This window comes from Rickettsia tillamookensis (genome assembly GCF_016743795.2).
Classification (GTDB): Bacteria; Pseudomonadota; Alphaproteobacteria; order Rickettsiales; family Rickettsiaceae; genus Rickettsia; species Rickettsia tillamookensis.
The window spans coordinates 1,268,773-1,384,115 of the sequence record NZ_CP060138.2; the positions used below are offsets into that span (position 1 = coordinate 1,268,773).

Genomic DNA, 115,343 nt, shown 5'->3' on the forward strand with positions numbered 1-115,343 from the left:
ACCGGTAAATTTAATTATAGAGGAAATATAATTACAATTTTTGATACGGAAGCACATGGACCATTCTTTGATTTTACTATGAAAGGTAATATTGATACCAAACAGCAATTAATTACAGTTAAAGGAAATGTTATTCCTTCCTTTTTCTTAATCAGTACTATTGTAACTAAAATACCGGTAGTCGGTAAAATATTTTCCAAAGTAGCCCCTTACTCCTTAAAAATGAACTATAAATAGTTATATTCCGTGTACAAAAAATTATATTTAATCGGTATTTTACTTTTAGGCTTAATTTCCGGTCTTACGTTCAATTTAATTTTTTTCACGGTTCCATATCAATTATCCGAAGCAAAATACACCACTGATATAATAGGTTCGATATCACTAGCTGCTTTTCCGTATTGCTTAAAGGTCATATGGTCACCTTTCATAGATAAATACTCTATACCTTTTTTATGTTCTAAATTCGGTCACAGGCGTGGCTGGGCATTGATATCACAAATATTCTTAATCCTAGCGATGACGGGGTTCTTAAATATAAGCCCTTGTAATAACTTATATATTACTGCAATTATCTTATTTATTATTTCATTTTGCAGTTCTACGCAAGATATTGTACTTGACGCATATAGAATTGAGAGACCTACATCTAAAGAAGAGCTTTCAATGGCTTTTACCTTTAGTAGCATAGGGTTTCGTTTAGGTATGTTACTTGGCAGCGTCGGTGCTTTATATTCATCAATTATTTTCGGTTGGCATATGGTATATAAATTTGCTCTATTTATTACTATACTTGGACCTATAGTAATCTTATGTATCAAAGAACCAAAACCCAAAGAAAAACGTCATACGACTAGTCATTTAATAGGATTACAACAATATTTTGAAGTTATTAAAAAAAGCATTATCTCCTTAAAAAATGAACAGCAATATTTACTGCTAATTATGTTATTTGTATTCTTGTACAAAGCTGCGGATTCTATACCTATGGCTATGAGTTCGCCTTTATTTCTAGATTTAAGTTTTACTACTCATGAAATTGCCGTTATTTACAAAGCTTACGGGTTACTGATCATGATCGTCGGAGGAGCTTTAGGCGGTATTTTAGCTACAAAAATGGGTATATTTCATAGTGTCTTAATTGGTGGAGTTATTCAATTATTGTCGCCTCTTATGTTTATGATTCTTGCGACCATCGGCTATGATATAAGGATATTTATAATAACAGTTACAGTACAAAATTTTTGTGCAGGCTTTGCAGGAACTATTATCTCTATCTATTTTGCTAGCCTTTGCAATAGTGAATTTGTTGCCACGCAATATTCTATTATTGCATCTTTTAGCTCTCTTAGCCGTATTATTCTAGCTAGCCTTGGCGGTATTTGTGCAAAATATCTTACTTGGTCTATGTTCTTTTTGGGTAACACTCTGTTTAGCATGTTATTTATACCGATATTTTATAAAATATATAGAAAGAAACTAGGTTCTGTGAATATTTCTAAAAAGATATGACAATCATTAAAAAAGGTTTATAATATTGATATATACTTGTTTAATTTGAAAAATTGGCTACGTCGTCCTATAAGTACTGCGGTGCTCACGTATTAAGTATACGTTCCGCTCCTCGTCTTATGGACTCCTTGCTCTTTTCCAAATTAAACTTCGTCTACTTACTACATATATTAATCGCATAATTATGAAATTATATAGTTTTCAAGAACATTTATTAGAATTAAAAATAAGACTTCTTAGAATATTTACTGCTTTTATAATTATATTTGCTATTTGCTATTATTTTAGCGACAATATTTATAGTTTTTTATTAAAACCGCTTGCTAAGTTAAGCGGTGATACGGTACGAAATATAATTTATACAGGGCTTACAGAAGCATTTTTTACCTATATTAAACTTGCAGCTTTTACTGCTTTTACTATTATTATACCTATAATTGCTTTGGAATGTTATTTATTTATCAGCCCAGGGTTACACCGCCATGAAAAAAAAATTATCGCTTTTATTCTTTTTATGTCGCCTATTTTATTTTGGTGCGGTAGTATTTTTGTTTTTTACTTTGTAATGCCGAAAGCTTGGAATTTTTTTCTTAGTTTTGAAAAACGTGATATGATAGTACCGATAGTTTTGGAAGCAAGAATTAGCGAGTATCTAAATTTAGTTATTCATTTAATTATTGCTTTTGGAGTTGCTTTTCAACTACCGGTTGTGATAATAATATTAAATATACTAAAAATAGTTAAGGTACAAACACTTAAGCAAAAAAGACGCATTGCCGTGGTAATTAACTTTATTATTGCAGGAATATTAACGCCTCCTGACATTTTAAGCCAGTTTGCTCTTGCAATACCGCTACTTTTATTATATGAAACTTCAATAATGATATGTAATTTTATAGAAAAACCGAGGACACTAAATGTTAAATATCAAATGGATTAGAGAAAATCAAGAATTATTCGATGAAAAGCTTAGCCAAAGATTTATTGAACCTATGTCTAGTAAAATTGCTATGCTCGACGGAGAGAAAAGAAAAATTACGAGTTTAATCCAAGAATTTCAGCACGCACGTAAGGTAAAATCGAAGATTTTAGGTAATATGGCCTCTAAAAGCGGCGAAGAGTTTGAAGGGCTACAACGAGATGTCAAACATATAAATGAGAAGTTGGAAGAACTTGAACAGGATCTAAATAATAATAACGAATTAAATGAACTATTAAATATGCTTCCTAATATTCCGGACGAAGAAGTACCTTACGGAATGGATGAAAGTATGAATAAATTAGTTCGTACTTACGGAGAGACAAATCCAAATGCTTTGAATAAACAGCATTTTGAACTAGGTACAAAATTAAATTTAATGGATTTTGAACAAACTGCTAAAATTTCTGGAGCTAGATTTGTAACGTTAAAAGGTGATTTAGCAAAGCTAGAACGTGCTTTAATTAACTTTATGATTGATGTTCATACTAAAGAGTTTGACTTCTTTGAGATATCACCTCCGGTATTAGTTCGAGATAATGCTATGTATAATGCAGGACAACTACCTAAATTTGCCGAAGAGTCTTTTGCAACAACAAATGGTTATAGACTAATTCCAACCGCAGAAGTATCTTTAGTAAATATAGTCGCCGATACTATTATACCAAGAGAAAAATTACCGATGCGTTATGTTGCTTACACCCCGTGCTTTAGATCAGAAGCAGGTAGTAGCGGTAGAGATACAAGAGGTATGATTAGATTACATCAGTTCGGTAAAGTTGAGCTAGTATCTATTACTACCCCTGAAGAATCAAAAAATGAGCATGAATATATAACTAATGTATCAGAGACTATTTTACAAAAACTGAATCTTCCTTATCGTGTTATGTTACTTTGCACCGGAGATATGGGATTTGCGGCAAAAAAAACCTATGATATAGAAGTATGGCTTCCAGGACAAAAGCAATATCGCGAAATTGCTAGCTGTTCTAATTGTGGAGATTTTCAAGCACGTAGAATGAAAGCAAGATATAAGGAATTCGGCAGTAACGAAACTACCTTAGTTCATACTTTAAATGCTTCAGGATTACCTATCGGAAGAACTATGGTTGCAATACTTGAAAATTATCAGAATGAAGATGGATCAATAACTATACCTGATGTCTTGATAAATTACATGGGAGGGTTACAAAAAATCACTGCTTATAGTGAATAATTGTTTATTAAATATAAATAATAATGTAATTTTGTAATAATGCTAGGATTTTATAATGTCATCCCTGCAAAAGCGATGCGTTGTTGCATGGCTAACAAATCGTCATTGCGAGCATTCGTAGAATGCGTGGCAATCTCGTTAAATATCCTGAGATTGCTTCGTCGAATTACTACGTAATTCTTCTCGCAATGACGGAAAACCAAACCATGCAACAACGCAGGTATAAGCCACGGTATGACACATAGTATACAAGCAATAATTTAAATTTAGGTTATTTGTGTTTAGTGATTTACGAAAATTTGACAAAGATATATATAATTATAATGCTCCTAATTTTATACCTATAGCATGTCATTATAATGAAAATACTTTACTTACCAAAGACGGTAAATTACTACAAATTATAAAAATACACGGCATTAACTCAGAGAAAATAAGCGATAACATACAAAATTTACGTGAAATGGTTAGAGTTTCTATAAAAAAGAATATAACCGATTATGATTTTGCTTTTTGGCTACATACAATACGAGAAAAACAAAATTTAGATGATTCCACTCCTTACAAAAAATTATTACCAGCAAATATTCATGCACTATGGCAAAGAAAAAACCATTGGAATGATAAATTCGTTAATACTTTATATATATCTATAGTACATGATTCTGCTAAAGTTGACATCAAAAATTTTAACTCTTTAATAAATTCTTTATCTAATAAATTAATTACTGATTTTGAAAATAACTACTTAGATTCAGCTTTTCAAAAACTAGAAAATATCACTAATAATATTTTAAACGATTTAAATGAATTCGGTGCTGAGAAACTCGGCATAATATTTGAAAATGATAATGTTTTTTCTAATCCTTTATTTTTATATAATCGAATAGCTAACCTTAATAATAATGATTGTTTGGTACCTATAATAGATTTATCTGATGCACTAGGTAGAAGTATTTATACAATTAGCGGCGATAAAATGGTAGTTACGGATCATGAGAAAAATAACAAATTCGCTTCTTTACTATCTATAAAAGAATATCAAGAAACTCCTTCTAATACACTGGATAAATTTTTACAGTTACCGATTGAATTAATAATAACTGAAATATTTTACTTTGTTAGCAAAAAACAAGTAATATCCAAATTGCGTGGTCAAGATCATATTCTAAAAATTACTAACGACTCAACTTTACTTAATCATAAAGGGATTAATAAGCTTGATGCAGCTAATTTAGATTTTCAATTTTGTAATCAGCAAATTTCAATTGCCGTTATAGAAGAAGATGAAAATAAACTAGATGCAGCCGTAGCTAAAGCATCAACCGAACTTTTTAAACTTGGTATTATTCATGTAAAAGAAGATCTTAATATTGAACAAATATTTTGGTCGCAATTACCTGCTAACTTTGCCTTTATCCGCAGAATGTCACCATTATCCGTAGAATATATTGCTTCTCTTACCGCTCTTCATAATACTACACTCGGTAATCAATATAATCCTTGGGGTAAGGCTATAACTTTACTGCGAACCGAGAAAGGTACTCCATATTTCATGAATTTTCATGATAAAACGAATAAAGGTAATACTTGCATCTTTGGTACGGAAAAAACCGGCAAAACCGTATTATTGAACTTTCTAATATCAGAATCGACTAAATACGATCCAACAATAATTTATATCTCTAATAATAATGATTCTAAAATTTTTATCGAATCAATAGAAGGCAAATGGTTAGAACCGGACAAACAAATTATCAATCCATTATTAGTAGATGATACAGAAAAATCACAAGCTTTCATTTTAGAATTTTTAAAATTAATCAGCGGTCATTACATTGCCCCTCTTAGCGAAATAGAGATATCATTTCTAGAGAAATTAAAAAATAAAATTTTATCAATTGAAAAAGAAAAACGTATTTTTTCCGATATTTTAAAATTAGAGGATTTTAAGGAGGAAGGAGGAATACAAATACTTGATAAACTTAAAGTTTTTACCGAAGGACAATTATATTCCGGATTATTTGACGGACCGTCTCTTAACATTGAAGAAGGGAAAGTTATAGGGTTCAATTTATATAAACTTACTGATGAGCCGTTTTCTAAACAATTTTACCCCACGGAGAGAAAATTTTTAGAACAATTTAATAATAATTTAAAGAAACACCAAAGTATTAGTGCGGCAGTAATTTATGCTTTTACTTATCATTTAAGCCTAGTTGGCACAAAACCTAAAATATTTGCTGCCGATAATTTTGATAAACTTTACAGGCCTGAGGTTTATTATGATAATATAAATTTAATCTATAATAATTTATCTCAAAATAACGGTGCTTTCGTCAGTAATTTCAATTTTATTTATCTTAAGTCATATCCAAAATATACTATAAAACCTTGGCTTGATTTAATTAATACTAAAATTATTCTACCTTCTGACGTTAAAATAGAAGATTTAGATAAAATTTTAGGTTTAAGCGAGCCGGAAATACGAAAATTATCACAGTTAATACTTTCTGCAAGAATGTTCTTAATTAATAAGGATAATGAATCGATAGCTTCTGAATTAAGTATTGCCGCTTTAATAGGAATTGTCCGTATTTTATCAAGCAGACAAGAGGAAATGGATATTTATAAAAAAATACTTGAACAACACCAAGGTCCTCCGGATAATTGGGTTAATTACCTATATAATGAGTTAAATACGGAATGATGTGAATAGCTACTAAAACCATTGTCATTGCGAGACAGTGTTGCATGCGTGGATACCCAAATCGTCATTGCGAGGAGCGAAGCTTTGTTGCAATCTAGTTTTAATTTCATGAGATTGCCACGCTCCTTACAGTCGCTCGCAATGACGGAAAATCGGTCCACACGGGCAATGCTTTCTCACAATGACAACAAAACAACGAACATAAAGAATACTCAAAGTGTTAAAAAAATATTTACTACTTTTCTTATTTTCATTTTTCTCATTTAATGTGTATGCATCTATTTGGGGTGATATAGCCGATTGTCTTAGCGATCCCTGTAATTGCGGACAAAGCGATAGAACGGAGTTTTGGAATAGAGGCGGCAACAATGAAGTAAAAAGAGGACCTTTTAAACCTGGTACATTGTGTCCACCTTGGAATAAAAGCGACGGTCGCGATAATGATACTTGTTTACTAAAATTTGATTACCCAGGTACATTTATCGGTTTTTTACTCAATAGATGTGCAGAAGAAGCCCCTGATAGTAGTTACTTTACTCCAAAAATTCGTATTAGAGTTCAAAGCTGTAATGCCGCAGCTTGTTGGAATCAAAACTCCACCTTAAATTGGGATGGAGAATGTGTATTATGGCCTACGGGTTACGGTCTACCTCTAACTAGAGTCTGTGCTAGAGTTGCCGTACCGGATATGCCTCCACCTCCCGGAATAAACGCCACACCTTCCCCTGCAGATCCAGGTTATACCGATGGAGTACATCTCAATAAAGTCGGTTATACAGAAACTGATAATAAGATAATAGGTGTAGACGGAAAAATAGTTTCTTTAAAATCTCCTAAACTTTGTGCTTATAGCGACCCTGGACTTGTTAACCTTGTTTCAGATTCCGGGGTACATCTTGATCCGATGGACTGGAATCCTAATCGTCAACCTCTTCATCAAACTAACGAACTTAGCCCTATTGCAAAAGTATTAAAATTTTTAGTTGAAACGGTAAAAGGAGCAAGTTTACCAAGTTTATTAGGGCAGCTTCTTGGTATGATAGATCAAGATTCAGAATTTATAAAAGTACTTCAATCAATACTTAACGCAATAGGAGAGGTTTTTAATTTTTTCCCTAGTTTAATAATAAAAGTTATTGAAGCACTTGGATCATTAAACGGTTCTGTAGATAGCTATTCTTTTGGTTGTGTACAATTACCCTTAGGACCTTTTCCACCGCCATATTGTCCAAATTTAGATTATATTAGTATTAATGCTAATGCTAATAATATATGTAGCATAAAAAATACCCCAGAGGATATTCAGAAAGGAAAACCTGTATTTAAACAATCTTCAACTTTGCCGCCTTGTGTAGTATCAAATGTTAACAACAATATTGTTAATAATACCATACGTGTTAGCTTTAGCAATCTTGTTCCGCTTTGCACGAGTTCTACCTCTGATCTCAAAACTTGTGTAGAACCACGTAATACAGATTTTCTTTCAGCAAAAATTACTCATACTAATACGGCTTTTAAAGATTTAATTAAATCGTGTAAGAATACTTCAGGAGGCACTCCATGTATTAATACAGAAATTTCTACGCCATGTAGTGTTACGGCTAACGGTTGTAATGAGGGATTTAGAATAGTATATTCGCAGAAAATTGGAAATGTAGAAACACCTAGCGATTATTACATAGAGGATATACCGGACTGTCCAAGTTCTAGTTCAACTACCTGCCAAAAAGTATGGGGAGTTAATATAGGCGAATTTAAAGATGTAAGCGTAAAATTTCCTAAGATACAAGGGCAAGATACAAATAGCTTAATACCTATAAAGACAGATGTCACCCTAAAAGACAATAACGGTAAAGATAGAAAACTTTATGTCTCTATTAGTAATACCGAAGACGATAAGCAAAATCCTAATAATATTTGCTTATTTGAGTCCGGTAATTTAATAGATTGCGTACCGAGAGTAAATCATTCTTATAGTCTAGCTGCTTATGAATGTTCAAGACAATATGCCGGAATTACCTGTACTAATAACAATGCCAACGATGCTTATTATAAACCGCAATTCATTGCTTCAGTGCAGGTAAGAGAGAAACAAACAGATGGGACTATTAACATTATAGATGAAACAAGCACTCTTGTAACACCGTTAGCATACGCCGGACCTCCATCTCCCAACCCCACGGACACAGAAAGTATAGTAATGCTTGCCGGTTATAAGTATAGTTCTTCCGTTGCGTTTATACCTAAAGATCCACCAAAAGATCCGACAAATGATAAATATATTGCTATGCCGTTTTCAGGAGAGAATGCTCTAAATCAGTTGACTATTCACGGTAAATATAAAGACGATAAAGAACCTTATGATAGCAATGGAAAGCCTGACTCAAGTGCGGTATATTTAAAATATTTAGAATATATAAACGGTAAATATATCCAAGGTGGAACGCATGCCTGCTTGATGCCGAAAAATTTCCAACATTGTAATCCTATGCCGATTCCTACTTTACCTGATGGATCACCTATTCCCGGTTACAATAATGACTCGATAAATTGTGTACTTGCTAAACTAAACAACAACAATACTATAAATTGTAAGAATTTTAAAAATACATATAGCCTTAAATATCCAAACCTTGGTTTATGCAGCAAAAACATAAATACAAGTAGCTGTACTCTAAAAGAAACAGTGGAAGGTATTACTATTTATGCTTGCAATATAAATAATATTCCAAGTAACTGCTATACTAATAATAATAGCCCTAATACTCCAGTATGTGTTTTAAGTAGGGATTATAAAGATAGAGTCGAGCCAGGACCTGACAAAGGACCAAAATTAGTACCGTTAGATGATAAATCAAAATATTATACAGTGACATATACAGCAGGAGATGAAAACCATCCTCCAGAGCCGACATATAAAGCTGAGACTGAGGATGTAAGAGATAAAACTTGGCAAGAGCTAGATCTTTGTGCTCCTATATTAGTACCTACTTGTGCTAAAATTCCTAGCACCGCTGATGCTCCTTCCGGTAGCACCCACGGTAATGCAGAATGGGATGAAAGCGATATAGGAGAACTTGCAATAGGAAGATGCCCGACGAATTGGATAGTTATTGATCCTAGTAAACCTTTAGAACGCCATTGTTTATCATATTTTGATAGAAAAGTTGTTGAATTTGAACCTTTAGGTCAAAATGTCGGCTGTAGAGAATCTACAGGATTGCCTATAAAGGTCGGTTATAACGACTTTCCATCAAGTCAATTACCTGAGACCCCTTATAATCCGGTAACTAAAATAGGTGACTATATCTTAAACAAAAAACCGGTACAACAGGGAAGCATTATGGCATTTCCAAAGGATGGGGCATTTATAGATGCAACAAATAAACCGGAAAATACAATATTGCATACAGTAGAATTCAAAGTAACTTTAGATGCAATAATGGACGATATTGAGTATTTTGAAGTAAAAGATTTATGGTATGATGATTGCACATTAATATATGTCAACGGCACAAAGCTACTTAGCCTCCCTACTGACGTTAATTCTCTAGATCAGAAAAGTTACTGTAACAATGGTCAGGACCAAGGTCAGGCATTACAAGCTAAGAATTTACCGATTGATATAAAGCGTTATTTAAAACAAGGAGAAAATACTATTAGATTCCAGCTAAGAGTTATGTTTGGTGGAGGACTATATTTCCACATGCAATATAAAATGAAGAGATAAATAAATGAGTTGGGTTATTTTTTATACGGTAATCGCTGCTTTACTGGTTCTCGATTTGGGAATAGTACACAAAAAAAATACCGTAATGAGCTTTAAAGAAAGCGTACTTTTTAGTCTTTTCTATTTTGTAATAGCTTGTTTATTCGGTATCTATGTTTACTATAATACGGGGGCAGAACATGCTCGTGAATATTATACTTGCTTTCTCATTGAGAAAGCTATGTCCCTTGATAATATTTTTGTTATCTCTATTATTTTCCAATTTTTTAAAATTCCTGGGAAATATCAACATCGTGTTTTATTTTTTGGTATAATAGGCGTAATAATATTCAGAGCCATAATGATTTACGGCGGTATTATTCTTATAAATAAATTTGCTTGGTTATTATATATTTTTGCCGTAATACTTATTGCTACCGGTATAAAAACTTTTTATGTATCACATAAAACTTTTGATATACAGAATTCTTATATTTACAAGTCAATAGTAAAAAATCTAAATATTACTCCTAATCTTGAAGGGGATAAATTTGTTGTTAAACGTAATAACAAACTATATTTTACCCCTCTTTTTATATCTCTAGTACTGATAGAAGCAATAGATTTAGTCTTTGCTATCGATAGTATACCGGCAATATTTGCAATTACTAATGATGTTTATATAATTTACACTTCAAATATTTTTGCTATTTTAGGGCTTAGAGCGTTATTCTTTTGTTTAGCAGAAATTGTAGAACGTTTCAGTTATATAAAATATTCTTTGGCTTTAATTTTAATATTTATCGGATTTAAAATATTTATTCATCATTATATAGCAATTCCGGCATATGTTTCGCTCATTGTAACTATTACTTTATTACTATTTGGTATAATTGCTTCCATAATTAGAAAAAATATGATTGACCATTAATAAAGGGGGTATATAATATTTTTTTATTTTTTAAGCAATTATAATGACTAAATTACTAAAATTATTTTTTATTACTATCATCATTTTTAATAACATTGCTTTTGCAAAAGAAACAGGGTTCTATATAGGAGCAGAAGGCGGAATAGTTGAACCGGTCGTTAGTAAATTCCGACATAAACACTCAAATACCGAAATAATTTTAAAAAAATCAAGTATGTATAGCGGAAAAATAGGCTATATAATATATCCACAGATAGCTATTGAATTCTCAGCAACTTATCAACCTAAATATCGTCTGCATTACGTATTACCTCAGCAAAATTTAAGTAATGGTCTCACTATTCCTCCAACTCCTGGTAATACTAAAGTATTATCAAATATATATATGCTAAATCTTATTTATGATTTAGAAAAAATAAAAACTTTCACGCCTTTTGTAATACTTGGAGGTGGAATAGCACAAGTAAAAGTTAAGCCTACCTCCTCTAAGTGGAGTGTTATAAATGGTGATTATTTTAAAGTAAGAAGAACTCATAAAAATTGTGTTGCGTGGCAAGCAGGTCTTGGAGTCTCACAAGATATAACTTCAAATTTAAGTATTGATGCAACCGCAAAATTACAAACGGCATATAGAGTAAGAATTAATTATGATACGCTTGATATGAAAACAGGACAATTCGTGCCGGCAAATCCTATCAAAAAAACTATAGCCGTTGGAGAATTTGGCATAGGATTTACTTATAGATTGCCATTTTAAGAATTCTGTGAAATATTTATATGAAAGCTGCAATGTCATCCCGCGGCTTGACCACGGGATCTCAGGACACAGCCTGTGATACAAGATCCCGCGGTCAAGCCGCGGGATGACACGAATAATCCAACTATATAAGGAAAAAATATGTCCTCAAAAGCTACTAACTCTTCTTCTACTCTTAACGGTCATGATAAAACGGCTAAAACTACTAAGCCTGTTCTGAATGGTGCGGTTTCAAATCATAACACTTATGATGAAGTGCCGTATGAAAGCTACCCATATGCTCTTACAAATCCTTATCACTTAAGTACACTTGCAACTCTTTTCGGTGTAAATGCTCCTGAAGTCGAGAATGCAAAAATATTAGAGCTTGGTTGTGCAGCAGGTGGTAATTTAATACCACATGCAGTTCTTTATCCAAAAGCTCATTTTGTTGGAGTTGATTTGTCTAAGGTACAAATTGACGAAGCAAATAAAAATGTTAAAGAACTAGGATTAAAAAATATAGAGTTCCATCATTGTTCGATAACCGATATTGATGATTCTTTTGGTAAGTTTGATTATATAATTTGCCATGGCGTAATTTCTTGGGTACCAAAAACCGTTAGAGATAAAATTTTTGAAGTTTGTAATAAAAATCTTAGTCCAAATGGAATAGCATATATTAGCTATAATACCCTCCCTGGCTGGAATATGGTCCGTACTATTAGAGATATGATGATGTATCATTCTAGCTCATTTGCAAATGTACGTGATAGAATAGCTCAATCTAGATTGTTACTAGAATTTGTTAAGGATAGCTTAGAAAACTCTAAAACTCCTTATGCAGAAGTATTAAAAACCGAAGCAGGGCTGCTTGCTAAACAAACCGATCATTATTTACGTCATGATCATCTAGAAGAAGAAAATGCTCAATTCTACTTCCATGAATTTATGAATGAAGCAAGAAAGCACAATTTACAATATTTAGCCGATTGTAATCTTTCAACTATGTATCTTGGTAATATGCCGCCAAAAGTAGTAGAGCAGTTAAAAGCGGTGAACGATATAGTTAGAACTGAACAATATATGGATTTCATTACGAATCGTCGTTTTAGAACCACTTTACTATGTCATAGTGATATGAAAATTAATAGAAATATTAACAATGATGATATAACGAAATTTAATATGATCTTTAATATAGTGCCTGAAAAGCCGATTAAAGAAGTAGATCTTAATAATGCTTCCGAAGCCTTAAAATTCTTCTTAAACGGTAATAAAGATTCTAATTTAACAACTAGTTCGCCTTATATGAAAGCTATTTTATACACTTTCAGCGAGAATCTAAATAATCCGTTAAGCTTTGAGAAAATAACCTCTGAAGCCAATAAAAAGCTACATAGTACTAAATTAAACGAAATTAAAGCTGAGCTTTTAAATAATGCAATGAAGCTAGTACTACAAGGTTATATTAGTATTACAAATCAGAAGCATCGAAATAACCCTGAGCTTGATAAGCCTAAAACAACAAAAATGGTGATACATCAAGCAACTCATACACCTTCTATGTGGGTTACAAATTTAAAACATGAACCTATCGGCGTTAATTTCTTTGAGAAGTTTGCACTTAGATATATGGACGGTAAACATGATAAAAAAGCAATTATTGAGGCCGTACTTGGTCATGTAGAAAAAGGCGAGCTAACTTTAAGTAAAGAAGGTCAAAAAGTAGAAAATAAAGAAGAAATACGCAAAGAACTAGAAAGCTTATTTACTCCGATGATCGAGAAATTTTCTTCTAATGCTTTGTTGGTGTAACTGATTTACGCTCTGTCATCCCGCGACTTGATCGCGGGATCTAAAAATTTTTAATGGATCCCGCGATCAAGTCGCGGGATGACACTATATAACCTATGCCTATATTTTTTTATTTATTTGCAACATTAATAACTATTAGCAGTTTATGCGTTGTTTTAAGCAAAAATTCCGTATATTCAGTATTATGGTTAATTTTTGCATTTATCAACGGTGCAGGACTTATGATTTTGCTTGGAGCAGAATTTTTAGCTATGATGCTAATAGTGATTTATGTTGGAGCTGTAGCGGTATTATTCTTATTTGTAATAATGATGCTAGATATGCATTTTAATAAGGCAATAGCACAGCTAAAAGAAAATTTGGCTTTAAGTATTTTTATAGCTTTAGTAATGTTTGCTGATTTAGTAACAATTATTTTACTTGGCACTAAAAATATTAATTTCAGCTCCGATATATCGTTTGCCATAACAAATAATATCTCAAATACTAAAGCAATAGGTAAGGTGCTTTACACCGATTTTATGCTACCGTTTCAAATGGCGGGGCTTATTTTATTTGTCGCTATGATTGCATGTATTACATTAACGCTAAAGAAGCGTGAAGGAGTAAAACATCAAGATATTACAAAGCAACTCTCCCATAATAAAAGTAATGTTGTATTGATGACAAAGCCTACTCTAAATAAAGGTATTGAGAATATTAAGTATGAATGAATATATAGGACTTAATCATTATTTAATCTTAAGCAGCTTAGTTTTTACTATTGGGATGTTTGGGTTATTCATGCACCGAAAAAACATTATAAATATATTAATGTCCATTGAGTTAATGCTGCTTGCAGTTAATATAAATTTTGTTGCCTTTTCCATATATATGCAAGAATTATCTGGACAAATTTTTAGCATCATAATCTTAACTGTAGCAGCTGCCGAAACCTCAATAGGGCTTGCGATATTACTAATATATTTCCGTAATAAAGGCTCAATTGAAATCACTGACATTAATCAGATGAGGGGGTGAGATGTATCAAAATCTTGCCATAATGATCATCATGTTACCGCTTGCATCTAGCGTAATAAACGGGTTATTCGTAAAGATAATAGATAAAAAATTAGCTCAAATAATTGCAACCGGCTTCTTATCTTTATCTGCCTTATTCTCATTAATAATATTTTGCGATGCGGGTCTAGACGGGAATATAATCCATATTAAATTATTACCATGGATTGAGGTGGGAAATTTTAAAGTAAATTGGTCTATTTATATCGATCAGCTCACTAGCATAATGTTTATAGCCGTAACATGGGTATCTAGCGTCGTGCATATCTACTCGCTTGGCTATATGGCGGAGGATAAGGGGATTGTACGCTTCTTATCTTTTCTTTCTTTATTCACTTTTTTTATGTTAATGCTAGTATCAGCTGATAATTTCTTACAGTTATTTTTCGGTTGGGAGGGCGTCGGCGTTTGCTCATATTTACTAATTGGTTTCTGGTATTCAAAAGAATCCGCCAATAAAGCAGCGATTAAAGCTTTTATAACTAATAGAGCCAGCGATTTTGCCTTTATCTTAGGCATAATAATGATTATTGTTTATTGTGGTTCGGCAAATTACAAAGATGTATTTTCATCTGCAGAGTTATTATCTAATACAAAAATATTATTACAGTTTTCTATTCTAGATATTATTTGTTTATTATTATTTATCGGTTGTATGGGTAAATCTGCACAAATCGGTTTACATGTATGGCTGCCTGATGCGATGGAAGGACCGACTCCGGTATCCGCACTTATTCATGCAGCAACCATGGTAACGGCAGGAGTATTCTTAGTAGCACGCTGCTCGTATTTGTTTGAATATAGCCCTTTAGTTCTACAGTTTATTACAATAATAGGCGGTGTTACTTGTCTTTTTGCCGCAAGCATTGCTATTATGCAAAGCGATATCAAAAAGATTATTGCTTACTCTACCTGTAGTCAGCTTGGTTATATGTTTATGGCTTGCGGGGTATCTGCCTATAATAGCGGGATATTTCACTTAGTAACTCATGCCTTTTTTAAAGCCTTATTATTCTTATCAGCCGGCAGTGTAATACACGCAGTTCATGAGCAGGATATTTTTAAAATGGGTGATTTAAGAAATAAAATGCCGGTAACTTACGGAAATTTCTTAATCGGCTCACTTGCATTGATAGGTATTTATCCTTTGGCAGGGTTTTACTCTAAAGATTCGATTTTAGAAGCAGCCTATAGTAGCGGCTCGTTTATGTTCATTTTTGGGATAGTGGCAGCAATACTTACCGCTATTTATTCAATGAAAATTATTATGCTTGTGTTTCATGGTAAAACTAGGCTAGAAAAAGAGGTTTTTGAGCATGCTCACGAACCGGATAAAGTAATGAATAATCCCCTTATATTACTCGTTGCAGGAAGTTTTTTTAGCGGTATGATCGGTTATTATTTACTTTCTATGGACAAACCAAACGGCTATTTCCATGAAAGTCTATTTAACTTACATATTTATAAACTACTAATTAGCCACCCGCCTTTATATATTAAGCTACTACCTATGGCAGTTGGCATAGCGGGGATTGTTATCGGTATTGTCATTCCGTGGCCCCGCCACAGAATCCAGAAAAAAAATAAAGACAACTGGATCCCGTGGACAAGCCACGGGATGACAACACTATATAACATACTAAGAAATAAATATTACTTCGACGAGCTATATAACTTCTTAATTGTGAAGCCTGTTAACTGCTTAGCTTCTTTATTTTATCTTGGTGATCAGAAAATAATCGATCGTTTTGGACCGAACGGTTTTTCACGAGTCGTTAATTGCTTTAGCGTTTTGACCGGCAAAACGCAAACAGGATATGTTTTTAATTATGCTTTGTATATTGTATCGTTTATTGTTATAACAATTAGTTATTTTGTTTGGAAAGGCTAGTGTACTTATGGCATTAAAAACTAAACGTCATTGCGAGGAGCGAAGCGACGTGGCAATCTCATGAAATAATAGCAAATTCCTAAGATTGCTTCGTCAAAACTTACAGTTTTTCCTCGCAATGACGGAAAAATACTCATAAAAATCTTAAAATAAAATGTTACAGTTACCTATCATATCTATCAGTATTTTTCTGCCGCTAATAAGCGTGCTATATATTTTGCTGTTTATTAGTCAAAGTAAAAAGGCAGATAAACCTATATATGTGATGTATGTTGCTGTACTTAGTTCTGTTTTAACATTTATCTCAACTATCTATATTTTAATAGAGTTTGACTCCTCAAATCCCGCTTATCAATTTGTTGAACGCTACGCTTGGCTTGATACGATTGGGCTTGAATTTCATGTTGGTGTTGACGGTATATCGATATTTTTTGTGGCTCTAACTTCTTTTCTTACTCTTATTTGCATAATCGGCAGCTTATTTACCGTTAAAAAATATATCAAAGAATATTTAGTATGTTTTTTATTAATGGAGTCTTTTTGTATAGGAGCGTTTACCTCGGTAAATTTATTATTATTCTATCTGTTTTTTGAAGCAATATTAGTGCCGATGTATATCATTATAGGCGTATGGGGCGGAGAGAATAGAATATATGCGGCTCTTAAATTCTTCTTATATACTTTCTTCGGTTCGGTATTTTTCCTACTTTCATTAATTTATATTTATAGTAAAATTCATAGCTTTGATTTGACCTATATTTCTGAACTTACCGATAATATTCCATTATTTGCTCAGCAAATTTTATGGTGGGCGATATTTATAGCCTTTGCCGTTAAAATCCCTATGATTCCGTTTCATACTTGGCTACCTGATGCACACGTACAAGCTCCGACTAGCGGTTCGGTTATTCTTGCCGGTATTCTGCTAAAACTCGGCGGTTACGGTTTTTTAAGAGTACTAATGCCGTTACTACCTGCTGCTTCACAAGAATTTGCAATTTACGTAATTTACCTTAGTGTTATTGCTATAATATATGCATCGCTAGTAGCCCTTGCTCAAAAAGATATGAAGAAGATGATAGCATATTCATCTATTGCACATATGGGATATGTTACGATAGGTATTTTTAGCTTTACTGAAGCCGGAATTAGCGGAGCAGTATTTCAGATGCTTAGCCACGGTGTGATTTCTTCATGCCTATTCCTAATAGTCGGTACTTTGTACGAAAGGTTACATACTAAAGAAATAGCTAAATATGGCGGCGTAGCAAGTAAAATGCCTGTGCTTGCCACATTTTTTATGATTGCAATGCTCGGCTCTGTAGGTCTACCCGGTACTAGCGGATTCATCGGAGAGTTTTTAAGCTTGCTTGGGATTTATAAGGTGAACGTAATAGCAACCTTTATAGCGGCTCTCGGTATAATCCTCGGAGCGGTTTATATGTTGAAACTATATAAAGAAGTTATGCTTGGTGAGATTACTAATAAAGAAATTATGAATTTCAGAGATTTATATAAATATGAAATAATCTCTATAGCCCCTTTAATATTATTAATTATTTACTTTGGTCTAATGCCGAGTTCTGTTTTAAATGTATTCCGTTTGTCGGTGGAAAATTTGTTGGTTAGATTTGGTGGTTGATTTCTTAGTCAGTTTTTGCTCTATGTCATTCCCGCGAAAGCGGGAATCCAGAAAAAAATAACTTACACCATTTGTACAAAAATTATATATTTAATAAAAAACATATAAAAACAAGTTTTTATATGTTTTAATGGATTCCCGCTTCCGCGGGAATGACATAGTAACAAAAACATGCTATCACTTCATCAATTACAATTTAATATAGAACAAAGAAATTTATTTGATCTATGTATCACTTTTCTTCCTTCTTCTATCACTTATATAAAAGGAGCTAACGGTTGCGGTAAAAGCTCGCTGCTGCGAATGATAGCAGGAATTATACAACCAAGTAGTGGTAATATTTACTATAAAAATAGTAATATTAACAATATTGCGAAGCCTTATTGTACTTATATCGGTCATAATTTAGGGCTAAAAATTGAAATGACCGTTTTTGAGAATCTAAAATTTTGGTCAGAAATTTATAATTCTACTGAAACCTTACAAGCCGCTGTTCATTACTTCAAATTACATGACTTATTAGATGAAAAATGCTATAGTTTGTCTAGCGGAATGCAGAAAATCGTAGCCGTAGCAAGGCTTATTGCCTGCCAATCCGACTTATGGCTACTTGATGAAGTTGAAACTAATTTAAGCAAAGAAAATAGGGATTTACTAAATAATTTAATTGTCATGAAGGCAAATAGCGGCGGTATTGTTCTTCTATCCTCTCATCTAGAAAGTTCTATAAAATCTGCACAGACATTACAACTAGATTAATTATTATTATTTTGCGTATTTTTATAAATCTTCCAATGTACAATAAAAAATATAAGGCTAACTATAATCCAAATTGAACAATTAATTATTGTGCTTACAGCACGTGCTTTAGTAACTTCTATATATTCATTCTTATAACTAATTCTCTTTTCTTCTAGCTCTTTTGACGGCAAGTTCTTTAATTGCTCATATAAATTATTATGATATGATTGTAAATTATATAAATATTGGTCATTAGTACTATATTTTAATAGTTCTTCTTTATTAACATATTCTGGTAAAAATAATGTAATTAACGCATGAAATGTAATAGAAAGTGTTATTATTAGAACTACAGTAGTAACAAAGCAAACCACCATACTATAAATTTGTTTTATAAGCATAATTTTTCGGTATTTTATAAAAGAAATACAATAATTAAATTATATAGATTTATGAAATTTCGAATGCAAAGTTCGAGATTTCATAAGTAAGGTTTGTGTAGATTATACATCAGGCAATCCTTCATTATTAGTAGTATGATTAAGAACTCCCGAAAGCTTTATGCCTGCCTGAGCAAAGTCATTTATTGGATCATCTACGGAAGTAAGCAAAATAGGCGGCTCTACTTTTATTTTTGTACAAGAAGGAAAATTGTCCTTAAAAAATTTAGGAGCTCCAGCGGAATTATTATTTAAAAATCTCCAACGTGCAACAAAATCCCAAGAATACACCAAAGGACCGGTATCGCTAGTCATCGGATCTGTCTTTAAATCAGAAATTACTGAGAGCATAGTCAAAAAATGTTTATACTCCACTGTATATGGAGTATTAGTTACAGCGTGAGATATATTTTTTATACCATTCCAAAACCTAGATAAATAATGATCATCCGAATTAAGAGATTTAATTACATCTATACTAATGGTAGTAGGTGGTTCAGAATCATAAGTACAATAAACTTTTACTCCATAAAAACTTTCTACAAATTCTTTCGATATACCTGCCTCGTTTAACATATCATTTACCTATACTCATAATCTTTGTGTAATTTACTCGCTAGTGCCTGCTCCCATCTATCACCATTTTGCAATAATCTTTCTTTATCGTAAATAAGTGCGGTATGAGTTAGGCTTGCAAACTCGAAATTAGGACCCTCAACTATCGCATCTACAGGGCAAGCTTCTTGACATAAACCGCAATAAATACATTTGGTCATATCGATATCATAACGAGTGGTACGTCTACTGCCGTCATCTCGTTCATCAGCTTCAATAATTATCGCTTGTGCTGGACAAATCGCCTCACAAAGCTTACAAGCAATACAACGCTCTTCGCCGTTTTCATAGCGACGCAGTGCATGCTCACCCTTAAATCTTGGACTAACAGGGCTTTTTTCATAAGGATAATTTATGGTAACCTTGGGCTTAAAGAAGTACTTTAAAGTCAAAGCCATCCCCCTTACTATCTCATATAGAAAAAATGATTTTAAATAGTTTATCATAAAAATTATATATGTACTTTAAATAAATAGGTAGACGAAGTTTAATTTGGAAAAGAGCAAGGCGTTTTGATGCTTTTAACCGCAGCGTACATATTAGTACGTGAGGATTAAAAGCAAAAAAACAACGTAGCCAATTTTTCAAATTAAACGAGTATACCAGGCAAATTATCGGTATATATAAGTACACTCGATACTAACACCACCCAAAATAAAGTTAAAGGTAAAAATACTTTCCAGCCAAGTCGCATTAATTGGTCATAGCGATATCTTGGCAGTGTTGCTCTAATCCATAAAAAGCAGAATAATAAGAACCCGACCTTAAATACAAACCAAAAGAACCCCGGAATACAATCTAACCACGATATATTAAACGGCGGTAAATAACCTCCTAAAAAGAAAGTCGTAGTCATTGCACTAACTAATATCATATTAGCATATTCACCTAGAAAAAATAAAGCAAATCCCATAGAGGAATATTCAACGTTATAGCCTGCAACTAGCTCTGACTCTGCTTCAGGTAAATCAAAAGGTAACCTATTTGTTTCGGCAAGCACCGAGATAAAAAACACAACACCCATAGGTAGTAGCATTAAATCAATCCACCACGGCATTGTTCTTTGTGCTTCAATGATCCCGCTTAAATTAAGAGTACCGGTAGTAAGTAATACGGTAATAATAACCAGCCCCATCGATACTTCATAAGAAATCATTTGGGCAGAGGAACGTATAGCACCTAAAAAAGCATATTTTGAGTTACTAGCCCAACCGGCAATAATAATGCCGTAAACGCTTAAAGAGGATATAGCAAGAATATATAAAACACCGACATTAATATCCGCAAGAACTACTCCCTTTGCAAAAGGTATAACTGCCCAGCCGATTAAACTTAATATAAAAGTTATCATCGGTGCTAAAATAAATAATATTTTATCGGAGTTGGTTGGAATAATCGGTTCTTTGAATAGTAGCTTAACTGCATCGGCAATAGGTTGAAGTAATCCAAACGGACCAACGACATTTGGACCGCGTCGTAGCTGCATTAATCCAATAACACGACGCTCTGCATATGTTAAATACGCAACGCACAATATTAAAGGGATAGTGATCGCCACCACCTTTAGAGCGATTATAATTAACGGGAAAATATATTCAAAAAAGAGTTCTGTCATGAGAGTACCTCAGTGTCATCCCGTGGCTTGTCCACGGGATCCAGTAAAAATGTTGACATAGCATATATTGTATTTCTGGATCCCGTGGACAAGCCACGGGATGACACTATTATCACGCCGCCTCTTCCTCTCTCTTACTCTTAGCCTCAACACACTTAGCCATAGTGACCGAGTTTTTGCTAATCACGTCTGTCATGTAATAATTAATAGGTTCCGTAGTTATAGGCTCTTTTGATAACTTATCTTTAGAGCTAAATTTAGCAAATTTATTCTCTATAATTGTATCAATATTTGCAAATATCTTATATTCCTTAGCAAGCTTAGTACGTACTTCTTGTAAATTATCCATTTCAATATCTATTTTTAGGAAACCGGCAAGCTCTTTAATAATTGCTATATCTTCTTTAGCTGTTCCTACAGGTGCTACTGCTTTTTCTGCTATTTGCGGTCTACCTTCTAAATTTACGTAAATTCCGCTCTGCTCGGTATAAGCAGCCGCAGGTAAAATAATATCGGCGTTAGCAGCCCCAATATCCCCATGATGTCCTTGATATATTATAAAAGCCGATTTCAGCTTATCAAACGGGACAGCGTCTGCTCCAAGCAAGTAAGCAAGTTCCAGCTCTTCAAGTTTGATAGAAGTATTAAAACCGATATCAAGTCCACCAACTATAGAAGCATGATTATGCAATATATTAAAGCCTTGAAAGTCATCACGCATAATATTATATTCAGCCACTATCTTATGAATAAGCGACAATATAGCATATCCGTCATCTCTTGCATATACGCCGTCACCTACTATAATCATCGGATATTTTGCTGCTTTTAAGGCTTTCGTAAACTCATGAGTACCAATGGCTAGTTCCTCAATAATCTTAATATCACTTCCTAAATCCTGAATTTTATAAGTTTGATTATGCCCTCCGCCTATCCGTGCTACTTTTAATGAACCTGCACGCACTCTTTGCCCTATTCGGCTATTTAATACCGGAGCTATCTGCCTTGGATTTGCTCCGATTAGTAAACATAAATCAGCCTTTTCTACACCGGCAATAGTTGTATTAAATAAATAGTTGCCTCGCTCACTTGTATCTATTTTATAGTTAAACTGATTAACGCTATAATTATTAGAACCAAGCTTTTGCAGTAATGTTTTTAGCATAAACATTGCTTCAACAGAAACAAGAGAGCCGGCAATAGCAGCAATTTTTTCCGGTTCTACGGATTTAACTTTATCCGCTATAATCTTTAAAGCTTCGCTCCAGCTAGCTTCTACTAATTTACCGTTTTTTCTGATATAAGGACAATCTAAACGCTGATATTTCAAACCGTCATAACTAAAACGGTTTTTATCAGAAAGCCATTCCTCATTTATTTCTTCATTGACACGAGGTAATATTCTCATTACCTCGTTGTCTCTGCTATCAATGCGAATATTGGAACCTTCGGCATCATGCACGCCAATGCTAGCAGTATGTTTTAGTTCCCATTTACGAGCTTTAAAGGCATAAGGTTTGGAATTTAAAGCACCGACCGGACAAATATCGATCATATTACCGGAAATTTCAGAATCGAGCGTTTGCTCTAAATATGAAGTTACCTCCATATGCTCACCTCGATGGATAGCTCCCATTTCTTCTATTCCGGCTATATCATTTGCAAATCTAATACATCTAGTGCATTGTATACATCTTGTCATCGCTGTTTTAATCAGCGGTCCCATATATTTATCTTTAATAGATCTCTTATTTTCATGAAATCTATTAGTACCTTTACCGTATCTAAAAGCCTGATCCTGCAAATCACACTCACCGCCCTGATCACAAATAGGGCAGTCTAAAGGATGGTTAATCAGTAAAAACTCCATCACTCCTTCACGTGCTTTTTTTACCATAGGCGTATCGGTGTGAATAACCATACCGTTACTAGCAGGCATAGCACAAGAAGCTATAGGCTTTGGTGATTTTTCCATTTCAACCAAACACATACGGCAATTACCGGCGATTTTTAGACGCTCATGATAACAAAAATGAGGAATCTCTTTACCTGCTTGTATACAGGCTTGATAAACGGTGCTACCCTCTGATACTTCTATTTCAGAACCGTCTACGTTCAGTTTTATCATCTTATTTAATCCAATAAGTCATAGGGTTCGGATAAGCTTGATCCTCTATCATATATTTAAAACCGATGGCAACGCGAAGTACATACCAAACAGCAAGTGCAAAGTATAGTACTACTCCAATAATGATAAACGTAAATATGAAACATACAATCCACCCGAGTACCCCAAGGCAAAAAGTACGAAATAAAAACATATAATGACTAACCGCAAAATTATCACCTTTATCCTTATTGATATATGCAAAAAATACCCCTATTAATGGTAATATAGGTGCTACTATCCCGCATAAATATAATATATATACTACAATTAAATTTTTCTTACCGCTCTCGGTATATTCTTTAAGATGCTTGTCCATATGTTTTTCCTTTTTTACTTCTCAATTTCATCTTTTAATCTTTGTATTTCTTTCATAGGTAATTCGGTAAATTCCATAATTTCTTCTATAGGTCTTTTTTTAATTAACATCTTTTTTGCTATTTTTTCTATTGTTTTTTCTTCCATTTTCTTAACAGCACTAGCTTCAATTCTAAGCCAATTTAAGCGATTTTCATATTCTTCTCTTTCTTCATCACTTAAATTTATTACTTCAAGCACATTTAATGCTTTCTTTAGCTCTTTACTGTTTAATTCTTTAGGAAGCTTATCTTTATTTAGCAAATCATTTCGAGTTAAAAAAGCAACCCATATATCTAAAGCATTCTTTACTTTTTTTACTATATCGGATAATTCTTCTTTGATGTTATCAGCAAACTTATTGAGTTCTATAGTGTGTAGCTCTATATCCTCAAAATATTTCAAACCGGTTTCATCTTCTTTTAACCTAAATATATTATGATATTTATCAATATTTGTGATGCCGGTAAAATTAAGTATATGGATTCCTATCGTTTTGTTTAATTCTGAATATCTAGAACCTTCTTTTAGCTGTCCAGCATATAGCTTTGCCCAATAATATAAAGCTCTTTTATCATAATTTGCTTCATCCGTTACTTGAATTTCGATATTAAACATTTTACCGCTTTCGCCTTTGGCTTTAATATCTAAAACAGAAATCTTATCGTTTAAAAAACTCTTTGGATTATATGGATTAAGTAGAGTTACTTCTTTTACTTGATCTTCCTTGGTTACTATAGAATTAATAAGCGATATTAATAAATCTTTGTTCTCTTCTACTCCAAAGATTTTTTTAAATGCTAGATCTACTCTTGGATTAACTCTATACATAGTTATTTTTTCAAACTCTCTACCACAAAATGCATAATACTGCCGTGCTTTATATAATTTATCTCATTATCCGTAAATATTTGCAATATTAAATCGATCGTCCTTGTTTCGCCGGTTTGTTTTTTTATCACGCATTTAACAGGATTATAGGGCTTTATTTGCTCATTTAAACCTATAATGTCAATAGTTTCCGAACCGTCTAACTTTAAATCTAATCTTGTATTATTGCCGGTAAAAGTTAGCGGTAAAATACCCATACCGACTAAATTTGAGCGATGTATTCGCTCAAAACTCTCGGCAATCACTGCTTTTACCCCAAGTAGCTGCGGACCTTTTGCCGCCCAATCTCTAGACGAACCGCTACCATATTCTTTACCGGCAAAAATCACCACAGGTACATCATTAGCTTTATAGTCCATAGCCGCATCGTAAATAGTTTGCTGCATACCGCTTAATTGGTTTATAGTAAAGCCGCCTTCCACACCCTTGCACATCTCGTTTTTTATACGGATATTAGCAAACGTGCCACGCATCATTACTTCATGATTTCCTCTACGTGATCCGTAAGAGTTGAAATCTAGAGGCTCTATATGATGGTCCGTTAAATATTTAGCAGCAGGGCTAGTTTTACTAATGCTGCCTGCAGGCGAAATATGATCGGTAGTAATAGAATCACCGAAAATTGCTAGAATTTTTGCAGATTTTATATCTTTTATACTATTCTTGCTGCCTATATCCTCAAAATAAGGCGGATTATTAATATAGGTACTATTCTTATTCCAGCTATAAGTAGAGCTATTAGTAATCTGTAAATCTTTCCACTCTTTTGTTCCGGTAAATATATCGGAATATTTTTCTATAAACATAGATGAATTAATAGAATTTGCAATAACTTCATCTATCTCTTCTTTGCTTGGCCAAATATCTTTTAAATAAATATTTTTTCCTATCGGCTGATTATTTAAATCTATATTAAGAGTGCCACTAAGTGCATATGCTACGACTAAAATAGGCGAGCCGAGATAGCTTGCTTTAGTAAGTGGATTAATTCGCCCTTCAAAATTCCTATTACCAGATAAAACAGAAGCAACAACTAGCCCGTTTTTGTTAATAGTTTCCTCTATTTCCGGATTTAGAGGTCCGGAATTACCGATGCAAGTAGTGCAACCGTAACCTACTAGATTAAACCCTAATTCATCTAAATATTTATCAAGACCGCTAAGCTTCAAATATTCTGTTACGACTTTTGAGCCAGGAGCAAGAGAAGTTTTAACCCAAGGCTTTACCTTTAACCCATGTTCTAGTGCTTTTTTAGCAAGAAGTGCTGCACCAATCATCACGCTAGGATTAGAAGTATTAGTACAGCTAGTAATTGCTGCAATTACTACATCACCGTTACCGATTTCGTAATTCTGATTTACTACGGCATATTTTTTACCGATGTCTTTATTTTCTAAAGCAAGACTCGGTAATTCTTGTTTAAAATTACTTGCTACATCATTTAAATTTACTCTATCTTGCGGACGTCTTGGCCCAGCAAGCGAGCTATGTACGGTAGATAAATCTAGCTCTAAAATTTCGGTGTATTCTGCCTCATGCTCAAAATCATACCAAAGATTCTGCTCGTTTGCGTATTTTTCTACTAATTTGATTTGCGTTTTTTCTCTACCTGTTAGCTCTAAATATTTTATAGTTTCTTGGTCAATCGGGAAAAAGCCACAAGTAGCACCGTATTCAGGCGACATATTAGAAATGGTAGCACGATCAGCAATTGTTAGGTTTTTAAGTCCCTCACCGAAAAACTCGACAAATTTACCTACTACTTTCTTTTTCCGCAACATCTCGGTAACGGTTAACACTAAATCGGTTGCGGTAGCTATACCTGTTAATTTTCCTGTTAGTTTTACACCGATTACTTCCGGTAGAATCATAGTAAGAGGTTGTCCAAGCATTGCAGCTTCTGCTTCTATTCCGCCAACTCCCCAACCAAGCACCGATAACCCGTTTACCATAGTTGTATGGCTATCAGTTCCAACTAAACTATCAGGGTAAGCAAGTCCGTCTTTATGCCACACGACTTTTGCTAAATATTCTAAATTTACCTGATGGCATATACCAGTACCAGGCGGCACTACTTTGAAATTATTAAATGCTTGCTGCCCCCATTTAAGAAACTGATAACGCTCAATATTGCGTTTCATTTCCATTTGCACGTTTTTATCGAATGAATCTTTAGCTGCATAAGAATCAACGCTTACGGAATGGTCTATTACCAAATCAACAGGAATAAGCGGATTAATTTTTAACGGATCGCCTCCTATTTTCTTCATCGCATCACGCATAGCAGCTAGGTCCACAATAGCAGGCACACCGGTAAAATCCTGCATCAAAACTCTTGCCGGCATAAAATCTATTTCTGCATCAGATTTTTTAGTTTTTAGCCATTCTTTAAATACAAGTAAGTTTTGCTTTGAACCATTAGAACGTAATACATTCTCAAATAACACTCTTAAACTATATGGAAGCTTTTTTAAGGGAAGTTCGATATCGCTTGCCGCTTTATTTATATCGTAAATTTTGTATGAACTATTATCGACTGATAACTCTTTTATATATTCTGAATTATGCACTTTTGACATTTGTTTCTCACTTAAATTGCGTGGGTTAGTTTTTCCATTGTCATCCCGTGGCTTGACCACGGGATCCAGTTAAAAATACTAATATTATTAGTATTTTTTATTGTTTTTCTGGACCCCGTGGTCAAGCCACGGGGTGACACCTTATACTTAACCTTACCCCAAAATGTGGATTTTTAAAACAACTTAATGCTAATTTGTTTGAAGTTCTAGAAGCTTAGCTGCTATTTCTGCTTCATTTAAATTTGTAACGTTAATAGCAGTTTCCGTGGCTATATTAACATAACTTCCTGTTACTTCGGTTACACCGCCGGAAATAAGATAAGTAATTTGTGGGGTGTGTATATCATCTATATAAACCTGTACTAAACCGGCTTTTAAACTAACAATCATCGGAACGTGACTCGGCAATACTCCAAACATACCCTCCTCACCCAGCATTGTTACCATTTTAGCTTGCTTTTCAAATGCAATACTTAAAGGAGTAATTATTTTGACTAGAATTGTTTCGTTCATATTTTGGTTTATCCTTAATGTCACCCCGTGGCTTGACCACGGGGTCTAGAAAAACGACTTGCTATATTGCTACTTTCACTGGATCCCGTGGCGGGGCCACGGGATGACAATGACTACATCTTCAGAGTTTTCGCTTTCTCTATAGCCTCGTCCATAGTTCCGACCATATAAAAAGCAGCTTCTGGTAAATCATCGTATTTACCCTCTACAAGCCCTTTAAAGCCTGCTATAGTATCGACTAAATTAACAAATTTGCCTTTGCTACCTGTAAATACTTCGGCGACATGGAAAGGCTGCGATAAGAAACGCTGTATTTTTCTAGCACGTGCCACGGTTAGTTTATCTTCTTCGGATAGCTCATCCATGCCTAAAATAGCGATGATATCCTGCAACGATTTATAAGTTTGCAAAACCTGCTGCACTTGTCTTGCTACACTATAATGTTCTTCGCCGACAATCATCGGATCAAGTACCTGAGAATTACTATCTAACGGATCGACTGCCGGATAAATCCCAAGCTCGGCTATCTGACGACTAAGTACCGTTGTAGCATCTAAATGTGCGAAAGAAGTAGCAGGAGCAGGGTCAGTTAAATCATCCGCCGGCACATATATAGCCTGCACGGAAGTTATTGAGCCGTGCTTGGTAGAGGTGATACGCTCTTGTAGTTCTCCCATATCGGTAGCAAGGGTAGGCTGATACCCTACCGCTGATGGAATTCTACCGAGCAGTGCCGATACTTCGGAACCTGCTTGAGTAAAGCGGAAAATATTATCTACAAAGAATAAAACATCTTGCCCTTGATTCATATCTCTAAAACCTTCTGCAATGGTCAAACCACTTAATGCAACTCTTGCTCTAGCACCAGGTGGCTCGTTCATTTGCCCGTAAACTAACGCTACTTTTGACTTTTCCGGCTCTTCAAGGTTAATAACACCCGAGTCAATCATTTCATGGTAAAGATCGTTACCTTCTCTAGTTCTCTCACCGACTCCCGCAAATACTGTATAACCACCGTGAGCTTTAGCTACATTATTAATAAGCTCCATAATTAACACGGTTTTACCGACTCCTGCACCACCGAATAGTCCTATTTTACCGCCCTTAGTATAAGGAGCAAGCAAATCTACAACCTTAATACCGGTTACTAATATATTACGATCGGTTGATTGATTGGTAAAATCAGGAGCAGGTTTGTATATAGAAGAAATGCTTGAACTTTTAATTTCTCCTTTACCATCAATCGGCTCACCTACAACATTCATAATACGTCCAAGCGTTTCAGTACCTACCGGAATACGAATAGGACTTCCCGTATCTATTACTTCTATACCTCTAGTAAGTCCCTCGGTTGAGTCCATAGCAATACAACGCACTGTATCATCGCCTATATGTTGTGCTACTTCCAGCACTACTCTTTGCTTATCGTTATAGCACTCTAAAGCATTTAGAATTTCCGGTAATTCGCCGTTATTCGTAAATTTTACATCCACCACCGCTGAAATAATCTGAGTAATTTTCCCGATATTTTTTGTCATAATTTTTCTTTTGTTAAAAATGTACACCCCAAATAAAACGAAGAGCAGATAGACGAAGTTTAATTTGGAAAAGAGCAAGGCGTTTTATATTTTTTGACCGCAGCGTACATACTAGTACGTGAGGATCAAAAAATATGAAACAACGACGCCAATTTTTCAAATTAAACGAGTATATCTAAACCGCCTCGGAGCCGGCTATAATCTCTATTAACTCCGTAGTAATAATAGCTTGTCTTGATCTATTCAACTTTAAAACTAACTTGCTTATTAAATCATTAGCGTTGTTTGTTGCATTTTCCATAGCGGTCATTCTTGCTCCTTCTTCACTTGCTCTATTTTGTAGTAAAGCATAATTTATTTGAGAATTAACATATAAATTAATTAGGTTAGAAATCAGATTCTCTCCTTCATATTCATAATAATCATTTTCTATTGCAGAATCATCATGGTATTTTTCTACCGGTAAAATCTGTTGCTTAGTCATAATTTGAGTCATTGCGTTTTTAAATTTATTAAAATATATAACACAATTACTAACTTCCAAGTTTGTGACGAGCGACATAATCTTTTCTTTTACTTCTAGCATCAGATTTTCATCATGAATTTTAGGTAACTCAAAATAGCTATCAATATAATGTGCATATTGCCTTTTTAGTGCTTCGTAACCTTTTTTTCCTATAATGATAAGTTTTATTTGTTCGCCTTTATTTTCTAACTCTTTAATATCATTCTTAACTTGCTTGATTATGCTGTAATTAAACGTTCCGCATAAACCCCGCTCAGACGTCATAACTATCAATAAATTTGCTTTATTCGGCACGGTATTAAAAAATTTCTGCTCTTCTATAGATAACTCATACATATCAATCGATAATATATCGGACATCATTTTACTAATAGCCTCAATATAAAAATTTGAATTGGCTATTTGATTTTTTATTTTTGCCATTTTAGAAGCCGATACTAGTTGCATTGCTTTAGTAATCTTTTGGGTAGATTTAACGCTTTTAATTCTAGTTCTTAATTGCTTTAAATTTGACATATAGTTTTTTGGTTTTTCCATTGTCACGCCGTGGCTTGACCACGGGGTCCATAAAAAATAAAAAAGACTGGATCCCGTGGTCAAGCCACGGGATGACAGACTGTAACAAATTCCTTAACGAAATTTTCTAAAAATGCTTTTAGTTTCTGCTCGGTTTCTTCAGTTATATTTTGCTCGTTTTTTATTGATTCCAAAATATCTTTTTTATTTAACCTCATCTCCGTAAGCATTTTATCTTCAAATTCTTTTACTTTCTGAAGCGGTACATCATTTAAATATTTCTTAGTTCCGACATAAATACTTACTATTTGTTCTTCTACCGGGAAAGGATGATATTGTGCTTGTTTTAATATCTCGACTAATCTCTTACCGTGATCGATTTGAGCTTTAGTTGTAGGGTCTAGATCTGATCCAAATTGCGAGAAAGACTCCAGCTCTCTAAATTGAGCAAGTTCTAGCTTTACCGAACCTGCTACCTGCTTCATAGCCTTTATTTGTGCTGCAGAACCAACACGGCTTACTGAAATACCGACATTAACGGCAGGTCTTACACCTTTATAAAATAACTCACTTTCTAAGAAAATTTGACCGTCGGTAATTGAAATAACATTTGTTGGGATATAAGCAGATACATCACCTGCCTGCGTCTCGATTATAGGAAGAGCAGTAAGTGAACCGCTGCCTTTGTCCTCTGACATTTTAGCAGCACGCTCAAGCAATCTTGAATGCAAGTAAAATACGTCGCCTGGATAAGCTTCTCGCCCGGGAGGTCTTCTAAGTAATAATGAGATTTGTCTATATGCGACAGCATGTTTACTTAAATCATCATAAATAATAAGTGCGTGCATGCCGTTATCACGAAAATATTCGCCCATACTACAGGCAGAATAGGGAGCAATGAATTGAAGAGCTGCAGCTTCTGAGGCAGTAGCCGAAACAACGATTGTATAGTCCATTGCTCCAGCATCTTCTAGTTTTTTTACTATCTGTGCAACACTTGATCTTTTCTGCCCAATAGCTACATAAATACAATAAATTTTATCGCTTTCATTAGTAAGGGAATGAGCTTGTTTTTGATTGATAATAGTATCGACGGCTATAGCCGTTTTTCCGGTTTGTCTATCACCGATTATTAACTCTCTTTGCCCTCTACCTATCGGAATTAACGAATCTATAGCCTTTATTCCGGTTTGTACGGGTTCACTTACGCTCGTTCTTTCTATTATCCCTGGGGCTTTCATCTCGATATGTCTGTACTCTTTACTTGCAATATCGCCTTTGCCGTCAATAGGATTACCAAGAGCATCAACTGTGCGACCAAGTAAAGCTTTTCCTACCGGTACTTCTAAAACTTCTTTAGTTCTTTTGACATTATCGCCTTGCTGTACTTGGTTATCATCGCCCATAATTACAGCACCGACGCTATCATTCTCCAAATTTAAAACAAGACCCTTAACACCGGATTTAAACTCTACTACTTCACCGGATTTTACATTAGCAAGACCATAAATTTTAGCAATACCGTCACCGACAGTTATTACCTGCCCTACTTCTTCAAGCTCACTTAAGCAATTAATATTAGCTATTTCCTTTTGTAATATTTCAGCTACTTCAATAGGCTTTAGTTTCATGGGTTTTATGTCTCCTACTAATATGCACGTTGTCATCCCGTGGCTTGTCCACGGGATCCAAAAAAACGACTTGTAATATTGCTACTTTCACTGGATCCCGTGGTCAAGCCACGGGATGACAATAGTACTCAAGCAGCAATCCTAACTTTCTTTAAAGTTTTCGTTATTTTCTCTAAACTACCTTTTATTGAGTAATCTTGCAACATACTATCATATTTAATTATAATACCGCCAATAATAGTACTATCTATATCAAATAATATTTCTGTTTTTTGATTTAATTCTTTTTCTATACGAGATTTAATCCACTCCTGCTCTTTAGGTTGTAACTTATTTGCAGAAATAACCTGAACTATCTTTATGTTTTTACTTTCATACAGTAAAGTATTATAAGCATCTACTATATTAGATAAAATAGCAGTACGAGAATTTTTTACCAATAACAATAAAAAATTTTGTACTATTGTGCTAATTTTGATATTTTTTGCTAACGAATTGACCGCGTTAATTTTGTCGTTCTTATTTACTATAGGAGAGAATAGGAACTCTCTAATATCAAAATTATCGATAATTATACGATTTATAGCAGTAATTTCTTCAAAGATTTTATCTTGTATATTATCAACCATAGCGTTATTAAATAACGCTACCGCATAATTCTCGATTAAGTTATCTTTATTCATTTTTTTAATTTATATCTCCGAAGTAAAATAAAGAGTAGTATATGAAGATCAACTTCAAAAAGAGCAAGGAGTTCACAAGGCGAGGAACGAAAGCCGTTACTTAATACGTGAGTACCGCAGATCTTGTAGAACGACGATGCCAATTTTTGAAGTTCATCGAGTATCATATATGTATCGCTCTATCATAAGCAGCTAACACCGACTCGTGCATCATTTCGGATAAAGTCGGATGCGGGAAGATAGTATTAATTAAATCCAGCTCCGTTCCTTCTAAATTTTTTGAAACCACATATCCTTGTATTAATTCTGTTACTTCCGAGCCTATCATATGAGCACCGAGCAACTCACCGGTTTTAGCATCAAATATAGTTTTAATTAAGCCATCGCCATCACCACTTACTAAAGCTTTACCGTTTGCCATAAAAGGAAATCTGCCTATTTTAAGCTCATAACCTAAGGTTTTTGCTGCTTCTTCAGTCAAACCAACACTTGCTATTTGCGGTGAAGAATAAGTGCAACCCGGTATATTATGTTTATTAATAGCATGCGGCTTTAAGCCCGCTATGCTTTCCGCTGCAATAATACCTTCATGGCTTGCTTTATGAGCTAAACAAGGTACTCCTGCTACATCCCCTATAGCATAAATTCCCGATTCTGCAGTTTGCATTAGTCCGTTAGTAACTATATAGCCATTTTCTATTTTAATTTTGGTCTTTTCAAGTCCTAAATTTTCTGTATTTGCCGTAATACCTACTGCCATAAGTAAGATTTCAGCTTGTAATTTTTGTGTTTTACCGGATAACTCTAGCTCAACTTCTATCTTATCTTTTGATTTTGTTTGCTTAATTAACTTAGCATTTGTAATAATTTTTATGCCTTTCTTCTCAAAGCTCTTATGAGCGATTCCGGCAATTTCCGTATCTTCAGCAGGTAATATTCTATTATGTGCCTCAATTACGGTAACATCTACACCAATACTATTATAAAATGAAGCGAATTCTATACCTATTGCACCTGAGCCGACAATAATCATAGATTTCGGCACATGCTGCGGTATCATGGCTTCTTTTGAAGTCCATATTTGCTTGCCGTCAGGCTCAAAGCCTTTTAAAACCCTAGATCTTGCTCCGGTAGCTATAATAATATTATCTGCTTTTACTATAGGTTTATCATTTATATTTATTACCTTACTTCCTGCAAGGCTTGCTACTCCGTCTATCACGGTAACTTTGTTTTTTTTCAATAGTAACTTAACACCGCTTGCAAGCTTATTTGAAATCTCTCTTGAACGTTCAACTATTTTCTTAATGTTGATTTCAGCACCTTTAGAATCAATTCCATAATCTTTAGCATGTTTTATATATTCAAAAACCTCAGCAGATTTAAGCAGGGATTTAGTCGGTATACATCCCCAATTAAGGCACACCCCTCCTAAATGTTCTTTTTCTATTAATACAACTTTTTTCTTTAATTGTGCTGCTCTAATTGCCGCAACATATCCACCAGGACCACCGCCTATAACGGCTACATCGTATTGTTCCATTTTATTTTTATTTTGTTAGTTTTGTTTGTTATGAACATTAACGTCATTGCGAGAAGAATTACGTAGTAATACGACGAAGCAATCTCAGGATATTTGATGAGATTGCCGTGCTCCCTACGGGTCGCTCGCAATGACGATTTGGTAGCCATGCAACGACGCCAATTTTTCAAATTAAACGAGTATACTACTCTTTAGCATCCATCTGTTTTTTTCATGTACTTTAATCCGTCCAATAATCATATCGGCTGTCCCCTCATCGCCCTCTGCTTGTGCTACTTTGAGTCCCTTATATAATGTATCTCTAATAATATCTTGATCTTTTGTTAGACTTTTAAGCATTTCATTTGCCGTTGCGTTTGGATTTGCCTCATCTATAGATGCAAGCTTTATTAAATTTGATAATGCAGGGACTTTAGCATCTAAACTTCTTATTCTTTCAGCAAGTTCATCTAAGCTTTCAGCTAAATCTTCATATTGTCCTTCAAATAATAAATGTAGACTTCTAAATTCTGCTCCTTCTACATTCCAATGATAATTTTGTGTTTTAAAATATAAAGCATAACTATCTGCTAAAATTTGCTCTAAAGCTTTTACTACTTGCATAATACCCTCAAATTTCTATGAACTTTTTGACTTTATAACATTTCTTTAGATACTTCAAGCGATAACAATTTATAAGAAACTGTTAAACACTTAATTAGTAATCAAAAAAATTATTTCCTAGATAAAATAAATATTATTTACAAAATATTCATAAAGAGATATAGTTTTTATTAAAAAAAAGCATGTTATGAAAATATCCTTAATTATTTTAACTCTAATTAGCACCTCGTTAATCGGGTGTACCACTGTCGAACATAATAAAGTTTCTAAAAAAAGTAAATACACACAAGAAGAAGAAAAATTAATTGCAGAGTTATTATATAACGCTTCAGATGAAATGCTAATGGAATATGTAAAAGCAGTTTCTAATTATGATGCAGTAAAAAATTTGTCTTCGGCTTCCAATCAAGAAAAACAAAGACTTTATAATATAATGGAATCATCCCTAACAAAAATTTTAACAGAAAAAAATACTGCTAGACCAGTATGCAACCATCAACAAACGCTTAAAGATTATTTCTTTATTGAACGAGAAGTAAATAAAGCTAGAATAAGTAATCCTAATTCTAATCCTAAGCTTTTAGGTGATGCTATATTGTTTGACATGTCGACTCATAGAGCAGCATGCATAATGCGTCTTTCATTTGTAACGATTGTGCATTCCAAAAATTAATAATGCTAAAATGAAGAATATAAAATAATATTTAGGGAATCTTATTCTTAATACAACCTCAGATACTTCAAAGGTTGAAAGACAAATGAGAAGCGAGCCTGCACAGTATATAATAATAGATTAGCACAGGCTGAATCCAAAATCTGACGTACCAAATCTTGAAGCATTAAAGGCATACTCTGTTTTATAATTCATTTCCACGCTTCTTCATGAGAGTAAGTTTTAACATTCTCTTTATCAAGCTTTTTAGCAACTTTTGACAGAAATAAATCTTCTCTCATTTCAAGAGCTTCAAGTGTTAATTCTCTGACTAAACTTGATAAAGATTTATTTTCTTGAACTGCTAAATTACTAAGCAAAGTGGAAATTACCGGCTCAAAAGTAACATTAACTCTTGGACTTTTAGACATATAGAATTATTTTTATTGATTAGTATTATTATTGTAACACTTTTACATCACTCAAACAATAAAATTATCAATTAAGACTAAAATTGCAATGATTATATATTAAATATTAATTTTTATTAGTAATTTCTTGACTAATCTATTAGTTTTATCTATTGTGCCACCTTAATTTAAAACTTAAGGATAGAACGGCATGAATTACATATTACACTTTTCTTTAACTACCGCAGCAAGACTTACTAATACAATAAAAACAATTGGTGGTCAAGGATACCACATGCTTAAAATAGGGCATAATGTGACCAGTTACTATCTAACTACTCCTACCCTTAGTTTAATTGAACCGACTTGCCATAAAGAGAATATATTAACAACTCTGTGTAATAAAGGAATTGAATTATTAAATACTGAAACAAGCAATTTTGTATTTGAAGGAATGTTCAAAATAAAGGAAGTATTAACTGCAAATAAAGCTATTATTACAGCGATTAATGATAATGGAAAGGCTATACGGGATTATATATTGCAAAAACAAGGTGATAAGACTTATATATATGAGGAACGCTTGCTTAAAATATGTCAAGAAAATCTTCAAGGAAATCTTACTATTGATGGTATACTTAATATCGCAGGGGATAATAACCCTATTATAGGAGATATTAAAGGGTGCGAAATATTTGAAGTAGAGAAAGAAAATGCTCTACAGGCGATTCTCTCAGAAATAACGGATTTAATAGCTAACCCGATATCTAGCACTACTCAAGCAAGTGATATTAATACAACCGAAGGATGGACAGAGTCCGTAACAGAATATTTATCTGAAATGGCGACTAATGCAGTTAATAATACAATAACAAATTCTACTGCTGAAATTTCTGAATCAATCTTTTCCGATAACACTGAAAGTTGGACTGAAACGGGAATAAATTTAATTAATAACACCGTAATAAACCTTACTAATACTGCTTTCAATTCAACTTATAACCCTCAAGAAAATATGTTTGATGAGAGTGATAACGATACTTCCTTAGTTGCTCCGTATATAAAAATTGATATAGCTGGAATTGCCGTTATAGGTGTAGCAATAGTTGCAGGATTAACTTGGTATGTTAGAAATAAAAACGCAAAAAAAGCTGAATTAAAACAATATATTGATGAAATTGAAGCTGAAAGAGCTGCTGAAAATAAACTTGCTGCTAACGATACTGAAGAGCATAACGCTCCTATACTTAACAACAGCACAGAGCATAATGATCATACTACGGTAGATATGACCGGAGTCTCCTATGATGACGAAGGTACTCCTGTATAGATAACTTAGAGTCTTGCTTTTTAATCAACAACCAATAGCAAATTCACTGTTGGTTGTTCCTCAAAAATAAAAATTGAAATTTATTTCAATTCTTTATTTATTAATTCTTTTAGCTTTTCTTTCGCTGCTTCTTTAGAGCGTCGTCCTGCATAAGAATCATAAGTTTTATTATCTTCAATGAAATGCACAAAGAAAACTGTTCTATCATTTTTTTGTAACCAACCTATAAACCATCCAATTTTACGATCCTTTAACTTTACGGTTCTATCTTGGCTAAGTTTATTGCCACTACCCGTTTTACCGTAAAGCTTCCAACCGTTTATGAAATCTTCCATAAACAAAATATTTTTAGTCATTTCTTGGGCTTTAACACTTACCGGCAATTTATTCTCTGCTAGTTTTTGAAGAAAAATTAATTGTTCTTCAGAAGAAATTTCTAAAGAACTAGAACGCCATGAGTGAGTTAAACTATTATCCTTTCCTTTGTCTCCAGAGATATCTTGATTACCATAATCAAATTTAGTTATATAATTATAAAATTTCTTATAACCTAATTCCTTAGTAATAAAAAAAGAGTACCAAAGACAACTATTTTTCATCCAATCTTTAGGTGTGTGTGATTGTTTCCAAGTTTCTAACATAGCAGGGTACCCTTTTTTAAAGGGTAGTTTAGGATGAGTTTCATCAATTAAAATTCCGGCATCATAGCCCATTAAGCTTAAAGCAATTTTAAATGTTGAGCATGGGGAATAACGAGACTCGCAATTACCTTCTTGTTTAATAAATTTATCATTTTCTTTAACTAAAAAACAATCCGCTTTAGTTACAAAAGATATAGTAAGTGATACCAGTACAGTTAGATATAGAATAATTTTTTTCATGTAATTAAAATTCTGAATAAATAAGTAGGTAGGTAGACGAAGTTTAATTTGGAAAAGAGCAAGGCGTTTTATATTTTTTGACCGCAGCGTACATACTAGTACGTGAGGATCAAAAAATATAAAACAACGACGCCAATTTTTCAAATTAAACGAGTATACTTAATAAATCTCTTGTGATTGATCCTCTTTGCTAGGCACATAATCAAAAATATCATTATTATCGTGATTATCGATCATATCTTCATTCTCAAGCATCTGAATATTATTTACTTTAAATGCTTCTATAACAGTGCCGCTTGGAGTAATTTTACCTGTGGCTCTATCTACGGCGATTAGCTTAATTGAATCAGGAACTTTGAAAGGCAGCGACGGTTCATCCTTATAAGCGTTACTCATAAAATCAATAAAAATAGGCAATACTACGTTTGAACCTGTTGCTCTTTTTCCAAGCTCTTTCGGTGTATCGTAACCAACATAACTACCTACTACTATTTTGGGTGTAAAACCTACAAACCATGTATCTTTACTATCGTTACTAGTACCGGTTTTTCCTCCGATAATTTTCCCTAACTTCTTCGCCGCATAACCGGTACCTCTATCTATTGCTCCTGTTAAAAACGAAGTAATTTGATAACCGCTAGCTTCATCCGTAACTCTATAGATATCTTCTTTCGGTATTTCTAATATTGCGGTATCTAAATTGCTATCCGAAACATTACAAGAAAGACATTCTCTATTATCTCGCCTATAAATAATTTTACCGTTACGGTCTTTAATTAATTCTACAAAATGAGGTTCAACTTTTTTACCGCCGTTAGCAATAATTGCATAGGCATTAGTCATTCTGCTAAGTGTGGTTTCAATTGAACCAAGTACCATAGAGTAAACTTTTTTTGGTTCATTATTAATACCAAATCGCTTAATTATATCAACGATTTTTGTAAATCCTACGGCAGTTGCAACTCTTACAGTTATAAGATTACGAGATTTTTCAAGACCGGTACGCATAGTGATTTCGCCTAAAAACTTACCCTCATAATTTTTAGGACGCCAGCTAGGCATACCCGGACCTTGCGAAATCTCAATAGGTCCATCGTTAAAAATCTGATTCGGCTTAATACCGTTTTCAAGAGCTGCTAAATAAACAAAGGTTTTACTCAAAGAACCCGGTTGACGAAGTGCTTGAGTTACTCTATCAAATTTACTTGTAGAAAAATCATACCCCCCGACACTTGCAAGTACCTGTCCGGTATTTGGGTTCATAACCATAATAGCCCCATTTACTTCAGGAATCTGACGCAAAGCATAAGTATCTTTTATGGGTTCAACCACTATTACATCGCCTTTTTTAAGCAAAGTCTTCACTGATTTAAGATTACTTCTTGCCCATTTCATTTCAGCAATGGGAATCTTAGATTTACTGCCGTCTATAAGTCCAATCTCTGCATGATTATCGGCCACATCCAGAACTACAGCTAATTTATACTCTAAAAGCGATTGAGGAGTCGGTAGTTTTTTTAGCTCTTCCTGCCAATTATCAAGAGGAATATTAGCTATAGGCTTTCTAAAACCACGCCTTCTATCAAACTCTCTCAGACCTTTTCTTAGAGAGTTTTCAGCTAATTGCTGCATCTTTGCATCTAAAGAAGTAATAATAGTAAGACCTCCGGTATAAAATTCTTCCTTACTATTTAACATCCTAATTACTTCTTCTCTAACCTGTGCAGCATAATAATCAGCTGTAACCGTTTCTTCTTTAGCTCGTTTACGTAAAACTATCGGGTTATCCATAGCTTCTTTCGCAGCTTCTTTTGTTATATAACCATCTTCAAACATACGTGCTATTACATAATCACGACGCCCTTTTACCCTAGCGTAATTTCTTTCGGGATTAAGTTCGGAAGGGGCTTTAGGCAGTGCCGCAATAAAAGCTGATTCTGCAATAGTAAGTTCCTCTACAGATTTATTAAAATAATTTTGTGCAGCTGCCGCAACACCGTATGCACCACGACCAAAAAATGTTTGATTAAGATATAATTCTAAGATTTGATCCTTAGTAAATACTCTTGAAATCATATAAGAAAGAATCGCTTCTTTAATCTTACGTTCAAGAGAAACTTCGTTAGTTAGCAGAAAATTTTTAACCACTTGCTGAGTAATGGTAGACGCTCCTTCCATACGCCTATGATGTAAATAATTAGATATATTTAAAAATGCCGCTCTAACTATTCCAAGCAAATCGACGCCGGGATGGTTATAGAAATTCTTATCCTCAGCTGCGATAAAGCTTTCTATTAGCGAACTCGGTACGCTATTAATCGGCACGAATACACGGCGTTCAAAAGCGTACTCCTCCATTAATTTACCATCACGGGAATAAATACGTGTTACCGACGGTGGATAATAACGTGCAAGCTGTGAGTAATCAGGTAAATCACGTGAATAGTGATATATTATATACCCCATAACCGCACAACCTATTAGAATAAGCACGGCAAAAATTTTTAAACAAAAAAACAGAGATTTATACATTTATAGATAATATTTTTTACATTATAATAGAATACATACAACTAACGCAGAGAGCCTCTAAGCATTTAAATTATACACTTTATAGGCAGTGCAAGAAATTTGTCAGAAAAACTGATTATTTCATTACCATTATAAAGGATAATGCCATGCATAATTCGTGGGGCTAATGCTTCTGATAAATCTTTAAGACCCATAAAATGCCGGCTTTGAATAGTTTCTGTGGCTTTACATTCTATGCCACAAAATACATCACCTTTATATAAAAGAAAATCAACTTCTTTTCCTAAATGTGTACGATAAAATGTTTGCTCTATACCTGTAGTTAAGGTTAATATTTTCCTAAGTTCTGCCCATAACCATGTTTCAAATATTGTGCCATAATAAGGACTATTTAACAATAAGTTAGGAGTTGTTATACCGTTTAAATACGATGCATAACCTGAATCATTCATATAAATTTTAGAGGTTTTTATTAATCTTTTTCGTGTGTTACTAAACCAAGGTGTTAACTGATTTATCTGAAAAGTTGTTTCTAAAATCTCTAAATATCTTGATATCGTTCTTTGATCTAAGCCTATTTCAATGCTTAAACTCTTTTGATTTAATAAATTACCGCTTTGTAAACCAATCAAGCGAAAAAATTTAGCAAAGGATACAATATCTAAAAATTTATTTATATTTCGTACATCTCGCTCAATATAGGCTGATTGATAAGAAGAAAACCAACGTTCACGAAATCTTTCTTGCTTTTTTAATACGACTTCCGGGAATCCACCATAGAAAACATATTCATTTAAAGATTGGTTATTTATTTTTGGTTTATATTCTAACTCTTTAGTCCATTTGTCTTTTAATTCAGGAATAGTTGCCCCTGAAAAAATATCTAATATAAAAGAAGAAGGGTTATTTTGATTTAAAATTTCTCCTAAACTTAACCCTTCAAGATGGATTATGTCAACACGTCCTGCCAAACTTTCAGATACTCCAGGGTAAGAAAAAATATTAGCCGATCCGGTTAAAAGAAAACGACCCGGTGTTTTATCTTCATCAATCGACTTTTTTATAGCTTTTAAAAGATCGGGAGCTCTTTGGATTTCATCAATCGCAAGAGGATAATGTGCATTTTTTATAAATCCATGAGGATCGTTAGTAGCAGCTTCTAATTGAGAAATATCATCTAAAGTAATATATGACTTAAAAATTCCTTCGTCATATAATTGTTTTACTACTGTCGACTTACCGACTTGCCTAGCTCCAATAATAAGAACTGCAGAAAAATCTTTTAAAGATTGCTTTACAAATGATGTTATATGTCTGTTTATCATGTTGTAAATAATAACATATGTAGGCTATTATTTACAACAATTATTTTTATAACACGTAAATTATATAATTAAACTATCTCGCCGGTTAAACTATTAAGTGAAGCCTTAGTAATTTTTACATCAATAATTTTACCAAGTAAAGATTTATTAGGGTTTTGGATATATACGGACTGCATGTATGGAGTTTTGCCTATTATTTGATCATCGAATTTACCACTACGATCAAATAGAACTTTCATAGTACTACCAACACAACTTTCATTAAAAGCTAGTTGCTGAGCCATGAGTTCTTTTTGCAATATAGTTAATCTCTCTGATTTTATGTGTTCCGGAACTTGATCCGTTCTAGTCGCTCCCGGCGTACCGGGACGAGGGCTATATTTAAACGAATAGCACTGACCGTATTTTACTCTGCGGACCAAATCTAAAGTATTCTCAAAATCTTCATCCGTTTCGCCAGGGAAGCCAACAATAAAATCAGAGGATAAAACTATATCGGGCCTTGCTTCTCTTAAGCGATTAATTATATCAAAATAATAATCCCGATCATGTTTGCGGTTCATTGCTTTTAATATTTTATTTGAACCTGACTGCACCGGTAGATGTAAAAACGGCATTAATTTAGGCTCAGTACCATGTAGTTTTATCAGATCATCATTCATATCTATCGGATGCGACGTCATATAACGCAATCTCTCTAAATTCGGAATTTGTGCTAGATGTTTAAGTAAATCAGCAAGGCTAAATATCTTATCATCTAAGCCTTTACCATGATATGCGTTTACATTTTGTCCAAGTAACATAATTTCTTTAGCCCCACTGCTAACTACCTTTAATGCTTCTCTGTAAACCTGTTCTACATTTCTTGAAAATTCAGCACCTCTTGTATAAGGCACTACACAGAAAGTGCAAAATTTATCGCACCCCTCTTGTACCGATATAAAGCTACTAGCTCCTTGCGGATATAATTGTTCCGGTAAATTATCAAATTTCGCTTCTTCAACAAAATCAAGATCGATTAAATGTTTTTCATGTCTAACGACTTTTGAGATTAATTCCGGTAGGTTATAATAAGATTGCGGCCCGACAACAATATCGACATAAGGAGTTCTTGAGAAAATCTCTTCGCCTTCTGCCTGAGCAACGCAGCCTGCTACAACTATTATTGCAGAGCTTAAGCCTTGTTTTTTTCTCGTATCTTGTAGTTTCTTGATGCGACCGAGTTCAGAATAAGTTTTCTCGGCTGCTTTCTCTCTGATATGACAGGTATTTAGAATAATAACGTCAGCATCTTCTATATTTTCAGTAGGTTCATAGCCAAAGGGATAAAGCAAATCTTGCATCTTAACGGAGTCGTAAACATTCATCTGACATCCGTAGGTCTTAATATAAAGCTTCTTACTCATAAAATTTTTAATATTATAAAAAGTTCTATACTATACTATATTTAGATAATTTTATCAAATTTTAAATAAACCGAAAATACTATCCATCTGCTCTTCTTAACTTAATTAATTCATCTACCAGAGAAATTTTTTCTCCTGTAGTATCTATATAATCTTGCACTTTTGTTTGTAATTTTGCTAAAGCTTGATTTGGAGTAGTAATATAAATCATACTTTCTTTTTTATGAGTCTTATCTTTTATTTTCTTTTTTACCATATTAATAATATTTCATGATGAATATTATTTTTTATTAATTCTTGCTATGCAAATTCTTTCGGTGATTTCTTTTAATTTTTCTATTCTCTCAATAAGATAAAGCAGCTGTTCTTTTGTAATTTTATAATCTTTATCATATCTTGCATCAACATAAGCTTTTTCAAGAAGCTCAAAACATTTTTTTTGCTCTTCGGTTAATTGAGGAAATACAGTCCATAATTCATTATCATAATTTCCTGCCATACTACCTAATTTTTGTAAATTATGTAGTTTAGGTTTGTAATTGGAGAACACTAATAAAATAGTACTGTAAAGACTTTCTGTAGCTTGATGAAGTGAAAAGGCAGACAAAGCATACTCTGAATCGTTTAAATAAGTAATTGCTCCTTTTAAAAAACCTTTACCCCTACCAAACCAATATTCATAATAATCTTTAGCAATTTCTTTCATCTCGTTCCAAGGCAAATCTTTAGCTTCGCTTAAGGTAAATTCACCACTATCATATAAAAGAATACCTTCTTTCTTAATATCAGTGAAAAAATAACGTCCTTTTTCTAACTGCCTATTTACTTCATCTATTGACTCTAGAATTATCGATATTAATGAATCATACGGGATAATTTGCTTAGGATTTATTACTCCTGTCTTTTCTAGCCTTTTATATATGTTATCTTCTAACCTTAAAGTAGCATGACCTTTATATTTACCTTTTTTCAGAATTATCAAAATATCGGTATCGCTATGGTAACCGTTCGGTAGATCACGCACCCAATCGCCTCTAGCAAACGAACCATACAAGATAATCATAGCGATTTTATCCTGAGCAATATCTAAAATTTGCTGCACTATAAAATTAAGCCTAGCTTGAATCTTAAGAGAACGTTCGGGTAAGGTGCTTTTCATTTAAATATATTTTTTATATTTCTGCTTTTAGCTTTTTTATTTCTTCTATTTTAAGCTTAGTATATCGTACTATTTTTTCTATAGGTTCGTTCTCTATTAGCATTTCTTTTGCTGTTTCAATTTTTTCTTTCTCTATCCCCTTTTCTATACCCTTCTCTATTCCTTTTTCCATCCCCTTCTCCATACCGGCATTAAACTTTTCCTCAAACTTGTCTATTTCTTGCTGTATAGCCATTTCGGCTCTAAAATAATCATCATGCTCTTGGTCTGTCCATTTATATTGCTCTAAACTTGCATATGCCGATAACACAATTTCATTTTTAATTTCTTTTGGCGGTGCTTGTTCTTGCGAAGCATATTTTAGTAAATGCAACCACTCATCGGTATCATCTTTAAGATCATTTTTTTTAAATTTTCCTAGTTCAATAAATACATAAGTTAATGAAAACAAATATTGTTTATGGGTATCGCTTTCTTTTATATAATGATAGCTAATATACGGCAATTCATCAGGCAAAGCTTTCGTTCCTATAATAGAAATTATTACTACCGGCAATAAATCCTTATGATTCATACCCTTTTTAATTTGACTAACGTAGGTATAACAACCGTAAAGCTGCGTTCTATTAAGATAGTCTTTCTCCATTTTACGCTGCATCTCTATTATATACCATCTACCGGTTTCATCTTTAACTTTTAGATCGAATAAACTTCTTTTTCCCTCAAGAAATAAAGGTAATTGTTCAGTAGTTATGTAAGTTAAATCTACAATTTTATCACCTTTTGATAACCTAAGAAGAGAGTTCAGTAAATTTATTAATTTTACTTTATCGCTAAATAATTTTTTAAATGCGACATCATTTGTACCGTCTAAATATCTTTGCATAAATAATTATATCTTTAGTAAGTTTGCATATATAGCAAATTAACTCTAGATAGTAAATAATTTTATTATTAAATATTGCATTAATACCTATCATTATCATCATATACTCCCCAAATTACTTCCTTGGAAATCCAACCTGTGTAATTCTTACATGTAATTTGACAGAATTGTTCTTTGCATTTTTTTAAACCACAGCGAACCTTGGGCATTAATATTGCTATAACTCGGCTTTTAGGATTGACGGATTTGGTAAGCTCTATTTCCTTATCAGAGGTAATAACCACTGATCTTTTACCTGATAAAACGCTTGAATGTATCCAACCGCCTTCGCCGTTAATGTCACGTACTTGTCGCCATTGTTGGTACTCTGCAGTTATTTCTACCGGTTCGCCTTTTTTAACAAAAACCCATTCTACGGCAGATTTAGTGGTTGGTCCGCTCCTTGCATTTACTTCATTAGATTTTATTGAAACAAATCTTGGAATAGGCAATTTTTTATTATCGGCGTTAATTGTTGTTGATAATATTACAATAATTAAAGTAATAAGAATTTTAATCATTATCTTCCGCTTCAGATAAAGCATCCTCTTTTTTTGCTATTACATAATTACCAAGCCTAAATTGTACTTTTATTCTATTAATTTCCTGCTCGCTAATACCTATATTTTTTAGGACTGTTCCACCGATTTGTAATCCAGTCTCATAACTTTCCGGAATAATAGTTGTGGCACCTAAATCATAAAACTCTCTAGCATTTTTTAAATTTTTTAACTTAACGACAACCGGTATATCCTGATAATTACCGCTAATTGTTTTAAGCGATTTCTTAATAGTTACTTGATTATTCATAGTAAGTATTATAGCGAATGCTCTTTCCGTACCTAATGCCTTTAGAGTATCGGCTTGCGATACATCACCTTTAAAAACCGGTAAACCGTTTGATAGCTCTTCTTTAACTCTATCATCATCTAAATCAAGTATTACGTAACTTACACCTTCCGCTTCCAAAACCCTTGCTACCATTTTACCGGTATTACCAAGGCCGGCAATAATAATATGGTTTGTTAAATCTCTTGCACCAAGCTCAATCATTTGAGTCGGAGTTTTACCAAGTCCTTTATCGACTTTCTCGGCAATCTTTTTCCCTAAAGCTGCTAGTAACGGAGTAAGTGCCATAGTAAAAGTAACTACGAGTAATAATATATCGGCTGTACTTTCTTCTAATACTCCGCTATCTTTACCTAAACTGAATAATATAAAACCAAACTCTCCGCCTTGCGATAATAATAAGCCTGAATAAAAAGCAACTCCTTTATTAAAACCGAATAAAATACAAAAAGCCGTTATGATTAAGGTTTTTATACCTATTAAAGCAATAGATAAAGTAAGAATATGAGATATTTTTTCATACATTTCTAGGGCATCGATATTCATACCGACGGTCATGAAAAACAATCCTAAAAATAAACTTTTGAAAGGATAAATACTTTCTTCTGCCTGCAATCTAAATTCAGTTTCTGCAACTAATACACCGGCAACAAATGCTCCTAGAGCTAAAGACAAACCAAATGTTTCGGTAGCCCAAGCAGCAGAAAGTACTATTAACAAAGTCATCGAAATAGGTAGCTCGCTTGCATTATTACTTTCTGATGAAATGAATGAAAATACAGGACGAAGAAAAACACGACCGACAATAAATATTGTAAGTAAGGCCGTTACGGCTTTTAAGAGTGCAATACCAAGAGCCGCTGCAAGCGAGGCTTTATTGTTACCGGCAAGTAATGGAACTATCACAAGCAATGGCACTACGGCCAAATCTTGCAGCAACAGAATAGCTAAAGAAATTCTTCCTACTTGTGTTGATTGACTACGATTTTCCTCAATAACCTGCATAACAAGTGCCGTAGATGAAAGAGCAAGACCGCCACCGGTAATAATAGCCGCACTACTATTACCGTCTATAAGCACCATTGCACCGGCAATTACTATAGCAGTCGTTAAAACTTGCAAACTACCAAGCCCAAAGACATATCGCCTCATAGCTTTTAATCGTTCAAAAGATAGCTCAAGACCTATTGCAAATAATAGAAATACTACACCAAGTTCACCTAGTAACTTAGTTTGGTCATATGTTACGATTTTTAAACCGTGATCACCTATTGCAGCTCCCGCAATTAAGTAACCAAGTACCGGGCTTAATCTAAAACGCTTAAGTATAGCCACGATAAAAACCGCAGTACCGAGTAAAATTATAACGTTAATAAGAATATGATCGTTCATCTTTTCCAAATTTCTTCTAGCTTAAAATGCTCCCGTGCTTCAGGATAAAAAATATTAATTAAAATAGTACCTGCATCTATTAGTACCCACTCTGATTTACCAAGCCCCTCAATATTACTATTTATACCGGCATTATTTTTTAATTTTAAAGCTACATATTCAGCAATTGCTCCAACATTTTTAGTCGAACGACCGCTAGCAAATATAATATAATCGGCTAATTTATGTTTTCCCGTTAAATCAATTACCTCAATATCTTCTGCTTTTTTCTCACTCAAACATTCTAAGATAAATAATTTTAATTCTTCAGCTTCTTTTTTCATAATAATTAATAAATGACATAATAATACTAATTATTATATGCATAAGAGTAGAGTTTATCAATGAATGTTTAAAATTCTATAATAAAAATTCATATAAAGCTTTACTTTAACCAAAAAAACTTTAATTAATATTTAGGCTTTTATATCTAAAAAGTGATAAAATAATGGCAATATCTGCAGAAGAGTTAGAAAAAATACTTAAGGAATCCTTTCCAAACAGTATAATAAAAATTACTGATTTAGTAGGAGATCAAGACCATTATGCATTAGAAATATCAGATGTTCAATTTAATGGACTTTCTTTAATTAATCAACATAAATTAGTAAAAAATGCCCTGTCTGAAATATTAAATAAAAAACTACATGCAATTACCATAAAAACTATCGCAGTTCCTGAAAAATAACTACAAATACTAATATAATAAATCTTGCACAAATTCAACTTATTATTTAATTTTCATACTTACTTAGCATTAGTCAACAATATGTTGACTTCTATTCTTACATAGAGTATATTATAATATAATCTATTCTCATCTCTAAATGCAATATAAACTCAGCTTTTCTAAAACAGCTTTAAAAAATTTACTTAAAATTTCTATAAACAAAAGAAAAGCTATATTAGAAAAATTAGAACAACTAAAATTAAACCCTTATAAGGAAAATAATAATATCAAGAAATTAATAGGATACGATGGTTATAGATTAAGGATTGGAGATTATAGAGTTATATATAGAATAAATAAAGGAAAGTTAGAAATTCTAGTAATTAATGTTGATGTTAGAGGAGAGGTATATAAATGAGTAATAAACATATAATAGAATATCAAGGAAAGCCTGCTTTTGTTGTTATACCTTTTAATGAATATCAGGAACTTATAAATAAAAAACAATGTATTACCGATGAAACATTATACGCTGAAGCTATAGCTAAAAATGAGGAATATTTTCCTGAAGATTTGGTACAAAAAATTCTAAACGGCGAAAATCCTATTAAAGTTTATCGTGAATATAGAGGATTATCTCAAGAACAATTAGCTATTAAAATTGGTAAAACTAAGCAATATATATCATTTATTGAGAAAGGATTACGAAAAGGCACAATAGATACGCTAAAAAAACTAAGTACTGTTTTAAATGTTGATTTAGATATGTTATGATTTGCAGCAAAAAATAACCAGAATTAAATCTTTATTATAAATATTCCCAGAGCTAATATTTATAATGCTTAGATTATATAAGGAGTAAAATTTATTTTTACTCCTTATTAATTTATATAGATTTACTCTTCAAGTTGCTTTTCTATCCATTTTTTATGTTTTTGTTCATCTAAAAGACCTTGTTTTAAGGTTTTCGATGCATCATGCCATTTATTATTATGCTCATTTAATCTTTCATAAGCAGTATTAGTATCTTCTTCATTTGTATGCATAGCATATAATATAGCTTTATCATCAACTAAATCAGCAAGTATCACTTTACCTTTTGTTAGCCATTGCTTACTACTCGGCCCTTTTATTGTTTTCTCGTTATGTTTTGATAAAAGCTCATTTAACTCTTTTACATGTCTTTCATGATCCGTTTTAAATGTATCCAACTGTTTTTTGTAATCTTCATTAGTAATTCTATTAATAGCAGTTTTATATGCTTCGATAGCATCATAATCAAGTTCTATAAGTTCTCTTATTGCATCGGCAAAATTATTTTGGGTTCCTACTAAAGTTGTCATGTTAGCCTCTTTAATTTTTGGTTGCAATTATAAGCCTACTCCTTAAATTTTTTCAGGTCAAGGTTAAAAAACAACAATAAAAATAAATTTTTTATAAGTAAGCAGTAATTAACTTTATTGTTAAAAATAATAGTTTATAATATTTTAATTTAGGTTGACTTACCTTATAAATTTTTCTACCATCATATATGGAGCTACTGAAAACGAAAAAAAGTGGTTCTGTATTATTAACTAACCCGAATATTTAGGAGGGAATTATGACTAATAATAACAAAGGCTTCGCCTCTAGAGACAAAGAAAAAGCTGCTAAAGGAGGACATGCTTCTCATGGAGGACATAATGGTCATAACGATCATGATCACGGATCAGGAAAACAGGGCTTTGCCTCTATGGATAAAGAAAAGGTAAGAGAAATAGCTGCTAAATGAGGGCATGCTTCTCATAAAGGCAGCCATTAGGATAATAGATAGAAAATATTAAATAGCGAGCTATTCAGGATAAAAACTTATCCTGAATAGTGATAAAGTAATCAAAGACATTATTAAGCTTCATCTTTGATTATAAAATAAAATTTACTACTCAGTTAAGGATAGAAATTTTATAGTTCTTATCCTTAACTGCTGCAGATTTTTAGAAGTTTACTTTAAGTCTTAGCGTACCGGATTGAGCATGATATTTTTTAGCTAAGTTCAGCCCGTAATGCACTCCATACTCCATTCTACCTTTCTTAACTACTACCCCTGCTCCTAAATCATACAGCATTTTAGTAGGTTTAGGCGTCGGTACCGGTAAAGGCTCATTAAGACCGTTAAGATCTGCAACGATTGCCGGTGTTTTACCTTTGAAGTCGTAATTAATAAAGGCATGAACTTGTGGTCTAATTATGAACTCATCCTTATAGAAAGTTGTTTTAATTTCACCGCCGAGTATACCCTCAACCTTATTATATTGACGTTTCTGAATAGTTAGATTTTGGAAAGAAGTACCGTATTCCTGATAACCGGAATCTTTAATCTTAGTAACTCTGAGTCCTGCCATCGGTGCAAATGAAGTCTCTTTCCATAGATAATTATAACCTCCGACTATTTGACCGCTATAAGAAGTTGAATGATACTTACCGTGTGCCGTTTCATAACCGCCTATAATATTACGTAGTTCATTAGTTTTAATATCGCTTCGTGAATAGGTAGTTACGCCCTCTACAAACCAGTTATTTACAAAATTATATAAACCGTATATAGAACCCATGTTAGTTCCGACCTTAGTAGTATTGCCGGATTTGGCATTTTGGTAACGTAACTTCGTATCAACTCTAGTATAAGCAGCACCAAGAACTATATTATCGTTTATAACGGTATCAACACCGACTGATCCACCGGTAGATTTAGCTTTATAACCGCTAAGTCCGTTAAAGGCTTTTTGTACCGCTTTGCCGTAATATGGGCTGACCCATACGCCGTAAACGGAATTATTAGCGTTACTTTCATCGAGTTCACAGTCACCGCCTCCGACAGCTGCACCTCTCTTACGTGAGGTAGCATCTTCTGCTGCAGGATTTGCACCATCCTCTGCAGCATCTTTAAGAGTCTTAAGTCTCTTACCTACTTCTTGAGTACCGGTACTAGTATTATCATGAGCAGCATTAAAGCCGTCATTCGCATTAGAACGACTTATTCCGCTACCTGAATTTCCACCGCTACCTGTACCTGAAGAATTATCTCGGCTACTACCTATAGCAGGCATACCGCTATCAGAACTGCCTCCCATATTGTTACTATTATTAGCAGGAGAAACACCTGTTACTGTAGGATTACCACTATTACCGTATGGACTGCTTCCGCTGTTGGTTACACCACCATTAGATCCTGCACCACCATAGCTTGAGCCGCCTGTAGCCATACCACCGTTAGAACCTGCACCACCATAGCTTGTGCCGCCTGTGCCTACACTACCGCCTGTTACCGGACCGTTAGAACTTGTACCACCCTGACCAACTGAAGGAGTATACCCACCGACATTATTACGAATACTACCTGTTGATGGGCTGTATACACTATTACCGCCGGCAGGTGAGCTACCGCCTGTACCAATATTAGAACCTGTACCGCTTGGAGTAGTTCCACTGTTGCCAACGCCACCGGTTGAAGCTGGACCGTTATAGTTTGTACCGCCTGTACCTGCAACTACCACCTGATGACGGACCGTTGTAGCTTGTACCACCAGTCCCAACAGAACCACCTGTTGCAGGACCGTTATAGCTTGTGCTACCTGTAGCTCCACCTTGACCAACTGAAGGAGTATATCCTCCAACATTAGCACCTCCTGTTGACGGACTATATACATTATTACCACCAGCAGGTGAGTTAGTACCGATATTAGAACCTGTACCGCTTGAAGTAGTTCCACTGTTACCTACACTACCGCCTGATGCTGGACCATTGTAGCTGGTACCGCCTGTACCTACACTACCGCCTGAAGTAGCTGGAGTAGACGGAACATAACCAGCAGGACTACCGCCTGATGACGGACCATTGTAGCTTGTACCACCTGTACCTACATTACTTCCTGAAGCTCCACCAGTACTAACTGATGGATTACCACCTACACTCGAGGTTGGTATTGTACCGACGTTACCCGGACCGTAAGGATTGCTTCCAACATTAGCTGGACCACTGCCCGTAGTGCCTGTAGCTCCACCTGTACCAACTGACGGGCTGCCGCCTCCTGTACCGATATTACCTCCTGTAGTGCCGCCAGTGCCGGGACCATTAGGACCAAATCCGCCGGTGCCGACTGATGGGCTACCGCCTCCTGTGCCAATATTTCCTCCTGTAGTTCCACCTGTACCGGGACCGTTAGGACCAAAGCCACCAACGCTACCGCCTGTTGTAGCCGGACCGCTTGGAGCTACAACACTTGGACCATTCGGAGTAAATACTCCGCCGGTTACAGAACCGCTAGGAGCATTTCCTCCTGTACCGGGACCGTTAGGACCAAAACCACCGGTGCCGGTAACAGGCACGACGTTATTAGCCGGATTACTTGGGTTACTTGGGGTAAATACTCCGCCGGTTACAGAACCGCTAGGAGCATTTCCTCCTGTGCCGGGTCCGTTAGGACCAAATCCACCAGTGCCAACTGATGGACTACCACCACCTGTGCCTATATTTCCTCCTGTAGTGCCGCCAGTGCCAGGACCGTTAGGACCAAATCCGCCGGTGCCGACTGATGGGCTACCCCTCCTGTACCTATATTACCGCCTGTAGTTCCAGCTGTACCAGGACCGTTAGGACCAAATCCGCCAACACTACCGCCTGTAGCCGGACCGCTTGGAGCCACAACGCTTGGACCATTCGGAGTAAATACTCCACCGGTTACAGAACCACTAGGAGCATTTCCTCCTGTGCCGGGACCATTAGGTCCAAATCCACCCGTGCCGACTGATGGACTACCACCTCCTGTACTTGGTCCGTTAGGTCCAAAGCCACCGGTGCCTGTAACCGGAGTAGTCGGAGTATTATATCCTGCCGGATTGCTAGGTGTTACGTCGTAGCCGCCCGGAGTGGTAGGCGGAACATATATATTGTTAACTACACTACCGCTAGTTGGTGGCGGCTGTATAGGGCTAAAACCTCCAACACTCGGACCGACAGAAGGACCCATAGGAGTAAGCGGAGTAGTTACTCTGTGTATTTCATTTGAAGGACGTTCGATTATCGGTCTTAAGTGGTCCACTACTGCACCCCTTTGATCTATCGGTGTATTTACTAAAACATTTGCAACTTTTGCCGCATCACTACCCGGAGGAGCTTTTATTATCTTACCTATAATATTATCAACAACATTATCTCCGGTTAGCTCTATAGGTAGAAGTACAAACGAACCGTTCGTAATTTGCCATCTGACAAAGCCACCTTCATTAGCAGTCACGTTAAACGGTAAGCTTGCAGCATTACCGACTATTATATTACCACCGCCGCTAATAATAGGGTAAGCACTACCTTGCCCGATAGCGGATGGATTATTTTGCACAGTTAAAAATACTTTGATAGAAGAAACATTTGATAAATCAAAGCTACTGCCGCTTGCGAGTACTATATTACCGCTACTTGTATTACCTGTTTGCCCTGCATTTGTCGTATCATAGAAGACATTTATAATAAGCTCACCGGTAGGAGTTGCTGAACCCGTATAAGTGATTTTATTATTACCAAGGTCAAAAGTAATATTACTTCCTGAGATATTACCGCCGACATTTACGCTGGTGTTATCGCCGGTAAACATCATTGTCGCTTGATCGGCAACTATGGTAGCTGCTCCTAAATCAGACGCAATAAAAGCGGTTTTCTTCGGTGCGAAAGTAATATTATTAGTTCCTGTTACCGGTTTTTGTAGCCATACATCATCATCGAATTTATGACTACCGCCGTTAATCGGTGCTTGTACAAGTGCGGCATTGGTATATTCCGCTGAAGAGCTGCTACTGCTTCCTTTTAAGTTCTCTGAAACGATGAGTGTTTTATAATTAAATTTTGTGGTTGCTCTCGGTACTTTGACACCGCCAACAGTTGCTGACGGAATGTCTAAACTTCTACTGTTATAACCGGTAAATACAGCTGATTTACCGGCATCAATAGTAATATCTTTAGCATAGGTATCCCCTTTTACCGTGCCTTTATTACTACTGAACTGAACTAGTTTAAGGTTTAAGCCCTTACCCCCTAAATCATCCGTAAAGCCATTATTAGCGTTAAATATTGCCGTACCTTGATTATTAGTCTTGGTTGTTATACTAGAGTAAAAATCTTCACTATCGATTGTGATTTTAGCGTCTACATCTTCAAACTGAACTGTTTTAAGGTGATTTGAGTCTGAACCAAACGGCGAAGTACCTGTTGTTAAATCACCTGATATAGCAATTGTATGCAAGCGATTAGCATTAGTAGTAGTGCCGCCTACTATAGCATTTGAAGATGCAAAAGTAGCAGTAACAGCTTGAGGAGAAGTAAAGTCAATATTTGAAATATTTATTACATCATTAGTAAATGTTACATCATTACCGTTTATTTGTATGGATACTGCTGTTGTTTGGGTTCCAACATTTTTAACAATAGTTTCAGGATCTGCACTATTAAATCTTGCATCAGGTACTGTGCCTGCTAAAGGTGAAGGTGTCATGAAAGCTGCAGGTGTAGTTAATTTTTCAATCCCTATATTCACATCATCATTAAACTGAATAGTTGCTCCATCTATCATAAAAGCAGTATCACCTGTAACTTTACCATCTATAATTAATGTACCGGTTTGTGCAGTTATCGTACCGATAGGGTTATTAGCACTACCGACATCACCGCTAATACTACCGCCGCTTGGGAACACTAAATCAACTGCCGTACCTCCTGTTTGATTGATCGTAGCATCTAAGGTAGTAGGAGCAGCTTGGGCAAATAATATTGTACCGGTTCCTGTCCCTTGAATTTCGCCAATCGACATATTACCACCGGTATTAAATCTTACTATACTACCGTCGGCACCTCCCTTAAACATAGCAAGATTAGTAACCGTACCGCCTACAGTTAAATTATCCATCACAATTACGGTACCATTAGTACCTCCGGTACTTGTTATATTACCGGTCATAGCTGCCGTTATATTATTTTTTGTATCGCTAGCAAATATAGCAGTAGCGGCATTATTTTGGAAATCCATATTACCGTTAATCTGTACGACTCCAAGCTCGGTATTAATAGGACCGGAAGGAGCAGAGAAGAAAACATTTGATCCGACTGATCCTATAGCAACTTTTGCAACAGATACGTCTATATTTGGGGTATTAAGAGCAGTTATTATTAGCGTTCCTTGCCCTGTGAGTTGTACTTTACTCACAGGATTTGCTTTTGTTCCGATAGCATACTCATTGGCTGTGCCGTCTATTGTTAACTTTGTATTAGCATTTTTTGCATTTATCTCAACTATAGCAGTATTTGGGACAAGCGGTTCTATATTGCCTGTTAACTCTATAGTACTGTTATTACCACTAGCTACAGTCGTCATTAACTTTAACACCGATGCAGGATCCACAAATGTAACACCCGGGGCTTTTAATTGGAAGTCACCGTTTAATGCATCAAGGGCGTAAGTACCGGGACCGTTATTATCACCGATATTAATTTGGGCAATTTGTGCCGAAGTAATTGATTGATCGGCAAATATAGCTCCATTTCCGATATTAAGAGCAAGCACGTTACTTACATCAAGTTTATTAGCACCGCCGACAACTCCGACTTCACTACCCGCAGTAACATTTATAGCAGCTAATTTATTTACAGCAGTACCAAGTGTTTGCTTATTATCAATACCTTGAATTTCAAGCACTACACCATTACCGGTACTACTTAAATTAACGCTACCGCCACCGCCGGCAAAACCATCTACACTATTCGTAAAGGTAACTTGTTGATTTTTGCTAGTAGTTAGACCAAATATGGAGTTAGTATTATTCAAATTAATAGCACTTCCTAGAGTTAAAGCCTTGTTAGATACGTCTATCGTAAATGTTGCAGATCCATTTCCCTGCCCGATATTAATTGTGTTTACCGTACCTATACTTGAATCAGTAGCCGTTAAAGTAGTGCCGGTAGTATAAACGTTTAATGTTCCTGTGTTCCCGTTTGTGATTGGGCTGTTAAGCGTATAACCTGCAAGATTTGTTCCCGAAAACTCTAAGATACCGCCATTGGTAAAATCCACGTTACTGCTTGTTGTAAGCGAGTCTTGTAAATTCGCTACAGCATTGTTACCAAGCGTTAAAGAAGTAGCTGACACGCTTTTTTGAAAAGTAACCGTTTTATTACCTGCTGCATTAACAGTAATTCCTCCAATATTATTTATGACTCCGGTAACGTTACCGCCTCCTAAAAATACTAAATTACCTGCTGCTACCGCACTACTTGTTACCGCTGCTAAAGTGCCGGTATCATTAACATTAACCGTACCTGCAGACCCTTTAAAATCCGTTTGTCCACCAATATTCGTAGTATTAATAGTACCTGCTCCACCAAACGTTGCCGTACCTGTAATATTCCCTGTATATGTTCCTGTTCCAACAGTAACGTTACCCGTAGTATTCGTAGTCAATTGACCAGCTCCGACTGCAGCATTACCGGTAAAGCCCCCAGCAGCCGTAGCTACCACATCTGCATTATTTATGGTCAAATTAGTTGCACTAGATGCTCCGACTATCACAACATTACCTGCTTCGTTAAGATTCAAAGCCGTAATGCCAGTAACAGGTCCGAGTGCACCTGCTCCTAATACATTAACGGTACCGTTAATACCGCCCGTACTTGTTACTATTGTTAAAGCACCATTATTGTTAAGATTTATTATACCGGCGTTATTTACAAAATCTACTTTCCCCCCAACTTGCGTCGTATTAAGTATACCTGCTCCACCAAAAGTTGCGGCACCTGTAATATCCCCTGTATATGTTCCTGTTCCGACAGTAACGTTACCCGTAGTATTTGTAGTTAATTGACCGGCTCCAACTGCAGCATTACCGGTAAAGCCACCGGCAGCCGTAGCTACCACATCTGCATTATTTATTGTCAGATTAGTTGCACTAGATGCTCCGTTTATCGTAACAGCTCCTGCTCCGTTAAGGTTTAAAGCCGTAATGCCCGTCACAGGTCCAAGTGTACCTGCTCCTAACACATTAACCGTACCGCTAACACCACCAGTACTGGTTACTGCCCCTAATTGTCCATTAGAAGCAAGATTTATTGTACCAGCGTTATTTACAAAATCTGCTTTCCCTCCAACTTGAGTTGTATTAAGAATACCTGCTCCGCCAAAAGTTACTGTACCTGAAATATCTCCTGTGTATGTTCCCGTTCCAATAGTTACATTCCCGATAGTATTTGTAGTCAATTGGCCGGCTCCGACTGCAGCATCACCGGTAAAGCCGCCGGCTGCTGTAGCTACCACATCTGCATTATTTATTGTCAGATTAGTTGCACTAGATGCTCCGTTTATCGTAACAATTCCTGCTCCGTTAAGATTTAAAGCTGTAATGCCCGTCACGGGTCCAAGTGTAGCTGCTCCTAAAACATTAACAACCCCGTTAATACCTCCGGTGCTTGTTACTGCTGCTAAATTACCGCCCGCAGCAAGGTTTATTATGCCGGCATTATTTACAAAATCCGTTTTTCCGGTAATATTAGTCACTGCAAGCGTAGTAGTATTCGTAAAATTGACTGGACCGTTAACAGTAGTAAGAGTTAAATTACCTGCTATACCTGTAGAAAGAGGAGTTGCTATATTAATTGCCGGCGTAATCGTGATATCACCGTTGCCGGCTAATATCATAGAATTTAAAGTATTCCCGCCGTTAATACCTAAATTATTCCCACCGGTTATCGTTAAAAGACCGCCGGTTGAGCTTAACTGAATTATACCGCTAGCCGCCGCACCGGGATCTAAATCCCCGTTCATAGCCGCCGTTACATTTCCGTTACTTGTAATATTTAATATTGAACCAGCATTTTTGAATTTCATATTAGCAGTACTAATATTAAAATTCACATTATTAGGCGTTAAAATATACGTCCCGAGTCCATTCACATCGCCGATATTTATATTAGCAGCACTTGCTGAGGTAGCGGTTTGATCGGTAAAGTTACTATTTCCTGTAACATTAAGAGTAGTAATACCGCTAAGGTTAATCCCTCCCTGTGCCTGAACGTTTCCTATAGTGCTAACCGAAGCTAGCTTATTAACGGCACCGAACGATCCTCCTTGAACGGTTAAAGCATTAGTACCGTTTAAGATTACATTACCGCCGCCGCTTGCGAAACCGTCTAAGTTACCGCCAAACGTTACGGCTTGTACGACAGGTGAAGCAACAACTAAACCGGCCTTAGCACTTTCAAAATTAATTTGATTTCCTCCCGCTAAAAGATTTAAATTCTTATTATTGACTGCTAAAGTAAGAGCCGCTGTAGGGAAAATTGCTCCTATTTGAATAGTTTTAGCCGTAGCAATACTAGAATCCGTAGCCGTAAGAGTAGTATCTACCATTACACCACCATTGCCTGCTTGTAAAATAGGACTTGAAAAAATATAAGCACCCACCGGATTAGAAAATGCTAACGTTGCCTCAAGATCATTATACTGCACTCCTGCTGTTGCAGTTAATGTTCCTCCTACTGCAGCTATCCCGTCAGCAGTAAAATTAAACTGATTAACCTTAACATTTCCTTGTAAATTAACAGGGTTGTTCCCTTTAACATTCAATGTATTAATCGTATTAGTGGCTCCTACATCACCGGTAACCGTACTACCGCCGGCAAAATTTAAGGTTGCTAGATTTCCTCCTAAAATATCGTCTATATCCCCGGTTACCGTAACACCGTCATCCAATATAGCAGTAGCAGATGTACCGTTAAAATCTATATTGGAAGTTATGTCGTCCTGAAATTCTGACATAGAATCTGTACCAAATTGCACTACCCCTCCAGCACCTGTATTAATTGGCGTTGTCCAAATAAGTTGCGTCTGACCAGCTAGATTTGCTGGATTCTGCTTAATTTCAATTGTTTTTGCAAAAATATTACTTGCAATAGTTGTTACATTAAGTCCGTCTGTAATAAAGGTATTAAATCTTTGGGTAGGGCTAGTTCCAACAGGCACATTAATATTTGTTGCAGAAGTAGATACGTGAAATGCTACTATACCCTCCTCATCATTCTTACTAGTTATAGCCTTAGTAGCAAAAAACTGCGTACTATTTACATTTTCATTACTAAAATCCGCTCGAGAAGTAGGATCTAAAAATACTAAATTTCCTATAGGGTTTACATCAATTGAACCAGCATCATTATTTACATAATTATATACAGCATTAGCACTAATATTGATTGTTCCAAGCTCTGTTGCCCAACTACTATCTTTTACTTGAAGATTTGATTTAACATTTACAATAGCATCTAGTCCGTTTGTAATCGTGGTATCAGTAGTTGCAGCAGCAAAAACTATATCCCCGTTATCTATGGTTTGAATAGTTAATTGCCCATTAGTACCCTGAAAATCTATATTATTAATAAAATAAGTATCAACAGGTACATTACTACCAAAGGTACATTACTACCAAGCCCTGGAGCAAATGGGTTAACATTACCTGCTGCATCCTCAGCAGCTGCAGCAACTGCTGGATCAAAGGCTAATATTGGAGGTGGACCACCTGGATTAAATGGTGTACCGCCATTTAAAGTGACATTTACTCCTGCAGGAATAATCATATTTAATGCGTGATTTGCTAGAATTAAATCCGGTGGAACAATTGGACCAAGTGTGATATCATTTGGGAAAGTCATTGATGCCCCAGGACCGGGAATAGAAACAGCATTTACATATATACCGGCAATTGCAGGAACATTCGCAGTAACACTAAATGCGTTGTTATATGTAAGCACGGAAGCAGGGTTGAAAGGAACATTTCCTCCATTTTGATCTAGATTAGCACCGCTAGATAAAACTGCATTATCTGCTATAACATTTCTATTCACTAAGGCAGCAGCAAGGCTACTCGTGCTAGCAAGCATCAATGCAGCGGTTGATGCGAACATACTTTTTTTCAATAGATTTTTTAGAGTATCTTTTCGTTGACTTGACATAATATCTCCTAAATTTGGACTTAATTTTTCTAAATTATCAATTCGAGACTAGTATTCATTAAACAAAATATAAATTTTCTGTATTTTGGAAAATTTTTAAAAATCTTTGGTAAATGAGATTAAGATAAAAATTCTTAATATTTTTGTTAGGTTCTATGAACATTTCTAATTAATTTGCTATTTTTTAGAGATGTTCACAGAACCTATGTTGCACTTTTAAAAAAAGTTAATAATAAAATTAAATTTTTATTCAGGGCTTTAATTAATATTAATAATAAAAGAGGATAAGATGAAATGATTAACAATTATTAAAAGGACAAAAACTTTTCTAACTTATAATTTTGTTATATAAATAACACATTACTTTTAGTTGAAAAACATTAATTAAATACTAAGATATTTATAAAAATACTTATAAATAAAGTATTTTCTACATATAAAGAGTAATTATAAGTTACTTTTTCTTGTTTAAAATAAATTAAACTTTATGTATTTTTTGCAGAAATCTGGTAAATCGTATATAAAACTTAAGAAATACAAGGATAAAACTTATATGTTTTGGCCTATTCGCAAGGTACTGCCCGCGTGGACCGGTTTTTCCGTCATTGCGAGGAGCGAAGCGACGTGGCAATCTCGTCAAATATCCTGAGATTGCTTCGTCAATTATTTCATAATTTCCTCGCAATGACGGAAAAATGCGTAGCATTTTTATTATTTTTGCATAAACAAATTGATTTGCTACGAATAATAGAGTATATAGTATAGACATAATTAATTCTCGGGGCGTAGCGCAGCCTGGTAGCGCATCTGGTTTGGGACCAGAGGGTCGGGAGTTCGAATCTCTCCGCCCCGACCATAAAAACATAAATTATAATGTCAAAAGACGACCTCATTCAGTTTACAGGTACAGTACTTGAGCTTTTACCTAATGCTACTTTTAGAGTAAAGCTTGAGAATGATCATGTAATTATTGCTCATACTTCCGGTAGGATGCGTAAAAATCGTATCAGAATATTACTAGGAGATAAAGTTACGGTAGAAATGACTCCTTATGATTTAACTAAGGGGCGTGTGATTCATCGTCACTAGTCTTTATAAGTATGAAGCAGAACAAAAAAAAACTACCGATTATATTAGCATCAAGCTCTCCTGCAAGAATTGAGTTACTAAACAGAATCAAAATTATCCCTTCACAAATTATTCCAGCCGATATAGACGAAACACCTAATTTGCGTGAATTACCCGCTCCCTTAGCCATAAGACTTGCTTACGAAAAAGCTATAAAAATTGCATCTCAAATAGAGGAATCTGCTATAATTATAGCTGCCGATACCGTAGCGGCAGTAGGTAGAAGAATATTGCCGAAAGCTACTACTTATGAAGAAGTCAAGAATTGTATTAAGATGTTATCCGGACGTCGTCATCGTGTCTATACCGGTTTATGTATTATCAAAAAAGAGAATGATCAGCTTACAGTTAGACAAAAAATAGTTCAGACTATTGTTAAGTTCAAAAAATTAAGTGATGAAGAGATTAATTTTTATTGTTCTTTGGATGAGGGAATAGATAAAGCCGGCGGCTGTAAAATTTCCGGTTATGCAGAAGCTTTTATCTCATTCATTTCCGGCTCATATTCAAATGTTATGGGATTACCTTTATTTGAAACGGTAAATGCTCTAACTTCTTTAGGTTTTAAGATACATAATCGCTAATAGTCTGGGTCTTGATAGATTTTTCCGTCATTGCGAGGAAATTGCATAGCAATTGACGAAGCAATCTCAGGAGGCTTGACAAGATTGCCACGCCGGCATGAATGTCGGCTCGCAATGACAACTTTCAAACCACGCACATAAATTACCTAGCTACTTAATTCCCAGGCTCATCCAAATGACTCCTCTCATAATTTTCATGACGCTCTTGAGCTTCAATACATAATGCAGCAATAGGTCGTGCTTCTAATCTTTTTATACCTATTGGGTCGCCTGTTTCTTCACAGTAACCGTATTCCCCATTTTTAATACGTGATAATGCTTCTTCTATTTTACTCATTAATTTACAATATCTATTTCTACTACGAAGCTCAAAAGCTCTTTCTGTTTCATGAGTAGCACAATCGTTAAGATCGGATTCTTTTAAATTTTCTTCCTTTAAATGATTTAAAGTCTCTTGAGATTCCTTTAATAAATCCTCTTTCCATCTTAAAAGTTTTTGTCTAAAATATTCTAGGTGATTAGGACACATATATTCTTCATCTTTAGAAGGTTTATATCCCATAGGTAATTTAGGTGTTTCTAGCATATTAATATCTCAATATTAGCTTTAATCTATGTATGTTCATAAGGTTTTTAAAATAATATAATATATAACTTAAAATTAACGCAAGAAGATTATGAATATTAATATATTTTATTTTTTAATCGGATATGCGGTAGTATATACAGCCTCTAAATGCTTTATACTTGTTTTAGTATAGTTTTGTGTAGTAGATAGACTTTTATGACCTAATAGCTCTTGAATAGAGCGTAAATCTGCACCATGTTCAAGCAAATGTGAAGCAAAACTATGTCTAAATGAATGAGCAGTTAAATGCTGTGGTAAACCATAAAAATGCTTTAATTTAATTAATTCACGATTAAATACCGGTGGCTGCAATTTCTTACCCTGCTTTCCTCTAAATATTGGTTCATTATCACTTAGCTTATACGGCAATATTTCTAAATATTGGGTAATTAAATTTCTAGCAATCGGTAACCACGGAATTATTCTTTCTTTACTACCTTTACCTATTATTCTTATAAATTCTAGATTTTGTAGATGAAGTTTCGTAATTGATAATGCCTCCGATATACGTAGACCTGAAGCATATATAAGAACAAGTAGGGCTTTATTTCTAAGTTCTACCCACTTAACATTCCCGTATTCTTCAATATGTTCAAGTGATATTACTACATCATCCTCCGATAAAGCTTTTGGTAATAATTTAGTTTTTTTAGGAGATTTTATAGAAAAAATTATATGACTATTTAATTGTGTGGTTTTCTCTAAAAACCTATAAAAATTTTTTACTGCAGATAAACCACGTGAAATTGAAGAAGTGGTAAAATTATCACAGTTACGTTTTGCAAGCCAACTTCGGATTAATCTTATATCTGCAGTTTTAATATGATTTATCGTTACAAGCTCCGAATTATAATAATTCATAAACTCAAGGAAATGCTTAAGGTCATTATTATAAGAAATTACTGTATGATTAGAGTAATTTCTTTGCAAAACGAGGTATTTTTGCCACTTATTTATTAATTCTTGAATTGATGTATCTAACATTTATAAAAACTTAACTATTTTTAATATTATTCTTAATGCTAACAATTATTGACTCATAATTTTATAAATGTTAGCATGAATTGAGGGTTTATGTTTACATATACGTAACCTATAAAACACAAAAAATTTTTTAAGTAAAAAATTTAATTTATTTTAGGAGAATGAATAATGTTAAATAATACACAATTTTTAGATTTAATGAAATCCTATATGAATCCGGAATTTTATATGAGTTCTATGAAAAATATCCCTAGTGTAGATCTTTCATCTATCACAAATACAATGCAAAGAGCTATGAATATTCTTTTAACAACTAACCAAATTGCTACAGAAAGCATGCAATCTTTGCTTAAAAAAAATTCCGAGATTATACAAAATAATGTTAATACTATTTTGAATACTACCAAAGAAGCAGCAAATTCTAAAGATTTCAAACAAGCTAGTGAATGCCATCAAAAATGTTTAAAATCTATTTATGAAACATCTATGGATAATGCTAAGGAACTCGCTAGTATTGCTTATGAGTCTTCAAACAAAATATTAGAAGCCACAAATAAGCATATTGCCGAGAATGTTCATCATGCTTCTAATAATATGCAAAATATGGCAGAACAAGTACAAAAAAACTTTAATAAGAAATCTGCTTGATTTTTAACGTCATTGCGAGGAACGAAGCGACGTGGCAATCTCATAAAATATCCTGAGATTGCTTCGTCGAATTACTACGTAATTCTTCTCGCAATGACGGAAAACCGATTCACGCAGGTCATGCTTTCAGCCGCTCACAATAACGGCTTTCCTCTCAATTGCTCGCCTTCCTGTTTAACCAATTTTGTAGATAAGACTCTGCTAATTCCTGATCTTCTATAATAATTACATTTTCAGCATTACGTTTATCAGCAGCAGCCGTGAAATTAAACGAGCCGGTTATTACTTTCTTTTTATCGATAATTATAACTTTATTATGAGCAATTCCCGGTACTTTATCTATACCCACGTCAATTTTTGCTCGTTGTAATTCATGCAATTTAGAAAATTTTTGCTTAAGATTACTACGATCAAGCAATATTCTAACTTTTACTCCTCGCATCTGTGCATTAATAAGTGCAGTAGTAATTAACGCATCGCTCATACCGTATGCTTGCATATAAATAGAGTCTTCAGCTCTATCTATCTGATTTGCTATAAACTTAGTACAACCGGCAGGAGGAGTAAAACATGTACTAACTTTACTTCTTGAAAGCTCTGAAATATTGTAATGCTTTATTTTCGGTGCAGATGAAGCTAATGATTTTTGATTTATTAGATTAGTAAAATAATCCGGATTCTGTCCATAAATACCTAAAGCAACTCCTAAGATAAAGGCAATAGATATTTCTATAAATTTATTATTTTTTCTCTTCATGACTTATTTATATTTTAGGCGTTGTTTGTAAATCGTCATTGCGAGGAAATTACAAAGTAATTAACGAAGCAATCTCAGGAGTATTATTTCATGAGATTGCCACGCAGCCTACGGCTGCTCGCAATGACGAAATACGCCATAACACCTATTTTTTAACATAACTGCCCGGTGCTTCTTCAATAGCCTTTAGATTCTGATAATCTAAAGAATCTACTAGCTTATTATCATTATTTTTTATAAGCCAATCAAGCCAATAATTCCACCATGAGCCTTCATATTCCGTAGCTTTCATAAGCCACTCATGACTACTTAAACTTAAGTCGTCATTAAGCCGATAATTATATTTAGCAATCGCAGGAGGATTAACTACACCTGCTACATGCCCTGAATCCGTGAGACAAAAAATCTTATGTCCGTTTAATAATTTTACTCCATCATATATTGAACGCCATGGAGCTATATGATCTTCTTTTGCGGCTACGAAAAAAGTGTTGCAATCAACTTTTCCAAGATCTATTTTTGTTCCGAGTAGCTCTAAATTATTAGACTCTTTTAGCAAGTTATTACAATATGTATTTTGTAAATATTCCTCATACATTTTTGCCGGCAAGTTAGTAGAATCCGCATTCCAATATAGCAAATCAAAAGGCATAGGTTTTTTACCAAGCAAATAATTATTGACAAAAAACGTCCAAATTAGATCATTCGCCCTTAGCAAACTAAAACTATTTGATAAATATTGTCCGTCAAAATAGCCCTTTAGCTTTATATCTTCTTTAATGTAATTAATCGTAGCTTCATTAAAAAATATTCCAAGCTCGCCTGGGTGAGTATAATCAAGCAAAGTAGTAAAGAAAGTGCTACTGTGAACAAAATCTATTTTTTTTGCTTTAAAGTAGGCGATAATTATAGCAAGGAACGTACCACCCATGCAATAGCCGACAAAATCAATTTTTTTAAAACCAAGGTTTCTCACATACTCAAAAGGTGCTAAAATACCGTCTTTTAAGTAATCCTCGAAGCCTTTTTCCGATAGAGAAATATCAGGGTTAACCCATGAAATAAGAAAAACTTGAAAATTATTTTCTACTAAGAAAGATATTAAAGAATTATGCGGAGATAAATCGAGTATATAATATTTATTTATACATGGCGGAATAATAAATATCGGAATCTTATGGACTTTCTCTTTCGGTTCATAGCATATTAATTGCATTAAATCATTTTGGAATATAACTTTTCCTTTTGTTGCCGCAATATTTTGACCGAGTTTAAAGGCGGATTTATCGGTAGTTTTAATATTTAATATATCACCAGAGCTTTTTATATCTCTTAAGAAATTTTCTAATCCCTGTACTAGATTTTGACCGCCGCTTTCTAACGTCTCACGTAAAACCTTAGGATTACAAAAAGCAAAATTTGAAGGTGAAAAAGCATCAATAAAATGTTTAGTTACAAACTCTAAATGTTGCTTGAGATCATTTGATAGCTCATACTGTTCTATATTCTTCTTAAGCCACTCACTAGATAGTAAATAATATTGTTTAACAAAGTCAAAATAAGCATTATCCTCCCATGAAGAATCTTTAAATCTTTTATCTCGATTATCCGGAGAAAATACAGCTTTTGCCGGACTACCGACAAATTTTGCAAAGCTATTCGTTGTAAGCTCTCTTAACTTATCAATATATTCAATATTAAGCTGACAAAATTTTTCAGGATTTGCCCAAAATTGTTCTACCATTAAAGAAGCTATAATCCTGTTTTTATCACTATCAATTAGACTCCTAGGTATCATACTCCCCCTACCTTGCATGAAATGCAAAATAAGCTCTTGATATTTATCGGCTATTTCTTTGAAATTATTAATTATCGTCTCGTGCTGGATGTTATACATGTTTAGTTCCAAGGTATTTCTAAAAAATTAACAATTAATATAAATAGTAAACGAAGTTTAATTTGGAAAAGAGCAAGGCGTTTCACATTTTTTGACCGCAGCGTACATATTAGTACGTGAGGATCAAGAAATATGAAACAACGACGCCAATTTTTCAAATTAAACGAGTATACTCCTGGTAAATGAAGAGTTGGTATACGAAGCTCAATTTGGAAAAGAGCAAGGAGTCTGTAAGCCGAGGAGCGGAGCGTATAATAATACGTGAGCATCCGAGGTCTTACAAAGACGACGTAGCCAATTTTTCAAATTCAGCGAGTATATACCTTATATCTTTAAACCATCCCACATACTATCAACCTTGTCGATAACTTCCTGACTCATTTCTATTTTTTTACCCCATTTTCTATTTGTCTCAGGGTATATTTTATCGGTTGCATCTATTCCCATTTTACTACCAAGCCCTGAATCAGGTGATGCAAAATCTAAATAATCTATAGGAGAATTATCTATAAAGCTCGTATCACGCCTTGGATCGCTTCTTGTTGCTATTGCCCAAATTACTTCTTGCCAATTACGAACATCAATATCATCATCTACAACTATAATAAACTTACTATACATAAATTGCCGTAAGTACGACCAAATCCCAAGCATTATTCTTTTAGCATGACCGGGATAAGATTTTTTAATCGATACTACCGCAACCCTATATGAACAACCTTCAGGCGGAAGCCAAAAATCTACTATTTCCGGAAATTGCTGCTGCAAGATAGGAATAAAGATTTCATTTAATGCTTCACCTAAGATTGACGGCTCATCAGGCGGTTTTCCCGTATAGGTACTTAAATATACTGGATTTTTCTTCATCGTTATTGCAGTTACGGTAAAGACCGGAAACTCCTCAACATCATTATAATATCCGGTATGATCCCCAAAAGGGCCTTCAGGTAAATATTCCTCTAAACTTACATAACCTTCTAGCACTATTTCACTATGTGCAGGTACTTTAAGGTCAATAGTTTTGCATTGCACTAGCTCTACTTTTTCGTTACCGAGTAAACCTGCAAAATTATATTCTGAGATATTCTCAGGTATCGGTGTAACCGCTGCCAAAGTTACCGCTGGATTTGCCCCAATAACAATAGCAGCAGGAAACGGCTCTTTTTTTACTTCTTTCCAACGTTTATGATGCTCTGCTCCGCCCCGTAACTTTAACCAACGCATCAATAGCTTATTAGGAGCTATTGTTTGCATCCTATATATACCAAGGTTGTAATTATCTATTTTATTATTACTAGGTCCTTTAGTAACTACTATCCCCCAAGTAATTAAAGGCGAAATATCATCAGGCCAACATCTTTGGATCGGCAATATATTAATATTCGGTTTGTCAATGACGATTTCATGACAGGCTGCTTTTGATATTGTTTTAGGAGACATAGCAAAGATACGCTTAGCAAGAGGTAACATTGATAATGTTTCTTTAAAAGATGCGGGAGGTTGCGGCTGTTTAAGGAATGCTAGTAAAACACCAAGCTCTCTTAATTCTTTGGGTGACTTAAGTTTAAGCCCCATACAAATACGATTTATACTAGCATAAAGATTAGTTAGAACAGGGATGTCAGATTTAATGCCGTCGGCTTTTATAACATTTTCAAAAAGTAATGCAGGTCCGCCTTGTGCTAATACTCTTCTACTAATTTCAGTAATTTCTAGGTCAGTTTTAACTGGGGTAGAAATACGCTTTAACTCACCGTTTTTTTCTAAAAATTTTAAAAATTCCGGTAAGTCTTTAAAGCTCATAGTTCTATTTTTTTATTTATAATGCGTGGCTTATTTTATCGTCATTGCGAGCGACTGCAAGGAGCGTGGCAATCTCAGGATGCTTGACAAGATTGCCACGTCGCTTCGCTCCGGTCTTGTTGCATGGCTCGAAAAACCCGCTCGGTGTCATACCGTGGCTTGTCCACGGTATCCAGTAAAACAACTAAAAATACTAATAATATTAGTATTTTTAACTGGATCCCGTGAATAAATCACGGGATGACAAAGGTGAAGCTGAGCCATGCAACAACGCCCTTCGCTCCTCGCAATGACGGTGCGGGGTGACAGCTCCCTATTTACTAAAATTAGCTTTTACCTGCATATCGTTCTGAATAATTGCATAGTTAATTAGCTCGTCAATTACAGAATTTTTAATATTATATATTATATTTTTTTCTGAATTGATATGAATATTTTTAGCCGTTAATTCATCGATAGTTCTAGATTTAATATATGCAAAATATACTTCATCACCTACTTGGAATATAGGTGTATTACTTCCTATTTTAGTATTAAAAATTGATAATAATATTTCAGGAGTTAGAGTTAGATCATTTTCCATTTCGGATCTAATATAGCTTTTTTTGCTTATTTTTATTCCGGTAGCTTTAAGCTCTTTTATGTTCTCTTGATCTGAATTATACTCCTTTGCTAAATCCTTGATAATTTTTAAGTTTACATCTGCAATATTCCGCTTTATCCAAGCTTTATTTACCTGCTCTTTAATAGCACCAAATTCAGGTATTTTTGCCGGCTGAATCGATTTTAATTCTACCAATATAAGATAGCTTTTATCTTCTGCTTCTATAGGATAAGATAATTCTCCTTCCGAAAGCTCAAAAATACTATCAGCATTTTCGGCAATTATTTTATCTTCAATAAGCTCTGCATAACTGATATAGTTAACGTTTTGTATCGGTAGCTTATATTTTTCAGCAATTTCAACTAAGCTAGAACCGGCTGCCGTCTCATCTTCCAGCTTTTTAGCAAACTCCATATTAAGTATGTCGATTTTTTGAGCCTTTAATAAATCATGTAATTGTTTCTGTACTGCTTCAAAACTTTGATCACCGAATTCATCTTTATTTTCATTATAAAACTCTAACAACTCATCTTGAGTAACTGAGACTTTTAAATCCTTAATATTAGCTTTAATATAAGAAAAGCTGCGTTTCTCAGGTATTTCAAACGAGGTTTTATTATCTTGGTAAAAATCCTTTAATTGCTGATCGGTAGGGGTAGAGATTTGTAAATCTTTCGGTTTATTTTGTAAATCTATTTGTACTAATTCTACTTCTCTTTTTTCAGCCATATAATCTACTATATTGTCAATCATAGCTTTAGGGACATAGAAACTTTCTACAAAAGTACCGACAAAAATATTTTTTAGAGCTTTTTCTTTGAAGTTTAATAAATATTTTTCTTCATCCATATAAGAATTTCTAAAATAAGTTTTAAAAATTTTTATATCGAAAACACCTTGCTCATTTTTAAAAACCGGTGATTCTTTAACTAAAATTTTAACTGTATCATCACTTAGATCTAAGTCATAATAACTAACTAAATAATCTAAGACATTATCGTAAACAAGCCTTTTTAGGATTCGGTTATCAATATTTAACTGTGCGATTTCTTCATCCGTTAAACTTGTTCCTGTTTGCTTACTTATAGCATTAATTTCTAAAGATTTTGCCCGCAAAAAATCTTCTTGGGATATATTTTTCACATGAGAAAAAGTAACAATATCGCCGCTTCTTCTTCCGTTTAATACATCTTTAATACCAAAGCCGACAAAAGCAAAAGCTATCATTGCGAATAAAACTCGCATTATAAAACTATCGGCAGTTTTTCTAATATTATCTAACATAATTTTCCTCAGTGTCATCCCGTGGCCTGTCCACGGGATCCATAAAAAAACAAAGACTGGATACCGTGGACAAGCCACGGTATGACACAGTACAAATATACACAATAGTACATTATAAAGCAAAAAAGCCTATATAGTCAAACTATATAGGCTTTTTTTATGATTATAGAACGGTTAATTAAAAATTAACACGAACTTTTACACTACCTTGCTGAGCGAAATACTTACTTCCGATATTTGTATCGTAGTTAATACCATATTCCATCATTTTGTGCTTAACAGTAACACCAACACCGACATCAAAGCTTGTTTTGCTTTGCTTAAAGCTGTTGGTTGGGAAAGGAGCAGTCATACCTTGTAATCTTGCATCAATCGCCGGAACTTTATTCTTGAATGCATAATCAACCATTGCGTAAAGCTCAGGTGTTAGCACTACTTCTTCATTGACATTGATATTACTTGATACTTTAGCACCGAGTAAACCATCGAAGCTATTATAGTTCTTGCCTTTAACTGTAAGGTTTTGGTTAGTAGTACCGGTTTCTTTATAACCCTTATCTTTGATAGCCGAATATCTAAGTCCCGCAAGCGGTGTTAGGTTAATGTTCTCAGGCATCATATAGGTATAACCTGCCATTAACTGACCTGTATAGCTTTCGGATTTATACTTACCGTTTGCAGTTTGATAACCGATAGTATTTTGTGCTACCGCAACAACACGTCTTGATTTGCTTTTTATCCTATTATCCGAGTAAGATGCTATAGCTTCAACGAAGAGATTTTCATAAGGTACATTATATAAACCGTATACGGAATAGATGTTACTCTCTACCTTATTCTTATCGCCCGTCTTATTATTTTTCAGCTTAATATCGGTATCGGCTCTTGTATATGCAAGCCCGAGTGCTAAATCATCGTTAACTAAGCCGTCAAAACCTATAGTGCCACCGGTTGTATCGGACTTATAACCGCTTATATTGTTACGCATCTTCTGCGTTGCATTACCGACAAACGGACTTATCCATGCACCAAACTTAGCATCTCTGTCCTCATCACCGGCAGCTACGGCAGCCGGCTGTATTGCATCCATTCTAGCATTTAGATTAATTAAGCTACTTGAGATATTACTTAGTATAACTTGATTATTAATAGCAGCTATAGTATCGCTAGGTTTTACAACATCTTGTATAAGGTGAGTTGTAGCATCTGCTTCTTGTTGCGGCGTCATAAAGCCGAAATTATTGAAAGCTTGACGTGCATCCGAACCGTTTGGAGCATCTTCCATTAACTCAAGCGATTTCTTTATATTTGCAGCATTTGGGATATTTGCAAGCGGTCCACCCGGTTCAAAATATTCGTCGATAACATCTTCAGCTATATCTTCAGCAAATAATGTTAAAGTTGATGCATCAAAAGTAAAGTCAACAAAACGGTTGTCATTATTAATAGTTATTTTAACATTCCCTTCGGGAGTAGGCTTTAATCCGCCTGCTGTTTCTGCAGATATTACCGTATATTTTGTATCTGGACTTATATTATTAATGTCGAAATTAGTAGCAGTAACAACAAGTGCTAAAGTTGAAACCCCTGATAAATCAAGAGTACTACCTGATTTAATTAAGATATTACCGCCTGACTTAGCTGCTCCGTCAAAAGTAGTATTTAAGGTTAGCGTATCGGTAAAGCTACCGGTGCCGGTATATGTTACTTGGCTTGCACCTAAAGTAAGTGTAGTACCGCTACCTGTTATATTACTATTAAAGGCTAGGCTATTACCGAAATTAATAGTAGCATTGTTAGCTGCAAAGCTGGTAGCTGTTACATTTTTAGCAAAATTAGTGATAGAAGCTTTAGCTAAAGTAACTGCACCGGTGTTAGTAAATGTATCGGCAAAACTTGTAGTACCACCGAGTGTCGCTGCACCTTTTGCGTTAACACTGCTTGCAAAGTTTGTAGTACCTGCCGTGGTGATATCACCGACCTCATTACCGACTTTACCTACAGCACCGCTAACACTACCGCCATTCGTGAATTTTAGCTTCAGAGCCTGACCGCCGGTTTTATTTATGCTGCCTGTTAAGTTAAAGTTTGCAGGTAATGTTAAGAGTGCAGTACCGTTACCTTGGATTTCAGTGATGCTAGTATTACCGCCTGTAGTTATACTTACAGCCCCAGCACCAACTTTTAACATAGCAAGGTTTGTAATAGGTCCATTAATAGTACTTGCACCGGTTGCTATGATTGTACCGTTAACTCCACCAGTACTTGTAACACTACCAGTAATATTTTTATTTGCACCAAGCGTTATAACTGCTGCTTGATTATTGAAATCTACATTACCGTTAATATTACCGTTTTGAGTTAAAGCAGTAGCAGCACCGAATGATAAATTAGAATTAATATCATTATTATAGGTAATTGCCGGCAATGATAATTCTAAATCGTTAGCAAATATACCGCTATCTATTTGGAATGTTCCGTTTCCTCTAAATTCTAATTGTTTTAACCTATTTACTGCAGTACCGTAAGTAGCATTCCCGGCACTTGCAAGAATTACTTTCCCGGCATTAGCTCCTGAATCTACAGCAAGCTTACCTTTATTTGGAGCTCCAGGATCAAGCACGGCATTTAATGTTATCGTACCGTTTCCTGCTGCACTATTTTGTAATACTAAAGTTGCATCTTCATGGGCAAAATTAATAGTCTGACCGTTTGCTAAAATTCCTACATTACCGTCATTCGCATCAATCGTATAAGAACCGGCAGCAGCAGCAACCGCTGCACCTGTATGTCCTACGCCTGCAGCACCGATATTTATTACATTAATTTGGTTAGTAATACCACCCACATCAACAAAATTTGTAGTACCTAAGATATTAAATGCAAGAACATTTGTAGTATCTATATTATTCAATGCTACACTACCTAAAACATTTAATGATGCTAATTCATTTCCTGCTGTACCTATTGCTTTAGCTCCGCCATCACCTTGTAAGGTTACAAGTTTTGTTGTACCAATAAGAGTCAACCCACCGCCACCGGTTGCAAACGCCGGTAAATCATTTTTAAGAGTTATAACTCTATTATCTGTAGTACTATCGTTAAGTAAGAAAAGATTTGAGTTTGCTCCTTTAAAATTAATCGCTTGAGCGTTTAATATATCAACATCAGCGTTCTTAGCATTTATTGCAAAAGACTTATTATTTTGAATGTTAATTTGTGCAACTGTGCCTATACTAGCATCGTTTGCAATCACTGTACCACCAGCATTAATATTAAGTATACCGGTAGCACCGTTTGTTATAGCTCCGCTTAAGTTATAAGTGTTACCGCCAGGACCGTTAAACTCTAACGTACCACCATCTACATCAGCACTGAAGTTCACAGTTGTAGCCACTAAATTACCGCCGACTTTTATCGTACCGACTGCTCCACCACCGACAATATCATCAAAATTTACGGTTTGTGCATAAATATCACTACCAAACACCAGGTCTGCAGCCCCATTATTAACTTTAGCATTCAGAACTTTTAGAGATGCTGCATTTGTACCTACCGCTCCGGTAACCCCTACTCCGGCTGTTGTTAATGTACCGTTACCTCCTGCTGCAGTTACTGCTCCGGTAATTCCGTTATTCGCCGTTAACGCACCGTCTGCTGCAAAATTTACTGCTGCCGTTATTGCTTGTGCTGCCTTCACATTTGTTGCTGCATTATTAACCGTCACTGTTGTTGCATCAATGCTTGTTACGTTACTTGCACCATTAAACAATACTTGTTTTAATATATTACCGCCATTTGTTCCTATCGCTCCGGTTACATCTCCTACTCCAACTGTAAGTGTACCGGTATTATTGGCCTTTGTTGTCACCGCTCCGGTAATTCCGTTATTTGCCGTTAATGCACCGTCCGCTCCAAAACTTACTGCTGACGTGATTGCTCCTGCTGCTGTTACATTTGCTGCTACATTACCAATGCTCACTGTTGTGGCATCAATTGTTGTTACGTTACTTACACCGTTAAATAGTACTTGCTTTAATATATTACCGCCATTTGTACCTATAGCTCCGGTTACATTCCCTGCTCCAACTGTAAGTGTACCGGTATTATTATTAGCCGTAGTTACTGCTCCAGTAATTCCGTTATCAGCTATTAACTGACCGTCCGCTGCAAAATTTACTGCTGCCGTGATCACTCCTGTTGCCAGTACGTCTGCTGCTGCATTATTAATGGTTACTGTTGTTGCATCAATGCTTGTTACATCATTCATACCATTAAATAGCACTTGCTTTAATATGTTACCGCCATTTGTACCTATAGCTCCGGTTACATTCCCTGCTCCAACTGTAAGTGTACCGGTATTATTATTAGCCGTAGTTACTGCTCCAGTAATTCCGTTATCAGCTATTAACTGACCGTCCGCTGCAAAATTTACTGCTGCCGTGATCACTCCTGCTGCCCGTACGTCTGCTGCTCCATTATTAATGGTTACTGTTGTTGCATCAATGCTTGTTACATCACTTGCACCATTAAACAATACTTGTTTTAATATATTACCGCCATTTGTTCCTATCGCTCCGGTTACATCTCCTACTCCAACTGTAAGTGTACCGGTATTATTGGCCTTTGTTGTCACCGCTCCGGTAATTCCGTTATTTGCCGTTAATGCACCGTCCGCTGCAAAATTTACTGCTGCCGTGATCACTCCTGCTGCCCGTACGTCTGCTGCTCCATTATTAATGGTTACTGTTGTTGCATCAATGCTTGTTACATCACTTGCACCATTAAACAATACTTGTTTTAATATATTACCGCCATTTGTTCCTATCGCTCCGGTTACATCTCCTACTCCAACTGTAAGTGTACCGGTATTATTGGCCTTTGTTGTCACCGCTCCGGTAATTCCGTTATTTGCCGTTAATGCACCGTCCGCTGCAAAATTTACTGCTGCCGTGATCACTCCTGCTGCCCGTACGTCTGCTGCTCCATTATTAATGGTTACTGTTGTTGCATCAATGCTTGTTACATCACTTGCACCATTAAACAATACTTGTTTTAATATATTACCGCCATTTGTTCCTATCGCTCCGGTTACATCTCCTACTCCAACTGTAAGTGTACCGGTATTATTGGCCTTTGTTGTCACCGCTCCGGTAATTCCGTTATTTGCCGTTAATGCACCGTCCGCTGCAAAATTTACTGCTGCCGTGATCACTCCTGCTGCCCGTACGTCTGCTGCTCCATTATTAATGGTTACTGTTGTTGCATCAATGCTTGTTACATCACTTGCACCATTAAACAATACTTGTTTTAATATATTACCGCCATTTGTTCCTATCGCTCCGGTTACATCTCCTACTCCAACTGTAAGTGTACCGGTATTATTGGCCTTTGTTGTCACCGCTCCGGTAATTCCGTTATTTGCCGTTAATGCACCGTCCGCTGCAAAATTTACTGCTGCCGTGATCACTCCTGCTGCCCGTACGTCTGCTGCTCCATTATTAATGGTTACTGTTGTTGCATCAATGCTTGTTACATCACTTGCACCATTAAACAATACTTGTTTTAATATATTACCGCCATTTGTTCCTATCGCTCCGGTTACATCTCCTACTCCAACTGTAAGTGTACCGGTATTATTGGCCTTTGTTGTCACCGCTCCGGTAATTCCGTTATTTGCCGTTAATGCACCGTCCGCTGCAAAATTTACTGCTGCCGTGATCACTCCTGCTGCCCGTACGTCTGCTGCTCCATTATTAATGGTTACTGTTGTTGCATCAATGCTTGTTACATCACTTGCACCATTAAACAATACTTGTTTTAATATATTACCGCCATTTGTTCCTATCGCTCCGGTTACATCTCCTACTCCAACTGTAAGTGTACCGGTATTATTGGCCTTTGTTGTCACCGCTCCGGTAATTCCGTTATTTGCCGTTAATGCACCGTCCGCTGCAAAATTTACTGCTGCCGTGATCACTCCTGCTGCCCGTACGTCTGCTGCTCCATTATTAATGGTTACTGTTGTTGCATCAATGCTTGTTACATCATTCACACCATTAAATAGCACTTGCTTTAATATGTTACCGCCATTTGTACCTATAGCTCCGGTTACATTCCCTGCTCCAACTGTAAGTGTACCGGTATTATTATTAGCCGTAGTTACTGCTCCAGTAATTCCGTTATCAGCTATTAACTGACCGTCCGCTGCAAAATTTACTGCTGCCGTGATCACTCCTGCTGCCCGTACGTCTGCTGCTCCATTATTAATGGTTACTGTTGTTGCATCAATGCTTGTTACATCATTCACACCATTAAATAGCACTTGCTTTAATATGTTACCGCCATTTGTACCTATAGCTCCGGTTACATTCCCTGCTCCAACTGTAAGTGTACCGGTATTATTATTAGCCGTAGTTACTGCTCCAGTAATTCCGTTATCAGCTATTAACTGACCGTCCGCTGCAAAATTTACTGCTGCCGTGATCACTCCTGTTGCCAGTACGTCTGCTGCTGCATTATTAATGGTTACTGTTGTTGCATCAATGCTTGTTACATCACTCACACCATTAAATAGCACTTGCTTTAATATGTTACCGCCATTTGTACCTATAGCTCCGGTTACATTCCCTGCTCCAACTGTAAGTGTACCGGTATTATTACCGGCGGTTGTCACTGCTCCGGTTATACCGTTACTTAAAGTTAATCTACCATCACCATTAAATATTGTATCACCCGTGACTAAACCACCTGCTTTAAGTTCTGCTGCAGCTCCAGTTAAATTTATAGCTCCATTTACTGCACCTGTTGTCTCAATTGTAATATTATTCAAAATAATACTTGTTGCTGCAAGCGTAGTAGCATCTAAGTTTGCACTAGCAGTTATTGAAGCTAAGCTCTTAGTTGCACCTATCGCAGCAGTAAAAGTGGAATCCGTGGTAATTATTAATATACCCTGACCAGCAGCTCCACTGTCTATCGTCCCGTCAAGCGTTATTAAGCCTGGGTTTCCGGAATTTATAGTTAAACCTGCGGTGGCACCGTTTAAGGTAATAGCTCCTAAACCGGTATAAGTATCAGGACCATTTCCTAACCCATCTGCACCGGTTAAAGTTAACGTAAAGGTATCGCTAATACTAACAGGAAATGCCGCACCGCCATTGATATCAACAGAACCTAAAGAAATATTTTTATTTACCGTAAATAAAGCAGGTGCTTTACCGTTTACATCTATTGCCGTAATGTTTACTGCTTCATCTGCATCAACCGTAAAACCGTCATTTGTATACTGTAGAGTACCGCCTGCAAATTGCACTGCCGGTGTCATCCCTACACCTGTACTAAATGTTGCATTTGCATCTATCGTTGCAGCACCGAGTGCCCCGCTACCGGTTAGCATTATCGCTGTGGTTGAGGTAGTGAATAAAGCAGTTTTAAGACCTTTTTGAATTGCTTTTTGAAATAATTTTGGAGAAATATTCGCCATATGTAAACCTTAATAAAAATTAAATAACTTGGGAATTGTTACAATTTTAATACAATTTTTTTAATATGTCTATTATAATTAATAATTATATACAATATTTTACAAATTTAGTATGAATATGTGGCATTTGCATTCTGCAATGGTGGTAGCTTTGTTGTATGGCTCGTTTTTTCGTCATTGCGAGAAGAATTACATAGTAATCAGGGCGAAGCAATCCAGTTAAAAATTCTGATTTACAGAATTTTTTTAATTATTTTCTGGATTGCCGCGTCGCTTCGCTCCTCGCAATGACGAGTTGGTAACTATGCAATAACGCCGCTAAAAGCGAAAATCGACTTTATCATCCTGTGGCATTTTAGTATCCGTACTCTCCTAACACTTTAATAACATCATCATACATATAATATTCAGAAGCATTAGCTTTGAGCAATAATTCTGTAGCCGGGATACAATGATTACTTTTTGCCATGGCTAACGGCGTTAGACCTGATTTATCACGATAATTAATATCCGTACTGTGTTCAATCAAAAACTGGATTAATTCTTCACCGCAATTAGCTTTTATAGCGTGATGCAGAGCGGTGCGTCCTAATTGGTCTTTATACTGGGCATCAGCACCTTTACTATACAAAGTTTCTACTAACTCTAAATCACCGGCATAAATTGCTTTTTGTAAAAGCTTTTGTCCTAAAGCTTTATCAAAGCCTGCATAATCTTTAATCAAAATTTTCACTAGTTTTGATGTGTTTATGTCATTATTGCGTGGATACTAAATCGCCATTGCGAGCAGCGGAAGGCGTCGTTGCATGGCTCAAAAAACCTACTCGATGTCATTCCCGCGGAGGCGGGAATCTACCTTGTCACCCCGTGGCTTGACCACGGGGTCCAGTTAAAAAATACTAGTATTTTTTATTGTTTTTATGGATACCGTGGAGGGGCCGGCTTTGTTGCATGGCTCGGTTTTTTTGTTGTCATCCCGTGATTTATTCACGGGATCCATTTAAAAATACTAATAATATTAGTATTTTTAGTTGTTTTACTGGATACCGTGGACAAGCCACGGTATGACATCTTCGCTTTTTCTAGATTCCTGCTTTCGCAGGAATGACATAGGTAGGCGGGAATGACATTTACCTCTCAGGCAGTAATATCTCTCTTTTACCTGTATGATTCGGTGGTGAGACTATTCCGTCTTTCTCCATCTTCTCGACTAAATTAGCAGCTTTGTTATAACCGATTCTAAGCGACCTTTGGATATAACTAATAGAGGATTTACGCTCATCACGTACTATCTGCACGGCTTTTTTGTAAAGCACTTCATCAGATGTGCCATCACCAATATCAATGCTACTATCGTCTTCTTCAGGTTGCTCAGTAACGGCAGAGATATATTCGGGTGTACCAGTTTCTTTTAAATACTCCGTAATTTTCTCAATTTCGGATTCGTTAACAAACGGTCCGTGTACCCTACTTATCTTTGAAGTATTCCCCATAAATAGCATATCACCCATACCGAGTAACTGCTCGGAGCCTTGTTCGCCTAAAATCGTTCGACTATCGATTTTAGAGGTAACTTTAAAGCTAATACGACTTGGGAAATTAGCTTTAATTACGCCGGTGATAACGTCTACCGACGGTCTTTGCGTTGCCATAATAATATGGATGCCTGCCGCCCTTGCCATCTGAGCAAGCCTTTGAATCAGCATTTCGATATCCTTACCGGCAACTAGCATTAAATCAGCCATCTCATCCACAATGACCACTATATAAGGTAGCTTTTCCATATTCATCGTAACGGTTTCGTAAATAGGTTTACCGGTTTCAGGGTCAAAACCAGTTTGAATCGAACGCTCAATTACTCTATTTTCTTTAACCGCTTCTAAGATTTTTGCATTGTAACCCGCAATATTCTTAACACCGATATTGCTCATCATTCTATAGCGATTTTCCATTTCCTTAACTGCCCATTTAAGAGCAACTACTGCCTTAGAAGGCTCGGTTACAACGGGAGTTAACAAATGCGGTATTCCGTCATAAGCCGATAATTCAAGCATTTTCGGGTCAATCATGATAAAGCGGCATTCTTCGGGAGTATAGCGGTATAAGAGCGACACAATCATCGCATTAATACCGACAGATTTACCTGAACCTGTGGTTCCTGCTACAAGCAAGTGAGGCATCTTAGCAAGGTCAGCAATCAGCGGCTTACCTGCTAAATCTTTACCCAAAACTAACGGCAATAAGGTTGATTTGTCTTGGTATTCGGGAGTTTCTATCAGCTCTTTTAAGCAGAAGAATTCACGCTGCTTATTAGGAAGCTCAATGCCAAGCACATTTTTACCAGGTATGACTGCTATCCTTGTCGATAGAGCCGAAAGCGAACGTGCTATATCGTCGGATAATCCTACTACCCTTGATGTTTTCGTGCCTGCTGCCGGTTCAAACTCATATTGAGTTACCACCGGTCCTTGATTGATATTAATTATCTGCCCCTTAACTCCAAAATCATTCAGTACTGTTAATAACTCCTCAGCCTTTTGTTTAAGCTCTGAAGAAGAAGCTCCTTTTATATGATGGTTTTCAGGATCGCGTAATAACGAAATAGGCGGCAATTCTGCTATTTCACTTTGAGATATTTTAGGAACTGCTGGGGGTTTGCTAAAGAATTTTATAGGATTTGCAGGTACGGGTTTTACTTCTTCAGTGAATTTTACTTTTTCACTTACAGACTTTTGGTAAGAAGAAGTTATATTTATCTTATCATTATTTTTAGTAGGGAATAATCTTATCGACGATAATCGTGAAAATACATTATGTAAAAAATATTGTACCCGATAGATTAAAAATTTACCTAGCTTAATAATAAAATTACTTAAAGAAGTAAATTTAATTTCAAGTAAAACAACTAATATAATAAAGGTAAAAAATATTAATAATAAATATAGTTGATTTGTAAATCGTTCAAAAAAATTAGAAGCTATTATTCCAACAGCTCCGCCTGCATTTGCAGGTATGAATTCTAGCTTAATCTTAGATAATAATGTGCTACTGCTAATGAGAGCAAGCAACATTACAAATATACGGATAAATAAGCCGCGATATCTTCCATACCAACAATTTCTCCCCCAAACAAAGCAAGCAAGAGGTATAATAAAAGCAGCCAACCCCCAAAATTGATATAAACAATCCGATAAATAAGAGCCAAAAATTCCGACTAAATTACTAGGATACTCTGTTGTAACCGAGTTAAAAGACGGATCGTCTATATTATATGATGTGAGAACAGTAACAATAGCAAACCCGCTTATCCCTAAGATAACAGCTTGTACTTTATTGTTTGAAAGAATTTTGTTTATGTAATATAGCATTAGGTAATTTTTAGAAAATTTTAATATAAAATACATTTTTAAAGTAAATTAGACAAGCTAATTTAATATGATCTATAGGCTCTGTGAACATTTCTAAAAAGATTCAATTTTGGTTATTTTTTGCTGCAAATTATAAGATTTTTTTGAAATATGAATAACTATTCCGGCAAAAATCTTATTAATTTTCGCTAAAAAATACCTCAAAATAGCAAATCAATTAGAAATGTTCACAGAGCCTAGTGTCAATTTTTGAAATTTACACCTTAGAAAAAAATGTTATACTATAAACGATTTTAAAAAACTTATAATATAACATGACCATAAAAATCCACACGGAAAAAGATTTCATAAAGATGCGGCTAGCTGGAAAATTAGCTGCAGAGACGCTCGATTTTATTACTGATTACGTAAAACCGAACGTCACTACTAATAGTTTAAATGACCTTTGTCATAATTTTATTACTTCTCATAATGCCATTCCTGCACCATTAAATTATAAAGGCTTTCCGAAATCGATTTGTACTTCTATAAATCATGTGGTTTGTCACGGCATTCCAAACGATAAACCATTAAAAAACGGTGATATAGTAAATATTGATGTTACGGTAATTTTAGACGGTTGGTACGGCGATACTAGCCGTATGTATTATGTCGGTGACGTAGCAATTAAGCCAAAGCGTCTTATTCAAGTAACTTATGATGCAATGATGAAAGGGATTGAAGTAGTTAGACCAGGTGCTAAACTCGGTGATATTGGACATGCTATTCAAAGCTATGCTGAGAAACATAATTATTCTGTAGTTAGAGATTATACGGGTCACGGTATCGGAAGAGTTTTTCATGACGAACCGTCAATATTAAATTACGGTCGCAGCGGCACGGGTTTAACGTTAGAAGAAGGGATGTTTTTCACCGTTGAACCTATGATAAATGCCGGTAATTATGACACTATATTAAGTAAACTAGATGGATGGACGGTTACTACACGTGATAAATCATTATCAGCCCAATTTGAGCATACTATAGGCGTAACTAAAGACGGCTTTGAAATATTTACGTTATCACCTAAAAAACTTGATTATCCTCCATATTAGGTTATGTGAAAGCTTCTAACCGTCATTGCGAGGAGCGAAGCGACGTGGCAATCCAGAAAAAGAATAAAAATGCTACGCATTTTACTGGATTGCTTCGTCGAATTACTATGTAATTCTTCTCGCAATGACGGTTCGGGTATTCACGCAAAATGTCATACGAGAATGACATCAGCAACATTTCACTAATTTATAATTTGAATAAACATAAAGAATGTTAGAAAATAATTTCGGTAATGATGAAATAGATACGCCTCATTATATAGGTCACCGTAAAAGAGTAAAAGAACGCTTCGTCGCTGCTGGAGCAGAACATTTTTCCGATTACGAATTACTTGAAGTAATGTTATTTTCGGCTATCCCTCGTAAAGACGTAAAACCTCTTGCTAAAAAATTACTTGATCATTTTGATATTACGGATTTAATTAACCTTGATAAGGAAAGGCTACTTAGTATTAAAGGCACCAATGAAAATTTATATATCAATTTTGCTTTAATACGTGAGTTAATAAATAGAGTATTGAAACAAAAAATAATAAATAAAAATATTATTGCTTCTTGGAGTTCTTTGATTGATTATTTAAAAGTTAATATGGGTAATATGCGACTAGAACAATTTCGTATATTATTTTTGAATAAGAAAAATATTTTAATTGCCGATGAGGTTTTAAGTCAAGGAACTATAGACCAAGCTGCAGTATATCCACGTGAGATAATTAAACGAGCTTTATTTAATGAAGCAAGCAGCCTTATACTTGTGCATAATCATCCAAGCGGCAGCCCTGAACCTTCAAAAGCCGACATTCATATGACAAATAAGATAGTAGAGACATGCCAAACCGTAAATATTATGGTACATGATCACGTCATTATAAGTAATAACAAATATTATAGTTTTAAATCTAATATGTTACTATGAATATAAATAGCTATAGCACATTATTTATTTTTTCTTTTATAGCGACCGCTATATTAACATATATATTAACTAAATATCTTCCTGCAATCGGTTTAGTTGATGTACCTAGTAGTCGTCGCTCTCATGATAAGATAACACCACGCGGCGGCGGTCTTGCTATTGTAATTGTCGTAATGATTGCTTTGAGCGGGTTTGAATATATAACGAGCAATAACCTTGCTAATTCAATAAAAATATTACCGTTATTATTGGTAATTGCTTCGATTTCCTTTTTAGATGACTTAAAAGCCGTACCTATTCTAATTCGTTTAATATTCCACTTAATTTGTGCAGCTTTTGCTATTTTTCTTTTTTCGCAGGTAAATTCCATCCATATACTAATATATTCTATTTTAGTTATAGCTTTAAGCGGTTTTATTAATATATATAATTTTATGGATGGTATAGACGGTATGAGTTGTGTGGAATCTATTCATCTATCTAGCACCATGCTTATATTATGTTTCTTACAATTCTCTGCTATTGATAATCCGTATTTTATAGCTAGCGTAAATGTGATTATTCTTGGTTGTTCTTGTGGTTTTTTAATATTTAATTGGCATCCGGCAAAAATATTTTTAGGAGATGTGGGAAGTATTAGCCTTGGATTCTTAATGGGCCTTTGCTTACTCTTGCTTGCTCTTACAAGCACTAATTTATTTGTAGCTTGTGCTATTGCTAGCTTATATTACATCACTGATGCAGTGCTAACCATATTAATTCGGCTACTCAATAAAGAAAAAATTTGGCAGCCTCATCTAAAGCATTTTTTTCAAAAAGCAGTACAAAAAGGTAAGTCTCATAAACAAGTAGTATCGATTATAGCAGTTTGTAATATATTTTTAATGATAATATCGGTTACATCTTTATATTTTCCCGTAATATCTATAATGCTTGCAATAGCCGTCATAACTTTAACCGTGCAGAGTTTATTAAAATGAAGCTAATTAAAGAGGATATTGATAAAATAGTTAGACGTATATTTGCACGGCAACATCCATTGCTGCCCGAAATCATGATTAACTGGAATAAAATAGTTGGGTTTAACTTCAGCACTAAAGCATTACCTTTAAAAATCACCACCTATACTTATAAAAAACAAAAGATTAATACGCTGTTTATACAAGCAGAAGATAATGCTACGGCAGCAGAATTACCTTATTATCAAGATATTATTCTAGAGCGTATTAAAATTTATTTAGGCTTTGAAGCAATACATCAAATGAACGTAACGTTTTATAAAGAAAAACCTAAGATAAGATGACTCTTTAGTATGGGTATCAAATCGTCATTGCGAGGAGCGAAACGACGTGGCAATCTCTTTTAAATTTCATGAGATTGCTTCGTCGACATAAATGCCTTCTCGCAATGACGGGTATAGTACCGGACAATTTTTATTCTATGTCATTCCTAGCTAAAAGCGGGAATCCAGTAATCCTTAATGTCACCCCGTGGCTTGCTAACTAGGTCCATAAAACAATAAAAAATACTAATAATTTTAGTATTTTTAACTGGATCCCGTGGTCAAGCCACGGGATGACACCGAGTGCGTTTTTCGAGCCATGCAACAAGACCTTCAGTCGCTCACAATGACGATTGAGAATCCATGCAGGCAGGTACACAAACAAAAAAAAGGAGTCTTTAATATTAAAGACTCCTTTTTCGTGTTAATAGCTTGTAAAAAGATTTGAAACTAATTACATATCAAATCTTAATCCTGCCATTAAGTTATTACCTCTATAACGGGTTCCACCAAATTTAATTTTTTCTCCATCAATAGTTTTGGTAGTATTCTTTGTTTTACCGTAATCTCTCCAGCTATAAACGAGTTCCGCTTTTACGCCTGGTGCAACTTCAAATGAAGTTCCTAAAGATAATTGATAAGCGAAGTTAGTTTTGTTTTTAGTAGTACTACTTCCTGTTACAGTTGAAGTTTGACCTCGGATGGTCTTTTTACCTGTTATTTTCTCTTTTACTAATGCAGCACCGACACCAGCTCCTGCAAAAACTTTAAACATACTTACATCAACGAAATCAACGTAACCGTTAAGTAAGAAACTTACAATAGTAGGCTTATGTTTTAATGAATCAGTCTGAACAACAGGTCCTAAAAGTGTCTGTGTGGTTTCGGTGGAAGATTTTTTCAAATGAACATTTGTTACTGTTCCAATTGTTAAGTCGGTTCTTAAATTATCCATGATATAGTAACCTGCACCGATTTCACCTATAAAACCAGTATTAGATTTTAACTTAAATTTTTCTCCTTTAGGCTTTACTTTATCAAAAATCACGCCACCGGCATTAAGTTTTAAATAATATTGATCTCCCATAGATGATGACATCGATAAATTAGTAGATGAATCTACAGAAGAATTCATATCACAATCAGCGAATGAAAGACCGGAAGTTAAAAGTGCTGTGCTTGCAGCTGCTATTAAAAGTAATTTTTTCATATTGTTAAATTTTATTAGTTGTTAGTAAAAACGAGATTAGATAATAATTTTTATCTAAATTCGATAAATAAATAGTTTTAAGTGACATTTCTGAGTTGTCATCCTAGCTGATTGCACGGGTTGACCTCATCGTCATTGCGAGAAGAAACTGCAAGTTTCGACGAAGCAATCCAGTAAAAAATTCTGATTTAATTATATATCAAACCTTATACCGGCTGTTAAGTTGTGACTTTGATAACGCATGCCACCGGTTGGTACACTTGTTCCTTGGTAAATTACATTCTTACTTTTTGTTCTACCGTCATCTATCCAGCTATAAGCTAGTTCTGCTTTAACACCGTCGGCGATTTGTGCAGAAGTACCTAAAGTTAGCTTGTAAGAGATATTAGTTCTGTTTTTAGTGTTAGATGAAAGACCTGTTATACCATTATATGTAATTTTCTCTTTAACTAATGCAGGACCAACACCGGCACCGGCAAAAACATCGAACATATCAAAATTAGTTAAATCTACATAACCGTTAATAAGTAAACGTGTAATAGTAGGTTTATGGCTTGCTGAAACGTTAGTACCGGTAAAAGGTGCATTAGTTGCAGTTCCGGATTTCTTTAACTTTCCACCTATTATAGTACCTAAAGTTAAATCGGCTCTAAAATTTTCGGAAATATAGTAACCGATACCTAAATCAACCGGAACAGTCGTATTAGATTTTAATTTAACACCGGTTGCCTTATCTTTTTCTTTATTAAACATTGCTGCACCGGCATCTATTCTTAAATACCAATCATTACCCATGTCATCGGCAAATGATATACTAGAAGATAAAATTGTTGCACTTGTAGCAGCTATTAAAAGTAACTTTTTCATGGTTAGCACCTCAAATTAAATAATTAAACATTATCTTTAATGGCATATATAACATATTATATTTTTTAGTTCTATATTTAATCGGTATTTAGATTCATATAATAAAGCTTTTATAAAGTTTTGTGACAAAATAAACACATATATTTAATTCATATTATTTATATATTTATTAAACTTATTTTTCTCATCTTTAAATTTATCGGCATCAGGCAAAGCAGGTTTTTTTTGGGTAATATTTTTCCATCCTTTATTTTCTATAAAATCTTTTGCACGTTCTACCCATTCTATTAACTCCGGTGATTCGGGTTTGATAGCATCTATAGGACAATCAGGAACACATACGCCGCAATCTATACATTCATCAGGATTGATAACTAGCATAAATTCACCCTCGTAGAAACAATCTACAGGGCATACGTCAACGCAATCGGTATATTTACATTTTACGCATTCATCAGTTATAACATAGGTCATTTTGTTATCTGTTTTTGATTTTGTCGATTAATATAGAAGTTCTTAAAAGTAATACTAATAGAAAATATAATATAAAACTGACAAACATGATAATTAAAGGCTTTAGCATTGAAGAGTGAATAGTTGGGCTCCCTAGCCTTAAAACACTAGCAGGCTGATGCAGACTATACCAAATATTTACCGAGAATTTTACTATCGGTATGTTAATCAGTCCGATAAGAGCAATAATGGAAGCAGGATTTTGTGCCTTTCTTATATTATCCGCACTATTCACTATGATAATATAGCTTAGATATAATAAAAATAATATGAGCATAGAGGTAAGCCTTGCATCCCAAACCCACCATGTTCCCCATATAGGCTTTCCCCATAAAGAGCCTGTTATTAAGCTAATCAAAGTAAAAGTAGCTCCAATGTAACTAGAAGCTACGGCTAGCAAATAGCTAATAGTAGTTTTCCATACTAAATAGCTAAAGCTGCATGCTGCCATAAAAACGTAAATACCAAGGGCCATCCAAGAAGCAGGAACATGAACATACATAATGCGTACAAACTCACCTTGTTGATAATCTACCGGCGAAGCTATGAGGGCTAAATAAAGACCTATAATCATCATTACAAAAGTAGATATCGCTAATATAGGCAATATAACCTTTAATAATTTATTAAAATAATAGGGGGTTAATAGTTTTAACATATTTTCTTACTTCTTTATATCATTCTTGCTAGAGGCTTGCGTGCGTGGATACCTAAATCGTCATTGCGAGAAGAATTACATAGTAATTCGACGAAGCAATCTCAGGAGTTTGTTATTATTTCATGAGATTGCCACGCAGCCTACGACTGCTCGCAATGACGACTCCGGTATCAACAGTTCTAACATGATTGTCGTATCCTCTTAAAAAACTCTTTCATTAATAGTCCCGAATCTTCGGCAAGAATTCCGCTATATATTTCCGGTCTATGAAAACAAGCACTATTGTTAAAATATCGTAAATTACTTTCGACTGCTCCGTGCTTGGAATCAGATGCTCCGTAAAATAAACGTTTTAACCTGCTGTGAGCTATAGCTGCCGCACACATAGCACAAGGTTCTAAAGTAACGTAAATATCATAATCATTTAAATTTTTAGAAGATATAAGATTACATGCTTCATTAATAGCAATAATTTCAGCATGATAAAGAGCGTTATTTTTTTCTTCGGTATTATTATGACTACTAGCAATGATTTTTTGATTTAACCTATCTACAATGACCGCTCCGACCGGAACTTCATTTTTATCAAAAGCAATCCGTGCTTGTTTTAAAGCTTGTTCCATGAAAAAATTATTAAAACTAGGCTCTGTGAACCTAACTTCTTTATCTAACAATATATTCACGGTAATTTACGTGTTCTTCGATTCCAAAAGGATCTTGGTGGATAATTATTTCAGCCTCCGGAAATTCCTGCAATATTTCAAAAGCAATCTCATCGCTAATTTTATGAGCATTATAAAGCGACATATTGCCGTCCATTTCCAAATGACACTGAATAAAAGCTTTTTGAGCGGCATATCTAGTTTTCATTTCGTGCATACCTTTTACGCCTAAATGGTTATTAACTATCGAGATAATTTTTTGTCTATCTTGTTCAGGTAATTCATGATCAACTAAATTTTTAAATGCCTTTTTAAATAAAGAATAAGAAGAGTGAAATATATATAACGAAATAACTACACCAAATAATGGGTCAACAAACCAAAAATAATCACTTAAATTTATAGAAATAATTACTATAACATTAGTTAGTAAGTCTGTGAAATAATGAAGCTTATCAGCTTTTACTATTTCCGATCCTGTTTTTTTAATTACATAAGTTTGATAAAGTACTAAAATAATTGTTAAGAATATACATACATACATTACCGTAGTACCGTCGCTAATATTCTCCGGTTTTGTTTTTTCAAATAAAGATTTAACTGAAGAAAAGCCTACAAAAAAAGCTGAAGCAAAGAAAAATATCGATTGAGAAAAAATTGTTAAATCCTGCATTTTTTCATGCCCGAATCGATGATGATGATCCGGCGGTTGCAGGGCAAATCTTAAAGCTATTAAATTAATAAAGGAAGAAGTTATATCAAGCATTGAATCAATTAAAGAAGCAAGAATTGATTGCGAATCGGTAACAACCCAAGCGTATAATTTTATACTTAAAATAATTAATGCTGTAGTAACCGATAAATAAGATGCCGATTTTATTAACCGGTTACGGCTATTAGTATCCATAACAAATCTTTCCAATTTATTTTTTGTAGTTTAACAAAGAAAATATAAAATTCAATTATAATTAGGTTCCGTGAACAAAATTAAAAATAATATTTTAAAATACAAATAATTTAAATTTTGTTTACAGAATCTAGTTTTAACTTTACAAAATTCTAAAAACCATATACTTATTAAATTATATATTTAATAAGAGAGAATTTATATGAAACTATTATCTAAAATTATGATTATAGCTCTTGCAGCTTCTATGTTACAAGCCTGTAACGGTCCAGGCGGTATGAATAAACAAGGCACAGGAACACTTCTTGGCGGTGCCGGCGGTGCATTACTTGGCTCTCAATTCGGTAAAGGTAAAGGACAGCTTGTCGGAGTAGGTGTAGGTGCATTACTTGGAGCAGTTCTTGGTGGACAAATCGGTGCAGGTATGGATGAGCAGGATAGAAGACTTGCAGAACTCACCTCACAAAGAGCTTTAGAAGCAGCTCCTAGCGGTAGTAGTATAGAATGGCGTAATCCTGATAACGGCAATTACGGTTATGTAACACCTAATAAAACTTATAGAAATAGCACTGGTCAATATTGCCGTGAGTATACTCAAACAGTTGTAATAGGCGGAAAACAACAAAAAGCATACGGTAATGCATGCCGCCAACCTGACGGACAATGGCAAGTTGTGAATTAACTGTCATACCGTGGCTTGTCCACGGTATCCAGAAAAACAACAACTTATAGTGTACATTTTTTACTGGATCCCGTGAATAAATCACGGGATGACGATTCCTAAGGAGCAACCTATGACTTTCATAATAACAAGTACGGCGTTTAAGCATAATGAGCGTATTCCTGATAAATTTACTTGTAAAGGACAGAATGTTTCTCCGCATTTAGAGTGGAGTGATGCTCCTATAGATACTAAATCTTTTGTGCTTATCATGGATGACCCTGATGCACCAATAGAAATAGCACCACCGCATGGTATATGGGATCATTGGATAATATATAATATTCCTGCTTCTATTACTGAGCTTTCAGAAGGACAAATAGATAGCAATATTAAAATTTTAGATAATAGCTGGAAAGAAAAGAAATACGGAGGTCCTTGTCCACCTGCCGGTAAACCTCATCGTTATTTTTTCAAACTATACGCTCTAAATGATTATCTTGAGCTTGATGAAAACGCTAGCAAGCAAGATTTAGTATTAGCTTTGCAAAAACATTTACTTGCCGAGGCAGAACTAATAGGCATTTATTCCATAGATAAATAAATGCAAAAACCTATAATCGAGTTTCGTAACGTATCTAAAAAATTCGGTAATAAATTGCCTATAAATAATGTTAGCTTTACCGTCAAAAAAAATAATATTACTACTTTAATCGGACCTAACGGTGCGGGTAAAACTACCATAGTACGGTTAATGCTTGGGCTTGAAAAACCGACAAGCGGCGAGATTATAATTGCTTCCAAATTAAAAATCGGATATGTACCGCAGAAGTTCGGCCTAAGCCCTGATTTGCCTATTACGGTGAAAAAATTTTTAGATTTGTTAGCACCTAGTAATTTTAATAACAATATTAAAGAGATTAACTCATTTATTGATTTAGAACATATAAAAGATCAAGAAATTTCTAAGCTCTCAGGAGGGCAGTTTCAAAAGGTAGTACTTGCATGTTCAATAGTTAATAATCCTGACTTAATTATTTTAGATGAACCGCTGCAATCTTTAGACGTAACAAGCCAACAAGAATTTTATCAGCTTATTAATTTGATTCGTAAAAAGCTAAATATTACGGTTTTTATGATCTCACACGATTTATTTACCGTAATAAAAAACTCCGATCAAGTGATATGCTTAAACGGTCATATATGTTGTAGCGGAATACCAAACGAAATAACCCCTAACTCGGAATTTTCAAATGCTCTTTCTTCTCTAGGCTTCTACACCCACCACCACGACCATAGGCATTAGACTACCTATCGTATGGGTAGTCTAATGTACTTGAATTTTATTCCAAGTTCATCTAAGCTTGTTCTGTAGTATGACCTATCACATCTACTTCCGATACATTATGATCCACATTACCAAACTCAGTAGTCTCTAACTCTTGTTGATTTGTTTCTGTCTTCACATGAAGTAACTGATCTATAGCGACACCGGCTTTAAGTAATGGTGCTATGTCAGAGCTATTTTCAATAACTAATTTCTGCTGATTTGGTTCTATAGCAAGTAACTCTTGTACACTAACACCGATATCAACTAAGCTTTTTAACTTCCATTCATTTTTAATAAATAATTCTTGCTGACCTGTTTCCATAGCAAGTAATTCTTGTACAACTAACACTAGTATTAGCTAAGATTGTTACTTTCAAACTATTTTCAATAAATAATTCTTGCTGTTCTTTTTCCATAGCAAGTAATTCTTTCATACTAAGACCAGCGTCAGCTAAGATTGTTACCTGCAAACCATTTTTAATAACTAATTCTTGCTGTTCTTTTTCCATAGTAAGTAATTCTTTCATACTAACACCGAACTCAACTAAGCTTTTTATATTATGGTCATTTTTAATAACTAATTCTTGCTGACCTGCTTCCATAGCAAGTAATTCTTTTATACTAACACCGACATCAACCAAGGTGTTTACTTGCAAGCTATGGTCAATAAAGAATTCTTGCTGTTCTGCTCCCATATCAAGTAATTCTTTTATACTAAGACCAGCATTAACTAAGATTTCTATATAAGGATTATTGTAAAAAAAGAATTCTTGTTTATCGTTTCCCATATTTGAAATTTGTTCAAAAGTACAACCTATGTTAAGCAACCATATTTCCTCTTCTGTTAATTCTCGATTAATTTGCTTACTTATTATAATTTGTTGTAGTAATTTACTATCAGTTTTTAGCTCTTCAATAGTAGAATATTGATTAACCAGGTTATTAGTATTTTTTCCTAAATTTAATTCTATTGTTGGTACTTCTCTTGTAATAGGATAAACATTTTTCGCATCACCGTAGATATATAAATCTTGCTCCATTGGTTTTGGATGAGGTATAGTATTTATCTCAAGTTTAGGAGTTTGTCCGCCACATCCTACATATAAATTTAATGCTTGTTCTTGTAATGCTTCTCTCAATTTATTTATTATAGGTACAAATAATAATTTATCCTCTTCCCCTAAATGCTCAAATGAATCTAATACCATAGAAGTGGCTTTTTCATTCTCTTTTTCCTCTCTAGCAAGCCAAGCATATGATTGAGCTTTTATATTTCCTTTATCATCCGTAATTATATAAAAACCGGCATTTGCTTTACTCATACCGTCTAAAACACATCTTTCAGAATCACTGCCTATAGATTGACAAGAATTACTAAATTTACCAAGCATAAAACCTCTCATATCATCTGCAGGTAATTTAGAAAAATTATACTTTTTACCTTTTACCTCTATATCAAAATTAATATCAGGCATATAATCTTCTTTCTTTAATTTATCTTCTTTTATAAAAGTCAATGCTTTTTGAAAACTATTATCATCTAGTTTTCCTTTTAAAGAAAAATTAGCTAAATTTTTTGCATGTAATTTATTTTCTTCTGATAATTCTTCTTCGTTGTATTTATAAAATTCTTTAATTACTATTTCAGTTACTTGATTTACTAATGCTTTTAAATCATTTTTAGTTTTTTGCTCAGGTTTATTTTCTTTAAGAATTTTTTGAAATTCTTCAGTTTTTTCCAGTAAGTGTGCATTACTGAAAATATATAATGAGTCTCTTCCAGATTTATTTAAAGTTTGAAAAAATTCTAATGTTTCGGGGGACAATTTTTGCGGTAAATTAAATTGAAAACTCAATTCTATTGTTTCTTTTGTATCATAATTAACAGTTTTTAAATAATTTTTTATATCTTCTAAATTTCCAAAGTAAGTAGATAATTTTTTAGCCATTTCTAAAGAATTTAAACCACCATTCTCCGTATATAAGTCAGCGATTATTTGACAATATGGCAATACTTCCTTACATAGTCCTTCATTAATTTTTTTAAGGCGTGTATTTTTACTTAAATATTGCTTATGTATTTTTTCAAAAACATCATTAGTATTTAATTGATCAAAATTATTTTCCAATAATTCTTTTAATGTATCAGTAGATTTTTTATTAAAGCCCTCTTTATATAATAAATGAATATTTGCTAATAATATTTCAGCATCATTTTGACTTATCCGAGCTTTTCCTAAATCCATGGGATTACTTTTAGCATTTTCTTTTAAGTTTGTTATGGCATTTTCTAATTTAACTTTTACTTTTGGATCACTAGTTCCCTTTAGTTTTGTTTCTAATTTTTCTAAGCGTTTACCTGTATCATATCTATTTCTCCAAGCATCTATCCAATCAGTTGTAGTTAATAAGTTATAAATTTTTTCAATACTATTAAATGTAACTTTCATTAATTTCTCCTTTTATAATTATTCTACAAAAAACCATGAAGTATGGTAATTTTTCAAAAAAAGCAAGGTTAAATTAAAGTTTTTTAATGAAACTAAGAATATATTATTAAAAATAATTTAGAAAAAGAAAGTCGTAGGTCTGTTAATAAAATATCAATTAAAATTATTTTGTTAACAGACCCATAGCAAATTAATATGACAAATCATTCCAAATATTGCTTTAAATATCTGCCGGTATGGCTTTCCGCACAAGCAGCGATATCGGCAGGAGTACCGCATACAACTATCTTACCGCCTTTGTCACCGCCCTCAGGACCGACATCAATAATATAATCTGCCGTTTTTATAACATCTAAATTATGCTCGATAACTAAAACGGTATTACCCATATCAACAAGTTTATGTAAAACTTTCAGCAATTTATTAATATCGTCGATATGTAGTCCCGTAGTCGGTTCATCAAGTATATAAAGCGTTTTACCGGTTGAACGTCTTGATAATTCTTTAGCAAGCTTAACGCGTTGTGCCTCACCGCCTGAAAGAGTAGTAGCAGACTGACCGATTTTAATATAGCCAAGACCAACTTCATTTAAGGTAATAAGTTTTTCATAGATTAGCGGTATTTTTTCGAAAAATTGCATTGCATCTTCTACCGTCATCATCAAAATATCGGCAATAGATTTGCCTTTATATTTTATTTCAAGCGTTTCTCTATTATATCTGTGACCGTTACAAATATCGCATTTCACGTATACATCAGGTAAGAAATGCATCTCTATTTTAATTAGCCCGTCGCCTTGGCATGCTTCACATCTACCGCCTTTAACGTTAAACGAAAATCTGCCTACTTTATACCCTCTAGCTTTTGATTCAGGTAATTCCACAAACCAATCCCTAATATGGGTAAAGGCACCTGTATAAGTCGCAGGGTTTGAACGAGGAGTTCGACCTATCGGGGATTGATTAATATCGATAATTTTATCAATATATTCAAGTCCTTTTAACTCTCTATATTTTCCTGGAAATACTTTGCTAGTCGGCTCTAAATGCTTTAGAGCCGCTTTATATAGAGTATGAATCATCAAGCTTGATTTACCGCTTCCCGATACGCCTGTTATAGCAGTAAAAGTACCAAGTGGAATTTTGATATCAATATTATCTAAATTGTTAGAAACCGCCCCAAGTAATTCAATTGACCTATTATCATGCCCTACTCTTGTTTCAGACGGCACTTTGATTGTTTGACGACCGCTTAGATACCTACCTGTAATACTTTCTTCAAAATTCTTTATTTCTTCTGCATTGCCTTCTGCAATAACACGACCACCGTGAATACCGGCTCCCGGTCCTATATCGATAATATGGTCTGCTTCATACATTGTTTCTTCGTCATGCTCGACTACCAAAACGGTATTACCTAGATCTCTAAGCCTTTTTAGCGTCTCAATTAATCTTGTATTATCTCGTTGATGAAGACCGATAGACGGCTCATCAAGTACATATAAAACACCGCTAAGCCCTGATCCTATTTGAGATGCAAGACGGATACGCTGACTTTCCCCTCCTGATAAAGTACCTGCTTCTCGTGATAACGTTAGATAATCAAGTCCGACATTCATAAGAAATTTTAATCTCTCTGTAATTTCTTTGAGTATACGCTCAGCAATAAATAATTGCTTTTTATTTAATTTTTCTTCTAAGTGACTAAACCATTTTTGCAAGGCTGCAATACTCATACCTGCTACTTCGCCTATATGAAGATTCGCTATTTTAACGCATAATGCTTCGTCTTTTAATCTAAACCCTGAGCAGGCAGTGCATTTATGTTCTGACTTAAATTTAGCTAGTTCTTCTTTAATTAAAACCGATTCTATAGTACGGTCCTTTTCCTGCAAACTTGGTATTATACCGGCAAAAGGTTGTTTTATTATTTGCGTTTTAGAACCGTCGTGAAATTCAAACTTTATTGCCTCTTCTCCTGAACCTTCAAATAAAATATCCTTAACATTTTGTGATAAACTTACAAAAGGTACTTCAATAGAAAATTTATAATGATCGGCAAGAGCCTTTAATGTCTCTAGGATAAATTTAGAAGATGTGCTACCCCAAGGTACTATTGCACCGTCTTTAATAGAAATTCTTTGATCCGGAACTATTAAATCTCTATCAAAGAAAAACTCCTTACCTATTCCTTCACATTTAGGACATGCTCCAAAAGGGCTATTAAAAGAAAAAATTCGAGGCTCTATTTCAGTAAGCTGAAAACCGGATACAGGACAAGAATATTTTTCGGAAAAAGTAATACGCTGATTTTTTTCAAATTCGGTCTTAACTGCCAGTGGCAATTCTACAATTTCTAAATAAGTAATGCCTTCGGCAAGATTTAACGAACTCTCTAAGCTATCTGCAAGCCTATTACCTAAACTTTCGTCTAGAACTATTCTATCAACGATGACTTCTATATTATGCTTCTTATTTTTATCAAGTTTCGGTAAATCATCAATTTCACAAACTTCACCGTTAACTATTAATTTCTGAAAGCCTTGCTTTTTTAGATTCATAATTTCACGTTTGAACTCCCCCTTATGTCCTCTAACAATAGGAGCAAGTAAATATACTTTCGCGCCTTTAGGTAGTTCATTAATTATATCTACCATCTCAGAAACCGTTTGGCTATGTATCGGAAGACCGGTTGCCGGAGAGTAAGGAATACCCACCCTTGCATATAATAACCTAAGGTAATCGTAAATTTCCGTTATAGTTCCAACCGTAGAACGTGGATTTTTAGAAGTAGTTTTTTGATCAATTGCAATAGCAGGCGATAATCCGGAAATAGATTCCACATTCGGTTTATTTTGTAAATGCAAGAATTGCCTTGCATATGAAGATAAGCTTTCAACATATCGCCTTTGACCTTCTGCATAAATAGTATCAAAAGCTAAAGAAGACTTGCCTGAACCACTAAGACCGGTGATAACAACAAATTTATTCCTTGGAATATCAACATTTATATTTTTTAGATTATGCTCTTTAGCACCGCGTACCTTAATATATTCTTGGTTCATAATCACTTCACTACAAAATTTTTGAGATATTTTTTAAAAAACCTGTAGTATTATAGGCTCTTTTATTTTATTATTGCAATAATAATATTTTAAAATAGGTAGTAATCTATGGCAGGTAGTTTAAATAAAGTAATATTAATAGGTAATGTAGGGCGTGATCCGGAAATTAGAACTACGGGCGAAGGGAAAAAAATCATTAATCTTTCCTTAGCAACAACCGAAACTTGGAAAGATCGCATTACCAGCGAACGAAAAGAACGAACTGAATGGCATAGAGTAGTGATATTTAGCGAAGGGTTAGTATCTGTTGTAGAACGCTATGTCACAAAAGGTAGTAAATTATATATTGAAGGTTCATTGCAAACCCGTAAGTGGAATGATAATTCAGGTCAAGAAAAATATACCACAGAAGTTGTGTTACAAAATTTTAATTCACAATTAATATTATTAGATAGTAAAAACTCTAATAATCATACTCAAGATTCAGGGCATAGCGAATATAAACATCCTGAAGCTAAAAATCATTCCTTTGACCATAGCGACTTAGACGACGAAATACCGTTTTAATTATTTTCTGTCATTGCGAGAAGAATTACGTAGTAATTCGACGAAGCAATCTTAGGAGTTTGTTATTACTTCATGAGATTGCCACGCAAGTACTACGACTGCTCGCAATGACGATGGAGCCGATCCACGCAGGAATATCATTAAAGACATGCAAGTAACTTCTACCAAATATTACCTATAAATATTATGAAAAAACTTCTTTGTATAATATTCCTTACATCAATATTTCTTTCAGGGTGTTCTACCACTCATGATGTAGCTAGTAGGGTAAAGCATTCACAAGATATAGCAACTCAAAATAACTTTCAGATGAGGCTAGTAAACGGTGGTGATTTTACTCTTACGACTTATCAGCGTATTACCAACCATAACCTACCTTTCGTATTCTATATTGAGGGAGATGGGCATCTTGCGGATGGCGGCGTTAACTCTGACAACCCTACCCCTGTTAATCCGATGCTCTTAAAGCTTGCTACAATCGATAAAAGACCGAATATTGTTTATATAGCAAGACCTTGTCAATATACACCTTTAGAAATGAGCCCAAAATGTATTAGTGATTATTGGTTAGATAAGAGGATGAATCAAGAAGTCGTAAATTCAATTAATAACGTCATCAATACCTTTAATAACGGACAGAAATTTAGCTTAGTCGGCTTCTCCGGTGGCGGCGGGCTTACAATATTAATTGCTGCTCAAAATAGTAATGTTAAAGATATTATAACGATTGCCGGTAATTTAGATACTAAAAAGTTCGATAAATACCATAATTATCGTGGTTACTTAGTTAAATCGTTAAACCCGATAAATTATGCAAAGCAAGTTAATAATATCCCCCAATTACATCTCTCCGGCATGGATGACAAAAGAGTCCCGCCTTTCATAGCAGAACTTTACGTAAAAACAAGTAACTCACCATGCGTAAAAAAGCAAACTTTTCCTAATATTTCTCATGCAAAAGGTTGGGATAAAATTTGGTCTAATATATTAGATATTCCTCTGATTTGTAATTAAGCATTGGGAAATCTTATTAATCTATTTAAATATATAAGACAAAATCCTTTATTGACTTTTATACAAAACAGTATAATTTTTTTACAATTTAATTTTTTTTACAAGAATTATGCTAGGCTACGAAAAAGAACAAAGAAGTTTGACAAAAGAACAAAAACAAGCTGTAGGGTTGTTATCTGTAGGAACTTATTGGAATATTTTGATCTTATGCTTTATGTTCATATGTCCGTACTTCTTAATGAGCTTTTTTTCCCAAAAGCTGATGCTTATGCTACTTCGCTTTACTCTATAGCAGCTTTATGTGCTACTTTTATCTTTAGACCACTCGGAGCTCTCGTTTTCGGATATTTAGGCGATACATATGGGCGAAAAACTACAGTAGTTATAACAACTATGATGATGGCTACCTCGTGCATAGTAATGGCACTACTTCCTACTTACAATGAAATTGGTATAACAGCTTCTATTATAATAATATTATGTAGAATTGTTCAAGGTATGTCCTCAATGGGAGAGGTAATAGGAACAGAAGTTTATTTAACCGAGTTTACTAAGCCTCCAATACAATATCCTATTGTAGCCTTAGCTACGGTTTTCGCTACTGTAGGAACTTTCGCAGCTTTAGGGGTTGCTACTATTGTTACTTCTTATGGCTTTAATTGGCGTTATGCATTTGGTATCGGTGCAATTATTGCCGTTGTAGGAACATTAGCAAGAACCGCATTACGAGAAACTCCTGAATTTGCTAATGCAAAGCTTAAATTACTTAAAACTTTTGAAAAAGCTAATAGAGATATAAAAGTATTAGAAAATAATCCTATTTGGAAAGAAAAAATTAATAAAAAGACAGCAATAGCTCTATTTATAATGGATTGTGCATGGCCTGTATGTTTTTATTTTGCATATATTTATTGTGGCGATATTCTTGTAACCAAATTTAACTGTACTCCTGAACAAGTTATAAAACAAAATTTTAAATTATCTATAATAGAACTTATAAGTATACTAATAGTAGCAGCATTAAGTTATAAGATATATCCTTTAAAAATTCTAAAAGCATTATTAGGTATTTTTACTATTACAATATTACTATGTCCATATTTATTAAATAAGGCTTCTAATCCAAATCAAATATTCATTATTCAATCACTTATCATGGCTTTTGCCCTTAATGTTATGCCGGCTGTACCAAATTGTTTTAGACATTTTCCAATCTTTAAACGCTTTACTTCCGTAACCTTTACATATGCTTTATCAGCTGCTTGTATGTATGTTATTAGCTCTTTTGGTTTTCCTCATTTAATAAAAACCTTTGGAAACTGGGGAGTATTAATTATTATGATTCCAACAAGTATTGGATTTGGATTTGGTATATTTCATTTTGAAAAATTGGAGAAAGAAAGTGGAAATTATCCGACAAAATCTTTTGCCCCCTCTCCGGTGATATCTGCTTGATTGATAAATATTTATAGCATTTTATTATTAACCAGCAGCAGGTACAAAATCACCACCTAACATGCTAATATCGTCGGTTGTATTTTGGTTTTCAATTATTTCGTTAAGTCGGTGTTCTATAGTTACAATTTCTAATTTTGTAGATTTATTAACTATAAGCTTTTCCATACTAGCCGTTATTTTGTCTATATCGGCTGTATTATTAAGGGCTTTAATGTTATTTACTATATTCTCTATAGTATCTTTTATTATAGCTTTATCTTTAGTATTTATTGCAATATTAGTAGCTACTTTATCATTTATTCCATCAGCCAACTTTTGAAAACTCATTAAATTTTTATTTCGCTGTAGATATTTCTCAATTATAACTTTGCTTTTATTATCTATATTATCTTGCTCTAAATCTATATGTGTAATAGTAGTATTTTCTCTTAAAGCTACAATAATTGCTTTTACTACTTCAAGCGTTATCTTATTACCTGAAATATCAAGATGCTTTAAAGTTTTATTATTTGTTAAGAATTCAGCTATTAATTTTACTTCCTCATTACTTATATTGTTGTTGTGTAAATCTAGATGTACAATATTATTATTGAACTTTGAAGCTTCTATAATTGCTTTAATTCCTATAATCCCTATATCATTTTCACCAAGGTAAATATGAGTAAGAGTACTAACCTGTAAAATTTCAGCTAATATAGATATTTTTTGATCGCCTAAATTACTGCAACTAAAATCAAATTTCTCTAGATATTTACTTGTTTTTAGAACTTCAATAATAGCAATTATACCATCGACACTTATTTGGCTACCTGAAAAATTAATAGTAGTGATTGTCTCAATACCTTTTAATTTATCAGCGATTAATTTTGCTACTTCATCACTTATTGTTTGATAACAAATATTAAGAGAAGTTTTATCGGTATTTAATAAATCATCAATTTGTATATTTAAGTTTTGAACCTTAAAAAGTTCTATTAATTCTACTTTTAATTGCTGTTCATAACATTTTTCTGCTCTATGTTTATTATTGATATATAAACGCTGTTTATTAAGAGCTATTGCCTCCGTATATTTTCCTATTGCTTTCTTATATTCATTATCATTGTAAAAAACATCGCCTTCAGCATTTAATATTTCTGCTTTTTTATGATTTTCTTCTTCTAGTGCAAGGTTTCTCTCCAAGATCTCTTGAAGTTTAGGGATGGTTTTTATAGAAAGATTACAATAAGTAAGAGAATAATTTTTTTCTAAATCGTCTATTATTGCATTTATACCTTCTTCTGTTGTATTGTTATCCATAAGATTAAGAGATGTAAGGGTAGTATTTTCAATTAAAGCACAAGCAATTCTTTTAATTCCTTCATTTCCTATTTTATTATCCATAAGTTTAAGAGATTGAAGAGTATTATTAATTTTTAAAGCCTCAGCTATCGCTATTGCTCCTTTATCTGTTATTTCATTGTTATTAAGATTAAGAGTAGTTATGCTCTTACTTTTTTTCAAAATCTCAGCAATTTTTATTGCTTTCTCGTCATCAATTTTTTGGTTTGTTAAATTAAATATAGGCTTATTATTACTATTCAGTTCTTGTAATGATAAATCAAAGCCAAAATCATTAAATCTAGTAGTAGTAGTGGTGATAGTTGTAGGACTAAGATTAGTATTAAGAGAAGAGGGCGTTTGTTGTGCTTCTGTATCTTTATGTGTTGTGTGATGTTTATTATGTTGTTGCCTACCTTGATTTGTATTATGTGTTCTGTGACCTTGATATATAGGACGTGTTGAATGACGTGCGGTTTGATTTGCTCCATGATGTACTGCTTGAGTTACTGCATGTTTTGCCCCATGCTGTACTACTGAACTAGCTACTCCTCCCATAATTACCCCCTAAATATCAAATTTTTTGTTTTAAAATTAATTATTAAATAATTAATTAAGAAAATAATAATAAGTAGCTTTTAAAAAGCAATAGAAATTTAACTAAAAGTACGGATAAATAAATTGGAGTTGATTTAGGGAATCTATGAATATGTAGAGGATTAAAGGAGATAATAAGGAGTTTTAATAATTAGTAATAATTATAATCTATAATGTTACCGACGTTTCACTAAACCTTGCAGCTTAACCCCGCCTTTAACATGCACTCATCTTAGCAGCTCAGCGACAGCCGCTAAATATTCAACTCGGTTTAACTTATGCCGCAATGTTGATGCTTGAAACTTCTCGCTACCAAAATTAAAGATAAATGAGATTAAGGCGACTTGTTGCTTAATTAAATTATTAATATTTCTTTTTATAAGGTGATGAATTTACTATTTAGAAGAAAGAGAAAAGCTGCTTAGTTTAGAGATTTGGTGAAAGACAATTAATAAAAATTAGTTTTATCGAACCTTTCATTAAACGGCAGAAAGCTTGATTTTATGCTGCATCTGCGGTTTGATATTTTTGTAGAAATACCGAAAAATGAAGAATGGCGCACCCTAAAGGATTCGAACCTCTGACCCACAGATTAGAAATCTGTTGCTCTATCCAGCTGAGCTAAGGGTGCTGAACCGTTTACGGTAAACTTTATATCAGTTTAAGCAAAATTTTTCAAGTATTCTTTTATTATTACAAAAAATAAGCAAATGTGATAAAAAATATTCATGAATAAATTCTACAATTACAATTCTTCTTCAAAGCAGGCTTTACTTAGTCTTAAAGTAAAGCCTAATTCTAAACAAAATCTAATTAGTAATTTTGTAATTATCAATAATATCCCATATCTAAAATTATCTATAAAAGCAATACCGGCACAAGGTAAAGCTAATGAAGAAATCATAAATTATTTAGCAAAAGAATGGAAATTATCACGCAAGAGTATAGAAATTATTAAAGGTCATACTAATAGCTTAAAAATGATATTGATAAAAAATATTGACGAAGACTATTTAAATTTAATTATTAATTCCTATATTAAATAAAGTTTTGTTACAAGATACCAAAATCGTCATTGCGAGCGACTAAAAGGAGCGTGGCAATCTCAGGACTATAGCATGAGATTGCTTCGTCAAAACTTACAGTTTTTCCTCGCAATGCCGAAAAAACTGACCTAGTAATAAAACTAAAAACAAGAATTTATAAATTGGTTTAGTATGACACAAGAAAAGAAAAAGTTTGATGCCGAGGTTGGCAAGATTTTAAATTTAATGATTCACTCTCTTTATAGTAATAAAGAGATTTTTATGAGGGAGTTAATTTCTAATGCTTCGGATGCTTGCGATAAATTACGTTATTTGTCTCAAAGTAATAGTGAATTAGTAGCTGGCGATAGCAATTTTAAAATTACGGTTAAAGTCGATAAAGATAAAGGACAAATCATCATCCGTGATAACGGTATCGGCATGAATAAAGAGGATTTGATTGAGAATCTTGGTACTATTGCAAGATCTGGTACGGCAAATTTCCTTAAAAGCCTCTCCGGTGATTCTAAAAAAGATAATATGCTAATCGGTCAGTTTGGAGTTGGCTTTTATTCAAGCTTTATGGTAGCTGATAAAGTGACTGTAACTTCAAGAAAAGCTGGGGAAGATAAAGTCCATGTTTGGGAATCAGACGGGCTTGGTGAATATACCGTCTCAGATTCAGATAAAGAGTTCACAAGAGGCACGGAAATCGTTTTACATATCAAAAAGGAAGAAGATACATTCCTTGATCATTTTAGATTAAAACACATCGTTAAAAGCTATTCCGATCATATAGCAGTACCGATATATTTCTTTGATGAAGCTGGTAATAATGAAATCCAGCTTAATTCAGCTTCTGCATTATGGACAAGACCGAAATCAGAAATTACGGAAGAACAATATAAAGAATTCTACAAAAGCTTATCTTATGCTATAGATGATCCGTGGATTACTCTGCATAATAAAAATGAGGGAGCTATAGAATTTACTAATCTGCTTTTCATTCCCTCAAGTAAAACATTTGATTTATTTCATCCTGATCGCAAAAGGCGTGTAAAATTATATATAAAAAGAGTATTTATTTCCGATGAGAATATTGATTTAATTCCATCATATTTAAGGTTTTTACGAGGCGTAGTTGATTCAGAAGATTTACCATTAAATATTAGCCGTGAATCACTGCAGCATAATAGCGTGCTTGAGAAAATCAAAAATGCTATTACAAAAAGAGTGCTTAGCGAAATTAGAAAAAAGAAAGAGGAATCATCTGAAGAGTATAATAAGTTTTGGGCTAATTTTGGTGGTGCTTTAAAAGAGGGTTTATGTGAGGCTACTACCGACCATGAAAAATTATTAGAAGTATGTATATTCAGAAGTGCTTTGCATAATAAAATGATAAGTCTTGATGAGTATATAGCGAATTTTAAAGAAGGACAGAATACCATATATTATTTAAGCGGGGATAATCCCGATAAATTACTTTCAAGCCCGCAAATCGAAGGATTGTTAAGTAAAAATATCGATGTATTACTTTTCACCGATACAGTGGATGATTTTTGGGTAAATGTTAATAGCGAATATAAAGGGCATGCCATTAAATCAGCAACAAGAAGCGATATCGATTTAGAACAAACTGCTACATCATCTGAGGAAAAAAAGAAAGACGATACAAAATCCGATGAGGAATATAAATTACTAACTGATTATTTTAAAGAGACGCTAGGGGAGTTAGTAAAAGAAGTTAAAATCTCTAAAAAACTTACTTCAAGCCCTGCTTGTCTTGCCGTTAGCGACGCTGCTATGGATATTCGTATGGAGAGGTTTTTAATTGAGCAAAAACAAATAGCTGCTGCATCCGCCAAAAATTTAGAGCTAAATCCTAAAAATAAAATCATAGAGAAAATCTTTAACGATTTAAAAGCAAATAATGAAGAATTGGTTAATCTAATATTTGATCAAGCCTGTATTTTAGAGGGCGAACCGGTTGCTGATACCGGTGCATTTTCAAAGAGATTAAACGATATTATACAAAAAGCTATATTATAACTTTAAAATTCTTTAATTTTAATGTATAGTCAATTGATTTGAACTTGGTGCTTTGTTGTTCGTCGACTCGCCTATTATTATAGGCTTCGCTCCTCACGCCTGTCACCAAATTCAACTGAATTGACTATAGAATGGTTGCAAACGTGAGTTTGGGTATCCACTGTCATACCGTGGCTTGACCACGGTATCTAGACAAAAATTAATAAAATGGATTCCCGCTTATGCGGGAATGACATAGAGAAAATGTTTTATTACGATACTATATTTAGCAAACATATAGATAAGATCAAAAGCGAAGGAAGATATCGAGAATTTAAAGCCTTAAAAAGACAAGCCGATAATTTTCCTTTTGCAGAACACGCTAATAAACAAATAGTTATGTGGTGCATTAATGACTATTTGGGTATGAGTAAACATGCAAAAGTAATGCAAGCTTCTATAGATGCCTTGCTAAAATACGGTGTTGGATCAGGCGGAACTCGCAATATCGGCGGTAATAATATTGCCATTCTTGAGCTTGAAAAAGAACTTGCAGATTTACACAAAAAGCAAGCAGCTTTAGTTTTTACATCCGGTTTTGTTGCAAATGATACAACGCTTGCAAGTCTTGCTAAAATCATGCCGGATATAGTATTTTTTTCCGATGAGCTAAATCATGCCTCAATAATTGCCGGGGTTACAAGTTCAAGAGCCGAGAAATATATATATAGACATTTAGACGTTAAGCATCTAGAAGAGCTTTTACAATCAGTCGATATTAATAGACCGAAAATTATTGTTTTTGAATCGGCTTACTCTATGGACGGTTTTTTCTCACCTATCAAAGATATAATCAACTTAGCCAAAAAATATAATGCTTTAACCTTTATTGATGAAGTTCATACGGTCGGTTTATACGGTAAACATGGAGGCGGTATTGCCGAGCTTCTTAATTGTAGAGATCAAATCGATATTATTCAAGGTACACTTGCCAAAGCATATGGCACTATCGGTGGTTATATCACTAGCAACCATAATTTAGTCGACGCTATAAGACTAACCGCTCCAGGATTTATTTTCACTACTTCATTACCGCCGGTAATTTCTACCGCTGCAACGCATAGTATTAGACATCTTAAAGAATCGAATGAAGAACGAATAAAACATCAAGAAGTAGTTACAAAACTTAAAAATTCTTTTGAAAATTTTAATATACCTTATTTGAAAAATGAAAGTCATATAGTGCCGATAATTATTGGTGATCCGATTAAAGCGGCGAAAGCCTCAAATATGCTCCTTAATGAATACGGTATTTACGTTCAACATATCAATTTTCCAACCGTACCGAGAGGTACGGAACGCCTCCGAATCATCCCAACCCCTGCCCATACCGATAAAATGATCAATGATTTATCTATAGCCTTAGTGCATATATTTGCCGAACTTGATATAGAATTATCTTCTACAAAAGAACTAAATGAAGAAGTACGTTTGAATCTTATTGCATAACGTCATTGTGACCAGTTGTAGGCGTTGTTGCATGGCTCGGTTTTTTTGTTGTCATCCCGTGATTTATTCACGGGATCCAGTTAAAAATACTAATAATATTAGTATTTTTAGTTGTTTTACTGGATACCGTGGACAAGCCACGGTATGACACTCAGCAGGTTTTCCGAGCCATGCAACAACGCCGCAGTTGTAGTACTTGCGTGGTAATCTAGAAAAAATTATTAGTTTTTGCTAAAAAATAACATATATACTTTATTTATATAAAAGGGGAAAACCGCTTTTCACCTTTTATATTCAATATTTCTAACCGAATAGCGGATTATGTAATAATTTGCTATTTGCGTTAAAAAAATTCTGTAAACTAGAATTTTTTACTGGATTGCTTCGTCAATTGTTATACAATTTCCTCGCAATGACGATATTGATAGCTATTAGGCTATACCCAACGAGTATATAAAAACTATTGCATATTTCGGCTCATTAGTTTATTTTGATTAGCAAACTATGTACAGAATTAATGGATTATTAAAATGGGAATTACCGTATTAAAAAACGAAGGATTGGATTTTCATGCAAGAATCTCTACTCCTTTAAGTGAGATAGATGACGATATTCAAAAAGAATTACTTGATTTAACCAAAAAAGTTAAAATAGCAGGTTTTAGAGCCGGTAAAGTACCGGTTTCAATTGTTAAGAAAAAATACGGTACTTCCGTCAGGAATGATATAATAGAAAGAAGAATTAACCATTCGGTAAATCACGTTATTAAAGAACATAATCTAAATATAATCGGTAGACCCAAAATTGAAGAATTGCAAAACGAACCCGATAAAGCTTTAGAATTTACCGTAAAAATAGAGCTATTACCTAAAATTACTATTCCGGATTTAAAGAAAATCTCACTAGATCGTCCAAAATTAGAAGTAAACTCTAAAGATGTTGAAGAACAACTAGAAAAACTTGCCGCATTAACAAAAAGCTATACTAAAGAAAGTAAAGCAAAAATAAAAGACGGAGATCAGGTTACTATTGATGCAATTGGGTACATCAAGGATGAAGCTTTTGAAGGCGGTAAATTAAATGATTTTAAGGTAGTAATAGGTAGTAATGCACTTATTCCAGGTTTTGAGAAACAATTAATAGGTTCTAAAACAGGTAGCGAAGTAGATGTTAATGTTACTTTTCCTGAAAATTACCATGCTAAAGATTTAGCAGGTAAAGATGCTCGTTTTGCAGTACAAATTAAAGCAGTACATACTGCAGAACCTACAGTTATTGATGAGGAGTTTGCTAAAAAATTCCAAAGTAATAGCCTTGAAGAATTGCGTACACATTTTGCTAAACAAATAGAAAACGAATCGGAAGAAGCTATTAATACTATAATGAAAATGAACTTATTTGATAAGTTAGAAAAATTGTTAGATTTTGACATACCGGAATCTTTATTAGAGCAAGAAAAAAATATTCTAAAGTCCGAAACCGATAAAAATGACCAAGATGAATCATTATTAAAAGATAAATCCCCTAAAGAAATAACAGAATATTATAATAAATTAGCCCTACGCCGTGTGCGAATAGGTTTATTACTTGCTGAATACGCAAAATCTAAAAATTTGCAATTAGAGCCTGATGATTTAAGGAAAGTTATTATGCAACAAGCACGTAATTTTCCTGGGCAGGAAAATATGATATTTGATTTTTATAAAAATAATCCTAGAGCAATTGAAGGACTTAAAGGTCCTGCCTTAGAAGATAAAGCTGTACAATATATATTTAATAACGAAATAAAGCTTAAAGAAAAGAAATATACTAAGGAAGAGCTAGAGAAATATCTAGAGGCAGAAGAGCAACGTATTACTTTGATTTAAAGTTTATTAATTGTCATTGCGAGCATTCGTAGAATGCGTGGCAATCTCATGAAATAATAACCAACTCTTGAGATTGCTTCGCCTTGATTACTAAGTAATTCTTCTAGCAATGACGATGAAATCGATCCACAAAACAACACCTACTCGCTAAGTAATATTACTCCTGATTTTTTATAGTCTTTAAAGCTAGTTTAACTATTTTATTTACCCCTAGATTAGTGTAGGTAGAGATAGAAAAAACTTCTTTATTAGTAGCTTTCTGCAACTTATTTATTTTTTCTTGTATTTCCTCATCGGTAAGAACATCACATTTATTAATACATATGATTTCGATTTTATTTTTTAGATAATCGGAATATGATTCAAGCTCAAGACGTACCGTATTATAATCTGCCACTACATCATTACTAGAGCCGTCTATTAAATGTATTAATACATTACATCTTTCTATATGTTTTAAGAATTTATCGCCAAGTCCGTGACCTTGATGAGCTCCTTCGATCAAGCCTGGGATATCGGCTATAACAAATTCTTCATCGTCAACATATACTACTCCAAGATTCGGCACTAAAGTAGTAAAGGGATAATCGGCAATTTTAGGCTTGGCTGCTGTTACAACCGATAAAAAAGTAGATTTACCGGCATTTGGAAGACCCACAAGCCCAACATCAGAGAGAAGTTTTAAGCTTAAATGAATCCACATTTCTTCAGCAATTTCCCCTTCCGTACGCTTTCTTGGAGCTTGATTAACTGATGTTTTGAAATGGCTGTTACCAAGACCGCCGCTTCCTCCTTTAATCAGCTCAAAGCTTTGATCATCTTCAGTAAAGTCATGCAGTAATATGTGACCGTCCTCAGAAAAGATTTGAGTACCGATCGGAACATCAAGAACTAACGATTTTCCTGATTTACCGCTTCTATTCGAGCCTTTACCATTTTCGCCGTTTTCTGCGGTAAAATGCTGTTTATATCGATAATTTACTAGCGTATTAAGATGGTGATTACTCCTGAAAATAACACTACCGCCACGCCCACCGTCACCGCCGTCCGGTCCGCCTCTGTCAATAAATTTCTCACGATGAAAACTAACGCAACCATTCCCGCCGTTTCCACCTTTTATATATATTTTAACTTCATCAATAAAATTCATATTTGCCTTAGTGTCATACCGTGGCTTGACCACGGTATCCATAGATGTTTATTATTTTAAGTCTTTTCTGGATACCGTGGTCAAGCCACGGTATGACAGTGAGTTTTACCTCTCCCCAATTACCTTATACTCTCTATGTACATAACCGGTGTAAAGTTGTCTTGGTCTGCTGATTTTTTGTTCAGGGTCTTCGTGCATTTCTTTCCATTGTGCCATCCAGCCTACGGTTCTTGCTATTGCAAAAAGTACCGTGAACATTTGCGACGGTATACCCATAGCTTTATAGATAATACCAGAATAAAAATCAACATTTGGATATAATTTTCTCTCAATAAAATATTCATCTTTAAGAGCGATAGCTTCAAGTTCTATTGCTATTTGCAGAAGTGGGTTGTTTTCTAGCTGTCCGAGTTCCTTTAATACTTCTTTGCAGGTTTCTTTAAGTACTGCGGCACGCGGATCGTAGTTTTTATATACACGATGACCGAAGCCCATCAACCTAAATGGATCATTTTTATCCTTAGCTTTAGCTATATATTTAGGGATATTCTCAGAACTACCGATTTCTTTAAGCATATTTATTACCGCTTCATTAGCCCCGCCGTGAGCAGGTCCCCAAAGTGAGGCAATCCCTGTACTTACGCAAGCAAAAGGGTTAGCCCCAGATGAACCGGCAATTCGGACTGTTGAAGTAGAAGCGTTCTGCTCGTGGTCAGCATGTAGGATAAATATTTTATTAAGAGCATTTTTTATTATTGGATTTACTTTATATTTTGTACAAGGCGTTGCAAACATCATATGCAGAAAATTTTCGGTAAAATCTAGCGAATTATCAGGATAAATAAACGGTTGCCCTATAGAATATTTATAAGACATTGCGGCAATGGTAGGTATCTTAGCAATCATTCTAATAGCGGTAAGTTCGTAGTCTGCTTCTTTAAAATTCAGTAAATCAGGATAAAATGCCGAAAGAGAACCAACAGCCGCAAGCATAATAGCCATAGGATGAGAAGAGCTACAAAAAGTTTGAAATAAATAGTGTAATCTTTCATTCACTAATGAATGATGAGCAACCTGTTTAGTGAAATTACTATACTGCTCACTACTTGGTAATTCTCCATAGATTAACAAATATGCCACTTCTAAAAAATCGCTTTTCTCGGCTAAATCTTTAATGTCATATCCTCGATGCCGCAAGATTCCTTTATCACCGTCTATATAAGTGATAGTAGACTGACAAGAAGCAGTAGACATAAAGCCCGGGTCATAAGTAAAACAATCGGCTTCCGAAGATACCCTGCTTATATCGATTACATCCTCACCAATACTTGCTTTAAGTATAGGTAATTTAAATATTTTTCCTCTGATTTTTAATTCGGCAAATTCTGAATCATTATTATTTTCATTGGTCATATATATATACCCTTTGTTGTTATATATCAATATAACCTTAATTTCAGAAAATTAGAAATGAATTATTATTTATGAGGATTTAAAAATTTTCTTTGATATCTTGCTCAGCTTACAAGATTAATGAAAATTTAAAATGCACACGCTTCTACTTTCAACTGCAAGCCTAAAGCACTCAATAAAGAACCTATATTGTCGAAACTTGGATTACCTTTGCTAGATAACATTCTATATATATGTTGTCTATTTATGTGAGCTTCTTTAGAGATTTTTGCTATACCTCCTCTTGCTATAATGGCTTCTTTTAAAGTAGCCAAAAATAGCTCCTTATTATGATCTACGAAATATTGCTCTAACGCTTCATTAATATACCCAGCTAATATTTCCTCATTTTGCAATTTTTCTTTTAAATAATCTGTAAACTTTTCCATATAATACCTTAATTTCGTTTATAAACTTCTTCTATTATTTCTAAAGCTTTTTCAATATCTTTGCTTTGTGTATCTTTATTACCTGCATTTAATAGTAGAATAATTTTATTATCTTTTTCAGTAAAATATATTCTATAACCTTTGCCAAAGAAAAACCTAAGTTCATATAGTCTTCTTTTTATCTGCTTATGGTCACCATAAATTCCATATTCTAGTCGAACTAATCTATTAAGAATCCTACTATGCGTCTCTGTCTCTAATTTTTCTAACCAATCTTTAATATAAGATTTACCATTTTTTGTTATAAAAAATTGTATTTGTTTAGTTTTTTGCATATTAATCTTAATCAGAGATAATTATGTTGTCGCATAAATACGACTAGTTGTCCAGTAAAAAATTATTTTGAAAAGTACATGAAGCTGCGGATACTAGATTAATGTACAAGTTATTTAAGAAGTCTATTACTCACCAAATACTCCTTAATTTTGAGTAAATCATACCATGAGGTGCGTTTTTGCATAGGTTGGCGTAGTAGATAAGCAGGGTGGAAGATTGCCGTAGTTTGAATAGGAGCTGATAGATATTTATTGGTATAAAAATAATATTCTTGTCTAATTTTAGTAATACCCGAATTTTTCCCAAGTAAGCTAGTTGCAGCTGTGCTACCGACTAAAATAATTAGCTTAGGGCTAATAAGAGCAATGTGTTTTTCAACAAACGGTCTACAAATATCGACTTCTTCAAGTGTTGGCTGTCTATTAGCGGGAGGGCGCCAAAATACCGTATTAGTAATATAAGCGTTATTTTTCCGTGAAATTCCGATAGCGTGCAGCATATTATCAAGTAAATTGCCGCTTTCGCCGCAAAAAGGTATTCCTTTCAAATCCTCAGTACTTCCAGGAGCTTCGCCTATTAACATAATTTTAGCTTCCAAATTACCATCACCGAAAACCGTATTAGTAGCAAATTTCTCAAGTTCACAACCTTTAAAATTTAGTAGAGATTCTTTTAGTTCTTCGATATTATTAGCTTTATCGGCAAGAGATCTTGCTAAGGTTATATTATCATGAATTTTATCATTCATGTTGAATGCAGCTTCTTTTGTAGGCATAGGTTTTATACTCGTTGAACTTGAAAAATTATCTACGTCGTCTTTGTAAGACCTCGGATGCTGAACGTTTATTATACGCTCCGCTCCTCGGCTTACAGACTCCTTGCTCTTTTCCAAGTTGAACTTCGTATCCAAACCCTTCATTTCACAGGAGTATACTTGTGAATTTAACTGTAGCTTGGTATTATTACTCACTTTTAATTTCGGTGGATGCTCGTAGCAACAATATTCAACACCGATTGCACTTAACCATTTAAGCGTATTATTCATTATCTTAAAATAACATATGTTAACATATCATGTACCAAACGAACTAAATAACATAAGGCTTGATAAAGCTTTATCATCGCTTCTTGAAAATGTCTCTAGAAATCAAATCCAAAAAGCCATTAAAAGTTCTTGCGTACAAGTTAATGATGTAATTATTTCTGATCCTGATGTTTTGGTCAAGGAGAATGATATTATATTATTTTCTTTTAAAGAACCTGAAGAGCTAAAAATTGTAGCAGCAAATATAGCACTTGATATAATTTACGAAGATGATGATTTGATAGTAATTAACAAAGCTGCAGGTATGACGGTACACCCGGGAGCAGGGCATCATGATGATACTCTTGTTAATGCACTACTTCACCATACGAAAAATTTATCGGATATAGGTTCAGCAGAAAGACCAGGGATAGTGCATCGTTTGGATAAAGATACTACGGGCTTAATGGTAGTTGCTAAAAATAATAAAGCACATATGCTACTTGCAAATCAGATAGAACAAAGGCAGGTAATACGGAAATATAAAGCGTTAGTTTGGGGAGTAATTAATCCGCTAGAAGGATTCATTAAGAATAATATCGGTCACAGTAGAGTAGACCGCCAAAAAATGACCATATTAAAATATGGCGGTAAAGAAGCCGTGACACATTATAAAACTCTAGAATTGTTTCACAAGGGTACTATTAGTATGGTGGAGTGCAAACTTAGTACCGGTAGGACTCATCAAATTAGGGTACAGCTAAGCCATTTAAAGCATTCCGTAGTCGGTGATCAAACTTATGGTAATAACGACCGAAAAATTGCTCATTCCCCCCCTGAACTAAAAGCAAAATTAATTGATTTTAAACGTCAAGCCCTGCATTCTTGGTATTTAAGCTTTACTCATCCGACTAGTAATGAGATTATGGAATTCTCTTGTGAGTTGCCAAGGGATATGGAGGAGATTATAGCCACCGATGCACTGCACAAATTCATTGAACTTAAGAAACAAGCTTCTTTGGGTAGTATAGAAGATATTTTAGAGATGAAAAATCTAGGTAGAAAATGAGAACTTGACATAAATTGTATTACAACTATAATTACACTATGTGTTTATAATTGTAATACTTAAGAGTTATGTCTGCACTTACTGTAAGATTACCCGATGATTTAGCCGAGGAAGTAGCTAAAAGGGCTAAAAAACTTCATATTTCACGTAGTCAATATATTAGAAGATCTATTGAAACTATGAATAAAAGCCTATATGAGCAAGAAAGGAAGGAAAAATTATTTGCAATTAGTATGCGTACAAGAAAAGAAAGCATGAAAATAAATTCCGAATTTTCTAATATAGAGCATGACCCTGAAAATTAATCTCGGAGAAATTTGGCTTGCCGATTTAAATCCTAGAGTTGGTAGTGAGCTTGGTAAAACAAGACCTGTATTGATTATTCAAGATCAAGTATTATTGGACGCAAAACATCCTTCTACTTTAATCATTCCGCTAACAACTAATTTAATAGACGATGCTTTCCCTTTACGAATTCGTATTAAAGCTCATAATAAATTAGAAAGAGATTCAGATCTTTTAATAGACCAAATACGTAGCATAGATAATAAACGCTTAATTCTAGGGCCTCTAACTACTTGCAGTCCTATCATTATGCAAACAATATATAAAGCAATATTAGAAGTTATAGGAGTTGGACCTGTTCCGTGCAATATTCTATAAAACAAGTCTTGAGTAAAGCATCAGATAAATTAAATAAAATAGGCATCAATTCACCGCAATTAGAAGCACGAATTTTACTACAGCATGTTATAAATAAACCTACCCAATATTTGCTGATTAATCTTGATGAGCAGTTAAATGAAGCTGAAATAGAAGCTTTTGAAAAACTGTTAGAGAGAAGATTAAAGCATGAACCGATAGCGTATATTACAGGTGTTAAAGAATTTTACTCACGTAAATTTATCGTTAATAAACATGTGTTAATCCCCCGTGCGGATACGGAGTTGTTAGTTGATGTTGTATTTCAATGTCATTCCCGCGTAGGCGGGAATCCAGAAAAA

General features: G+C 34.4%; 93 protein-coding genes, 2 tRNA genes and 7 pseudogenes (2 of these 102 only partly in view). 43 read left to right on the top strand and 59 right to left on the bottom strand.

Annotated features, from left to right (window positions below):
* The 14 genes from H6P87_RS06345 to ccmA form a co-directional block, all read left to right on the top strand.
* A protein-coding gene (locus H6P87_RS06345) for a YhdP family protein (protein WP_202069309.1) crosses the window boundary here: on the top strand, positions 1–237 show its final stretch. It extends 2,277 nt beyond the left edge of the window; only the last 237 of its 2,514 coding nucleotides appear in the window; the start codon falls outside the window, past its left edge; its stop codon occupies positions 235–237.
* Between the two features lie 9 nt (positions 238–246).
* Complete coding sequence (locus H6P87_RS06350; protein ID WP_202069311.1) at positions 247–1,512, top strand: MFS transporter; 1,266 nt, start codon at positions 247–249, stop codon at positions 1,510–1,512.
* A 184-nt stretch (positions 1,513–1,696) separates the two neighbouring features.
* Entirely contained in the window at positions 1,697–2,452 is a 756-nt protein-coding gene (tatC, locus tag H6P87_RS06355) for a twin-arginine translocase subunit TatC (protein WP_202069320.1), read from the top strand.
* Positions 2,430–3,707 carry a serine--tRNA ligase gene (gene serS, locus H6P87_RS06360; protein ID WP_202069322.1) on the top strand — a complete coding sequence of 426 codons (1,278 nt, stop codon included), beginning with the start codon at positions 2,430–2,432 and terminating at the stop codon, positions 3,705–3,707. The genes tatC and serS overlap by 23 nt, the downstream gene beginning before the upstream one ends.
* 277 nt (positions 3,708–3,984) lie before the next feature.
* Positions 3,985–6,417, top strand: coding sequence for a VirB4 family type IV secretion/conjugal transfer ATPase (locus H6P87_RS06365; protein WP_202069324.1), 2,433 nt, complete (start codon positions 3,985–3,987; stop codon positions 6,415–6,417).
* 217 nt (positions 6,418–6,634) lie between these two features.
* Entirely contained in the window at positions 6,635–10,147 is a 3,513-nt protein-coding gene (locus tag H6P87_RS06370) for a hypothetical protein (protein WP_202069326.1), read from the top strand.
* Positions 10,148–10,151: 4 nt separating this feature from the next.
* Entirely contained in the window at positions 10,152–11,057 is a 906-nt protein-coding gene (locus tag H6P87_RS06375) for a TerC/Alx family metal homeostasis membrane protein (protein WP_202069334.1), read from the top strand.
* A gap of 43 nt (positions 11,058–11,100) precedes the next feature.
* A complete protein-coding gene (locus H6P87_RS06380) occupies positions 11,101–11,814 on the top strand; it encodes an outer membrane protein (RefSeq protein WP_202069336.1) in 714 nt (237 codons plus the stop codon).
* Positions 11,815–11,955: 141 nt separating this feature from the next.
* A complete protein-coding gene (locus tag H6P87_RS06385; protein WP_202069338.1) occupies positions 11,956–13,611 on the top strand; it encodes a methyltransferase regulatory domain-containing protein in 1,656 nt (551 codons plus the stop codon).
* A gap of 95 nt (positions 13,612–13,706) precedes the next feature.
* Positions 13,707–14,324, top strand: a complete 618-nt coding sequence (locus H6P87_RS06390; protein WP_202069340.1) for an NADH-quinone oxidoreductase subunit J — start codon at positions 13,707–13,709, stop codon at positions 14,322–14,324.
* Positions 14,317–14,631, top strand: coding sequence for an NADH-quinone oxidoreductase subunit NuoK (nuoK, locus tag H6P87_RS06395; protein ID WP_202069341.1), 315 nt, complete (start codon positions 14,317–14,319; stop codon positions 14,629–14,631). The genes H6P87_RS06390 and nuoK overlap by 8 nt, the downstream gene beginning before the upstream one ends.
* Positions 14,632–14,662: 31 nt before the next feature.
* Positions 14,663–16,561 carry an NADH-quinone oxidoreductase subunit L gene (gene nuoL, locus H6P87_RS06400; RefSeq protein WP_246438129.1) on the top strand — a complete coding sequence of 633 codons (1,899 nt, stop codon included), beginning with the start codon at positions 14,663–14,665 and terminating at the stop codon, positions 16,559–16,561.
* 154 nt (positions 16,562–16,715) lie between these two features.
* A complete protein-coding gene (locus H6P87_RS06405) occupies positions 16,716–18,203 on the top strand; it encodes an NADH-quinone oxidoreductase subunit M (protein WP_202069345.1) in 1,488 nt (495 codons plus the stop codon).
* Between the two features lie 171 nt (positions 18,204–18,374).
* Entirely contained in the window at positions 18,375–18,962 is a 588-nt protein-coding gene (ccmA, locus tag H6P87_RS06410; RefSeq protein WP_202069347.1) for a heme ABC exporter ATP-binding protein CcmA, read from the top strand.
* Here the strand turns inward: ccmA and H6P87_RS06415 are convergent.
* The 15 genes from H6P87_RS06415 to H6P87_RS06500 form a co-directional block, all read right to left on the bottom strand.
* Positions 18,959–19,345, bottom strand: coding sequence for a hypothetical protein (locus tag H6P87_RS06415; protein WP_202070175.1), 387 nt, complete (start codon positions 19,343–19,345; stop codon positions 18,959–18,961). The two genes, ccmA and H6P87_RS06415, sit on opposite strands and share 4 nt — an antisense overlap.
* A 102-nt stretch (positions 19,346–19,447) precedes the next feature.
* A complete protein-coding gene (locus H6P87_RS06420; RefSeq protein ID WP_202069349.1) occupies positions 19,448–19,960 on the bottom strand; it encodes a hypothetical protein in 513 nt (170 codons plus the stop codon).
* Positions 19,961–19,965: 5 nt separating this feature from the next.
* Positions 19,966–20,445 carry an NADH-quinone oxidoreductase subunit NuoI gene (nuoI, locus tag H6P87_RS06425; protein WP_202069351.1) on the bottom strand — a complete coding sequence of 160 codons (480 nt, stop codon included), beginning with the start codon at positions 20,443–20,445 and terminating at the stop codon, positions 19,966–19,968.
* Positions 20,446–20,588: 143 nt separating this feature from the next.
* The gene (gene nuoH / locus H6P87_RS06430; RefSeq protein WP_202069353.1) at positions 20,589–21,614 is read right to left on the bottom strand and encodes an NADH-quinone oxidoreductase subunit NuoH; all 1,026 of its coding nucleotides are present in this window, start codon (positions 21,612–21,614) and stop codon (positions 20,589–20,591) included.
* A gap of 112 nt (positions 21,615–21,726) precedes the next feature.
* The gene (nuoG, locus tag H6P87_RS06445; protein ID WP_202069356.1) at positions 21,727–23,742 is read right to left on the bottom strand and encodes an NADH-quinone oxidoreductase subunit NuoG; all 2,016 of its coding nucleotides are present in this window, start codon (positions 23,740–23,742) and stop codon (positions 21,727–21,729) included.
* Position 23,743: 1 nt separating this feature from the next.
* Positions 23,744–24,100 (bottom strand): DUF4870 family protein, encoded by a 357-nt coding sequence (locus tag H6P87_RS06450; protein WP_202069358.1) that lies wholly within the window; start codon positions 24,098–24,100, stop codon positions 23,744–23,746.
* 14 nt (positions 24,101–24,114) lie between these two features.
* Positions 24,115–24,969, bottom strand: coding sequence for an Rpn family recombination-promoting nuclease/putative transposase (locus H6P87_RS06455; RefSeq protein WP_202069360.1), 855 nt, complete (start codon positions 24,967–24,969; stop codon positions 24,115–24,117).
* A 2-nt stretch (positions 24,970–24,971) separates the two neighbouring features.
* On the bottom strand, positions 24,972–27,608 hold the full coding sequence (gene acnA / locus H6P87_RS06460) for an aconitate hydratase AcnA (RefSeq protein ID WP_202069362.1): 2,637 nt from the start codon (positions 27,606–27,608) through the stop codon (positions 24,972–24,974).
* A 189-nt stretch (positions 27,609–27,797) separates the two neighbouring features.
* A complete protein-coding gene (locus tag H6P87_RS06470; RefSeq protein WP_202069364.1) occupies positions 27,798–28,121 on the bottom strand; it encodes a F0F1 ATP synthase subunit epsilon in 324 nt (107 codons plus the stop codon).
* Positions 28,122–28,234: 113 nt separating this feature from the next.
* Positions 28,235–29,659: a F0F1 ATP synthase subunit beta gene (gene atpD, locus H6P87_RS06475; RefSeq protein WP_202069366.1), complete on the bottom strand. Its 1,425-nt coding sequence runs from the start codon at positions 29,657–29,659 to the stop codon at positions 28,235–28,237.
* Positions 29,660–29,834: 175 nt separating this feature from the next.
* Positions 29,835–30,701 (bottom strand): ATP synthase F1 subunit gamma, encoded by an 867-nt coding sequence (gene atpG, locus H6P87_RS06480; RefSeq protein WP_202069372.1) that lies wholly within the window; start codon positions 30,699–30,701, stop codon positions 29,835–29,837.
* 80 nt (positions 30,702–30,781) lie between these two features.
* Positions 30,782–32,332, bottom strand: coding sequence for a F0F1 ATP synthase subunit alpha (gene atpA, locus H6P87_RS06485; RefSeq protein ID WP_202069374.1), 1,551 nt, complete (start codon positions 32,330–32,332; stop codon positions 30,782–30,784).
* Between the two features lie 128 nt (positions 32,333–32,460).
* Positions 32,461–33,015, bottom strand: coding sequence for an ATP synthase F1 subunit delta (gene atpH, locus H6P87_RS06490; RefSeq protein WP_202069378.1), 555 nt, complete (start codon positions 33,013–33,015; stop codon positions 32,461–32,463).
* Between the two features lie 163 nt (positions 33,016–33,178).
* Positions 33,179–34,558 (bottom strand): dihydrolipoyl dehydrogenase, encoded by a 1,380-nt coding sequence (lpdA, locus tag H6P87_RS06495; protein ID WP_202069380.1) that lies wholly within the window; start codon positions 34,556–34,558, stop codon positions 33,179–33,181.
* A 171-nt stretch (positions 34,559–34,729) separates the two neighbouring features.
* Positions 34,730–35,161, bottom strand: a complete 432-nt coding sequence (locus H6P87_RS06500; RefSeq protein WP_202069382.1) for a Dps family protein — start codon at positions 35,159–35,161, stop codon at positions 34,730–34,732.
* Positions 35,162–35,348: 187 nt separating this feature from the next.
* On the opposite strand from H6P87_RS06500, the gene H6P87_RS06505 reads away from it, so the two are divergent.
* Positions 35,349–35,834 (top strand): hypothetical protein, encoded by a 486-nt coding sequence (locus H6P87_RS06505; protein WP_202069384.1) that lies wholly within the window; start codon positions 35,349–35,351, stop codon positions 35,832–35,834.
* A gap of 191 nt (positions 35,835–36,025) precedes the next feature.
* On the opposite strand, the gene H6P87_RS06510 is transcribed toward H6P87_RS06505, so the two are convergent.
* On the bottom strand, positions 36,026–36,244 hold the full coding sequence (locus H6P87_RS06510) for a DUF6290 family protein (protein ID WP_202069393.1): 219 nt from the start codon (positions 36,242–36,244) through the stop codon (positions 36,026–36,028).
* Between the two features lie 190 nt (positions 36,245–36,434).
* Between H6P87_RS06510 and H6P87_RS06515 the strand changes: the two genes are divergently transcribed.
* Complete coding sequence (locus H6P87_RS06515; protein ID WP_246437884.1) at positions 36,435–37,553, top strand: hypothetical protein; 1,119 nt, start codon at positions 36,435–36,437, stop codon at positions 37,551–37,553.
* A gap of 80 nt (positions 37,554–37,633) precedes the next feature.
* Here H6P87_RS06515 and blaOXA read toward each other — a convergent pair whose 3' ends face one another.
* The 10 genes from blaOXA to rsfS form a co-directional block, all read right to left on the bottom strand.
* Entirely contained in the window at positions 37,634–38,434 is an 801-nt protein-coding gene (gene blaOXA, locus H6P87_RS06520) for a class D beta-lactamase (RefSeq protein WP_246437886.1), read from the bottom strand.
* Between the two features lie 159 nt (positions 38,435–38,593).
* Positions 38,594–40,966 (bottom strand): penicillin-binding protein 1A, encoded by a 2,373-nt coding sequence (locus tag H6P87_RS06525; protein WP_202069395.1) that lies wholly within the window; start codon positions 40,964–40,966, stop codon positions 38,594–38,596.
* Positions 40,967–41,031: 65 nt separating this feature from the next.
* Entirely contained in the window at positions 41,032–42,291 is a 1,260-nt protein-coding gene (locus H6P87_RS06530; protein ID WP_202069396.1) for an ATP-binding protein, read from the bottom strand.
* A 68-nt stretch (positions 42,292–42,359) separates the two neighbouring features.
* Positions 42,360–43,697 carry a tRNA (N6-isopentenyl adenosine(37)-C2)-methylthiotransferase MiaB gene (gene miaB / locus H6P87_RS06535; RefSeq protein ID WP_202069398.1) on the bottom strand — a complete coding sequence of 446 codons (1,338 nt, stop codon included), beginning with the start codon at positions 43,695–43,697 and terminating at the stop codon, positions 42,360–42,362.
* A 79-nt stretch (positions 43,698–43,776) separates the two neighbouring features.
* On the bottom strand, positions 43,777–43,953 hold the full coding sequence (locus H6P87_RS06540) for a hypothetical protein (RefSeq protein WP_202069401.1): 177 nt from the start codon (positions 43,951–43,953) through the stop codon (positions 43,777–43,779).
* Between the two features lie 24 nt (positions 43,954–43,977).
* Positions 43,978–44,856 (bottom strand): HEPN domain-containing protein, encoded by an 879-nt coding sequence (locus tag H6P87_RS06545; protein ID WP_202069403.1) that lies wholly within the window; start codon positions 44,854–44,856, stop codon positions 43,978–43,980.
* A 13-nt stretch (positions 44,857–44,869) separates the two neighbouring features.
* The gene (locus tag H6P87_RS06550) at positions 44,870–45,742 is read right to left on the bottom strand and encodes an Rpn family recombination-promoting nuclease/putative transposase (protein ID WP_202069405.1); all 873 of its coding nucleotides are present in this window, start codon (positions 45,740–45,742) and stop codon (positions 44,870–44,872) included.
* Positions 45,743–45,822: 80 nt separating this feature from the next.
* Positions 45,823–46,302 (bottom strand): SH3 domain-containing protein, encoded by a 480-nt coding sequence (locus H6P87_RS06555; protein ID WP_202069407.1) that lies wholly within the window; start codon positions 46,300–46,302, stop codon positions 45,823–45,825.
* Positions 46,295–48,022: a cation:proton antiporter domain-containing protein gene (locus H6P87_RS06560; RefSeq protein WP_202069420.1), complete on the bottom strand. Its 1,728-nt coding sequence runs from the start codon at positions 48,020–48,022 to the stop codon at positions 46,295–46,297. Before H6P87_RS06560 ends, H6P87_RS06555 begins: the two co-directional genes overlap by 8 nt.
* A complete protein-coding gene (rsfS, locus tag H6P87_RS06565; protein WP_202069423.1) occupies positions 48,019–48,345 on the bottom strand; it encodes a ribosome silencing factor in 327 nt (108 codons plus the stop codon). Before rsfS ends, H6P87_RS06560 begins: the two co-directional genes overlap by 4 nt.
* A gap of 164 nt (positions 48,346–48,509) precedes the next feature.
* Here rsfS and H6P87_RS06570 point away from each other — a divergent pair, with 164 nt between their 5' ends.
* The 3 genes from H6P87_RS06570 to H6P87_RS06580 all read left to right on the top strand — a co-directional run bounded on the left by H6P87_RS06570 (position 48,510) and on the right by H6P87_RS06580 (position 49,505).
* Positions 48,510–48,749, top strand: a complete 240-nt coding sequence (locus tag H6P87_RS06570) for a BolA/IbaG family iron-sulfur metabolism protein (protein WP_040256476.1) — start codon at positions 48,510–48,512, stop codon at positions 48,747–48,749.
* A 139-nt stretch (positions 48,750–48,888) separates the two neighbouring features.
* Positions 48,889–49,149: a type II toxin-antitoxin system RelE family toxin gene (locus H6P87_RS06575; RefSeq protein WP_202069426.1), complete on the top strand. Its 261-nt coding sequence runs from the start codon at positions 48,889–48,891 to the stop codon at positions 49,147–49,149.
* A complete protein-coding gene (locus H6P87_RS06580; protein ID WP_011271587.1) occupies positions 49,146–49,505 on the top strand; it encodes a helix-turn-helix domain-containing protein in 360 nt (119 codons plus the stop codon). Before H6P87_RS06575 ends, H6P87_RS06580 begins: the two co-directional genes overlap by 4 nt.
* Before the next feature lie 122 nt (positions 49,506–49,627).
* On the opposite strand, the gene H6P87_RS06585 is transcribed toward H6P87_RS06580, so the two are convergent.
* Positions 49,628–50,074 carry a DUF2383 domain-containing protein gene (locus tag H6P87_RS06585; RefSeq protein ID WP_202069428.1) on the bottom strand — a complete coding sequence of 149 codons (447 nt, stop codon included), beginning with the start codon at positions 50,072–50,074 and terminating at the stop codon, positions 49,628–49,630.
* Between the two features lie 257 nt (positions 50,075–50,331).
* On the opposite strand from H6P87_RS06585, the gene H6P87_RS06590 reads away from it, so the two are divergent.
* Positions 50,332–50,502, top strand: a complete 171-nt coding sequence (locus H6P87_RS06590) for a KGG domain-containing protein (RefSeq protein ID WP_202069431.1) — start codon at positions 50,332–50,334, stop codon at positions 50,500–50,502.
* Between the two features lie 202 nt (positions 50,503–50,704).
* Here H6P87_RS06590 and H6P87_RS06595 read toward each other — a convergent pair whose 3' ends face one another.
* The 4 genes from H6P87_RS06595 to H6P87_RS06610 all read right to left on the bottom strand — a co-directional run bounded on the left by H6P87_RS06595 (position 50,705) and on the right by H6P87_RS06610 (position 60,747).
* Entirely contained in the window at positions 50,705–52,294 is a 1,590-nt protein-coding gene (locus tag H6P87_RS06595; protein WP_246437888.1) for an autotransporter family protein, read from the bottom strand.
* Positions 52,230–53,096: a hypothetical protein gene (locus H6P87_RS06600; RefSeq protein WP_202069437.1), complete on the bottom strand. Its 867-nt coding sequence runs from the start codon at positions 53,094–53,096 to the stop codon at positions 52,230–52,232. The genes H6P87_RS06595 and H6P87_RS06600 overlap by 65 nt, the downstream gene beginning before the upstream one ends.
* Before the next feature lie 140 nt (positions 53,097–53,236).
* Entirely contained in the window at positions 53,237–59,764 is a 6,528-nt protein-coding gene (locus H6P87_RS06605) for a hypothetical protein (protein WP_246437890.1), read from the bottom strand.
* A gap of 398 nt (positions 59,765–60,162) precedes the next feature.
* A complete protein-coding gene (locus tag H6P87_RS06610; protein WP_202069438.1) occupies positions 60,163–60,747 on the bottom strand; it encodes a hypothetical protein in 585 nt (194 codons plus the stop codon).
* Positions 60,748–61,305: 558 nt separating this feature from the next.
* Between H6P87_RS06610 and H6P87_RS07580 the strand changes: the two are divergent.
* The 4 genes and pseudogenes from H6P87_RS07580 to H6P87_RS06625 form a co-directional block, all read left to right on the top strand.
* Positions 61,306–61,488 (top strand): annotated as a pseudogene (locus H6P87_RS07580) (hypothetical protein); the annotation flags it as partial.
* A gap of 38 nt (positions 61,489–61,526) precedes the next feature.
* Positions 61,527–61,603, top strand: a tRNA-Pro gene (locus H6P87_RS06615).
* A gap of 17 nt (positions 61,604–61,620) precedes the next feature.
* Positions 61,621–61,836: a translation initiation factor IF-1 gene (gene infA / locus H6P87_RS06620; RefSeq protein WP_008579354.1), complete on the top strand. Its 216-nt coding sequence runs from the start codon at positions 61,621–61,623 to the stop codon at positions 61,834–61,836.
* Between the two features lie 11 nt (positions 61,837–61,847).
* On the top strand, positions 61,848–62,459 hold the full coding sequence (locus H6P87_RS06625; protein ID WP_202069439.1) for a Maf family protein: 612 nt from the start codon (positions 61,848–61,850) through the stop codon (positions 62,457–62,459).
* A 154-nt stretch (positions 62,460–62,613) separates the two neighbouring features.
* On the opposite strand, the gene dksA is transcribed toward H6P87_RS06625, so the two are convergent.
* Positions 62,614–63,045 carry an RNA polymerase-binding protein DksA gene (gene dksA / locus H6P87_RS06630; protein ID WP_032073655.1) on the bottom strand — a complete coding sequence of 144 codons (432 nt, stop codon included), beginning with the start codon at positions 63,043–63,045 and terminating at the stop codon, positions 62,614–62,616.
* Positions 63,046–63,153: 108 nt separating this feature from the next.
* Positions 63,154–64,071 carry a tyrosine recombinase XerC gene (locus tag H6P87_RS06635; protein WP_202069440.1) on the bottom strand — a complete coding sequence of 306 codons (918 nt, stop codon included), beginning with the start codon at positions 64,069–64,071 and terminating at the stop codon, positions 63,154–63,156.
* A gap of 168 nt (positions 64,072–64,239) precedes the next feature.
* Between H6P87_RS06635 and H6P87_RS06640 the strand changes: the two genes are divergently transcribed.
* On the top strand, positions 64,240–64,719 hold the full coding sequence (locus tag H6P87_RS06640) for a phasin family protein (RefSeq protein ID WP_202069441.1): 480 nt from the start codon (positions 64,240–64,242) through the stop codon (positions 64,717–64,719).
* Positions 64,720–64,873: 154 nt separating this feature from the next.
* On the opposite strand, the gene pld is transcribed toward H6P87_RS06640, so the two are convergent.
* The 7 genes from pld to H6P87_RS06680 all read right to left on the bottom strand — a co-directional run bounded on the left by pld (position 64,874) and on the right by H6P87_RS06680 (position 81,918).
* Positions 64,874–65,476 carry a phospholipase D gene (gene pld, locus H6P87_RS06645; protein WP_202069442.1) on the bottom strand — a complete coding sequence of 201 codons (603 nt, stop codon included), beginning with the start codon at positions 65,474–65,476 and terminating at the stop codon, positions 64,874–64,876.
* Positions 65,477–65,621: 145 nt separating this feature from the next.
* Positions 65,622–67,373, bottom strand: a complete 1,752-nt coding sequence (locus H6P87_RS06650) for a PHA/PHB synthase family protein (protein ID WP_202069443.1) — start codon at positions 67,371–67,373, stop codon at positions 65,622–65,624.
* A 324-nt stretch (positions 67,374–67,697) separates the two neighbouring features.
* On the bottom strand, positions 67,698–69,176 hold the full coding sequence (locus tag H6P87_RS06660; RefSeq protein WP_202069445.1) for a UbiD family decarboxylase: 1,479 nt from the start codon (positions 69,174–69,176) through the stop codon (positions 67,698–67,700).
* A 313-nt stretch (positions 69,177–69,489) separates the two neighbouring features.
* Positions 69,490–71,064 carry a SurA N-terminal domain-containing protein gene (locus H6P87_RS06665; protein WP_202069446.1) on the bottom strand — a complete coding sequence of 525 codons (1,575 nt, stop codon included), beginning with the start codon at positions 71,062–71,064 and terminating at the stop codon, positions 69,490–69,492.
* Positions 71,065–71,242: 178 nt separating this feature from the next.
* Positions 71,243–78,550, bottom strand: a complete 7,308-nt coding sequence (locus tag H6P87_RS06670; protein ID WP_202069448.1) for an autotransporter outer membrane beta-barrel domain-containing protein — start codon at positions 78,548–78,550, stop codon at positions 71,243–71,245.
* A gap of 355 nt (positions 78,551–78,905) precedes the next feature.
* Positions 78,906–79,283, bottom strand: coding sequence for an ankyrin repeat domain-containing protein (locus tag H6P87_RS06675; RefSeq protein WP_267829623.1), 378 nt, complete (start codon positions 79,281–79,283; stop codon positions 78,906–78,908).
* Between the two features lie 397 nt (positions 79,284–79,680).
* Entirely contained in the window at positions 79,681–81,918 is a 2,238-nt protein-coding gene (locus tag H6P87_RS06680) for a DNA translocase FtsK (protein ID WP_202069449.1), read from the bottom strand.
* 314 nt (positions 81,919–82,232) lie between these two features.
* Here H6P87_RS06680 and map point away from each other — a divergent pair, with 314 nt between their 5' ends.
* The 4 genes and pseudogenes from map (at position 82,233) to H6P87_RS06700 (ending at position 85,231) form a co-directional block, all read left to right on the top strand.
* Positions 82,233–83,012 carry a type I methionyl aminopeptidase gene (map, locus tag H6P87_RS06685; RefSeq protein ID WP_202069450.1) on the top strand — a complete coding sequence of 260 codons (780 nt, stop codon included), beginning with the start codon at positions 82,233–82,235 and terminating at the stop codon, positions 83,010–83,012.
* A gap of 211 nt (positions 83,013–83,223) precedes the next feature.
* A pseudogene (gene radC / locus H6P87_RS06690) lies at positions 83,224–83,938 on the top strand (RadC family protein).
* Entirely contained in the window at positions 83,925–84,908 is a 984-nt protein-coding gene (locus H6P87_RS06695) for an MraY family glycosyltransferase (RefSeq protein WP_202069452.1), read from the top strand. The pseudogene radC and the gene H6P87_RS06695 overlap by 14 nt, the downstream one beginning before the upstream one ends.
* Entirely contained in the window at positions 84,905–85,231 is a 327-nt protein-coding gene (locus H6P87_RS06700) for a DUF721 domain-containing protein (RefSeq protein WP_202069453.1), read from the top strand. The genes H6P87_RS06695 and H6P87_RS06700 overlap by 4 nt, the downstream gene beginning before the upstream one ends.
* A gap of 433 nt (positions 85,232–85,664) precedes the next feature.
* Here the strand turns inward: H6P87_RS06700 and H6P87_RS06705 are convergent, their stop codons facing one another.
* The 6 genes from H6P87_RS06705 to H6P87_RS06730 form a co-directional block, all read right to left on the bottom strand.
* Positions 85,665–86,420 carry an outer membrane protein gene (locus H6P87_RS06705; RefSeq protein ID WP_202069454.1) on the bottom strand — a complete coding sequence of 252 codons (756 nt, stop codon included), beginning with the start codon at positions 86,418–86,420 and terminating at the stop codon, positions 85,665–85,667.
* 192 nt (positions 86,421–86,612) lie between these two features.
* Positions 86,613–87,287 carry an outer membrane beta-barrel protein gene (locus H6P87_RS06710; RefSeq protein ID WP_202069455.1) on the bottom strand — a complete coding sequence of 225 codons (675 nt, stop codon included), beginning with the start codon at positions 87,285–87,287 and terminating at the stop codon, positions 86,613–86,615.
* A 144-nt stretch (positions 87,288–87,431) separates the two neighbouring features.
* Positions 87,432–87,761 (bottom strand): ferredoxin FdxA, encoded by a 330-nt coding sequence (fdxA, locus tag H6P87_RS06715; protein ID WP_202069456.1) that lies wholly within the window; start codon positions 87,759–87,761, stop codon positions 87,432–87,434.
* A gap of 4 nt (positions 87,762–87,765) precedes the next feature.
* Positions 87,766–88,458, bottom strand: coding sequence for a heme ABC transporter permease (gene ccmC, locus H6P87_RS06720; protein ID WP_202069457.1), 693 nt, complete (start codon positions 88,456–88,458; stop codon positions 87,766–87,768).
* 179 nt (positions 88,459–88,637) lie between these two features.
* Complete coding sequence (locus H6P87_RS06725) at positions 88,638–89,141, bottom strand: nucleoside deaminase (protein WP_202069458.1); 504 nt, start codon at positions 89,139–89,141, stop codon at positions 88,638–88,640.
* Positions 89,122–90,027, bottom strand: coding sequence for a cation diffusion facilitator family transporter (locus H6P87_RS06730; protein ID WP_039595224.1), 906 nt, complete (start codon positions 90,025–90,027; stop codon positions 89,122–89,124). Before H6P87_RS06730 ends, H6P87_RS06725 begins: the two co-directional genes overlap by 20 nt.
* Before the next feature lie 202 nt (positions 90,028–90,229).
* Here H6P87_RS06730 and H6P87_RS06735 point away from each other — a divergent pair, with 202 nt between their 5' ends.
* From H6P87_RS06735 to H6P87_RS06745, 3 genes are all read left to right on the top strand, one after another.
* The gene (locus tag H6P87_RS06735; RefSeq protein ID WP_202069459.1) at positions 90,230–90,709 is read left to right on the top strand and encodes an RT0821/Lpp0805 family surface protein; all 480 of its coding nucleotides are present in this window, start codon (positions 90,230–90,232) and stop codon (positions 90,707–90,709) included.
* A 112-nt stretch (positions 90,710–90,821) separates the two neighbouring features.
* Positions 90,822–91,292, top strand: coding sequence for a YbhB/YbcL family Raf kinase inhibitor-like protein (locus H6P87_RS06740; protein WP_202069460.1), 471 nt, complete (start codon positions 90,822–90,824; stop codon positions 91,290–91,292).
* Positions 91,293–91,994: an ATP-binding cassette domain-containing protein gene (locus H6P87_RS06745; RefSeq protein WP_202069461.1), complete on the top strand. Its 702-nt coding sequence runs from the start codon at positions 91,293–91,295 to the stop codon at positions 91,992–91,994.
* Between the two features lie 52 nt (positions 91,995–92,046).
* On the opposite strand, the gene H6P87_RS06750 is transcribed toward H6P87_RS06745, so the two are convergent.
* The 4 genes and pseudogenes from H6P87_RS06750 to uvrA form a co-directional block, all read right to left on the bottom strand.
* Positions 92,047–92,367 carry a hypothetical protein gene (locus tag H6P87_RS06750; protein WP_246437894.1) on the bottom strand — a complete coding sequence of 107 codons (321 nt, stop codon included), beginning with the start codon at positions 92,365–92,367 and terminating at the stop codon, positions 92,047–92,049.
* An 856-nt stretch (positions 92,368–93,223) separates the two neighbouring features.
* Positions 93,224–93,493, bottom strand: a pseudogene (locus tag H6P87_RS06755) (hypothetical protein); the annotation flags it as partial.
* A gap of 192 nt (positions 93,494–93,685) precedes the next feature.
* Positions 93,686–93,967 (bottom strand): annotated as a pseudogene (locus H6P87_RS07415) (hypothetical protein); the annotation flags it as partial.
* A 704-nt stretch (positions 93,968–94,671) separates the two neighbouring features.
* Positions 94,672–97,533: an excinuclease ABC subunit UvrA gene (gene uvrA, locus H6P87_RS06760; protein WP_202069464.1), complete on the bottom strand. Its 2,862-nt coding sequence runs from the start codon at positions 97,531–97,533 to the stop codon at positions 94,672–94,674.
* 108 nt (positions 97,534–97,641) lie between these two features.
* On the opposite strand from uvrA, the gene H6P87_RS06765 reads away from it, so the two are divergent.
* The 3 genes and pseudogenes from H6P87_RS06765 (at position 97,642) to H6P87_RS06775 (ending at position 100,569) form a co-directional block, all read left to right on the top strand.
* Positions 97,642–98,100, top strand: coding sequence for a single-stranded DNA-binding protein (locus tag H6P87_RS06765; RefSeq protein ID WP_041079061.1), 459 nt, complete (start codon positions 97,642–97,644; stop codon positions 98,098–98,100).
* Between the two features lie 186 nt (positions 98,101–98,286).
* Positions 98,287–99,114, top strand: a complete 828-nt coding sequence (locus tag H6P87_RS06770) for an alpha/beta hydrolase family protein (protein ID WP_202069465.1) — start codon at positions 98,287–98,289, stop codon at positions 99,112–99,114.
* Positions 99,115–99,223: 109 nt separating this feature from the next.
* Positions 99,224–100,569, top strand: a pseudogene (locus H6P87_RS06775) (MFS transporter).
* Between the two features lie 27 nt (positions 100,570–100,596).
* Here the strand turns inward: H6P87_RS06775 and H6P87_RS06780 are convergent.
* The 3 genes from H6P87_RS06780 to H6P87_RS06785 form a co-directional block, all read right to left on the bottom strand.
* Entirely contained in the window at positions 100,597–102,450 is a 1,854-nt protein-coding gene (locus H6P87_RS06780) for a leucine-rich repeat domain-containing protein (RefSeq protein ID WP_202069466.1), read from the bottom strand.
* A 266-nt stretch (positions 102,451–102,716) separates the two neighbouring features.
* Positions 102,717–102,881: a glycoside hydrolase family protein gene (locus H6P87_RS07585; RefSeq protein WP_410528060.1), complete on the bottom strand. Its 165-nt coding sequence runs from the start codon at positions 102,879–102,881 to the stop codon at positions 102,717–102,719.
* Between the two features lie 162 nt (positions 102,882–103,043).
* Positions 103,044–103,120: transfer RNA gene (locus H6P87_RS06785), tRNA-Arg, on the bottom strand.
* 97 nt (positions 103,121–103,217) lie between these two features.
* Here H6P87_RS06785 and H6P87_RS06790 point away from each other — a divergent pair.
* The 4 genes from H6P87_RS06790 to tig all read left to right on the top strand — a co-directional run bounded on the left by H6P87_RS06790 (position 103,218) and on the right by tig (position 108,919).
* On the top strand, positions 103,218–103,535 hold the full coding sequence (locus H6P87_RS06790) for an A1G_07140 family DUF167 domain protein (protein ID WP_202069467.1): 318 nt from the start codon (positions 103,218–103,220) through the stop codon (positions 103,533–103,535).
* A gap of 171 nt (positions 103,536–103,706) precedes the next feature.
* The gene (gene htpG, locus H6P87_RS06795; protein WP_202069468.1) at positions 103,707–105,563 is read left to right on the top strand and encodes a molecular chaperone HtpG; all 1,857 of its coding nucleotides are present in this window, start codon (positions 103,707–103,709) and stop codon (positions 105,561–105,563) included.
* A 243-nt stretch (positions 105,564–105,806) separates the two neighbouring features.
* Entirely contained in the window at positions 105,807–107,051 is a 1,245-nt protein-coding gene (hemA, locus tag H6P87_RS06800; protein ID WP_202070160.1) for a 5-aminolevulinate synthase, read from the top strand.
* Between the two features lie 530 nt (positions 107,052–107,581).
* A complete protein-coding gene (tig, locus tag H6P87_RS06805; RefSeq protein WP_202069469.1) occupies positions 107,582–108,919 on the top strand; it encodes a trigger factor in 1,338 nt (445 codons plus the stop codon).
* 157 nt (positions 108,920–109,076) lie between these two features.
* On the opposite strand, the gene obgE is transcribed toward tig, so the two are convergent.
* From obgE to H6P87_RS07590, 6 genes and pseudogenes are all read right to left on the bottom strand, one after another.
* The gene (gene obgE, locus H6P87_RS06810) at positions 109,077–110,069 is read right to left on the bottom strand and encodes a GTPase ObgE (RefSeq protein WP_202070162.1); all 993 of its coding nucleotides are present in this window, start codon (positions 110,067–110,069) and stop codon (positions 109,077–109,079) included.
* Positions 110,070–110,174: 105 nt separating this feature from the next.
* Positions 110,175–111,482 carry a citrate synthase gene (locus tag H6P87_RS06815; protein WP_202069471.1) on the bottom strand — a complete coding sequence of 436 codons (1,308 nt, stop codon included), beginning with the start codon at positions 111,480–111,482 and terminating at the stop codon, positions 110,175–110,177.
* Positions 111,483–111,610: 128 nt separating this feature from the next.
* On the bottom strand, positions 111,611–111,910 hold the full coding sequence (locus tag H6P87_RS06820) for a helix-turn-helix domain-containing transcriptional regulator (RefSeq protein WP_202069472.1): 300 nt from the start codon (positions 111,908–111,910) through the stop codon (positions 111,611–111,613).
* A gap of 8 nt (positions 111,911–111,918) precedes the next feature.
* Entirely contained in the window at positions 111,919–112,245 is a 327-nt protein-coding gene (locus H6P87_RS06825) for a type II toxin-antitoxin system RelE/ParE family toxin (protein ID WP_202069473.1), read from the bottom strand.
* A 110-nt stretch (positions 112,246–112,355) separates the two neighbouring features.
* Positions 112,356–113,027, bottom strand: a pseudogene (locus H6P87_RS06830) (uracil-DNA glycosylase family protein); the annotation flags it as partial.
* Between the two features lie 150 nt (positions 113,028–113,177).
* Positions 113,178–113,291 (bottom strand): annotated as a pseudogene (locus tag H6P87_RS07590) (uracil-DNA glycosylase); the annotation flags it as partial.
* Positions 113,292–113,307: 16 nt separating this feature from the next.
* Between H6P87_RS07590 and H6P87_RS06835 the strand changes: the two are divergent.
* The 4 genes from H6P87_RS06835 to trmB form a co-directional block, all read left to right on the top strand.
* Complete coding sequence (locus H6P87_RS06835; protein WP_202069475.1) at positions 113,308–114,339, top strand: RluA family pseudouridine synthase; 1,032 nt, start codon at positions 113,308–113,310, stop codon at positions 114,337–114,339.
* 68 nt (positions 114,340–114,407) lie between these two features.
* Positions 114,408–114,644 (top strand): ribbon-helix-helix domain-containing protein, encoded by a 237-nt coding sequence (locus tag H6P87_RS06840; protein ID WP_202069476.1) that lies wholly within the window; start codon positions 114,408–114,410, stop codon positions 114,642–114,644.
* A complete protein-coding gene (locus tag H6P87_RS06845; RefSeq protein WP_202069477.1) occupies positions 114,628–115,002 on the top strand; it encodes a type II toxin-antitoxin system PemK/MazF family toxin in 375 nt (124 codons plus the stop codon). The genes H6P87_RS06840 and H6P87_RS06845 overlap by 17 nt, the downstream gene beginning before the upstream one ends.
* On the top strand, positions 114,987–115,343 hold the 5' portion of the coding sequence (gene trmB / locus H6P87_RS06850) for a bifunctional peptide chain release factor N(5)-glutamine methyltransferase PrmC/tRNA (guanosine(46)-N7)-methyltransferase TrmB (RefSeq protein WP_202069478.1). The gene runs 1,197 nt beyond the window's last position; 357 of the gene's 1,554 nt are visible here — the first part of the coding sequence; its start codon is at positions 114,987–114,989; its stop codon lies beyond the right edge, outside the window. Before H6P87_RS06845 ends, trmB begins: the two co-directional genes overlap by 16 nt.

What these genes read in the sequence shown, in the direction of transcription:
- H6P87_RS06405 (WP_202069345.1), top strand. Translation starts at nt 16,716, where the DNA reads ATGTTACAGTTACCTATCATATCTATCAGTATTTTTCTGCCGCTAATA.
- tig (WP_202069469.1), top strand. Translation starts at nt 107,582, where the DNA reads ATGGGAATTACCGTATTAAAAAACGAAGGATTGGATTTTCATGCAAGA.
- H6P87_RS06590 (WP_202069431.1), top strand. Translation starts at nt 50,332, where the DNA reads ATGACTAATAATAACAAAGGCTTCGCCTCTAGAGACAAAGAAAAAGCT.
- H6P87_RS06820 (WP_202069472.1), bottom strand. Translation starts at nt 111,910, where the DNA reads ATGGAAAAGTTTACAGATTATTTAAAAGAAAAATTGCAAAATGAGGAA.
- blaOXA (WP_246437886.1), bottom strand. Translation starts at nt 38,434, where the DNA reads ATGAAAAAAATTATTCTATATCTAACTGTACTGGTATCACTTACTATA.
- htpG (WP_202069468.1), top strand. Translation starts at nt 103,707, where the DNA reads ATGACACAAGAAAAGAAAAAGTTTGATGCCGAGGTTGGCAAGATTTTA.
- H6P87_RS06550 (WP_202069405.1), bottom strand. Translation starts at nt 45,742, where the DNA reads ATGCAAAGATATTTAGACGGTACAAATGATGTCGCATTTAAAAAATTA.
- H6P87_RS06650 (WP_202069443.1), bottom strand. Translation starts at nt 67,373, where the DNA reads ATGTATAACATCCAGCACGAGACGATAATTAATAATTTCAAAGAAATA.
- atpD (WP_202069366.1), bottom strand. Translation starts at nt 29,659, where the DNA reads ATGACAAAAAATATCGGGAAAATTACTCAGATTATTTCAGCGGTGGTG.
- H6P87_RS06700 (WP_202069453.1), top strand. Translation starts at nt 84,905, where the DNA reads ATGAAGCTAATTAAAGAGGATATTGATAAAATAGTTAGACGTATATTT.
- map (WP_202069450.1), top strand. Translation starts at nt 82,233, where the DNA reads ATGACCATAAAAATCCACACGGAAAAAGATTTCATAAAGATGCGGCTA.
- H6P87_RS06515 (WP_246437884.1), top strand. Translation starts at nt 36,435, where the DNA reads ATGAATTACATATTACACTTTTCTTTAACTACCGCAGCAAGACTTACT.
- H6P87_RS06545 (WP_202069403.1), bottom strand. Translation starts at nt 44,856, where the DNA reads ATGAAAAGCACCTTACCCGAACGTTCTCTTAAGATTCAAGCTAGGCTT.
- nuoI (WP_202069351.1), bottom strand. Translation starts at nt 20,445, where the DNA reads ATGATAAACTATTTAAAATCATTTTTTCTATATGAGATAGTAAGGGGG.
- H6P87_RS06510 (WP_202069393.1), bottom strand. Translation starts at nt 36,244, where the DNA reads ATGTCTAAAAGTCCAAGAGTTAATGTTACTTTTGAGCCGGTAATTTCC.
- miaB (WP_202069398.1), bottom strand. Translation starts at nt 43,697, where the DNA reads ATGAGTAAGAAGCTTTATATTAAGACCTACGGATGTCAGATGAATGTT.
- H6P87_RS06765 (WP_041079061.1), top strand. Translation starts at nt 97,642, where the DNA reads ATGGCAGGTAGTTTAAATAAAGTAATATTAATAGGTAATGTAGGGCGT.
- atpG (WP_202069372.1), bottom strand. Translation starts at nt 30,701, where the DNA reads ATGTCAAATTTAAAGCAATTAAGAACTAGAATTAAAAGCGTTAAATCT.
- H6P87_RS06575 (WP_202069426.1), top strand. Translation starts at nt 48,889, where the DNA reads ATGCAATATAAACTCAGCTTTTCTAAAACAGCTTTAAAAAATTTACTT.
- H6P87_RS06640 (WP_202069441.1), top strand. Translation starts at nt 64,240, where the DNA reads ATGTTAAATAATACACAATTTTTAGATTTAATGAAATCCTATATGAAT.
- H6P87_RS06815 (WP_202069471.1), bottom strand. Translation starts at nt 111,482, where the DNA reads ATGACCAATGAAAATAATAATGATTCAGAATTTGCCGAATTAAAAATC.
- H6P87_RS06735 (WP_202069459.1), top strand. Translation starts at nt 90,230, where the DNA reads ATGAAACTATTATCTAAAATTATGATTATAGCTCTTGCAGCTTCTATG.
- H6P87_RS06420 (WP_202069349.1), bottom strand. Translation starts at nt 19,960, where the DNA reads ATGTTAAACGAGGCAGGTATATCGAAAGAATTTGTAGAAAGTTTTTAT.
- H6P87_RS06740 (WP_202069460.1), top strand. Translation starts at nt 90,822, where the DNA reads ATGACTTTCATAATAACAAGTACGGCGTTTAAGCATAATGAGCGTATT.
- ccmA (WP_202069347.1), top strand. Translation starts at nt 18,375, where the DNA reads ATGCTATCACTTCATCAATTACAATTTAATATAGAACAAAGAAATTTA.
- H6P87_RS06585 (WP_202069428.1), bottom strand. Translation starts at nt 50,074, where the DNA reads ATGACAACTTTAGTAGGAACCCAAAATAATTTTGCCGATGCAATAAGA.
- H6P87_RS06835 (WP_202069475.1), top strand. Translation starts at nt 113,308, where the DNA reads ATGTTAACATATCATGTACCAAACGAACTAAATAACATAAGGCTTGAT.
- H6P87_RS06390 (WP_202069340.1), top strand. Translation starts at nt 13,707, where the DNA reads ATGCCTATATTTTTTTATTTATTTGCAACATTAATAACTATTAGCAGT.
- H6P87_RS06845 (WP_202069477.1), top strand. Translation starts at nt 114,628, where the DNA reads ATGACCCTGAAAATTAATCTCGGAGAAATTTGGCTTGCCGATTTAAAT.
- H6P87_RS06635 (WP_202069440.1), bottom strand. Translation starts at nt 64,071, where the DNA reads ATGTTAGATACATCAATTCAAGAATTAATAAATAAGTGGCAAAAATAC.
- H6P87_RS06745 (WP_202069461.1), top strand. Translation starts at nt 91,293, where the DNA reads ATGCAAAAACCTATAATCGAGTTTCGTAACGTATCTAAAAAATTCGGT.
- ccmC (WP_202069457.1), bottom strand. Translation starts at nt 88,458, where the DNA reads ATGTTAAAACTATTAACCCCCTATTATTTTAATAAATTATTAAAGGTT.
- H6P87_RS06505 (WP_202069384.1), top strand. Translation starts at nt 35,349, where the DNA reads ATGAAAATATCCTTAATTATTTTAACTCTAATTAGCACCTCGTTAATC.
- H6P87_RS06380 (WP_202069336.1), top strand. Translation starts at nt 11,101, where the DNA reads ATGACTAAATTACTAAAATTATTTTTTATTACTATCATCATTTTTAAT.
- H6P87_RS06470 (WP_202069364.1), bottom strand. Translation starts at nt 28,121, where the DNA reads ATGAACGAAACAATTCTAGTCAAAATAATTACTCCTTTAAGTATTGCA.
- uvrA (WP_202069464.1), bottom strand. Translation starts at nt 97,533, where the DNA reads ATGAACCAAGAATATATTAAGGTACGCGGTGCTAAAGAGCATAATCTA.
- H6P87_RS06770 (WP_202069465.1), top strand. Translation starts at nt 98,287, where the DNA reads ATGAAAAAACTTCTTTGTATAATATTCCTTACATCAATATTTCTTTCA.
- rsfS (WP_202069423.1), bottom strand. Translation starts at nt 48,345, where the DNA reads ATGAAAAAAGAAGCTGAAGAATTAAAATTATTTATCTTAGAATGTTTG.
- infA (WP_008579354.1), top strand. Translation starts at nt 61,621, where the DNA reads ATGTCAAAAGACGACCTCATTCAGTTTACAGGTACAGTACTTGAGCTT.
- atpA (WP_202069374.1), bottom strand. Translation starts at nt 32,332, where the DNA reads ATGAAACTAAAGCCTATTGAAGTAGCTGAAATATTACAAAAGGAAATA.
- H6P87_RS06610 (WP_202069438.1), bottom strand. Translation starts at nt 60,747, where the DNA reads ATGTCAAGTCAACGAAAAGATACTCTAAAAAATCTATTGAAAAAAAGT.
- obgE (WP_202070162.1), bottom strand. Translation starts at nt 110,069, where the DNA reads ATGAATTTTATTGATGAAGTTAAAATATATATAAAAGGTGGAAACGGC.
- atpH (WP_202069378.1), bottom strand. Translation starts at nt 33,015, where the DNA reads ATGAATAAAGATAACTTAATCGAGAATTATGCGGTAGCGTTATTTAAT.
- H6P87_RS06450 (WP_202069358.1), bottom strand. Translation starts at nt 24,100, where the DNA reads ATGGACAAGCATCTTAAAGAATATACCGAGAGCGGTAAGAAAAATTTA.
- pld (WP_202069442.1), bottom strand. Translation starts at nt 65,476, where the DNA reads ATGAAGAGAAAAAATAATAAATTTATAGAAATATCTATTGCCTTTATC.
- H6P87_RS06525 (WP_202069395.1), bottom strand. Translation starts at nt 40,966, where the DNA reads ATGTATAAATCTCTGTTTTTTTGTTTAAAAATTTTTGCCGTGCTTATT.
- lpdA (WP_202069380.1), bottom strand. Translation starts at nt 34,558, where the DNA reads ATGGAACAATACGATGTAGCCGTTATAGGCGGTGGTCCTGGTGGATAT.
- H6P87_RS06665 (WP_202069446.1), bottom strand. Translation starts at nt 71,064, where the DNA reads ATGTTAGATAATATTAGAAAAACTGCCGATAGTTTTATAATGCGAGTT.
- H6P87_RS06780 (WP_202069466.1), bottom strand. Translation starts at nt 102,450, where the DNA reads ATGGGAGGAGTAGCTAGTTCAGTAGTACAGCATGGGGCAAAACATGCA.
- nuoH (WP_202069353.1), bottom strand. Translation starts at nt 21,614, where the DNA reads ATGACAGAACTCTTTTTTGAATATATTTTCCCGTTAATTATAATCGCT.
- H6P87_RS06555 (WP_202069407.1), bottom strand. Translation starts at nt 46,302, where the DNA reads ATGATTAAAATTCTTATTACTTTAATTATTGTAATATTATCAACAACA.
- H6P87_RS06385 (WP_202069338.1), top strand. Translation starts at nt 11,956, where the DNA reads ATGTCCTCAAAAGCTACTAACTCTTCTTCTACTCTTAACGGTCATGAT.
- tatC (WP_202069320.1), top strand. Translation starts at nt 1,697, where the DNA reads ATGAAATTATATAGTTTTCAAGAACATTTATTAGAATTAAAAATAAGA.
- serS (WP_202069322.1), top strand. Translation starts at nt 2,430, where the DNA reads ATGTTAAATATCAAATGGATTAGAGAAAATCAAGAATTATTCGATGAA.
- H6P87_RS06580 (WP_011271587.1), top strand. Translation starts at nt 49,146, where the DNA reads ATGAGTAATAAACATATAATAGAATATCAAGGAAAGCCTGCTTTTGTT.
- H6P87_RS06660 (WP_202069445.1), bottom strand. Translation starts at nt 69,176, where the DNA reads ATGAGCTTTAAAGACTTACCGGAATTTTTAAAATTTTTAGAAAAAAAC.
- H6P87_RS06375 (WP_202069334.1), top strand. Translation starts at nt 10,152, where the DNA reads ATGAGTTGGGTTATTTTTTATACGGTAATCGCTGCTTTACTGGTTCTC.
- acnA (WP_202069362.1), bottom strand. Translation starts at nt 27,608, where the DNA reads ATGTCAAAAGTGCATAATTCAGAATATATAAAAGAGTTATCAGTCGAT.
- H6P87_RS06670 (WP_202069448.1), bottom strand. Translation starts at nt 78,550, where the DNA reads ATGGCGAATATTTCTCCAAAATTATTTCAAAAAGCAATTCAAAAAGGT.
- H6P87_RS06790 (WP_202069467.1), top strand. Translation starts at nt 103,218, where the DNA reads ATGAATAAATTCTACAATTACAATTCTTCTTCAAAGCAGGCTTTACTT.
- H6P87_RS06530 (WP_202069396.1), bottom strand. Translation starts at nt 42,291, where the DNA reads ATGATAAACAGACATATAACATCATTTGTAAAGCAATCTTTAAAAGAT.
- H6P87_RS06840 (WP_202069476.1), top strand. Translation starts at nt 114,408, where the DNA reads ATGTCTGCACTTACTGTAAGATTACCCGATGATTTAGCCGAGGAAGTA.
- H6P87_RS06705 (WP_202069454.1), bottom strand. Translation starts at nt 86,420, where the DNA reads ATGAAAAAATTACTTTTAATAGCAGCTGCAAGCACAGCACTTTTAACT.
- H6P87_RS06625 (WP_202069439.1), top strand. Translation starts at nt 61,848, where the DNA reads ATGAAGCAGAACAAAAAAAAACTACCGATTATATTAGCATCAAGCTCT.
- nuoK (WP_202069341.1), top strand. Translation starts at nt 14,317, where the DNA reads ATGAATGAATATATAGGACTTAATCATTATTTAATCTTAAGCAGCTTA.
- H6P87_RS06730 (WP_039595224.1), bottom strand. Translation starts at nt 90,027, where the DNA reads ATGGATACTAATAGCCGTAACCGGTTAATAAAATCGGCATCTTATTTA.
- hemA (WP_202070160.1), top strand. Translation starts at nt 105,807, where the DNA reads ATGTTTTATTACGATACTATATTTAGCAAACATATAGATAAGATCAAA.
- H6P87_RS06825 (WP_202069473.1), bottom strand. Translation starts at nt 112,245, where the DNA reads ATGCAAAAAACTAAACAAATACAATTTTTTATAACAAAAAATGGTAAA.
- dksA (WP_032073655.1), bottom strand. Translation starts at nt 63,045, where the DNA reads ATGCTAGAAACACCTAAATTACCTATGGGATATAAACCTTCTAAAGAT.
- H6P87_RS06500 (WP_202069382.1), bottom strand. Translation starts at nt 35,161, where the DNA reads ATGCAAGTAGTAAAAGCTTTAGAGCAAATTTTAGCAGATAGTTATGCT.
- H6P87_RS06455 (WP_202069360.1), bottom strand. Translation starts at nt 24,969, where the DNA reads ATGTATAGAGTTAATCCAAGAGTAGATCTAGCATTTAAAAAAATCTTT.
- H6P87_RS06415 (WP_202070175.1), bottom strand. Translation starts at nt 19,345, where the DNA reads ATGCTTATAAAACAAATTTATAGTATGGTGGTTTGCTTTGTTACTACT.
- H6P87_RS06680 (WP_202069449.1), bottom strand. Translation starts at nt 81,918, where the DNA reads ATGCTATATTACATAAACAAAATTCTTTCAAACAATAAAGTACAAGCT.
- H6P87_RS06560 (WP_202069420.1), bottom strand. Translation starts at nt 48,022, where the DNA reads ATGAACGATCATATTCTTATTAACGTTATAATTTTACTCGGTACTGCG.
- nuoG (WP_202069356.1), bottom strand. Translation starts at nt 23,742, where the DNA reads ATGATAAAACTGAACGTAGACGGTTCTGAAATAGAAGTATCAGAGGGT.
- fdxA (WP_202069456.1), bottom strand. Translation starts at nt 87,761, where the DNA reads ATGACCTATGTTATAACTGATGAATGCGTAAAATGTAAATATACCGAT.
- H6P87_RS06570 (WP_040256476.1), top strand. Translation starts at nt 48,510, where the DNA reads ATGGCAATATCTGCAGAAGAGTTAGAAAAAATACTTAAGGAATCCTTT.
- nuoL (WP_246438129.1), top strand. Translation starts at nt 14,663, where the DNA reads ATGTTACCGCTTGCATCTAGCGTAATAAACGGGTTATTCGTAAAGATA.
- H6P87_RS06710 (WP_202069455.1), bottom strand. Translation starts at nt 87,287, where the DNA reads ATGAAAAAGTTACTTTTAATAGCTGCTACAAGTGCAACAATTTTATCT.
- H6P87_RS06540 (WP_202069401.1), bottom strand. Translation starts at nt 43,953, where the DNA reads ATGGTAAAAAAGAAAATAAAAGATAAGACTCATAAAAAAGAAAGTATG.
- H6P87_RS06695 (WP_202069452.1), top strand. Translation starts at nt 83,925, where the DNA reads ATGAATATAAATAGCTATAGCACATTATTTATTTTTTCTTTTATAGCG.